The 115,343-nt window shown below is 63.0% G+C and carries 98 protein-coding genes and 5 tRNA genes (2 of these 103 only partly in view); 88 read left to right on the top strand and 15 right to left on the bottom strand.

Annotated features, from left to right (window positions below; translation table 11 throughout):
- The 3 genes in view from AC1PLS_RS13220 to AC1PLS_RS13210 are tightly spaced (each overlapping or abutting the next) and all read left to right on the top strand, a layout consistent with a single transcriptional unit that may run on beyond the window.
- A protein-coding gene (locus AC1PLS_RS13220; protein WP_126967753.1) for a putative bifunctional diguanylate cyclase/phosphodiesterase crosses the window boundary here: on the top strand, positions 1–1,715 show its 3' portion. The gene continues 652 nt to the left of window position 1, outside the view; the window shows 1,715 of its 2,367 coding nt (coding positions 653–2,367); its start codon lies beyond the left edge, outside the window; it ends in the stop codon at positions 1,713–1,715.
- Complete coding sequence (locus tag AC1PLS_RS13215) at positions 1,712–2,584, top strand: DUF3034 family protein (RefSeq protein ID WP_184378632.1); 873 nt, start codon at positions 1,712–1,714, stop codon at positions 2,582–2,584. The genes AC1PLS_RS13220 and AC1PLS_RS13215 overlap by 4 nt, the downstream gene beginning before the upstream one ends.
- Positions 2,584–3,012, top strand: a complete 429-nt coding sequence (locus AC1PLS_RS13210; RefSeq protein ID WP_054592528.1) for a group I truncated hemoglobin — start codon at positions 2,584–2,586, stop codon at positions 3,010–3,012. Before AC1PLS_RS13215 ends, AC1PLS_RS13210 begins: the two co-directional genes overlap by 1 nt.
- Before the next feature lie 284 nt (positions 3,013–3,296).
- Here the strand turns inward: AC1PLS_RS13210 and AC1PLS_RS13205 are convergent, their stop codons facing one another.
- Positions 3,297–4,097, bottom strand: a complete 801-nt coding sequence (locus AC1PLS_RS13205; protein WP_016902990.1) for an SDR family NAD(P)-dependent oxidoreductase — start codon at positions 4,095–4,097, stop codon at positions 3,297–3,299.
- A 112-nt stretch (positions 4,098–4,209) separates the two neighbouring features.
- Between AC1PLS_RS13205 and tpiA the strand changes: the two genes are divergently transcribed.
- The 25 genes from tpiA to pnp all read left to right on the top strand — a co-directional run bounded on the left by tpiA (position 4,210) and on the right by pnp (position 30,198).
- Positions 4,210–4,965: a triose-phosphate isomerase gene (gene tpiA, locus AC1PLS_RS13200; RefSeq protein ID WP_024937982.1), complete on the top strand. Its 756-nt coding sequence runs from the start codon at positions 4,210–4,212 to the stop codon at positions 4,963–4,965.
- Between the two features lie 33 nt (positions 4,966–4,998).
- Positions 4,999–5,472, top strand: a complete 474-nt coding sequence (gene secG / locus AC1PLS_RS13195) for a preprotein translocase subunit SecG (RefSeq protein WP_024937981.1) — start codon at positions 4,999–5,001, stop codon at positions 5,470–5,472.
- A 49-nt stretch (positions 5,473–5,521) separates the two neighbouring features.
- A tRNA-Leu gene (locus AC1PLS_RS13190) sits at positions 5,522–5,606 on the top strand.
- A 102-nt stretch (positions 5,607–5,708) separates the two neighbouring features.
- Positions 5,709–6,065 (top strand): NADH-quinone oxidoreductase subunit A, encoded by a 357-nt coding sequence (locus tag AC1PLS_RS13185; protein WP_003485539.1) that lies wholly within the window; start codon positions 5,709–5,711, stop codon positions 6,063–6,065.
- Positions 6,056–6,610 carry a NuoB/complex I 20 kDa subunit family protein gene (locus tag AC1PLS_RS13180; protein ID WP_016944318.1) on the top strand — a complete coding sequence of 185 codons (555 nt, stop codon included), beginning with the start codon at positions 6,056–6,058 and terminating at the stop codon, positions 6,608–6,610. Before AC1PLS_RS13185 ends, AC1PLS_RS13180 begins: the two co-directional genes overlap by 10 nt.
- Positions 6,611–6,646: 36 nt before the next feature.
- The gene (locus tag AC1PLS_RS13175) at positions 6,647–7,399 is read left to right on the top strand and encodes an NADH-quinone oxidoreductase subunit C (RefSeq protein WP_016902994.1); all 753 of its coding nucleotides are present in this window, start codon (positions 6,647–6,649) and stop codon (positions 7,397–7,399) included.
- On the top strand, positions 7,396–8,703 hold the full coding sequence (locus AC1PLS_RS13170) for an NADH-quinone oxidoreductase subunit D (RefSeq protein ID WP_016902995.1): 1,308 nt from the start codon (positions 7,396–7,398) through the stop codon (positions 8,701–8,703). The genes AC1PLS_RS13175 and AC1PLS_RS13170 overlap by 4 nt, the downstream gene beginning before the upstream one ends.
- Positions 8,700–9,227, top strand: coding sequence for an NADH-quinone oxidoreductase subunit NuoE (gene nuoE, locus AC1PLS_RS13165; protein ID WP_184431582.1), 528 nt, complete (start codon positions 8,700–8,702; stop codon positions 9,225–9,227). The genes AC1PLS_RS13170 and nuoE overlap by 4 nt, the downstream gene beginning before the upstream one ends.
- A 3-nt stretch (positions 9,228–9,230) precedes the next feature.
- On the top strand, positions 9,231–10,565 hold the full coding sequence (gene nuoF / locus AC1PLS_RS13160) for an NADH-quinone oxidoreductase subunit NuoF (protein WP_024937978.1): 1,335 nt from the start codon (positions 9,231–9,233) through the stop codon (positions 10,563–10,565).
- Positions 10,562–12,796 (top strand): NADH-quinone oxidoreductase subunit NuoG, encoded by a 2,235-nt coding sequence (nuoG, locus tag AC1PLS_RS13155; RefSeq protein WP_184431580.1) that lies wholly within the window; start codon positions 10,562–10,564, stop codon positions 12,794–12,796. Before nuoF ends, nuoG begins: the two co-directional genes overlap by 4 nt.
- Positions 12,793–13,884, top strand: a complete 1,092-nt coding sequence (nuoH, locus tag AC1PLS_RS13150) for an NADH-quinone oxidoreductase subunit NuoH (protein ID WP_039522183.1) — start codon at positions 12,793–12,795, stop codon at positions 13,882–13,884. Before nuoG ends, nuoH begins: the two co-directional genes overlap by 4 nt.
- 3 nt (positions 13,885–13,887) lie before the next feature.
- Positions 13,888–14,376 (top strand): NADH-quinone oxidoreductase subunit NuoI, encoded by a 489-nt coding sequence (gene nuoI, locus AC1PLS_RS13145; protein ID WP_184378626.1) that lies wholly within the window; start codon positions 13,888–13,890, stop codon positions 14,374–14,376.
- A gap of 4 nt (positions 14,377–14,380) precedes the next feature.
- Positions 14,381–15,043 (top strand): NADH-quinone oxidoreductase subunit J, encoded by a 663-nt coding sequence (locus tag AC1PLS_RS13140; protein WP_180968694.1) that lies wholly within the window; start codon positions 14,381–14,383, stop codon positions 15,041–15,043.
- Positions 15,040–15,345 (top strand): NADH-quinone oxidoreductase subunit NuoK, encoded by a 306-nt coding sequence (gene nuoK / locus AC1PLS_RS13135; RefSeq protein ID WP_006450557.1) that lies wholly within the window; start codon positions 15,040–15,042, stop codon positions 15,343–15,345. Before AC1PLS_RS13140 ends, nuoK begins: the two co-directional genes overlap by 4 nt.
- 7 nt (positions 15,346–15,352) lie before the next feature.
- Positions 15,353–17,527 (top strand): NADH-quinone oxidoreductase subunit L, encoded by a 2,175-nt coding sequence (gene nuoL / locus AC1PLS_RS13130; protein ID WP_481103766.1) that lies wholly within the window; start codon positions 15,353–15,355, stop codon positions 17,525–17,527.
- Between the two features lie 20 nt (positions 17,528–17,547).
- Positions 17,548–19,050 (top strand): NADH-quinone oxidoreductase subunit M, encoded by a 1,503-nt coding sequence (locus AC1PLS_RS13125; protein WP_039522180.1) that lies wholly within the window; start codon positions 17,548–17,550, stop codon positions 19,048–19,050.
- A gap of 36 nt (positions 19,051–19,086) precedes the next feature.
- Positions 19,087–20,547 (top strand): NADH-quinone oxidoreductase subunit NuoN, encoded by a 1,461-nt coding sequence (gene nuoN / locus AC1PLS_RS13120; RefSeq protein WP_024937972.1) that lies wholly within the window; start codon positions 19,087–19,089, stop codon positions 20,545–20,547.
- 210 nt (positions 20,548–20,757) lie between these two features.
- A tRNA-Met gene (locus tag AC1PLS_RS13115) sits at positions 20,758–20,834 on the top strand.
- Between the two features lie 210 nt (positions 20,835–21,044).
- Positions 21,045–21,635 (top strand): ribosome maturation factor RimP, encoded by a 591-nt coding sequence (rimP, locus tag AC1PLS_RS13110; RefSeq protein WP_046343329.1) that lies wholly within the window; start codon positions 21,045–21,047, stop codon positions 21,633–21,635.
- 4 nt (positions 21,636–21,639) lie between these two features.
- Complete coding sequence (gene nusA, locus AC1PLS_RS13105; RefSeq protein ID WP_024937970.1) at positions 21,640–23,151, top strand: transcription termination factor NusA; 1,512 nt, start codon at positions 21,640–21,642, stop codon at positions 23,149–23,151.
- A 95-nt stretch (positions 23,152–23,246) separates the two neighbouring features.
- Positions 23,247–25,955 carry a translation initiation factor IF-2 gene (gene infB / locus AC1PLS_RS13100; RefSeq protein ID WP_160954463.1) on the top strand — a complete coding sequence of 903 codons (2,709 nt, stop codon included), beginning with the start codon at positions 23,247–23,249 and terminating at the stop codon, positions 25,953–25,955.
- Between the two features lie 141 nt (positions 25,956–26,096).
- Positions 26,097–26,489, top strand: coding sequence for a 30S ribosome-binding factor RbfA (rbfA, locus tag AC1PLS_RS13095; protein ID WP_024937968.1), 393 nt, complete (start codon positions 26,097–26,099; stop codon positions 26,487–26,489).
- A gap of 80 nt (positions 26,490–26,569) precedes the next feature.
- Positions 26,570–27,496: a tRNA pseudouridine(55) synthase TruB gene (truB, locus tag AC1PLS_RS13090; protein ID WP_054592593.1), complete on the top strand. Its 927-nt coding sequence runs from the start codon at positions 26,570–26,572 to the stop codon at positions 27,494–27,496.
- 157 nt (positions 27,497–27,653) lie between these two features.
- A complete protein-coding gene (gene rpsO, locus AC1PLS_RS13085; protein WP_003485583.1) occupies positions 27,654–27,914 on the top strand; it encodes a 30S ribosomal protein S15 in 261 nt (86 codons plus the stop codon).
- Positions 27,915–28,083: 169 nt separating this feature from the next.
- Positions 28,084–30,198 (top strand): polyribonucleotide nucleotidyltransferase, encoded by a 2,115-nt coding sequence (gene pnp / locus AC1PLS_RS13080; protein WP_184378624.1) that lies wholly within the window; start codon positions 28,084–28,086, stop codon positions 30,196–30,198.
- Between the two features lie 223 nt (positions 30,199–30,421).
- Here pnp and AC1PLS_RS13075 read toward each other — a convergent pair whose 3' ends face one another.
- The 3 genes from AC1PLS_RS13075 to AC1PLS_RS13065 form a co-directional block, all read right to left on the bottom strand.
- A complete protein-coding gene (locus AC1PLS_RS13075) occupies positions 30,422–31,468 on the bottom strand; it encodes a DUF2272 domain-containing protein (RefSeq protein WP_047128937.1) in 1,047 nt (348 codons plus the stop codon).
- A 62-nt stretch (positions 31,469–31,530) separates the two neighbouring features.
- Positions 31,531–32,415, bottom strand: coding sequence for a carboxylating nicotinate-nucleotide diphosphorylase (nadC, locus tag AC1PLS_RS13070; protein ID WP_166770820.1), 885 nt, complete (start codon positions 32,413–32,415; stop codon positions 31,531–31,533).
- Positions 32,412–32,681 carry a Trm112 family protein gene (locus AC1PLS_RS13065; protein WP_024937963.1) on the bottom strand — a complete coding sequence of 90 codons (270 nt, stop codon included), beginning with the start codon at positions 32,679–32,681 and terminating at the stop codon, positions 32,412–32,414. The genes nadC and AC1PLS_RS13065 overlap by 4 nt, the downstream gene beginning before the upstream one ends.
- A gap of 58 nt (positions 32,682–32,739) precedes the next feature.
- Between AC1PLS_RS13065 and purE the strand changes: the two genes are divergently transcribed.
- Together purE and AC1PLS_RS13055 are read left to right on the top strand one after the other, a co-directional pair.
- The gene (gene purE / locus AC1PLS_RS13060) at positions 32,740–33,243 is read left to right on the top strand and encodes a 5-(carboxyamino)imidazole ribonucleotide mutase (RefSeq protein ID WP_184378622.1); all 504 of its coding nucleotides are present in this window, start codon (positions 32,740–32,742) and stop codon (positions 33,241–33,243) included.
- Positions 33,240–34,385: a 5-(carboxyamino)imidazole ribonucleotide synthase gene (locus AC1PLS_RS13055; protein ID WP_184378620.1), complete on the top strand. Its 1,146-nt coding sequence runs from the start codon at positions 33,240–33,242 to the stop codon at positions 34,383–34,385. The genes purE and AC1PLS_RS13055 overlap by 4 nt, the downstream gene beginning before the upstream one ends.
- 136 nt (positions 34,386–34,521) lie before the next feature.
- Here AC1PLS_RS13055 and AC1PLS_RS13050 read toward each other — a convergent pair whose 3' ends face one another.
- Positions 34,522–35,100 carry a superoxide dismutase gene (locus AC1PLS_RS13050; RefSeq protein ID WP_184378618.1) on the bottom strand — a complete coding sequence of 193 codons (579 nt, stop codon included), beginning with the start codon at positions 35,098–35,100 and terminating at the stop codon, positions 34,522–34,524.
- Between the two features lie 121 nt (positions 35,101–35,221).
- Between AC1PLS_RS13050 and grxD the strand changes: the two genes are divergently transcribed.
- From grxD to AC1PLS_RS12990, 12 genes are all read left to right on the top strand, one after another.
- Entirely contained in the window at positions 35,222–35,542 is a 321-nt protein-coding gene (gene grxD / locus AC1PLS_RS13045) for a Grx4 family monothiol glutaredoxin (RefSeq protein ID WP_006450539.1), read from the top strand.
- Entirely contained in the window at positions 35,539–36,282 is a 744-nt protein-coding gene (locus AC1PLS_RS13040; protein WP_166770823.1) for an SDR family NAD(P)-dependent oxidoreductase, read from the top strand. The genes grxD and AC1PLS_RS13040 overlap by 4 nt, the downstream gene beginning before the upstream one ends.
- A complete protein-coding gene (locus tag AC1PLS_RS13035) occupies positions 36,279–36,878 on the top strand; it encodes a YhgN family NAAT transporter (protein WP_006450537.1) in 600 nt (199 codons plus the stop codon). The genes AC1PLS_RS13040 and AC1PLS_RS13035 overlap by 4 nt, the downstream gene beginning before the upstream one ends.
- 458 nt (positions 36,879–37,336) lie before the next feature.
- Positions 37,337–40,543: a TonB-dependent receptor gene (locus tag AC1PLS_RS13030; protein WP_054592541.1), complete on the top strand. Its 3,207-nt coding sequence runs from the start codon at positions 37,337–37,339 to the stop codon at positions 40,541–40,543.
- Between the two features lie 105 nt (positions 40,544–40,648).
- Entirely contained in the window at positions 40,649–42,034 is a 1,386-nt protein-coding gene (ppnN, locus tag AC1PLS_RS13025) for a nucleotide 5'-monophosphate nucleosidase PpnN (RefSeq protein WP_024937957.1), read from the top strand.
- A gap of 125 nt (positions 42,035–42,159) precedes the next feature.
- Positions 42,160–42,678, top strand: coding sequence for a GspH/FimT family pseudopilin (locus AC1PLS_RS13020; protein WP_102256583.1), 519 nt, complete (start codon positions 42,160–42,162; stop codon positions 42,676–42,678).
- Positions 42,675–43,151 (top strand): type IV pilus modification protein PilV, encoded by a 477-nt coding sequence (gene pilV, locus AC1PLS_RS13015; protein WP_024937955.1) that lies wholly within the window; start codon positions 42,675–42,677, stop codon positions 43,149–43,151. Before AC1PLS_RS13020 ends, pilV begins: the two co-directional genes overlap by 4 nt.
- A gap of 4 nt (positions 43,152–43,155) precedes the next feature.
- Positions 43,156–44,316, top strand: a complete 1,161-nt coding sequence (locus tag AC1PLS_RS13010; protein ID WP_481103765.1) for a PilW family protein — start codon at positions 43,156–43,158, stop codon at positions 44,314–44,316.
- 2 nt (positions 44,317–44,318) lie between these two features.
- Positions 44,319–44,843 (top strand): pilus assembly PilX family protein, encoded by a 525-nt coding sequence (locus AC1PLS_RS13005; protein WP_184431574.1) that lies wholly within the window; start codon positions 44,319–44,321, stop codon positions 44,841–44,843.
- A 10-nt stretch (positions 44,844–44,853) separates the two neighbouring features.
- On the top strand, positions 44,854–48,597 hold the full coding sequence (locus tag AC1PLS_RS13000; RefSeq protein ID WP_481103764.1) for a pilus assembly protein: 3,744 nt from the start codon (positions 44,854–44,856) through the stop codon (positions 48,595–48,597).
- Positions 48,598–48,680: 83 nt separating this feature from the next.
- Complete coding sequence (locus tag AC1PLS_RS12995) at positions 48,681–49,040, top strand: type IV pilin protein (protein WP_049818024.1); 360 nt, start codon at positions 48,681–48,683, stop codon at positions 49,038–49,040.
- 66 nt (positions 49,041–49,106) lie between these two features.
- Positions 49,107–49,183, top strand: a tRNA-Asn gene (locus tag AC1PLS_RS12990).
- A 51-nt stretch (positions 49,184–49,234) separates the two neighbouring features.
- Here the strand turns inward: AC1PLS_RS12990 and AC1PLS_RS12985 are convergent.
- A complete protein-coding gene (locus tag AC1PLS_RS12985; protein ID WP_184431570.1) occupies positions 49,235–49,777 on the bottom strand; it encodes a GspH/FimT family pseudopilin in 543 nt (180 codons plus the stop codon).
- A 140-nt stretch (positions 49,778–49,917) separates the two neighbouring features.
- On the opposite strand from AC1PLS_RS12985, the gene uvrB reads away from it, so the two are divergent.
- Positions 49,918–51,939, top strand: a complete 2,022-nt coding sequence (gene uvrB / locus AC1PLS_RS12980) for an excinuclease ABC subunit UvrB (RefSeq protein WP_065031749.1) — start codon at positions 49,918–49,920, stop codon at positions 51,937–51,939.
- Positions 51,940–52,043: 104 nt separating this feature from the next.
- A tRNA-Val gene (locus AC1PLS_RS12975) sits at positions 52,044–52,118 on the top strand.
- On the opposite strand, the gene AC1PLS_RS12970 is transcribed toward AC1PLS_RS12975, so the two are convergent.
- Positions 52,089–52,340, bottom strand: a complete 252-nt coding sequence (locus tag AC1PLS_RS12970; RefSeq protein WP_184431568.1) for a hypothetical protein — start codon at positions 52,338–52,340, stop codon at positions 52,089–52,091. The genes AC1PLS_RS12975 and AC1PLS_RS12970 overlap by 30 nt on opposite strands.
- A gap of 306 nt (positions 52,341–52,646) precedes the next feature.
- On the opposite strand from AC1PLS_RS12970, the gene AC1PLS_RS12965 reads away from it, so the two are divergent.
- From AC1PLS_RS12965 to AC1PLS_RS12910, 12 genes are all read left to right on the top strand, one after another.
- The gene (locus AC1PLS_RS12965) at positions 52,647–52,889 is read left to right on the top strand and encodes a hypothetical protein (RefSeq protein WP_024937949.1); all 243 of its coding nucleotides are present in this window, start codon (positions 52,647–52,649) and stop codon (positions 52,887–52,889) included.
- Positions 52,890–52,924: 35 nt separating this feature from the next.
- A complete protein-coding gene (locus AC1PLS_RS12960) occupies positions 52,925–54,598 on the top strand; it encodes a type IV secretory system conjugative DNA transfer family protein (RefSeq protein WP_102581440.1) in 1,674 nt (557 codons plus the stop codon).
- Between the two features lie 346 nt (positions 54,599–54,944).
- Positions 54,945–55,355 (top strand): TcpQ domain-containing protein, encoded by a 411-nt coding sequence (locus tag AC1PLS_RS12955; RefSeq protein ID WP_024937947.1) that lies wholly within the window; start codon positions 54,945–54,947, stop codon positions 55,353–55,355.
- Between the two features lie 126 nt (positions 55,356–55,481).
- Positions 55,482–56,492 (top strand): VirB8 family type IV secretion system protein, encoded by a 1,011-nt coding sequence (locus AC1PLS_RS12950; RefSeq protein ID WP_024937946.1) that lies wholly within the window; start codon positions 55,482–55,484, stop codon positions 56,490–56,492.
- Positions 56,489–57,256: a TrbG/VirB9 family P-type conjugative transfer protein gene (locus AC1PLS_RS12945; RefSeq protein ID WP_104542505.1), complete on the top strand. Its 768-nt coding sequence runs from the start codon at positions 56,489–56,491 to the stop codon at positions 57,254–57,256. Before AC1PLS_RS12950 ends, AC1PLS_RS12945 begins: the two co-directional genes overlap by 4 nt.
- On the top strand, positions 57,253–58,425 hold the full coding sequence (locus tag AC1PLS_RS12940; RefSeq protein WP_024937944.1) for a TraB/TrbI/VirB10 family type IV secretion system protein: 1,173 nt from the start codon (positions 57,253–57,255) through the stop codon (positions 58,423–58,425). The genes AC1PLS_RS12945 and AC1PLS_RS12940 overlap by 4 nt, the downstream gene beginning before the upstream one ends.
- 14 nt (positions 58,426–58,439) lie before the next feature.
- The gene (gene virB11 / locus AC1PLS_RS12935; protein ID WP_024937943.1) at positions 58,440–59,480 is read left to right on the top strand and encodes a P-type DNA transfer ATPase VirB11; all 1,041 of its coding nucleotides are present in this window, start codon (positions 58,440–58,442) and stop codon (positions 59,478–59,480) included.
- Positions 59,481–59,536: 56 nt separating this feature from the next.
- Positions 59,537–60,367: a lytic transglycosylase domain-containing protein gene (locus tag AC1PLS_RS12930; RefSeq protein WP_049818023.1), complete on the top strand. Its 831-nt coding sequence runs from the start codon at positions 59,537–59,539 to the stop codon at positions 60,365–60,367.
- Between the two features lie 58 nt (positions 60,368–60,425).
- Positions 60,426–60,830, top strand: a complete 405-nt coding sequence (locus AC1PLS_RS12925; RefSeq protein WP_024937942.1) for a TrbC/VirB2 family protein — start codon at positions 60,426–60,428, stop codon at positions 60,828–60,830.
- A complete protein-coding gene (locus tag AC1PLS_RS12920; RefSeq protein ID WP_049818018.1) occupies positions 60,823–61,134 on the top strand; it encodes a VirB3 family type IV secretion system protein in 312 nt (103 codons plus the stop codon). The genes AC1PLS_RS12925 and AC1PLS_RS12920 overlap by 8 nt, the downstream gene beginning before the upstream one ends.
- 104 nt (positions 61,135–61,238) lie before the next feature.
- A complete protein-coding gene (locus tag AC1PLS_RS12915) occupies positions 61,239–63,695 on the top strand; it encodes a VirB4 family type IV secretion/conjugal transfer ATPase (protein ID WP_024937940.1) in 2,457 nt (818 codons plus the stop codon).
- A 365-nt stretch (positions 63,696–64,060) separates the two neighbouring features.
- Positions 64,061–65,677, top strand: coding sequence for an alpha-glucosidase (locus AC1PLS_RS12910; RefSeq protein WP_184431566.1), 1,617 nt, complete (start codon positions 64,061–64,063; stop codon positions 65,675–65,677).
- An 823-nt stretch (positions 65,678–66,500) separates the two neighbouring features.
- On the opposite strand, the gene AC1PLS_RS12905 is transcribed toward AC1PLS_RS12910, so the two are convergent.
- Both AC1PLS_RS12905 and AC1PLS_RS12900 read right to left on the bottom strand, forming a co-directional pair.
- Positions 66,501–69,260: a TonB-dependent receptor gene (locus AC1PLS_RS12905; RefSeq protein ID WP_184431564.1), complete on the bottom strand. Its 2,760-nt coding sequence runs from the start codon at positions 69,258–69,260 to the stop codon at positions 66,501–66,503.
- A gap of 312 nt (positions 69,261–69,572) precedes the next feature.
- Positions 69,573–71,651: a glycoside hydrolase family 97 protein gene (locus tag AC1PLS_RS12900; RefSeq protein ID WP_184431563.1), complete on the bottom strand. Its 2,079-nt coding sequence runs from the start codon at positions 71,649–71,651 to the stop codon at positions 69,573–69,575.
- A 242-nt stretch (positions 71,652–71,893) separates the two neighbouring features.
- On the opposite strand from AC1PLS_RS12900, the gene AC1PLS_RS12895 reads away from it, so the two are divergent.
- Genes AC1PLS_RS12895 through AC1PLS_RS12885 form a run of 3 tightly spaced genes read left to right on the top strand, consistent with a single transcriptional unit; the run spans position 71,894 to position 77,228 of the window.
- On the top strand, positions 71,894–74,080 hold the full coding sequence (locus tag AC1PLS_RS12895) for a glucosidase family protein (RefSeq protein ID WP_481103763.1): 2,187 nt from the start codon (positions 71,894–71,896) through the stop codon (positions 74,078–74,080).
- Positions 74,077–75,555, top strand: coding sequence for an MFS transporter (locus AC1PLS_RS12890; RefSeq protein ID WP_481103762.1), 1,479 nt, complete (start codon positions 74,077–74,079; stop codon positions 75,553–75,555). The genes AC1PLS_RS12895 and AC1PLS_RS12890 overlap by 4 nt, the downstream gene beginning before the upstream one ends.
- Positions 75,556–75,569: 14 nt before the next feature.
- Positions 75,570–77,228 (top strand): alpha-amylase family glycosyl hydrolase, encoded by a 1,659-nt coding sequence (locus AC1PLS_RS12885; RefSeq protein WP_260300032.1) that lies wholly within the window; start codon positions 75,570–75,572, stop codon positions 77,226–77,228.
- Positions 77,229–77,556: 328 nt separating this feature from the next.
- Here AC1PLS_RS12885 and AC1PLS_RS12880 read toward each other — a convergent pair whose 3' ends face one another.
- Positions 77,557–78,678 carry a LacI family DNA-binding transcriptional regulator gene (locus AC1PLS_RS12880; RefSeq protein ID WP_179465570.1) on the bottom strand — a complete coding sequence of 374 codons (1,122 nt, stop codon included), beginning with the start codon at positions 78,676–78,678 and terminating at the stop codon, positions 77,557–77,559.
- 325 nt (positions 78,679–79,003) lie between these two features.
- Between AC1PLS_RS12880 and thrS the strand changes: the two genes are divergently transcribed.
- The 29 genes from thrS to AC1PLS_RS12735 all read left to right on the top strand — a co-directional run bounded on the left by thrS (position 79,004) and on the right by AC1PLS_RS12735 (position 108,965).
- The gene (gene thrS, locus AC1PLS_RS12875; protein ID WP_046343264.1) at positions 79,004–80,908 is read left to right on the top strand and encodes a threonine--tRNA ligase; all 1,905 of its coding nucleotides are present in this window, start codon (positions 79,004–79,006) and stop codon (positions 80,906–80,908) included.
- A gap of 48 nt (positions 80,909–80,956) precedes the next feature.
- The gene (gene infC / locus AC1PLS_RS12870; RefSeq protein WP_080591364.1) at positions 80,957–81,499 is read left to right on the top strand and encodes a translation initiation factor IF-3; all 543 of its coding nucleotides are present in this window, start codon (positions 80,957–80,959) and stop codon (positions 81,497–81,499) included.
- A gap of 239 nt (positions 81,500–81,738) precedes the next feature.
- The gene (gene rpmI, locus AC1PLS_RS12865; RefSeq protein ID WP_002811096.1) at positions 81,739–81,936 is read left to right on the top strand and encodes a 50S ribosomal protein L35; all 198 of its coding nucleotides are present in this window, start codon (positions 81,739–81,741) and stop codon (positions 81,934–81,936) included.
- 10 nt (positions 81,937–81,946) lie between these two features.
- A complete protein-coding gene (rplT, locus tag AC1PLS_RS12860) occupies positions 81,947–82,306 on the top strand; it encodes a 50S ribosomal protein L20 (protein WP_003484828.1) in 360 nt (119 codons plus the stop codon).
- Positions 82,307–82,568: 262 nt separating this feature from the next.
- Entirely contained in the window at positions 82,569–83,564 is a 996-nt protein-coding gene (gene pheS, locus AC1PLS_RS12855) for a phenylalanine--tRNA ligase subunit alpha (RefSeq protein WP_016903312.1), read from the top strand.
- A gap of 108 nt (positions 83,565–83,672) precedes the next feature.
- Complete coding sequence (gene pheT / locus AC1PLS_RS12850) at positions 83,673–86,051, top strand: phenylalanine--tRNA ligase subunit beta (protein ID WP_184431557.1); 2,379 nt, start codon at positions 83,673–83,675, stop codon at positions 86,049–86,051.
- Positions 86,052–86,072: 21 nt separating this feature from the next.
- Positions 86,073–86,372: an integration host factor subunit alpha gene (locus tag AC1PLS_RS12845; protein ID WP_002811076.1), complete on the top strand. Its 300-nt coding sequence runs from the start codon at positions 86,073–86,075 to the stop codon at positions 86,370–86,372.
- Positions 86,353–86,709: a MerR family transcriptional regulator gene (locus AC1PLS_RS12840; RefSeq protein WP_005995911.1), complete on the top strand. Its 357-nt coding sequence runs from the start codon at positions 86,353–86,355 to the stop codon at positions 86,707–86,709. Before AC1PLS_RS12845 ends, AC1PLS_RS12840 begins: the two co-directional genes overlap by 20 nt.
- A 60-nt stretch (positions 86,710–86,769) precedes the next feature.
- Positions 86,770–86,846: transfer RNA gene (locus AC1PLS_RS12835), tRNA-Pro, on the top strand.
- A gap of 473 nt (positions 86,847–87,319) precedes the next feature.
- Positions 87,320–88,018, top strand: coding sequence for a polysaccharide biosynthesis/export family protein (locus AC1PLS_RS12830; RefSeq protein ID WP_016903310.1), 699 nt, complete (start codon positions 87,320–87,322; stop codon positions 88,016–88,018).
- Positions 88,000–89,439 carry a GumC family protein gene (locus AC1PLS_RS12825; protein WP_180970560.1) on the top strand — a complete coding sequence of 480 codons (1,440 nt, stop codon included), beginning with the start codon at positions 88,000–88,002 and terminating at the stop codon, positions 89,437–89,439. Before AC1PLS_RS12830 ends, AC1PLS_RS12825 begins: the two co-directional genes overlap by 19 nt.
- 243 nt (positions 89,440–89,682) lie before the next feature.
- A complete protein-coding gene (locus AC1PLS_RS12820; protein WP_024937929.1) occupies positions 89,683–91,137 on the top strand; it encodes an undecaprenyl-phosphate glucose phosphotransferase in 1,455 nt (484 codons plus the stop codon).
- A gap of 94 nt (positions 91,138–91,231) precedes the next feature.
- A complete protein-coding gene (locus AC1PLS_RS12815) occupies positions 91,232–92,518 on the top strand; it encodes a polysaccharide biosynthesis protein GumE (protein ID WP_160954469.1) in 1,287 nt (428 codons plus the stop codon).
- Positions 92,515–93,606 (top strand): acyltransferase family protein, encoded by a 1,092-nt coding sequence (locus AC1PLS_RS12810; protein ID WP_184431555.1) that lies wholly within the window; start codon positions 92,515–92,517, stop codon positions 93,604–93,606. Before AC1PLS_RS12815 ends, AC1PLS_RS12810 begins: the two co-directional genes overlap by 4 nt.
- 13 nt (positions 93,607–93,619) lie before the next feature.
- On the top strand, positions 93,620–94,708 hold the full coding sequence (locus AC1PLS_RS12805; RefSeq protein ID WP_260300031.1) for an acyltransferase family protein: 1,089 nt from the start codon (positions 93,620–93,622) through the stop codon (positions 94,706–94,708).
- A gap of 67 nt (positions 94,709–94,775) precedes the next feature.
- A complete protein-coding gene (locus AC1PLS_RS12800) occupies positions 94,776–95,918 on the top strand; it encodes a glycosyltransferase family 4 protein (RefSeq protein ID WP_065031729.1) in 1,143 nt (380 codons plus the stop codon).
- The gene (locus AC1PLS_RS12795; protein WP_065031728.1) at positions 95,915–96,964 is read left to right on the top strand and encodes a glycosyltransferase; all 1,050 of its coding nucleotides are present in this window, start codon (positions 95,915–95,917) and stop codon (positions 96,962–96,964) included. The genes AC1PLS_RS12800 and AC1PLS_RS12795 overlap by 4 nt, the downstream gene beginning before the upstream one ends.
- Before the next feature lie 17 nt (positions 96,965–96,981).
- On the top strand, positions 96,982–98,466 hold the full coding sequence (locus tag AC1PLS_RS12790) for a lipopolysaccharide biosynthesis protein (RefSeq protein ID WP_046343228.1): 1,485 nt from the start codon (positions 96,982–96,984) through the stop codon (positions 98,464–98,466).
- Between the two features lie 64 nt (positions 98,467–98,530).
- Positions 98,531–99,730, top strand: coding sequence for a GumK N-terminal domain-containing glycosyltransferase (locus AC1PLS_RS12785; RefSeq protein ID WP_054592566.1), 1,200 nt, complete (start codon positions 98,531–98,533; stop codon positions 99,728–99,730).
- Between the two features lie 36 nt (positions 99,731–99,766).
- The gene (locus AC1PLS_RS12780) at positions 99,767–100,561 is read left to right on the top strand and encodes a polysaccharide pyruvyl transferase family protein (RefSeq protein WP_102251767.1); all 795 of its coding nucleotides are present in this window, start codon (positions 99,767–99,769) and stop codon (positions 100,559–100,561) included.
- A 4-nt stretch (positions 100,562–100,565) separates the two neighbouring features.
- A complete protein-coding gene (locus AC1PLS_RS12775; RefSeq protein WP_104576018.1) occupies positions 100,566–101,360 on the top strand; it encodes a WecB/TagA/CpsF family glycosyltransferase in 795 nt (264 codons plus the stop codon).
- 35 nt (positions 101,361–101,395) lie between these two features.
- Positions 101,396–101,857, top strand: coding sequence for a cupin domain-containing protein (locus tag AC1PLS_RS12770; RefSeq protein WP_184431551.1), 462 nt, complete (start codon positions 101,396–101,398; stop codon positions 101,855–101,857).
- Positions 101,858–101,949: 92 nt separating this feature from the next.
- Positions 101,950–102,969 carry a TraB/GumN family protein gene (locus AC1PLS_RS12765; RefSeq protein ID WP_179465577.1) on the top strand — a complete coding sequence of 340 codons (1,020 nt, stop codon included), beginning with the start codon at positions 101,950–101,952 and terminating at the stop codon, positions 102,967–102,969.
- A 135-nt stretch (positions 102,970–103,104) separates the two neighbouring features.
- Entirely contained in the window at positions 103,105–104,136 is a 1,032-nt protein-coding gene (locus AC1PLS_RS12760; protein ID WP_481103761.1) for a 3-oxoacyl-[acyl-carrier-protein] synthase III C-terminal domain-containing protein, read from the top strand.
- Between the two features lie 35 nt (positions 104,137–104,171).
- Positions 104,172–105,020 carry an MBL fold metallo-hydrolase gene (locus tag AC1PLS_RS12755; RefSeq protein ID WP_047125132.1) on the top strand — a complete coding sequence of 283 codons (849 nt, stop codon included), beginning with the start codon at positions 104,172–104,174 and terminating at the stop codon, positions 105,018–105,020.
- Entirely contained in the window at positions 105,017–105,976 is a 960-nt protein-coding gene (locus AC1PLS_RS12750; RefSeq protein WP_481103760.1) for an NAD-dependent epimerase/dehydratase family protein, read from the top strand. The genes AC1PLS_RS12755 and AC1PLS_RS12750 overlap by 4 nt, the downstream gene beginning before the upstream one ends.
- Positions 105,976–107,130 (top strand): glycosyltransferase family 21 protein, encoded by a 1,155-nt coding sequence (locus AC1PLS_RS12745; protein ID WP_104576134.1) that lies wholly within the window; start codon positions 105,976–105,978, stop codon positions 107,128–107,130. The genes AC1PLS_RS12750 and AC1PLS_RS12745 overlap by 1 nt, the downstream gene beginning before the upstream one ends.
- Entirely contained in the window at positions 107,108–107,719 is a 612-nt protein-coding gene (locus tag AC1PLS_RS12740) for a hypothetical protein (protein ID WP_102251773.1), read from the top strand. Before AC1PLS_RS12745 ends, AC1PLS_RS12740 begins: the two co-directional genes overlap by 23 nt.
- Positions 107,709–108,965: a glycosyltransferase gene (locus tag AC1PLS_RS12735; protein WP_481103759.1), complete on the top strand. Its 1,257-nt coding sequence runs from the start codon at positions 107,709–107,711 to the stop codon at positions 108,963–108,965. The genes AC1PLS_RS12740 and AC1PLS_RS12735 overlap by 11 nt, the downstream gene beginning before the upstream one ends.
- Positions 108,966–109,101: 136 nt before the next feature.
- On the opposite strand, the gene dxs is transcribed toward AC1PLS_RS12735, so the two are convergent.
- The 5 genes from dxs to AC1PLS_RS12710 all read right to left on the bottom strand — a co-directional run.
- Positions 109,102–111,018, bottom strand: coding sequence for a 1-deoxy-D-xylulose-5-phosphate synthase (gene dxs / locus AC1PLS_RS12730; protein ID WP_065031735.1), 1,917 nt, complete (start codon positions 111,016–111,018; stop codon positions 109,102–109,104).
- 368 nt (positions 111,019–111,386) lie between these two features.
- Positions 111,387–112,043, bottom strand: a complete 657-nt coding sequence (locus AC1PLS_RS12725) for an HNH endonuclease (RefSeq protein WP_039815122.1) — start codon at positions 112,041–112,043, stop codon at positions 111,387–111,389.
- Between the two features lie 554 nt (positions 112,044–112,597).
- Positions 112,598–114,391 carry an acyl-CoA dehydrogenase C-terminal domain-containing protein gene (locus tag AC1PLS_RS12720; protein ID WP_481103758.1) on the bottom strand — a complete coding sequence of 598 codons (1,794 nt, stop codon included), beginning with the start codon at positions 114,389–114,391 and terminating at the stop codon, positions 112,598–112,600.
- 37 nt (positions 114,392–114,428) lie between these two features.
- The gene (locus AC1PLS_RS12715; RefSeq protein ID WP_054592574.1) at positions 114,429–114,905 is read right to left on the bottom strand and encodes an LEA/WHy family protein; all 477 of its coding nucleotides are present in this window, start codon (positions 114,903–114,905) and stop codon (positions 114,429–114,431) included.
- 138 nt (positions 114,906–115,043) lie between these two features.
- Positions 115,044–115,343 carry the 3' portion of a lipocalin family protein gene (locus AC1PLS_RS12710; RefSeq protein ID WP_126966007.1) on the bottom strand. The gene runs 237 nt beyond the window's last position, so 300 of the gene's 537 nt are visible here — the last part of the coding sequence; its start codon lies beyond the right edge, outside the window; it ends in the stop codon at positions 115,044–115,046.

The following is a 115,343-nucleotide window of genomic DNA, read 5'->3' as shown; positions in this document are numbered from 1 at the left end:
AGTTGCCGACCGCCGAACGCGCACAGGGCGCGGCGGTCGCGTTGACGCTGGCCGAGTCGCGTTACCTGGTCAAACTGCAGTCGATCCAGGGCGACAGTCATGTGCGGGTCGCGCTGCAGGCCTCGCTGGATCGCGCGGTGGCGCCGTACCGCGTGCTCAAGTTGCGCATCCTGCTGCTGGCGGGCCTGGCCACGGCTGCGGCGCTGGGTGTGGCGATCTTCCTGGCGCGCAGCGTCAGCAGGCCGGTCGCGCAGCTGGTGCAGGCAGCGCGGCGCATCCAGCGCGGCGACTACCACACCGCGGTCGAGGTGCCCTCCGGGCGCGAACTGGCCGAGTTGGCCGACAGCTTCGGGCGCATGCAGCAGCAGATCGCCAGTCGCGAGCAGCACATCCTGCATCAGGCGCGCCACGATGCCCTGACCGGTCTGCCCAATCGCATCTGGTTGCTGGAGCGGCTGAAGGACGTGGTGGAGCAGACCGTGGCCTCCGGCGGCACGGCCGCAGTGCTGATCCTGGATCTGGAACGCTTCAAGGAACTCAACGACAGCCTGGGCCACGATTTTGCCGACCAGGTCCTGGTCGAAGCAGGCCGCCGCCTTGCCGACGTGGTGCAGGAACCCAATCTCGTCGGGCGGCTGGGCAGCGACGAATTCATGGTGGTGGTGGCGCAGACCGACGTCACCACCGTGCAGCAGGATGCACAGCGCTTGCTGCTGCAGTTGCGCCGTCCGCTGGCGCTGCCGCAGGCGCGCATCCAGCTGGAAGCCAGCATCGGCATCGCCCTGATTCCCGAACACGGCGCCGATCCGGACACCTTGTTGCGGCGCGCGGACATCGCACGGCGCCAGGGCGGCAACGTCACCACCGTCGGCGCCAGCGTGTATCGCCTGGGCCAGGACGAGCAGCATCTGCGCCGGCTGCGCCTGACCGGCGATCTGCGTCAGGCCATCGGCGGCAACGAACTGACCTTGCGCTTCCAGCCCAAGATCTGCCTGCGCAACGATCGCGTCGAACAGGTCGAGGTGCTGGTGCGCTGGCAGCATCCGGTGCTCGGGGCGATCGGCCCGGACGAATTCATTCCGCTGGCCGAGCACTCCGGCGTGATCCATCCCTTGACCCGCTTCGTGCTGGACGAGGCGCTGCGCTGCCAGGCGCACTGGCGCAGGCAGGGGCTGGAACTGGGAATGGCGATCAATCTCTCCGCACTGGATCTGTCCGACCCCGGCTTGCCCGATTACGTGCGTGGCCGTCTGGAGCATCACGCGGTGCCGGCGCAGTCGGTGACGCTGGAACTGACCGAAAGCGCGCTGATGCGCGATGTCGAATCGGCGCTGCACATGCTGCACCAGCTGCGCAGCGTCGGCGTGCGTCTGTCCATCGACGACTTCGGCACCGGCTATTCCTCGTTGGCGCAACTCAAGCGCATGCCGGTGAATGAATTGAAGATCGACAAGAGCTTCGTCATGCAACTGGCCGAGGGCACCGACGATGCGTTCATCGTGCGCAGCACGATCGATCTCGGGCACAACCTGGGCTTGAGCGTGATCGCCGAAGGCGTGGAGAACGCCACCGCGCTGGGGCTGCTGCGCGGTTATGGCTGCGACATGGTGCAGGGCTATCTGTATTCGCCGCCACTGGAAGAAGTGCCGCTGGTCGCCTGGTGCATGCGGCAACTCGATCTGGCGCCGGCGGCGCAGGCAGGAGTGCATCGATGAGCAAATGGCGGGGCGCGCTGCTGTCTGTGGCACTGGCCGGGCTGACCAGCGCGCCCGCGTCGGCGATCGCCGGCGACGGGCGCCTGCTCGCCACCGGTGGCGTGTCGATGATCGAAGGCAGCAGCGGTGGCGGCATCGTGCCGTGGGCCACGCTGTCGGGCTACGGCACCCGCGACGAACTGGGCAGCGTGTTGTTCGCCACGCATGTGGACAGCGGCGATTACCGGCTCGACGTGCAAGGTGCCGCGCTGACGGTCGGCAACCGGCTGGAACTTTCGCTGGCGCGGCAACGGCTGGATCTGGGCACCCTGCAGGATCGGCTGGGCCTGCCATGGAATGCGCTTGGCCAGGACGTGTTCGGCGCCAAGCTGCGGGTCTACGGCGATCTGGTCTACGGACATGCGCCGCAGGTCAGCGTGGGCATGCAGTACAAACGCCTGCGCGATGGCACGCTGCCGCTGGCGATCGGCGCGCGCGACGATCACGGCACCGATGTGTATGTCAGTGCCAGCCGCTTGTTCCTGCAGGCCGCGGGCGGCTATCAACTGCTGCTCAACGGTACGCTGCGCGCGACCCGCGCCAATCAGACCGGCTTGCTCGGTTTCGGCGGCGATCGCCGCAACGCCTATCGGCTGGTCGGCGAAGCCAGCGCCGCCGTCGTGCTGTCGCCGGCGTGGGTGGTCGGCGTGGAATATCGCGACAAGCCCGACAACCTCGGCTTCGCCCGCGAGCAGGCCTGGGCGGATGCATTCGTGGCCTGGTTTCCCAGCAAGCATGTGTCCCTGACCGCGGCCTGGGCCGAGCTTGGCGACATCGCCACGCTCACCGACCAGCGCGGTCCCTATCTTTCCCTGCAGGTGGCGTTCTGATGAATCGATGGCTGCGCTGGCCCTTGCTGTGCATGCTGGCGCTGATGAGTGCCTGCACTACCACGCAACCGCGCCCCACGCTCTACGACGAACTCGGCGGGCAGGCCGGAATCGAAGCGCTGGTGGAAACCATGCTGTCGCGCATCGCCGACGACCAACGCATCGTCGACAAGTTCGCGCGCGTCAACATCGTGATGCTCAACGAGCGCCTGGTGCAGAAGTTCTGCCATGTCGCCGACGGCCCGTGCCCGGATACCGCCAAGTCGATGCAGCAGGCGCATGCGCACCTGGCCATTCGCGAAGGCGATTTCAATGCGCTGGTGGAGGATCTGAACTGGGCGATGGATCAGCGCAAGATTCCGCGCCGCACGCAGAACCGTCTGCTGGCGCGGCTGGCGGCCATGCATGGCGAAATCGTCAATCACTGAGGGTGTCGCATCGCTGCCGCGCGCAGCGATGGGCGCGCGTGGTCGCTGCTCGTAACACCATGTTTCCAGCCACGGACTGCGGCTGTGGGCGGGGCCGTTCAAGGCATCCAGGGTGCGCTCGCGACGTATTGCCAGTCGCCCTGCGCTGCAGACAGGGGCGAGGCTGCGGCCGGTACCGGTGGTGACCATGGCAACGGACAAGCTGGCTGCTGCAAACGCCGCGCAGTCACGGGTGTGTGGCTGCGCAGGCAAGACGCTGCAGGCAGCCGATGCGCCGCCGCCTCTCACTGCAACGGACGCACCCGCTGCGATCCGCGCGCCATCAGGCGCAGTGCGAGCGCATGCGGCATCACGCGCAAGGCCGCATTGACCAGGCGATAGCGCCAGCCCGGTACGGCCAGCACCTGGCCGCGTTCCAGCGCGGCAATGCCGTACTCGGCCACGTCGTCGGCCTGCAGCCACGCCCAGCGGGGCAGGGTGGACATCGCCGCGCGGGTGCCGGTGACATCGTGAAACTCCGACCAGGCAAAGCCGGGACACAGCGCGCAAACCTTGACCGCGCAGTCGGCGTTCTCCAGTGCCAGCGATTCGCTGAAGCGCAGCAGGAAGCTCTTGCTGGCTGCGTACAGCGTCTGCCCGTCGGCACTCGGCGTCAGTGCGGCGAACGAGGCCACATTGAGGATCCGGCCCTGGCCGCTGGCGCGAATCATCGGCAAGAGCCGCCAGGTCAGTTCGCACACCGCGCCCACCATCACCTGCAGAAAGCGTGCATGCGTGGCCCAGTCGTTGTGCAGATAGCGGCCCGGCACGCCGTAGCCGGCGTTGTTGACCAGGGTGCCCACCGTCCAGCCATTGCGCTGGATCTGCGCAACCAATGCTTCGACCGCGGCGGGATCGCCCAGATCGGCCGGCACCACTTCCACCCGCACCAAGGGCCGCAACTCCTCGGCCAGCGCCTGCAGCCGGTCGACCCGGCGCGCGGTCAGGATCAGCGGCACGCCACGCCTTGCGTAGGCACGCGCAATCTCGCGGCCGATGCCGCTGGAGGCGCCGGTGACCAGCGCGAAGACAGGCGAAACGGACATGGCAGGTTCCTGCTGGAGGAGGGGGAGGACAGGCAATGGACAGAAGTGTGCCGGCTGCCGACAGGGCATGGGCTATTCTGTCGCCTGTCTTCCACTCAGGAACCTGCGCCTGATGCGTCGAAAGATCGTTGCCGGAAATTGGAAGCTGCATGGCAGCCGCGCCTTCGCCACCGAACTGGTGGCCCAGATCGCCGCGCACATGCCCCTGGAGGGTGTCGATGTCGTCATCCTGCCGCCACTGCCTTACCTGGGCGACCTGATCGAGGATTTCGAGGAACACCATCTGTGTTTCGGTGCCCAGGACGTCAGCAGTAACGAGAAGGGCGCCTATACCGGGGAAGTCTCGGCCACGATGCTGGTCGATGTCGGTGCCGAGTACGGGCTGGTCGGCCACTCCGAACGGCGCCAGTACCATCGTGAGAGCAGCGAGCTGGTGGCGCATAAATTCGCCGCCGCCATGCATGCCGGGCTGATTCCGGTGCTGTGCGTGGGCGAGTCGCTGGAACAGCGCGAGGCCGACCAGACCGAGGCGGTGCTGCGCGCCCAGCTCGCGCCGGTGCTGGCGCTGGTGGGCAGCGCGGGCTTTGCCCGCGCCGTGCTCGCCTACGAGCCGATCTGGGCCATTGGCACCGGCCGCACCGCCAGCCCGGAGCAGGCGCAGGCGGTGCACGCCTTCCTGCGTGGCGAAGTCGCGAAGGCGGATGCTAGAATCGCCGATTCTCTGCCCATCCTGTACGGGGGCAGTGTCAAGCCCGATAACGCCAGCGAGCTGTTTGCCCAGCCCGACGTCGATGGCGGGCTGGTCGGAGGCGCCTCGCTGGTCGCCGAGGATTTCCTGGCCATCGCGCGTGCGGCGGCCGCTTGTTAACCCATTAAGTTTTGTCCGGGGACGGATTTCGAAATGCTGATGTTGATCCTCAATGTGGTCTACGTGCTGGTCGCGCTGGCGATGATTGCGCTGATCCTGATGCAGCGTGGTGCGGGTGCGGCAGCCGGTTCCGGCTTCGGCGCCGGCGCGTCGGGCACCGTGTTCGGCTCGCAGGGCGCGTCGAACTTCCTGTCCAAGTCGACCAAGTGGCTGGCGGTGGTGTTCTTCAGCATCAGCCTGTTCATGGCGTGGTACGCCACCCACGGCGCACGTCCGACCGACCAGAACCTGGGCGTGATGTCGCAGTCGGCCACCCCGGCGCCCGCTGCTGCGGGCGAGCTGACTCAGCCGTTGCCGCAGGCGCCGGCCGCCGGCGCAGTCCCGACCGCTCCTTCGCAGCCAGTGCCTGCCGCAACTCCGGCTGCAACGCCGGCGCAGTCCGCACCGGCACAGCAGGTGCCCGCGGCACGCGAAGAAAACGCTTCAGAACCAGCACAAAAACGCTGAAGCCGGTTACAATACGCTGCGCACTGGGATGCCCAGCGGCGCAACGTATGCCCAGGTGGCGGAATTGGTAGACGCACTACCTTGAGGTGGTAGCGACTTAGGTCGTAGGGGTTCGAGTCCCCTCTTGGGCACCATTGTTTGGCTGCAGTTCCTGCGCATCGCTGGTCGCGCGCGGGGTCTGCCTATACCCCATGCCGGCACGCGGCGCGTGCGGGCAGAGGCAAGAGAGAATCGCTGTGCTGGCCGAATATTTGCCGAGTCTGCTGTTTCTGATCGTCGCCACCGGTATCGGCATCGTGCTGATGCTGGTCGGTCGATTCCTCGGTCCGCGTAGTCCGGACCCGCGCAAGCTCTCGCCTTACGAGTGTGGCTTCGAAGCCTTCGAAGACGCGCGCATGAAGTTCGACGTGCGCTACTACCTGATCGCGATCCAGTTCATCGTGTTCGATCTGGAAATCATCTTCATCGTGCCGTGGACACAGGTGTTCATGGAGATCGGCGCACGTTCGCTGGTCACCATGGGCCTGTTCGTCGGCATGTTGTTCCTCGGCTTTATCTACGTGTGGAAGAAGGGAGCGCTGGAATGGGAGTGATTCAGACCCTGGATCGTCTGATGACCAACCCGATGCCGGAAGGCCGGGTGGAAGACATCCTGCGCCCGGAAGGCGAAAACCCGCTGCTCGAGAAGGGCTATGTGACCACCAGCGTCGATGCGCTGCTGAACTGGGCGCGCACCGGCTCGATGTGGCCGATGACCTTCGGCCTGGCCTGCTGCGCGGTCGAGATGATGCATGCCGGTGCCGCGCGTCTGGATCTGGACCGCTACGGCGTGGTGTTCCGCCCGTCGCCGCGCCAGTCCGACGTGATGATCGTGGCCGGCACGCTGGTCAACAAGATGGCCCCGGCGCTGCGCAAGGTCTACGACCAGATGCCGGACCCGAAGTGGGTCATCTCGATGGGCAGCTGCGCCAATGGCGGCGGCTACTATCACTATTCGTATTCGGTGGTGCGCGGTTGCGATCGCATCGTGCCGGTGGACATCTACGTCCCCGGTTGCCCGCCGACCGCCGAGGCGCTGGTATACGGCATCCTGCAGCTGCAGAAGAAGATCTGGCGTACCCAGACCATCGCGCGCTGACACCCGTCTTCTTCTACTGAGAGCAGCCAAGCCCCCATGGCAGAGCAAGCATCTTCCTTCACTGACCGACTTGCGGCACGTTTCGCCGGTGCGCAGATCGCCGTGGCATTGCCGCGCGGCGAAGTGACGCTGGAAGTCGCTGCGGCCGATTGGCACGCCACCTGTCTGGCCCTGCGCGACGAGCTCGGTTTCGAACAGCTCAGCGACCTGTGCGGCGTCGATTACCTGGGCTACGGCAGCGACGAGTGGGATACCGCCGACGTGTCGTCGCAGGGCTTCAGCCGCGGCGTCGAGGGCAAGGCCGTCGGTCGTTTCGCCTGGGGCGAATTTCCCAGCCAGGAAAGCTCCGACGGCGCCCATCCGCAGCACATGCCCAAGCAGCGTTTTGCGGTGGTCGCACAGCTGATCTCCTACCAGCACAACCAGCGTCTGCGCGTGCGTTGCTACGCACCGGACGAGCAGGTACCGATGGTGGCCTCGTTGACCGATATCTGGCCCGGCGTGAACTGGTTCGAACGCGAAGCCTTCGACCTGTTCGGCATCGTCTTCGATGGCCATCCGGACCTGCGCCGCATCCTGACCGACTACGGATTTGTCGGCCATCCGTTCCGCAAGGATTTCCCGCTGATCGGCAACGTCGAAGTGCGTTACGACGATGAGCGCAAGCGTGTCGTGTACGAGCCGGTGACCTCGGTCGAGCCGCGCGTCGGTGTGCCGCGCGTGATCCGCGACGATGCCCGTTATGAGACTGCCGCTGGTGAAGTGGGCAAGTCGGAGACCGCCAAGTGAGTGAGTTCCGCCAGGCAACCGATGCCTTCGCGAGCAATCCTGTCGAAAGCAAGCAGGAAATCCGCAATTACACGATGAACTTCGGCCCGCAGCATCCTGCGGCGCACGGCGTGCTGCGCCTGATCCTGGAAATGGACGGCGAGACCGTGGTGCGTGCCGATCCGCATATCGGCCTGCTGCACCGTGGCACCGAGAAGCTGGCCGAATCCAAGCCGTTCAACCAGTCGGTTCCGTACATGGACCGCCTGGATTACGTGTCGATGATGTGCAACGAGCACGCTTACGTGCGCGCGATCGAGTCCCTGATGGGCATCGAAGTGCCCGAGCGTGCGCATTACATCCGCACCATGTTCGACGAGATCACCCGCATCAAGAACCACCTGATGTGGGTCGGTTCCAACGCGCTCGACCTGGGCGCGATGGCGGTGATGCTGTACGCGTTCCGCGAGCGCGAAGAATTGATGGACGTCTACGAGGCGGTCAGTGGTGCGCGCATGCACGCTGCCTACTACCGTCCCGGCGGCGTGTATCGCGATCTGCCCGATCGCATGCCCAAGTACAAGGAATCCCGCTGGCACAAGGGTGGGGCACTGAAGAAGCTCAATGCAGCGCGCGAAGGCTCGATGCTGGACTTCCTCGAGGATTTCACCAATACGTTCCCGTCGCGTGTGGACGAGTACGAGACGCTGCTGACCGATAACCGTATCTGGAAGCAGCGTACCGTCGACGTCGGCATCATCAGCCCGGATCTGGCGCGTGCCTGGGGCATGACCGGCCCGATGCTGCGTGGCTCGGGCATCGAGTGGGACCTGCGCAAGAAGCAGCCGTACGCCAAGTACGACGCGGTGGAGTTCGATGTACCGGTCGGCACCAATGGCGATTGCTACGACCGTTATCTGGTGCGCGTGGCCGAGATGCGCGAGTCCAACCGCATCATCAAGCAATGCGTGAAGTGGCTGAAGGCCAACCCCGGCCCGGTCATGGTCACCAATTTCAAGGTCGCTCCGCCAAGCCGCGAAGGCATGAAGGACGACATGGAAGCGCTGATCCATCACTTCAAGCTGTTCAGTGAAGGCTACTGCGTGCCGGCCGGCGAAACCTATTGCGCGGTCGAAGCGCCCAAGGGCGAGTTCGGCTGCTACCTGATGTCCGATGGCGCCAACAAGCCGTTCCGCGTGCATCTGCGCGCGCCGGGCTTTGCGCATCTGTCGTCGATGGACGCAGTGGTGCGTGGCTATCTGCTGGCCGACGTCGTGGCGATGATCGGTACTTACGATTTGGTTTTCGGTGAGGTTGACCGATGAAGGCGACGGGTAATTTCGAAGCGGCGCGCGACGTCGATCCGCAGGTGGTGCTGAGCGACAAGACGCGCGCGCACATCGATCACTGGTTGAGCAAGTTCCCGCCCGATCGCAAGCGTTCGGCCATGCTGCAGGGCCTGCACGCTGCGCAGGAGCAGAACCAGGGCTGGCTGACCGACGAGCTGATTGTCGGCGTGGCCAAGTATCTGGACCTGCCGCCGGTGTGGGCCTACGAGGTCGCCAGCTTCTACTCGATGTTCGAGACCGAGAAGGTCGGCCGCCACAACGTGGCGTTCTGCACCAACATCAGCTGCTGGCTCAACGGCGCCGAAGATCTGCTGGCGCACGCGGAAAAGAAACTGGGTTGCAAGCTGGGGCAGTCGACAGCCGATGGCCGCGTCTACCTCAAGCGCGAAGAAGAGTGCCTGGCGGCCTGCTCTGCAGCGCCGATGATGGTCATCAACGGCCATTACCACGAGCACCTGACGAAAGAGAAGGTCGACGCGCTGCTGGACGGGCTGGAGTAAGACATGGCACATCATCACGCACCCTCAGGCCCGGTCGGTCCGGCGCCGTTGCCGCATCAGGTCGTCTACACGACGCTGCACTACGACACCCCGTGGTCGTACGAGAGCTATCTGAAAACCGGTGGCTACGCCGCGCTGCGCAAGATCCTCGAAGAGAAGATCGCGCCGGCCGACGTCATCGAGATGGTCAAGGCGTCCAACCTGCGCGGCCGTGGCGGCGCAGGCTTCCCGACTGGCCTGAAGTGGTCGTTCATGCCCAAGGGCACGATGCAGAAGTACATCCTGTGCAATTCGGACGAATCCGAGCCGGGCACCTGCAAGGACCGCGACATCCTGCGTTACAACCCACACTCGGTGGTGGAGGGCATGGCGATCGCCTGCTACGCCACCGGCTCGACCGTGGGCTACAACTATCTGCGTGGCGAGTTCCACCACGAGCCGTTCGAGAACTTCGAGCTGGCGCTGGCCGATGCCTATGCCAACGGCTGGCTGGGCAAGAACATCCTCGGCAGCGGCGTGGATATCGATATCTACGGTGCGCTGGGTGCCGGTGCCTACATCTGCGGCGAAGAAACCGCGCTGATGGAATCGCTGGAAGGCAAGAAGGGCCAGCCGCGCTACAAGCCGCCGTTCCCGGCCAACTTCGGCCTGTATGGCAAGCCGACCACCATCAACAACACCGAGACCTATGCGTCGGTGCCGGCGATCATTCGCAACGGCCCAGAGTGGTTCCTGGGGCTGAGCAAGACCAAGAACGGCGGCCCGAAGATCTTCTCGGTGTCCGGCTGCGTGCAGAAGGGCGGCAATTTCGAAGTGCCGCTCGGCACCACCTTCGACGAACTGCTGGAAATGGCCGGTGGCCTGCGTCCGGGCCGCAAGCTCAAGGGCGTGGTGCCTGGCGGCGTGTCGATGCCGGTGCTGAAGGCCGACCAGGTCGCCGGGCTGCAGATGGACTACGACACCTTGCGTGCGCTCGGCACCGGCCTGGGGTCGGGTGCGATCGTGGTGCTGGATGACAGCGTGTGCTGCGTGCGCTTCGCCTGCCGCATCTCGCAGTTCTTCCACAAGGAATCCTGCGGCCAGTGCACCCCGTGCCGCGAGGGCACCGGCTGGATGCACCGCGTGCTGGAGCGCATCGTTGCCGGCAAGGCCACGATGGAAGACCTGCATCAGCTGCGCACCGTTGCCGGCCAGATCGAAGGACACACCATCTGCGCCTTCGGCGAGGCGGCGGCGTGGCCGATCCAAGGCTTCCTGCGCCAGTTCTGGGACGAGTTCGAGTACTACATCGTCAACGGTCGTTCGATCGTCGACACGCACGTCGGAGTGGCCGCATGAGCGCCCAACCAGTGAACCCCAACGTGCCACCGGACCATGTCACCGTCGAGATCGACGGGCAGTCCCTGGTGGTGCCGAAGGGTTCGATGATCATCCAGGCGGCCGACAAGGCCGGCATCCCGATCCCGCGCTTCTGCTACCACGAGAAGCTGCCGATCGCGGCCAACTGCCGCATGTGCCTGGTGGACGTCGAGAAATCCCCGAAGCCGTCGCCCGCCTGCGCCACGCCGGTGATGGACGGCATGAAGGTCACCACGCGTAGCGAAAAGGCGCTGAAATACCAGCGCAGCGTGATGGAATTCCTGCTGATCAACCATCCGCTGGACTGCCCGATCTGCGATCAGGGCGGCGAGTGCGAACTGCAGGACGTGTCGCTCGGTTATGGCCGTTCGGTCAGCCGCTTCAACGAACGCAAGCGCGTGGTGCCGGACGAGGACATCGGTCCGCTGGTCGCCACCGAAATGACCCGCTGCATCCAGTGCACCCGTTGCGTGCGTTTCACCGCAGACATTGCCGGCACCTACGAGCTGGGTGGCATGTATCGCGGCGAGAACCTGCAGATCGGCACCTACGACGGCAAGCCGCTGACCACCGAAATCTCCGGCAACGTCATCGACGTCTGCCCGGTCGGCGCGCTGACCAACAAGGTGTTCCAGTTCCGTGCGCGTCCGTGGGAGCTGATGGCGCGCGAGTCGCTCGGCTACCACGATGCGATGGGCTCGAATCTGTTCCTGCACGTGCGTCGCGGCGAAGTGCTGCGCACCGTGCCGCGCGAGAACGAGGCGGTCAACGAGTGCTGGCTGTCCGATCGCGATCGTTATTCGCATCAAGGCCTGTATGCCGAAGACCGTGCGGTCAAGCCGCTGAAGAAGGTCAACGGACAGTGGACCGAGGTGAGCTGGGCCGAAGGTCTGGCCGCCGCGACGCAGATCCTGCGTGACAACGCCGGCGATCAGCTCGGTGTGCTGGTGCATCCGTCCACCTCCAACGAAGAGGGCGCCTTGCTCGCACGTCTGGCCGAAGGCCTGAACAGCGGCAATCTGGATCACCGCCTGCTCAACCGTGATTTCTCCGATGCCGCGGTGGCCGAAGCGTTCGCCACGCCGCTGGCCGAGATCGAGCGCGCCGATGTAGTGGTGCTGTTCGGCACCAACGTACGTCACGAGCTGCCGTTGCTGCATGCACGCCTGCGCAAGGCCAGCATCCAGAACGGGACGCAGATCCATTCGGTCAACCCGGTCGATTTCGATTTTGCCTTCACCCAGGCAAGCCGCACGGTCGTTGCGCCGTCGCAGCTGGCCGGTGCCCTGGACGATGCGGCGTTGCGCGATGCGGTCAAAGGCGCCACACGCGCCGTGATCGTGGTCGGCGCACTGGCTGAAAACCACCCGCAGGCTGCCGCATTGCGTGCCGCTGCACGCGACTTCGCCGCTGCAACCGGCGCCTCGCTGTGCCGCATCCCGCAGGGTGCGAACGCGGTCGGTCTGGTGTCGCAGGGTGTGCTGCCGACCGCACGCGATGTCGCCGGCATGCTGGCGCAGCCGCGCCAGGCCTACGTGCTGTATGGCATCGAGCCGGGTCTGGATTTCGCCGATGCCGCGGCCGCACGCAGCGCCTTGGCGGGTGCCAAGGTGGTCGCGTTCAGCCAGTTCGCCTGCGCCTCGACGCGCGACGTGGCCGATGTGATCCTGCCGATCGGTGCGCTGCCGGAAATCGACGCATCGCTGACCAATCTGGATGGCCGCGTGCAGACCGCACGTGCCGCCGGTCGTCTGCCGGTCGAAGCCCGCGAAGGCTGGCGCGTACTGCGTGCGCTCGGTGGCGAGCTGGGTCTGGCCGGTTTCGAATTCATCGATCTGGTCGGCCTGCGTGCCGGCATGCAGAACCGTTCCGTCAGCCCTGTCGCCTCGGCGCAGCCGGCTGCGGCCAGCGACGGGCTGGAAGTTGCCGCCACCGCTGCGATCTATCGCACCGATGCAGTGGTGCGTCGCGCCGCCGCGCTGCAATCGCATCCGCTCAACATCGCGCCGTGTGTGGCGATGCATCCGGAGCAGGCTGCGCAGTTGCAGGTCGGCGCTGGTCAGATGGTCAAGGTCGGTACCGACGCCGGTAAGGCGACGTTGCCGGTGGTGCTAGACAAGCGCGTCGCACCGGGCACGGTGTGGATCGAATCCGGCCATGGCGCAACCGCGCCGCTCGGTGCCGGTCGTGTAACGGTGGTGGCTGCATGAACGAATTGCTGTTGAACCTGGTCGATCCCCTGCACCAGTGGTTTGTCGGTCTGGGCGATGGCGGCGTGGTGCTGTGGACCGTGCTGAAGATCCTGCTGATCACCGTGCCGGTGATCGTGTCGGTGGCCTTCTACGTGGTCTGGGAGCGCAAGCTGATCGGCTGGATGCACGTGCGTCACGGGCCGATGTACGTGGGCATGGGTATCTTCCAGGCCTTCGCCGACGTGTTCAAACTCCTGTTCAAGGAGATCGTGCAACCGAGCAGCTCGCACAAGGCGATGTTCATCATCGCGCCGCTGCTGACCCTGGCGCCGGCCTTCGCGGCCTGGTCGGTGGTGCCGTTCGACGCGCAGCTGGTGCTGTCCAACGCCAACGTCGGTTTGCTGTATCTGCTGGCGATGACCTCGCTGGGCGTGTACGGCATCATCCTGGCCGGCTGGGCGTCCAACTCCAAGTACGCGTTCCTGGGTGCGATGCGCTCGGCCGCCCAGGTGGTCAGCTACGAAATCGCGATGGGCTTTGCGCTGGTCGGCGTGATGATTGCTTCCGGCAGCGTCAACCTGAGCCAGATCGTGTTCGCGCAGGCGGGCAGCTCGGGCTTCTTCGACTGGTTCCTGATTCCGTTGTTCCCGTTGTTCATCGTGTACTGGGTGTCCGGCGTCGCCGAAACCAACCGCGCGCCGTTCGACGTGGTGGAAGGCGAATCGGAAATCGTCGCCGGCCACATGGTGGAGTACTCGGGCGGTGCGTTCGCGCTGTTCTTCCTGGCCGAATACGCCAACATGATCCTGGTCAGCTTCCTGATCTCGATCTTCTTCCTCGGCGGCTGGTTGAGCCCGATCCAGGGTTGGGTCAATGCGGATATCTCGCCGTGGATCGACTGGTTGTGGAAGGGCGGTTGGCCGTGGCTGCTGATGAAGGTGTTCTTCTTCGCCAGCGCCTACATCTGGTTCCGTGCCAGCTTCCCGCGCTACCGCTATGACCAGATCATGCGTCTGGGCTGGAAGGTGTTCATTCCGCTCACGATCGTGTGGATCGCAGTGACGGCGTTGATGGTGTTTTACGGCGTGATCCAGAAGGGCGTGTAATTGATGAACAAGATCACCCATTACTTCAAGAGCCTGCTTCTGCTCGAACTGCTAGGCGGCCTGTGGCTGACGTTGAAATACACGTTCAAGCCCAAGTACACCGTGCTGTACCCGATGGAGAAGTTCCCGCAGTCGCCGCGTTTCCGTGGCCTGCACGCATTGCGTCGCTATCCCAACGGCGAAGAGCGCTGCATCGCCTGCAAGCTGTGCGAAGCGGTGTGCCCAGCGCTGGCGATCACCATCGACTCGGCCAAGCGCGGGGACGGCTCGCGCCGCACCACGCGCTACGACATCGATCTGTTCAAGTGCATCTTCTGCGGCTTCTGCGAAGAAAGCTGCCCGGTGGACTCGATCGTCGAGACGCACATCCTCGAGTACCACTTCGAGAAGCGTGGCGAGAACATTGTCAACAAGCCGCAGCTGCTGGCGATCGGAGACCGGTTTGAAACCGAGATCGCCGAGCGTCGCGCTGCCGATGCCGCCTTCCGTTGAGGTCATGATGGACTGGGTCACTATTGCTTTTTACGCCTTCTCCGCCGTCGCGGTCGTGTCCGCCGGTGCGGTGATCAGCGTGCGCAACCCGGTGTACGCCGTGTTGTGCCTGATCCTCACCTTCTTCTCGATGGCATGCATCTGGTTGCTGGTCGGCGCCGAGTTCCTCGGCGTGACGCTGGTGCTGGTCTACGTCGGCGCGGTGATGGTGCTGTTCCTGTTCGTGGTGATGATGCTGGACATCGACACCAGCCGCCTGCGCGAAGGGTGGGTCAAGTACATGCCGGTCGGTGTCATCGTGGCGGTTGCCATGCTGGCGCAGATGGTCACCCTGATCGGGGTCAAGGCGCGCAGTGCCGCACCGTTCCCGGCCGATAACGCCGCTGCGCAGGCCGCCGACGTGTCGAACCTGACCTGGCTGGCCAAGACCCTCTACACCCAGTTCCTGCTGCCGTTCGAGTTCGCCGCGGTGATCCTGACCGTGGCCGTGGTGGCCGCGGTGATGCTGACCCTGCGCAAGCGCACCGGCATCAAGCACCAGAATGCGGGCGAGCAGTCGCGGGTGAAGGCGGGCGATCGTCTGCGCATGGTCAAAATGGCGGTTGAAAAGCCGGTACAGGTCGCGCCGAAGCTGGATGCGACCGACGGACAGGAGGCGAAGTCTTGATTACCTTGGGCCACCTGCTGGGACTGGGCGCGGTGCTGTTCTGCATCTCCCTGGCCGGCATCTTCCTCAACCGCAAGAACGTCATCGTGCTGCTGATGTCGATCGAGCTGATGCTGCTGTCGGTCAACGTCAACTTCATTGCGTTCTCGCGCGAGCTTGGCGACCCCGCCGGTCAGCTGTTCGTGTTCTTCATCCTGACCGTTGCCGCCGCGGAGGCTGCGATCGGCCTTGCGATCCTGGTGACTCTGTTCCGCACGCGCCGCACGATCAATGTGGCCGAAGTCGATACGTTGAAGGGCTGACCTGTAGATGGAAATCACTCTCTCCAAGAGTCTGTTGATCGCGGTGGTGCTTGCACCGCTGGTCGGCAGCATCATCGCCGGCCTGTTCGGTCGCCAGGTAGGGCGCAAGGGCGCGCAATACGTCACCATCCTGGGTGTGGCGGTCAGCTGCGTGCTGTCGTGCCTGACGCTGTATCAACTGGTGGAGCAGGGCGCCAGCCCGTTCAACCAGAACCTGTACACCTTCTTCGATGTCGGTAACTACTCGGCGCATGTCGGCTTCATGGTCGATCGCCTGACCGCGATGATGATGGTGGTGGTGACCTTCGTGTCGCTGCTGGTGCACATCTACACCATCGGCTACATGGAAGAAGACCCGGGCTACCAGCGTTTCTTCAGCTACATCTCGTTGTTCACCTTCTCCATGCTCACGCTGGTGATGAGCAACAACTTCCTGCAGCTGTTCTTCGGCTGGGAAGCGGTGGGTCTGGTGTCCTACCTGTTGATCGGTTTCTGGTTCAAGCGCCCGACCGCCGTGTTCGCCAACATGAAGGCGTTCCTGGTCAATCGCGTCGGCGACTTCGGCTTCATTCTCGGCATCGCCGGTGTGCTGCTGTGGTTCGGCTCGCTGGATTACTCAACCGTGTTCGCCAACGCGACCACCATGGCCGGTGCCAAGGTGCAGCTGTTCGCGGGGTATGAGTGGAGCGTGATGACGCTGATCTGCATCTGCCTGTTCATCGGCGCGATGGGCAAGTCGGCGCAGGTGCCGTTGCACGTGTGGCTGCCGGACTCGATGGAAGGCCCGACCCCGATTTCGGCACTGATCCATGCCGCGACGATGGTGACCGCCGGCATCTTCATGGTCGCGCGCATGTCGCCGCTGTTCGAGCTGTCGGAAACCGCGTTGAACTTCATCCTGTTCATCGGTGCGACCACGGCCTTCTTCACCGGCCTGATCGGCATCGTGCAGAACGACATCAAACGCGTGGTTGCGTATTCCACGCTGTCGCAGCTGGGCTACATGACCGTGGCGCTGGGCGTGTCGGCGTATTCGGCCGCCGTGTTCCACCTGATGACGCATGCCTTCTTCAAGGCGCTGCTGTTCCTGGCGGCCGGTTCGGTCATCATCGGCATGCACCACGAGCAGGACATGCGCAAGATGGGCGGCCTGCGCAAGTATATGAAGGTGACCTACTGGACCAGCGTGATCGGTACCTTGGCACTGGTCGGCACGCCGTTCTTCTCCGGCTTCTACTCCAAGGACACCATCATCGAGGCAGCCGCACACCATGCCCACGAGTCGCATAGCTGGATCGCGACCTATGGCTATTGGGCAGTGCTCGGCGGCGTGCTGGTGACCAGCTTCTACAGCTTCCGCCTGCTGTTCCTGACCTTCCACGGCAAGGAACGCTTCCGCGATGCCCATGCGCACGATGCGCATGCACACCACGACAGTGCGCACACCGATGCCGAGGCGCAGGTCCACGCGCACGACAGTCATGCGCACGACGTGCATGCACACGATACGCACGGCCACGACGACCACGGTCATGGCCACCATAGTGCCCACGAGCCGCACGAATCCAAGTGGGTGGTGACGCTGCCGTTGATCCTGCTGGCGATCCCGTCGGTGGCGATCGGTTTCTTCACCATCGGTCCGATGCTGTTCGGCACCGACTGGCAGGGCCACCACGCCGCGCATGCGCTCAAGGGGCAGGCAGTGTCGTTCTTCACCGGCATCGTCGATTTCTACGATCCGGCGCGTGACACCGTCGGCGCACTGGCCGAAGAGTTCCATGGCCCGGTCGCCTTCGCGCTGCATGGCATGATGGCGGCACCGTTCTTCCTGACGGTCGCCGGCCTGCTGCTGGCTGCGCTGTTCTATCTGTGGAAGCCGGAACTGGCCACCAAGTCGCGCAAGGCGTTCGCGCCGGTGGTGTGGCTGCTGGAAAACAAGTACGGCTTCGACAAGCTCTGGATCAATGGCTTCGCCGGTGGCGGCGTGGTCCTTGGCAAGGCGTCACGTGCCATCGATACCCATGTGGTCGACGGTGTCGTCGTCAATGGTTCTGCCCGACTGATCGACCTGGCTGCAAATCTGCTGCGTCGCACGCAATCCGGTTTCCTCTATCACTACGCCTTCGCAATGATCATCGGTTTGATCGCCTTGTTGGCGGTACTGATGCATTTCTGGCGTTGACCTGTACGGAATAAGAAAACGTGTCGAACTGGCCTTTACTGTCTATCTTGATCTGGCTGCCGATTATCGGTGGCGCCTTGATCCTTGCGTTGCGCAACGCCGAGACTGCCCGCTGGGCATCGCTGGCGGTGGCGGTGGCGACCTTTGTGCTGAGTCTGCCGCTGCTGGGCTACGACACCGCCAATGACGCCATGCAGTTCATCGAACTGCATGCCTGGATCCCGGCCTACAACATCGGCTACAACCTGGGCGTGGACGGCATCGCGGTCGCGTTGATCGTGCTCACCACGCTGGTGACGGTGCTGGCCCTGATTGGCGCCTGGCGCTCGATCGACAAGCGCGTCAATCAGTACGTCGCCGCCTTCCTGATTCTGGAAGGCGTCACGGTCGGCATCTTTGCCGCGACCGACGCGATGCTGTTCTATGTCTTCTTCGAAGCCATGCTGATCCCGATGTTCCTGATCATCGGCGTCTGGGGCGGTCCGCGGCGCATCTACGCGGCGATGAAGTTCTTCCTGTACACCTTCCTCGGCTCGGTGCTGATGCTGGTGGGCCTGGTCTACCTGTACCTGAAGGGCGGCAGCTTCCAGCTAGCCGATCTCTACGCGCTGCAGCTGACCGCCAAGGAGCAGACCTGGATCTTCTTCGCCTTCCTGATCGCGTTCGCGGTCAAGGTGCCGATGTTCCCGGTGCACACCTGGCTGCCGGACGCGCACGTCGAAGCGCCGACCGCCGGTTCGGTGATTCTGGCCGCGATCGCGTTGAAGATCGGTGGCTACGGCTTCCTGCGCTTCAACCTGCCGATCGTGCCGGATGCAAGCCACGAGTTCGCCTGGCTGGTGATCACGCTGTCGCTGATCGCGGTGATCTACGTCGGTCTGGTGGCCCTGGTGCAGGACGACATGAAGAAGCTGGTGGCGTATTCGTCCATCGCGCACATGGGCTTTGTCACCCTCGGCACCTTCATCGCCTTCACCCTGGTCCGTGAGTACGGCAGCACCGACGCCGCCCGTCTGGGCCTGCAGGGTGCGATGGTGCAGATGATTTCGCACGGCTTCGTGTCCGGTGCGATGTTCTCCTGCATCGGCGTGCTGTACGACCGCATGCATACCCGCCGCATCGCCGATTACGGCGGCGTGGTCAACGTGATGCCGTGGTTCGCGACGTTCTCCATGCTGTTCTTCATGGCCAATGCCGGCCTGCCGGGTACCAGTGGCTTCGTCGGCGAGTTCATGGTGATCCTGGCCAGCTTCCAGAAGCATCCGCTGGTTGCCTTCGCTGCCGCCACCACGCTGGTGATCACCGCCGCGTATACGCTGTGGCTCTACAAGCGCGTGTTCTTCGGCGAAGTGGCCAATGCCCATGTGGCCGAGCTGAAGGACATCAATGGCCGTGAGGCGTTCGTGCTGGGGGTGTTCGCCGTTGGCGTGCTGGCCCTGGGCCTGTATCCGAAGCCGCTGACCGATCTGATGGAACCATCGATCGCCAAGCTGGCTACCCAGATTGCCGCGTCCAAGCTGTAACAGCTTGCCGTACGTTTTGATTTCCAGGATTTGATGATGACCACGCCAACGCTCGCGCCGTTGACCACCGCTGACCTGGCTCCGCTTGTTCCGGAGCTGGTGCTGATCGGCGGCGCCTTTGCACTGCTGATGCTCGACCTGTTCGTGAGCCAGCGGAACAAGGTCTGGACCCACCTGTTCTCCGTCGCCGTGCTCGCGGTGGTGTTCGCGCTGTTGGCGACCGGTACGGGCGGGCAGGGCGAGATCTTCCACGGCATGTTCGTGCGCGACACTGCGGCCGACGTGATGAAGACGGTGATCGTGCTGGTCAGTGGCCTGAGCCTGGTCTACGGCTGGACCTACCTGCGCGAACGCAATCTCTACCAGGGCGAGATCCCGGTGCTGGTGTTGTTCGCCACCGCCGGCATGATGCTGCTGACCTCGGCCGGCAGCCTGCTGATGGTGTACCTGGGCCTGGAACTGCTCGCGCTGTGCTCGTACGCATTGGTCGCCTCCAATCGCGACAACGGCCTGGCCACCGAAGCGGCGATGAAGTACTTCGTGCTCGGTTCGCTGGCCTCGGGCCTGCTGCTGTACGGCATGTCGCTGGTCTACGGCGCCACCGGTACGCTGAGCCTGAGCGGCATCCACGACGCGATCGAAGGCTCCAACGAGCGCACGCTGCTGCTGACCGGCACCATCTTCATGATCGCCGGCGTGGCCTTCAAGCTGGGTGCTGCCCCGTTCCACATGTGGTTGCCTGACGTGTACCAGGGTGCGCCGGCGCCGATCGCCTTGTTCATCAGCTCTGCGCCCAAGCTCGCTGCCTTCGGTATGGCGTATCGCCTGCTCGAGGTTGGCATGGGGCCGCTGTCGCCGCAGTGGCATCTGTTGATCGGCGGCCTGTCTGCGGTGTCGCTGGTGATCGGCAACCTGATGGCGATTGCGCAGAGCAACCTCAAGCGCATGCTGGCGTACTCGACCGTCTCGCACATCGGCTTTCTGTTGATGGGCGTGGCCGGTGGTGGCGAGGAAGGCTATGCCGCGGCGATGTTCTACGCGGTGAGCTATACCATCATGTCGACCGCCGCGTTCGGCGCGATCATCGCGTTGTCGCGCAACGGCTTCGAAGCCGAGAACATCGATGATTTCAAGGGACTCAACGCACGCAATCCGTGGATGGCCGGCCTGGTGCTGTGCATCATGGCCTCGCTTGCGGGTATCCCGCCGTTCCTGGGCTTCTGGACCAAGCTGGCGGTGCTCAGCGCCGCAGTAAATGGCGACATGCTGTGGCTGGCCCTGGTCGGTGTGCTCTGCGCGGTGATCGGCGCCTTCTACTATCTGCGCGTCATCAAGGTCATGTACTTCGATGAGCCGGTGGGCGAGCCGCTGCCGGCCAACAACGACCGTGTGCTGGGTACCGTGCTCGGTGTCAACGCGCTTGCGTTGCTTGCGCTGGGCCTGGCCTGGAGCCCGATCATGGTGTGGTGCCAGCGTGCATTTGCAGGCCTTGCCTGAGTCACAGTCGTGGCATGACCTCGCGGCACATGTGCACACGCACTGTTGATGGGCCGACTGAAATACTGAAATAAAGTCGTGATTGCTGTTTCGTTTTTGTTGCAATGCGGTTATCATTTGCCGCGACGTTGAAGACCCCCCGGGGTTTTCAATCGATGAAAAACTAGGGCTTGCAATTGCCGCTCAAGTTCTTCATAATTCCGCTTCTGCTGCGGGGTGGAGCAGTCTGGCAGCTCGTCGGGCTCATAACCCGAAGGTCGCAGGTTCAAATCCTGCCCCCGCTACCAAGTTTTGAAGTACTGCTTTAATGCAATGCCTTAGGGCAGTCCTTCAGCTTCTTGGATCGCAAAGACGCATGTTCCCGTCTTTGCGCCGACCCTGAGAGGTCGGGCTTTTTTCACGCAAGGGGCCCATCGGGCCCCTTGTTTTTTCCGGAACCGGAAAGTTTGCTGCCGGTTGCCGGGGTTCTACTGGCAATCATCTGATCAGGGCAGTCTGTGAGCGAAAAAGCGACCGAAATCGCGAATCTGCTGAGTCCAACGGTTGAGTCCTTGGGCTTGGAACTGCTGGGTGTGGAATATCTTCCCGCTCCAGGTGGCGCCACATTGCGCCTGTACATCGATGTGCCGCTGGCCGAACAGCCCGAGCGTGTCATCAACGTCGACGACTGCGAGCGTGTGAGCCGCGAAGTCTCGGCCCAGCTCGACGTCGAAGACCCCATCACCGGCAACTACACGCTCGAGGTGTCCTCGCCGGGTGTGGACCGTCCGTTGTTCACGCTGGAGCAGTTCGGCCGTCACGTTGGCGAGTCCGCCAAGATCGTGCTGAAGCTGGCGCAGGATGGCCGGCGCCGCTTCCAGGGCCAGATCGTGCGGATCGACTCCGAGACGGATGCGGTGGTGTTCGCCGTCGACGGCAAGGATGTGCAGATCGGCTTCGACAACATCGACAAGGCGCGCATCCTGCCGGATTGGGTCGCCCTGGGCCTGGCCCCGCAAAAACCGAACAAGCCCGGCCCGAAAAAACCCGGGCACGACAAGAAGAAACCATCCAACGAGTCGGCGGCTGGCAAGCCGCGCGCGGAGTGACGAAATGAGCAAGGAACTTTTGCTGGTAGTGGATGCGGTGGCCAACGAAAAGGGCGTGCCGCGCGAAGTGATCTTCGATGCGATCGAGGCCGCGCTGGCTTCCGCAGCGAAGAAGCGCTATCCCGACCAGGACGTGCTGACGCGCGTGACCATCGACCACAAGGACGGTAACTACGAAACCTATCGTCGTTGGGAAGTGGTTGCCGACGATGTCGTGATGGAATCCCCGGATCGCCAGGTGCGTCTGATGGATGCCGTCGACGAAGCCGACGGCGTCGAGGTGGGAGACTACATCGAAGAACAGATCGAAAACCCGGACTTCGGCCGTATCGCCGCGCAGGCTGCCAAGCAGGTGATCGTGCAGCGTGTGCGCGAGGCCGAGCGTCAGCAGGTGGTCGATGCCTGGAAGGATCGCGTCGGCGAGTTGATCACCGGTGTGGTCAAGCGCGCCGAGCGCGGCAACATCTTTGTCGATCTGGGCGGCAATGCCGAAGCCTTCATTCCCAAGGACAAGGGCATTCCGCGCGATGTGCTGCGCCCGGGCGACCGCGTGCGCGGCTACCTGGCCGAAGTGCGTTCCGAGCCACGTGGCCCGCAGCTGTTCATCAGCCGCGCCGCGCCGGAATTCATGATCGAGCTGTTCAAGCTCGAAGTGCCGGAAGTGGGTCAGGGCCTGGTCGAGATCAAGGCCTGTGCACGCGATCCGGGCGACCGCGCCAAGATCGCGGTGATCGCGCACGACACCCGCACCGATCCGATCGGCGCGTGCATCGGCATGCGTGGTTCGCGCGTGCAGGCGGTATCCAACGAGCTCAATGGCGAGCGCGTGGACATCGTGCTGTGGAACGAGAACCCGGCCAACTTCGTCATCAATGCGATGGCGCCGGCCGAAGTGCAGTCGATCATCGTCGATGAAGACAAGCACTCGATGGATCTGGCCGTGGCGGAAGATCGCCTGGCCCAGGCGATCGGCAAGGGCGGCCAGAACGTGCGTCTGGCCAGCCGCCTGACCGGTTGGCAGCTCAACGTGATGACCGCCGACCAGGTGGCCGCCAAGTCCGAAGCCGAGCAGACCTCCGCGCGCCAGTTGTTCATGGATCGCCTGGAAGTGGACGAAGAAATCGCAGCGATCCTGGTGACCGAAGGCTTCAATACGGTCGAAGAAATCGCCTACGTGCCGGTCGGCGAGTTGCTGGCGGTGGAAGGCTTCGACGAAGACATCGTCGAAGAGTTGCGCGCCCGTGCCCGCGATGCGTTGCTCAACGCCGCGCTGGCAGAAGAAGAAGGCCTGGAAGGAACTCAGCCCACCGAGGACCTGCTGGCGCTGGAGGGGATGGACGAGGAAACGGCCTTTGCTCTGGCCGAGCACGGCGTGCGCACCAGCGAGGACCTGTCCGACCTGGCAGCGGACGAGATCGTCGACTTCGGCATCGAGGGTCTGACCCAGGAGCGCGCCGCGGCGCTGATCCTGGCGGCCCGCGCCGAGGAGATCGCCCGTTTGGAGCGCGGCGAATGAGCCGGCAATGAACCGCGCCCTGACCCCATCAGGGCTTAGAATCAGCGTTTCCCTTGCTCTGGGCGAGGGGGCGCCAACCAGATCATAGGATCCGAATGTCGCAGCAAACCACCATCCGCAAGCTTGCCGAACTGGTCAATACGCCGGTCGATAAACTGCTGGTTCAACTGGCCGAGGCCGGAATGAAGTTCAGCGGTCCCGACCAGGTCGTGACCAGCACCGAGAAGATGAAACTGCTTGGCTTCCTGCGTCGCACGCATGGCAAGGCCGAGACGCCCGCCGAAGCGGCGAGCGAAGCAGCCAAGAAGATCACGCTCAACCGGCGCAAGCTGCAGGAAGTCACGGTCAGCGCCGGCCGCACCAAGACCACGGTCAACGTGGAAGTGCGGCAGAAGCGCACCTATGTGAAGTCCGAGAACGAAGGCGGCGGCCGTCCTGCGCCGATGACGCCGGACGAAGAGCGCGCCGACATCCTGGCCAAGCTCGCCGCTTCGCGTCAGCGCAATCTCGACGAGCAGCAGGCACTGGCCGAAAGCGACCGCCTGCGCGACGAGGCGATCCAGCGCAAGCGCGAAGAGGAACAGGCTGCGCGCGACCGCGCCGAAGCCGAGCGCAAGGCTGCCGAGGAAGCCGCTGCGGCTGCCAGTGCGCCGGCGCCGGTGGCTGCTGCGCCCGCACCGTCTGCAGCGCCTGCCGCACGTGCACCGTCGCCGTCGTCTGCGCCGCGTCCGGCCCGTCCGGCTGGCGCATCGCCGGCATCGCGTCCGGCCACGCCGGCGCGCCCGGACGACCGCTCCAATGCGGCCAAGCACAAGACGCGCGGTTCGCACGTCATGGTGGCCGGTGTCGAGGACGACGATGCGACCAAGCGTTTTGCCGGGCAGTTGCACCTGTCCGCGGCAGATCGTGCGCGCCGTTCCAACGTGCGCGGCAAGCCGACCGGTCGTCCGGGCTCGTCGTCCTCGCGTCGTGGCAACGACAATGGCCGTGGTGGCAACCAGGGCAACAGCGGTCCGCACGGATTCGAGCGTCCGACCGCACCGGTGGTGCGCGAAGTGGCGATCGGCGAGACCATCACCGTGGCCGATCTGGCGCAGAAGCTCGCGCTCAAGGGCGGCGACGTGGTCAAGGCGCTGTTCAAGATGGGCGTCATGGCGACCATCACCCAGAGCATCGACCATGACACCGCCGCGCTGGTGACCGAAGAACTCGGCCACAAGGCCGTGCGTGCCGACAATGCCGACTTCGAGGATGCGCTGCTGGCACATGCCGAGGACGCGCAGGGCGATGCCACGCCGCGTCCGCCGGTGGTGACCATCATGGGTCACGTCGATCACGGCAAGACCTCGCTGCTGGATTACATCCGTCGCACCAAGATCGCCTCCGGCGAAGCCGGCGGCATCACCCAGCACATCGGTGCGTACCACGTCGAAACCGCCCGTGGCGTCATCAGCTTCCTGGATACGCCCGGCCATGCCGCGTTTACCTCGATGCGTGCCCGTGGCGCCAAAATCACCGACATCGTGGTGCTGGTGGTTGCAGCCGATGACGGCGTGATGCCGCAGACCAAGGAAGCGGTGGCGCATGCCAAGGCGGCAGGCGTTCCGTTGATCGTGGCGGTGAACAAGATCGACAAGGCCGGCGCCGATCCGCTGCGGGTCAAGAACGAATTGCTGGCCGAAAACGTGGTGGCCGAAGAGTTCGGTGGCGATACCCAGTTCATCGAAGTGTCGGCCAAGGTCGGTACCGGTGTGGACACGCTGCTGGACGCGATCTCGCTGCAGGCCGAAGTACTCGAGCTCAAGGCAGTGGCCGAGGGCCGCGCCAGCGGCACCGTGATCGAATCCTCGCTGGACAAGGGCCGCGGCCCGGTGGCCACGGTGCTGGTGCAGCAGGGCGCGCTGAAGCGTGGCGATTACCTGGTGTGCGGCATCCAGTACGGCCGCGTGCGTGCGCTGTTCGACGAGACCGGCCACCAGCCGGCTTCGGCCGGCCCGTCGATCCCGGTGCAGGTGCTCGGCCTGTCCGGCGTGCCGGAAGCCGGCGACGACTTCGTGGTCGTCGACGACGAGCGTCTGGCCAAGGACGTGGCGCAGCAGCGCGAAACCAAGCGTCGCGAGTCGCGTCTGGTGGCCTCGGCCAGCAACCGCATGGAAGACATCCTGGCCCAGATGGGCAAGGGTGAAGGCCAGCAGGTGCTGAACCTGGTGATCAAGGCCGACGTGCAGGGCTCGGTGGAAGCGCTCAAGCAATCGCTGGTGGCGTTGTCCAACGACGACATCCGCATCAACGTGATCCACTCCGGCGTGGGCGGCATCACCGAATCCGATGCGAATTCGGCAGCGGCCTCCAAGGCCACGGTGATCGGCTTCAACGTGCGTGCCGATGCCTCGGCCCGCAAGATCGTCGAGTCCAACGGTATCGATCTGCGTTACTTCTCGATCATCTATGACGTGATCGACCAGGTGAAGCAGGTGGCCTCCGGTCTGCTCGGCGTGGAAATCCGCGAAGAGATCATCGGCATCGCACAGGTCCGCGACGTGTTCCGCAGCTCGAAGTTCGGCGCGGTTGCAGGCTGCATGGTCATCGAAGGCGTGGTGAAGCGCAGCAAGCCGATCCGCGTACTCCGCGACAGCGTCGTGGTGTTCGAGGGCGAGCTGGAATCGCTGCGTCGCTTCAAGGAAAACGTCGAGGAAGTGCGCAACGGTACCGAGTGCGGTATCGGCGTGAAGGCCTACAACGACGTCAAGGCCGGCGACCAGATCGAGTGCTTCGAGCGTATCGAAGTCGCCCGCACGCTGTAAGGGCTGCCGGGGCCTGCGGGCCCCGGACTCCGCCAGGCGGAGTTGCAACGCGAGTTCTGCAAGGCGGGGGCGGCATGGCCGCCCGCGTCCGTTTTTGGCTTCGGTGCCAATTGGCCCTCCGAATCAACCAGGTCCATGACCATGCCAACCAAATCATTCCATCGCACCGACCGCGTTTCGGCGCAGGTGCGTCGCGACCTCGGCACGATCGTGCACGCGGCCGTGCGCGACCACGGCCTGCCGTCGGTCAGCGTTTCCGACGTCGAAATCAGCCGCGACCTGGCGCATGCCAAGGTGTTCGTCACCGCGCTGCAGCAGGAACGCTCGGCCGAAGCGGTCAAGGGGCTCAAGGAAATCGCCGGTCAGTTGCGTACGCAGCTGGCGCGCGCGATGAAGCTGCGCCACGTGCCCGAGCTGCATTTCCATTACGACGATTCGGTCGACCGCGGCGAGCGTATCGACAACCTGCTGCGTGACCTGGACGATGTCGGCCCCGAGGCCGCATCCAGCGACGAGGACGCCGAGCAGCGCTGAGCGCTGCCGGCCCGCCGCCTGTCGATCAGCGGCCCCGATTTCAACGGGCACGCACAGTGCCCGATTCGAGCACCGATCTGTTGAAACCCCGTATCGTCTATCGCCCGTTGCACGGCATCCTGTTGCTCGACAAGCCGGCTGGAGTCAGCTCCAACACGGCCTTGCAGTCCGCGCGCCGTTTGTTGCGTGCCGAAAAGGGCGGCCACACCGGCAGCCTGGATCCGCTGGCCACCGGCTTGCTGCCGCTGTGTCTGGGCGAGGCCACCAAGATTGCCGGCCTGCTGCTCGGTTCGGCCAAGGCCTACGACGCCGAGATCGTGCTGGGTGTCACCACCGATACCGACGATGCCGATGGTCAGGTGTTGCGCGAGCGTGCGTTGCCGGCACTGGGCGAAGACGCGCTGCGTGCAGCGCTGACGCCCTTCATCGGGCGCATCCGCCAACAGGCGCCGATCTATTCTGCGCTCAAGCAGGGTGGCGAGCCGCTGTACGCCAAGGCTCGCCGTGGCGAGGTGATCGAGGCGCCGGTGCGCGAGGTCGATGTGCATGCGATCGATGTGCTCGGTTACGCCGCGCCGCGGCTGCAGTTGCGTGTGACCTGCGGCTCGGGCACCTATATCCGCAGCCTGGCGCGCGATCTGGGCGAGGTGCTTGGCTGCGGTGCGCATATCGCCTCGCTGCGCCGGCTCTGGGTGGAGCCGTTTCGCGCGCCGCAGATGATCACGCTGGAAGCGCTGTCGGCAGCCCTGGAAGCGGGCACCGACGCGCAGGAGCTATTGCTGCCGATCGAGGCCGGACTGGCCGATTTTGCGCGGATCGTGCTCGATGCGTCGCATGCGGCGCGTTTTCGCATGGGCCAGCGTCTGCGCGATCCTGCTTTCCCGACCGGCCAGGTGGCCGTGTTCGGACCCGACGGGATCCCCTCAGGGCTAGGCCTGGTGGACGCGGAGGGGCGTTTGTCGCCGCAGCGATTGTTCAATGGACTGAACGAAGCAGGGGCTTGTTAAGGTTTAGTCAACTTGTTCCCGGGCCCGCACGACGTTACAATTTTGCGGCCCCGATCGGGGCACTTCCAGCGCCAAGCGCGCTCATCCCTAGCAAACGGCGAGTCCGGCGGTGCGTCATGCACGTTCCTGCCGACCACGCATCTATCGAGTAAACATCATGTCCGTCGACACCCAGAAAGTTATTGAAGACAACAAGCGCAGCGCCCAGGACACCGGTTCGCCGGAAGTGCAGGTCGCCCTGCTGACCGCGCGCATCGAGCTGCTGACCGGTCACTTCAAGACCCACAAGAAGGATCACCACAGCCGTCGTGGCCTGCTGCAGATGGTCAACCGTCGCCGCAGCCTGCTCGACTACCTGAAGAAGAAGGACAACGAGCGTTACAAGTCCTTGATCGAGAAGCTCGGCCTGCGCCGCTAATCGAGTCACACCGCCGCGGCGCAGCGATGCGCCGCGGCTTTGTTTTGGTCATTCGCATCACGTTATCTGCAGCACGCAGTTCATGGGCCGGAGCCTCCCGGCCGCCCGTTCTCGGCATGGGTCGACGACGGTCCAACGAAGACAGCAACACCTAAGGGAAAAAACCTCCGTGGCAAAAATCACCAAAACCTTCCAGTACGGCAAGCACACCGTCACCCTGGAGACGGGCGAAATCGCTCGCCAGGCAGGCGGCGCCGTCATCGTCAAGTTCGACGACACCGTACTGCTGGTCACCGCCGTCGCCGCCAAGAGCGCGCGCGAAGGGCAGGACTTCTTTCCTCTGACGGTTGATTATCAGGAGAAGTTCTACGCCGGCGGCCGCATCCCGGGCGGCTTCTTCAAGCGCGAAGGACGTGCGACCGAGAAGGAAACGTTGATCTCGCGCCTGATCGATCGCCCGATCCGTCCGCTGTTCCCGGAGGACTACAAGAACGAAGTGCAGATCATCGCCACCGTGATGTCGATGAACCCGGACATCGACGGCGATATCGCCGCGCTGATCGGCGCTTCGGCCGCGCTGTCGCTGGCCGGCACCCCGTTCAACGGCCCGATCGCTGCGGCGAAGGTCGGTTACAAGAATGGCGAATACATCCTCAACCCGACCGTGACCGAGCTGAAGGATTCGCAGCTGGAGCTGGTCGTGGCCGGTACCGCCAATGCGGTGCTGATGGTCGAGTCCGAAGCCGAGCTGCTGTCGGAAGAAGTGATGCTGGGCGCGGTGACGTTCGGCCATCGCGAGATGCAGAAGGTCATCAACATCATCAACGAGCTGACCGTCGAAGCCGGCACCAAGCCGTCCGACTGGGTGGCTCCGGCCAAGAATGACGGCATGATCGCTGCGCTGAAGGAAGCGGTGGGCGACCAGCTCGCGTCGGCGTTCCAGGTGCGCGACAAGCTGCAGCGCCGCGACGCGATCTCGGCGATCAAGAAGGACGTGTTGGGTGCGCTGGCACCGCGCGCCACGGTCGAAGGCTGGGCTGCCGGTGACCTGTCCAAGGAATTCGGCGAGCTGGAATACCAGACCATGCGCGGCTCGGTGCTGAGCACCAAGGTGCGCATCGACGGCCGTGCACTGGATACCGTGCGTCCGATCAGCGCCAAGGCCGGCGTGCTGCCGCGTACCCACGGTTCGGCGCTGTTCACCCGCGGCGAGACCCAGGCGATCGTGATCACCACGCTCGGCACCGCACGCGACGGTCAGGTCATCGACGCCGTCTCGGGCGAGTACAAAGAGAACTTCCTGTTCCATTACAACTTCCCTCCTTACTCGGTGGGCGAGTGCGGTCGTTTCGGCGCGCCGAAGCGTCGCGAGATCGGCCACGGCCGTCTGGCCAAGCGCGGCGTGCTGGCAGTGATGCCGAGCCTGGAAGAATTCCCGTACACCATCCGCGTGGTCTCGGAAATCACCGAGTCCAACGGTTCGTCCTCGATGGCATCGGTCTGCGGCAGCTCGCTGGCGCTGATGGACGCCGGTGTGCCGATCAAGGCGCCGGTCGCCGGTATCGCGATGGGCCTGGTCAAGGAAGGCAACGACTTCGTCGTGCTGTCGGACATCCTGGGTGACGAAGACCATCTCGGCGACATGGACTTCAAGGTGGCCGGCACTTCCGAAGGCGTGTCCGCGTTGCAGATGGACATCAAGATCGAAGGCATCACCGAAGAAATCATGAAGCAGGCATTGCAGCAGGCCAAGGCCGGCCGTCTGCACATCCTCGGCGAGATGGCGCATGCGCTGACCACTCCGCGTCAGGAACTGAGCGACTACGCGCCGCGCTTGCTGACCATCAAGATCCACCCGGACAAGATCCGCGAAGTGATCGGCAAGGGCGGCTCGACCATCCAGGCCATCACCAAGGAAACCGGTACGCAGATCGACATCCAGGACGACGGCACGATCATCATCGCCTCGGTCAATGCGATTGCCGCGCAAGCTGCGAAGTCGCGCATCGAGCAGATCACCTCGGACGTGGAGCCGGGCCGCATCTACGAAGGCAAGGTCGCCAAGATCATGGACTTCGGTGCGTTCGTCACCATCCTGCCGGGCAAGGACGGCCTGGTGCACGTCTCGCAGATCTCCAGCGAGCGCGTGGAAAAGGTCGGCGACAAGCTGAAGGAAGGCGATCTGGTCCGCGTCAAGGTGCTGGAAGTGGACAAGCAGGGCCGTATCCGTCTGTCGATCAAGGCAGTGGAAGAAGGCGAGGGCGTTCCGCCGTCGGCCGAGTAATCGCCGCTGGTTGATGCGTCACGAAAAAGCGGGCTTCGGCCCGCTTTTTTGTTGGGTGTTCGGCAAGGGTGCCTGACTTGATCCTTCTCCTGCGGGAGGGGGTGCCCCGCAGGGCGGATGGGGGTGCGCGCGAAGCGTCGCGCGGTTGAACCTTGGCCAGGGCTTCGCCGCCGTACCCTCACCCCAACCCCTCTCCGGATGGGAGCGGGGCTTTGAGCCTTGCTTACCCGGGCTGCTGTGTCGGCGCGGGCTGTGTTTCCGGACGCGGCGGCACCACGCGCGGGAAACCCGGTGGCATCGTGGTGGGTAAGGTGGTTGGCGAAGGCAGCGGTTCGACCGGTGGTGGCGCCGTCATCACCGCATCCGGGCGCAGCTTCAACAGGGCCGCCCAGTCGCGTCGATTGAAGTCGCAGAGTTCTTCGTGTGCCGGCGTGCACTCGCTGGCGATGCCCAGGCCGTCTTCGCTCTGGTCCTGGCTGCCGTCGGATTGCGGCGTCGGCAACACCACTCGGCCGGCGCGGTCCAGCGGCATCTTGCGCATCATCACCGTGTTGAACACATTGCCGCCGATCAGGTACAGGGTGCGATCGCCACCGACGTTGGCGGCGATCACCACGTCGCAATGCGATTGCCACGGCATCGGCGCGCTGCCGCCAAGCCCGGCCTTGAGGCCGGCGTAGCCGAGCGCAGCGCTGCGCCCGCGCAGCAGGCACAGCAGATCGCCGGGGGCTGGTTTTTCCACCGCCGGGTCGGTGAACTGGTACGGGCCGCTTGCGCCATCGTTGTAGGCGCTGCGGATGTAATCCAGATGGCGTGCAGAGCGGTGGAAACCGCTCAGGCCGGCCTGCGTCATCACCCAGGAGATGAAGGCGGCCGACCATGGGTTGTCGACCAGGAACGCGCGGCAATCGCTGGCGGTGTAGCGCGTGCCATCCAGTGCCGCGCAACTCGATGCGCCGGGGCGGCCGCCCATCGATGCCAGCGTGCCGCTGTCGCGCCAGTAGCCGGCCACGCGTTGCCAGGCGACCACGCCGTGGTCGGCCAGATAGCCCGATTCGGCCTCGGTCACGCCCAGGCTGGCCAGACGGCCCTTGGCATCGATAAACGGGTGCTGCCACAAGCGGTGCTCGTTGCAGGCACTGCGCACGATGGCGATCGCTGCAGGGCTGGTACCGAAGCGCGGGGGCACATCGCAGACTTCCGCGGCGGCCGCGGTGCCGCCCCATGCGGCCAACACCAGACAGAGCCACGGCCAAGGTTTTACAGTCATCGCAGATCCTGCACAGAACAATCGCAGCAGGCTGACAGAGCCGGCTGCGGGCACGCGTGAAATCAGCGCGGCGGTGGGCCGAGTTTGAGCGACAGATCGACCGCGTGCACGTGCTTGGTGAGCCCGCCGATGGAGATGCAATCCACCCCATCGGCTGCAATGGCGGCAATGCCGGCCAGATCCACGCTGCCGGAGACTTCCAGAGGGATGCGTTGTTCGCGCGGCAGGGCGGCAACGATGCGCACCGCGTCGCGACGCATCGCCGGGTCGAAATCGTCGATCAGGATGCGCGTGCAACCGACCTGCAAGGCCTCGTGCAGCTGCTCCAGCGTTTCCACCTCCACCACCAGCGGCAACTGCGGTTGCTGCGCACGAGCGGCATGCACGGCGGCGCCCAGCGAGCCGGCGGCGCGGATGTGGTTTTCCTTGAGCATCACCGTGTCGAACAGACCGATGCGGTGATTGTCGCCACCGCCACAGCGCACGGCATATTTCTGCGCGGCGCGCAGGCCGGGCAGCGTCTTGCGCGTGTCCAGGATGCGCGTGCCGGTGCCGGCCACGGCAGCCACGTATGCAGCGGTGGCGGTCGCGGTAGCCGACAGCGTCTGCATGAAATTGAGCGAGGTGCGCTCGGCGCTGACCAAGCTGCGGCTGCGGCCATGCAGCAGCGCCAGCACCGTGCCGGCGGCGACGTGCTGGCCTTCGTGCACCTGCCAGTCGATCCGCACCTGCGGATCGAGCGCGCGGTGCGTGGCGTCGAACCACGGCCGCCCGGCGATCACGGCGTCCTGCTTGCACAGCAGGTACGCGCTGTCTGGCTGATCGGGCAGCAGCGCCGCGGTCACATCGCCGCTGCCGATGTCCTCGGCCAGCGCGCGCGCCACATCGGCGTCCACCAGCGCGGCCGGTGGTGCCTCCGGCACGGTGGTGCGTACGGAAGGATTCACTTTTCGGGGAAGTCGGCGATCTGCGCAGTGCCGATGGCTTCTTCGGCCAGCAGCACCGGAATGCCGTCATCGACGCGGAAGATCTGCTTGCGGTCGCGCGTGATCAGCGCCTCGCGCAGTGGCTGTGTCTGCGCGGTACCGTCGGCACGCTGCAGGGTTCCGCCGGCGATGGCGGTGTTGAGTGCCTCCAGGCCCTTGCCGTCGAGCAGCGAGAGCGGCTGGCGGGTGTCGGGCGAGCACAGCAGGTCGAGCAGTTTGCGATCCATCGAAGTCTTGTCTTGCGTGGAAGATGGCTAGAATACGTCTTTACCGCAGGGCAGGGCCATGACCTCCAACCACTCCGCGCCGCTGGTCGGCATCGTGATGGGTTCCCGTTCCGATTGGGAAACCATGCAACACGCAGCTCAGAAGCTCGATGCGCTGGGCGTGCCTTACGAAGTCAAGGTGGTCTCGGCGCACCGCACACCGGACGTATTGTTCAGCTATGCCGAGCAGGCTGGCGAACGCGGTCTGCGCGCGATCATTGCCGGCGCCGGTGGCGCGGCGCATCTGCCGGGCATGCTGGCGGCCAAGACGGCGGTGCCGGTGCTCGGTGTGCCGGTACAGTCCAAGGCGCTCAACGGCATGGATTCGTTGCTGTCGATCGTGCAGATGCCGGCCGGGATTCCGGTGGCGACGTTTGCGATCGGCAATGCCGGTGCGGCCAATGCGGCCTTGTTCGCCGCCGCGATGCTGGCGCCGGAGCAGGCGCAGATCGGTCAGGCACTGGCGCAGTTCCGCGCCAGGCAGACCGACGATGTCATTGCCAGCGACGACCCGCGCCAATGACCACAGTCGGCATTCTGGGTGGCGGCCAGTTGGCCCGCATGCTGGTGTTGGCCGGTGCGCCGTTGGGCTTGCGGTTTGCGGTGTTCGACCCGGCTACCGATGCCTGCGCAGGGCAGGTGGCGCCGCTGCAGGCGGGCGCCTTTGACGACACCGCCGCGCTTGCCGCATTCGCCGCACAGGTGGATGTGATCACCTTCGATTTCGAAAACGTGCCGGCCGCCGGCGCGCAGCAGTTGGCTGCGCAGGTGCCGGTGTTTCCCAGCGCTGCCGCGTTGGCGGTGGCGCAGGACCGGCTCAGCGAAAAAACCCTGTTCCGCGAGCTCGGCATTCCGGTGCCCGAGTTCGCCGCCATCGACGACCGTGCAGGGCTCGACGCTGCATTGGCCCGTATCGGCACGCCGTGTGTGCTCAAGACACGTCGCTTCGGCTACGACGGCAAGGGCCAGTTCCGCATCAAGACGCTGGCCGATGCCGATGCCGCGTGGGACGCGCTCGGCGCGCAGGCGGCGAAGGTCGGACTGATCGTGGAGGCCTTCGTGCCGTTCGAGCGCGAGGTCAGCGTGGTGGCAGTGCGTGGGCGTGATGGCGAATTCCGCGCCTGGCCGCTGACCGAGAACTGGCATGTGGACGGCGTACTCTCGGCCAGTCTTGCGCCGGCGCGTGTGGATGCCGGCTTGCAGGCTGCGGCAGAGACGCATGCGCGTGCGGTCGCCGAGCGGCTGGACTACGTCGGCGTGTTCGCGCTGGAACTGTTCGTACGCGATGGCCAGTTGCTCGCCAACGAGATGGCGCCGCGCGTGCACAACTCCGGGCATTGGACCATCGAAGGTGCCGAGACCTCACAGTTCGAAAATCATGTGCGCGCCGTGCTCGGTCTGCCGCTCGGCAGTACCGCGATACGCGGGCATGCCTGCATGCTCAACTGGCTGGGCGCGATGCCGGACGCGACTGCATTTTTGGCGGTGCCCGGTGGGCATTGGCACGACTACGGCAAGCAATCGCGCGAGGGCCGCAAGGTCGGCCATGCCACACTGCGCGCCGAGACGCCACAGCTGCTTGCTCAGGCCCTGAGCGAAGCAGGCGCCGCGCTGCAGCGTGATGCGCAGGTGGAACCGGTGCTCGCGCGTTTGAGCGAAGGGTGATTCGCAGAGCCATCGGTGGCACTGCTGGCCTCGCCGATGCGCAGGTCCGTGGCGAAGATGCACGCAGTGCGCGACGCCGCCGGACGCTGTTGCAACAGGTCACCTGATCGTTGACCTGTTGCGACGGCGCAAGCGGCTAACCCAACCGGCTGGCCACGAACTCCCAGTTGATCAGCTTCCAGAACGCGTCCAGGTACTGCGCGCGGTCCTGCCGGTAATCCAGGTAATAGGCATGCTCCCAGAGGTCGCAGGCGAGCAGCGGGGTGTCCGGCCCGGTGAGCGGCGTGGACGCATTCGGCGTGGCGACGATCGCCAGTGCGCCATCCGGGCGCTGCACCAGCCACACCCAGCCCGAGCCGAAGCTGCCCAGGGCGACGCGGTTGAATTCCTGCTTGAAATGCACGAAGTCGCCGAACGATTTGGCGATGCGGTCGGCCAGCCGGCCCAGCGGCTCACCGCCGCCGCGCGGGCGCAGGCACTGCCAATAGAAATTGTGGTTCCACACCTGCGCAGCCAGATGGAACAGCGTGCCCTGCGCCTGCGCGATGATGTCTTCCAGCGTCAGCTCGGCGAACTCGCTGCCTTCGATGCGCGCATTGAGCCGATCGACCTCGCTGCGGTGACAGACGCCGTGGTGCGCCTCCAATGTGGCGGCAGACAGATGCGGCTCCAGGGCGGCGCGGGAGTAGGGCAGTGCAAGGTGTTCGATCGGCATGATGGCAAGGGCAGCGAAGGGAGTGCGGCGACAGGTCGCGCTGAAGGCTTACAATGCGCGCCTTTGCGGAAGTCTATCCGACCCGGCGGTCGGGCCTGCCGCTCCCAGTCAGGAGAGTCCAATGCCGGTGATGGAACGGATCCAGGCCGAAGTCGAACAACACCCGATCGTGCTGTTCATGAAAGGCACCCCGCAATTTCCGATGTGCGGTTTTTCCAGCCGCGCCGTGCAGGCCCTGGTGGCTGCCGGCGCCGATCAGTTGCGCACGGTCAACGTGCTGGAAGAGCCCGAAGTGCGCGCCAATCTGCCGCGCTATTCCAACTGGCCGACCTTCCCGCAGCTGTTCATCCACGGCGAGCTGATCGGCGGTTGCGACATCACGCTGGAACTGTTCGAAGCCGGCGAGCTCAAGCGCATCGTCAGCGAGGCCTACCAGCCGTGAGTCTGGCGCAGGCCCGGCCCGACGCGGCGGCACTTGCCGGCCGCGTGGTGCTGATCACCGGTGCAGCCGGCGGGCTGGGGAGCGCGGCGGCGCAGGCGTGCGCATCCGCCGGTGCGACCGTGGTGTTGCTCGGCCGCAAGCTGCGCCCGCTGGAGCGCATCTACGACGCGGTCGCCACGCTGGGTCCGGAGCCGTTGCTGTATCCGCTGGATCTGGCCGGCGCCACGCCGGACGACTACGCCACGCTCGCGCAGCGGCTGCAGTCCGAGCTCGGTGGCCTGCACGGCCTGCTGCACTGCGCCGCCGATTTCGCCGGCTTGACCCCGGCCGAACTCGCGGCGCCTGCCGACTTCGCACGCAACCTCCATATCAACCTCACCGCGCGCGCCTGGTTGACCCAGGCCTGCCTGCCGCTGTTGCGGCAGCAAGGCGATGCGGCGGTGGTCTTCGTCGTCGATGACCCGGCACGTGTTGGCCAGGCGTACTGGGGTGCCTATGGCGCTGCCCAGCATGCACAGCGTGGCCTGCTCGCCAGCCTGCATCACGAAACCGTCGCCGGCCCGGTCCGCATCAGCGGATTGCAGCCCGGCCCGATGCGCACCGCCTTGCGCGCGCGCGCCTTCACCCATCAGGAAGACAGCGAAGCGCTGGACCCCACGCGCTATGCCGCCGCCTGCGTCACCCTGTTGTCAACGGCCGGTGGCGCGCACCGCGGCGCGATCTGGAGTCCTTCCGCATGACCATTCTGTCGGCGGCACTGCTGCTGTTCCTGATCCTCGACCCGCTGGGCAACATTCCGGTGTTTCTCAGTGTGCTCAAGCCGCTGCCGCCCAAGCGCCAGCGCTTCGTGCTCGCGCGTGAGTTGCTGATCGCCCTATTCGTGCTGATGGCGTTCCTGTGGGGCGGCAAGTACGCGCTGGAGCTGATGCATCTGCGCCAGGAGTCGGTGGCGATCGCCGGCGGCATCGTACTGTTCCTGATCGGCATCCGCATGATCTTCCCGCGCCCGGAAGGCCTCATGGGCGAGATCCCCGACGGCGAGCCCTTCATCGTGCCGCTGGCGATCCCGCTGGTGGCCGGCCCGTCCGGCATGGCCGCAGTGATGCTGATGGGCAGCAACGAACCCACCCGGTTATGGGATTGGAGCCTGGCGCTGATGATCGCCTGGATCGGTGCATCCACCATCCTGGCCTCGGCACCGCTGTTGTACAAACTGCTCGGTCATCGCGCACTGACCGCGATCGAGCGCCTGATGGGCATGTTGCTGGTGGCCATTTCGGTGCAGATGTTTCTGGACGGCCTTGGCACTTATTTCAAGCTGCCGGTGTCGATCTGAGTCCAGTTGGCGATGGGCGGGCAGGGTGCGTGGCATGGGGACGGCTTGTTGGATGCCTGGCGGGCTTTGAAGCCGCGTCGCCGACCCGTGGCATGAGCGGCTGGCGGTGTCTGGCGACCACAGCGCGGGATGGCGGCCGATAGCCAGCGCTGCGTTTTCAGGCCAAACGTTGCCGGTTTGCGACAGGCCAGCTCGATAGCGCGACGCCAGTCGCAAATGCCGCGCGACTTTGCGCAAGCTGGCGTTTAGGCCTTCACATGCGAAGTTCATGTTGCACCGCGCGAACTTTGTCACGCCGCCGTCACAATCAGGCCTTAGCGTGTTAATCTGTTGTTAACCGTTGCGGCAGCAACCAGCCGCGCGGCAAGGGACCCCAGATCATCGGCAGCCCACCCCCGGGAACGGTTGGGCTGACTGCGCCTTTTTGTCACTGCCCAACCTGTATCGAGGCTACCGAAATGACCCACCCCCGCTGTCTCCGCATGTCCAAGCTGACGCTTGGCCTTGTTGCCGCACTCGCCGCCGCCCCCGTGTTCGCCCAGAGCACCTCTGCCGGCGTCGCTGGCCTGGTGACCAGCAGCGCCGGTCAACCGGTGCCGAATGCCGAAGTGACGATCACCCACGTCGAATCGGGCACGGTCAGCCGCGCCACCACCGATGCCAGCGGACGCTACAACGCGCGCGGCCTGCGTGTGGGTGGGCCGTACACGATCACCATTACCAAGTCGGGTGAAGGCACCAAGACCGAAGAAGGCGTGTACCTGAACCTCAATCAGGTCAATAGCGTCGATGCCTCCCTTGGCGGCGACGTCACCACGCTCGGCGCGGTGCAGGCCATCGGTGGCGACTACGGCTCGGCGCTGTTCAGCGCCAACAAGATGGGCACCGGCACCAACGTGACCCGCGAGCAGATCGAATCGCTGCCGTCGATCAACCGCAACCTGCAGGACTACGTGCGCCTGGATCCGCGTGTCGCGCAGACCGACAAGGCGCGTAACGAGATTTCCGTGGGCGGCCAGAATCCGCGCTTCAACCTGATCCGCGTCGACGGCATCAGCACCAACGACGCGTTCGGCCTCGAATCCAATGGCTTGCCGACCCCGCGTCAGCCGTTCTCGATGGATGTCATCGACGAAATCTCCGTCGACGTCGCCAATTACGACGTGACCATTACCGGTGCCACTGGCGGTGTGATCAATGCGGTCACCAAGTCCGGTACCAATGAATTTCATGGTTCGGTCTACGGCACCTACCGCGAGAACGATTGGTCGGGCAAGAACCAGAACGATATCCGCCCGCAGCTGTTCGATAACGAAGCCACCTACGGTCTGACCCTCGGCGGCCCGATCGTCAAGGACAAACTGTTCTTCTTTGCCAATTACGAAAAGTACAAGGGTAAGGGCGTTTTCACCGGAGCCTCCGGTTACGGTCCGACCGGCTCGGGTGCGAGCAACATCGTTCCGATCTCACAAGCGCAGGTCGATGAGATCATCGACATCTCGCGCAACGTCTATGGCTTCGATCCGGGAACTCTCGCGCTGCCGGCCCTGGATTCGGATTCGGAAGAAAAGGGCTTCAAGCTCGACTGGAACATCTCCGACAAGCATCGCGCTTCGTTCCGCTATGGCGAAAGCGAACAGAGCACCGCCAACCTTAACGGCTTTGGCAACCAGGCGCTGTCGCTGAACTCGTATCACTACGTTCGCGACTTCAGCCTCAAGACCTATACGGCCCAGTTGTTCAGCGACTGGACCGATACCTTCTCGACTGAAGCCAAGGTGTCCTACCGCGATTATTCGGCGGTGCGTACGGCTGCTTCGCAGCTGCCGGCCGTGGCAGTGCGCGTCGGCAACAACACCGTCAACCTGGGGACCGAGCAGAGCACCCAAGCGAACGAACTGCGCACAGAAACCTGGAACGCCTTCTTCGCCGGCACGCTGTTCTTGAATGACCACACCGTCAAGTTCGGCTTCGACTACGAAGACAACGATCTGTTCAACCTGTTTGGGCAGCGCGTCTTCGGATCCTACACGTTCAATTCGATTTCGGATTACCGCAACAATATTGCCCAGAACTATCGTTACTCGCGTTCCAACAGCGGCAATATCGACGATATCGCTGCCGACTGGGGCATGCGGAACGTGGGCGTATTCGTGCAGGATACCTGGGCAGTCAATAACAATCTGACGCTGACCTTCGGTCTGCGTTACGACGAGCCGATGGTGAAAAACAGCCCTGCCTACAACGCGGCAGCGTCTACGGTGTTTGGCTTCCGTAACGACCAGACGATCGACGGCAATGGTCTGTTTGAGCCGCGGTTCGGTTTCAACTACACCTTTGATAGTGATCGCCCGACGCAGCTGCGTGGCGGTGTAGGCCTTTTCCAGGGTGCCGCTGCAACGGTATGGCTTTCGAATCCGTACTCCAACACCGGTCTGGCGTACACGGATTACAACTTCTCCAGCCCGGCACTGGTGCGTGATAACGGTATCCGTTTCACCCCGGACATCAATAATCAGCCGACCGGCACGACGGTTGCGGGTAGTACCCAGTCGGTCGATTTCGTTGATGGCAAGTTGGGCCAGCCTTCGGTATGGAAGGCGAACCTCGCGTTCGATACCGAGCTTCCGTGGTATGGCATCGTTGCATCTGCCGAGGCCGTGGTGACTCAGGTCAACGAGGCCATCTACTATCAGCAGCTGAATCTGGGTGCGGCGAGTGCAATCGGACAGGATGGCCGCAACATCTACTGGAATGCCAACGGGCTTCGGCCCAGCAGCTGGAACATCAATGGCCAGCAGCCCAGCGGCGTCTCGGTGGATGCACGCGGTAATCGTGACCGCCGGTACAACGATGCGCTGATCGCACGTCCGACCGACAAGGGTGGTAGCGAGAGTTTCACCTTCGGTCTGAACAAGCCCTTCAACGGCGGCGATTGGTCGTGGGGCCTGTACTACACATACACCGATGCCGATGAAGTCAGTGGTCTGACCAGTTCGACTTCGGGCTCGCAGCTCGGTAACAATGCGGTGTTCCAGGCCAATGAAAACGTTGCCTCGACTGCGGCCTACGAGGTCAAGAACAGCATTCTCGGCACCTTGAACTGGAAGCATGCGTTCTTCGGCGATTACGAAACCAAGCTCGGCCTGATTTACCAGGGTCGCAATGGTCGTCCGTACAGCTACACGTTCGATAACGATGCCAATGGCGATGGTCGCTTGAACGATTTGCTGTATATCCCGGCCGGTCGCGGCGATGTGCTGTTCGGCAGCGCGGCAGAAGAGCAGGCATTCTGGAGCTACATCGAAGGCAACGAGTATCTGGCTGCCCGGCGTGGTCAGGTTGCCGAGCGTAATGGCGCGCGCAACTCCTGGATCAATCAGTTCGATCTGCATATCGAGCAGGAGATTCCTGGCTTCTTCAAGGACAACAAGGCATCCGTGTGGCTCGACGTCATGAACGTCGGCAACCTGCTCAACAAGAAGTGGGGCCGCGTCGAAGAATATGGCTTCCCGGGCATGCGCGGTGTTGTGGAGTACGGTGGTATCGATGCAGCCAGTGGCAAGTACGTGTATCGCTTCAATACGCCGGATCAGTCCACTGTGTATGACGATCGCGGCATCTCCCGCTGGGCACTGCAGCTGGGCTTCCGCTACCAGTTCTAAAGTTGGCTAGTGGCTCGAAGCTTGCAGAAACGGCCGGGTTCTCCCGGCCGTTTTCTTTTGTGCGGGTGAGTACGCTAAAGTTCTGAGATACGACAGGAGCAAGCTATGGAACTCAGCAGTACGGCAGCACGGGCGCTGCCGGTGGTGGATGCGCGGATCTACCCGCGCGGTGGCCTGGACGTGTTGTCCAAGGCGGAAGTTGCGCGTCTGCGTGATGCCTCCAGCGGTGGCATGCATGAGCTGTTGCGCCGCTGCGCGCTGGCCGTGCTCACCAGCGGCAGCGCGTCGGACGACCCGCGCGCAGCGCGCGACCTGTATCCGGATTTCGATATCCAGGTGAACCAGCAGGACCGCGGCATCCGCATCGATCTAAGCAACGCACCGGCGATGGCCTTTGTCGATGGCGAGATCATCCGGGGTGTTGCCGAACTGCTGTTCGCCGTGGTGCGCGACCTGGCCTACATGGCAATCGAGCTGGAAGCCCAGCGCGGGGATCTGGACACCAGCGAAGGCATCACCAACGCGGTGTTCGGGCAGCTGCGCAATGCGCGCATCCTGCAGCCGTCGGACCCGAACCTGGTCGTGTGCTGGGGTGGCCATTCCATTTCGCGCGACGAATATCTCTACACCAAACAGGTGGGCTACGAGCTGGGCCTGCGTGGTCTGGACATCTGCACCGGCTGCGGACCGGGCGCCATGAAGGGCCCGATGAAGGGCGCCACCATCGCGCACGCCAAGCAGCGCAAGCATCACACGCGCTACATCGGTGTGACCGAGCCGGGCATCATCGCCGCCGAGTCGCCGAATCCGATCGTCAACCACCTGGTGATCATGCCGGACATCGAGAAGCGCCTGGAAGCCTTCGTCCGCATCGGCCACGGCATCCTGGTGTTTCCGGGCGGCGTCGGCACGGCAGAGGAAATCCTCTACCTGCTCGGCATCCTGCTGCGCGAAGAGAACGCCGACCTGCCGTTCCCGCTGATCCTGACCGGCCCGACCATCGCCGCGCCGTATTTCGAGCAGATCGACCGCTTCATCCGGCTCACCCTGGGCGAAGCTGTCGCTTCCCGCTACGAGATCATCGTTGGCGACCCGGTTGCCGTGGCGCGTCGCATGGCCGAAGGCATCCACGAGGTGCGCGCGCACCGCAAGGAACAGAAGGATTCGTACTACTTCAACTGGTCGGTACACATCCCACTCGAGTACCAGCAGCCGTTCGAACCCAGCCACGAGGCCATGGCCGCCCTCGACCTGCACCACGGCCGCCCAGCGCCCGCGCTGGCCGCCGACCTGCGGCGTGCCTTCTCCGGCATCGTCGCCGGCAACGTCAAGGAAGACGGCATGCGCCGCATCGAGGAGTTCGGCCCCTTCGAAATCCACGGCGACCCGGACATCATGCAGGCCCTGGATGAACTGTTGCGCGGCTTCGTCGAGCAGCGCCGGATGAAGATTTCGGGGGACTACCGGCCTTGCTATCGGGTGGTGACTTAGTCGCCTAGACGGTGCGACACGGGCTCGATAACGCTTGTCGGTCCAGTCGGTCCGCCTGTCGGTCCAGCGCTTGTGCCATGGCGTATCAGGGCTCATGCTCTCCAGCAATAACGCTGGGGAGCGTCCTGATGTCCGTCCGTACGCGCGGATTCACGTTGATCGAACTCATGGTGACCGTCGCGGTGCTAGCTATCACCGCAGCGATCGCATACCCGAGTTTCCAAGGCGTCGTGCGCTCAAATCGGGTGGCTGCGTCAAATAACGAAATGATGGCATTGCTCACGCTGTCCAGAAGCGAAGCCATCCGGAACGGCCAAGGCAGCGGCATCTGTGGCAGTGCGAACGGGACAGCCTGCAATGGGAGCTGGAGTGCAGGGGTGATGGCCTGGAGCGACGCAAATGGAAACGGGAGTTATGACTCAGGTGAAACCGTGCTCCGTTATTCGTTGGGAAATCCAAGGCTGGTCGTCCAGGGGCCAACGACGGGGACGGTCATTGCGTTTGATGCGCGGGGGCGCCGCCGTGCTGCTGCCGATCAACAGGTTACATTGCAACCTGATCAATGCGGCGGGCAACCGTTGAAACGCTCATTAACAATCAATGCGTCCGGGCAAATTCGAAGCAAAAAAGAGGCCTGCACATGAGCCAGAATCATCTCTCTAGGCGTTCTGCGGCGGGCTTCACCCTGATCGAAGTGCTGATTGCCATTCTCATACTCGCATTTGGGTTGCTAGGGTTTGCACTGCTGCAGACCATGAATGTGCGGTTTGTCCAAAGCGCCAATTACCGGACGCAAGCGACCAACCTGGCCTACGACCTAATTGATCAGATGCGATCCAATCGTTATCAGGTTGGTCAATATACTGCCGCCACATTCGCTGCCGGGGCCGTGACGGCGACTGGTGCCTGCGTATATCCAACAGGTCAGACCGTATCGGTAAGCCAGAATATAACAAGATGGCAATGTCAGGTTGCCAAGGCGCTTGGAGATAAGGCTGCTGCTACAGTTACCTATGTCAACGGCGTCGCCACTGTGGCAATAAGCTGGGGCGATCAGCGCTGGGACAAGGAAAACCCCGAGACAGTGACGAGTTTTGCGTTGCGAACGGAGATCTAAGGGAATGAACTTGCGTTCGCGAATGTCCGGCCTTTCATTGATCGAACTGATGATCGCGTTAGTGATCGGGTTGGTTCTTTTATTAGGCGTAATCCAAATATTTTCAGCGTCGCGCACGGCCGCCCAACTATCTGAAGGTGCTTCGCGAGCACAAGAGAATGGACGTTTTGCGCTTGATTATCTGGCTCGAGACATTCGAATGGCGGGCCACTTCGGGTGCGTCAACGATCAAGCGCAATTCGTTAAGGGGGAGGGGGATCCCAGGGTCAATCTTTCTGCGGCAACCGGAAGTGGAAGTCCTCTGGATTTCTCTGTATCGATTCAAGGCTATGAAGCGCCAGGAACAGCTCCGAGTGACCAAATAACGATCGGTGGCAGTGCGAATTCGATAGTAGGTTTGCCGGCATCCATTCAGAATTTGAGCCCCGCGCCGAGACCAGGCAGCGACATCATCGTATTGCGTTATCTTTCTGCCGAAGGCGTGCCTGCGACAGGTATCGCATCAGCTGGTTCCAACAGCACCTTGACTATGGATGCGACACGTTGGGCACGCCTGACCGACGATGGCGTAGCGGCTCCCACCCTGTTTGGAATAGCGGACTGCGCACATGCGGATGTATTTGCTGGCACCACGACTGCAGGATCCGTAACGGCCAGTGGCGTCAATCTTTCAGGGCGATATGTGGTGCAGCCCACTGGTCAGACAATGGTGTACCGCGCCGAGTCCCTGGTGTATTACGTTGCCAATAGTCCCGATACCGGCGAACCTGCGCTAAGGCGTGCTCGCGCGGGTAGCAATGGCATTTATGTCAGCGAGGAATTGGTTGAAGGAATAGAAAGTTTGCAATTTCTATATGGATTGGATACGACGCCGTCGATTGCAACCCAGACGCCGCCTGTTGGTAATATCACCGAGCAACGTGTGGCGAGTGGAGTGGCCACGGGAGCCGATGCGGCGGCCGCCAACCAGTGGCGTCGCGTTGGGCAAGTGCAGGTCGGTATCCTCGCCCGTAGTCCGACCGCAGCGGCTGCAAGTACTCAAGTCGAGGCCAGTCGGTTGGGCGTGCTGGGTGTCACGGTCATTCCGCCGCCGACCAACGATGGACGCTATCGCGCTAGTTATGAGTTATCCATCGCCCTCCGCAATCGCCTTTTCGGTAACTGAAAATGCAGACCAGACATCTCACTCGAGATCGAGCGCGTAATTACCCCGCGGCAACTCAGCGCGGTGCGGTCTTGTATGTGGCGTTGATCATACTGGTGTTGCTTGCGTTGATTGGCATTGCAGGCATTCAGGTCTCTGGAATGCAAGAAAAAATGGCGGCCAATTATAGGGCGGTGAATCGTGCTTTCGAGGAGGCTGAAGGTGTGGTCAGAAACGCTGAAAACTCCGTCGAAAATATTTCCAATCGAACGACGGCGCCGACTGGTACCACGAGTTCAGTTGCTTCTGGAGACATCAATCGAGTCTGTGACGATGGTTTTGACCCTATGCAGTGGGCGCAGGCGCAGACCTCGGCTCGCGCGGTCAATGTTCGCCAGATAGATCAATGCATTCAGGGGGAAGCAAACATCGGAATGGGGCAGCCTGTCGATCCTGCATCTCCTGTTTTTCAGATTACCGGCGTTGCCGCTGACGATCAGAATAACGCGAGTTCCGAGGCGGCGGTAGATACTATCTTCAAGCTTTGAAGAGAAGCACATGACCTTGCATAAAAAGAAAGTAATTTTTGCTTCTGCCGCAGCCGCGGTTGGCCTGGCGTGCGTCGTCTACGCGCTAATCGCTGCGCAAGGTCAAGGCGTCCTTGCTCAGGCGCCAATGAATAATCAGGTGCAGACGCCGCCTGCGTTCATCATGGCTGTCGACGATTCCGGGTCCATGACCTTTCAAACCCAGTTTCCGGGGCAGGATGGCCAGGGCTGCTGGAGTACTGCGCAATATACGTTTTTCTCAAGTCCCGGAGTACTTAATACGGAAGATACGAGAAGCGTTGGATGTGGTTACAACCACGTGCTTCCTGGCGTCCGTATCGATGAAAACCGATTGGGTGTTCCTCCCTTGGATAGTCTTGGTTTCGCGCGTTCGGCTGCCTACAATCCAACGTATTATGATCCGACAGTCAAATACGAGCCGTGGATTAATAACGATGGCACTCCCTTTCCTCAGGCTGACCCGCTGAATACCCGTATTAATCCGCTGCAATCCGCGACCGTCGCGTTGGCATCGAATTACATGGGTGAGGATTTCAGTAGTAGCTTTCGAATTCAGAACAGGATGGTGCTGCCCCGAGGTACAAGTTACAGGCAGCGCTTTAGAGATAATAACAATAATCTCTATTTCGGGGCTGAGACAACGACGACAACTGATGTCACTTGGAATGGTGGCTCGCAGACACTGCTCATAAGGTTTTGGCCTGCAACCTTTTTCGTTCCTTATACGAGTAATAATGATGCTCGGCCAGTCCTTCCTGGCACTGCGTCAGCATATGACGCAGTGCCGCGAGAGCGTGTACGAGATGTGTGCGGAACGGGCTGCGACATGTGGAAATACACGATTGGCACAACCAATACCGCTGCCTTGCAAAACTTTGCGAATTGGTTTTCTTTCTATGGTAATCGCAACAGGGCGATTATTGCGGGCATGACTAGGTCGCTGGCTGACGTCAACAATATGCGGGTGGGATTCTTTCGCATTAATCAGCACACTAGCTATGATGCCATTACGGACAGGCTGCCAATGCGAAATATGGCAACGGCAAGTGAAAAGGCGGCGCTTTACAATTCGATCCTCGCGTTGCCTGCGAGCGGGGGCACGCCAAATCGCCAAGCGGTAAACGCCGCAGGGGTTCAATTTCAGCGCACAGACAGTGCTGCTCCCGTCCAATTGGCTTGCCAGAAAAATGCCGTAATGCTCTTTACGGATGGCTACAGTAATCAGGATGGGCCGCAGGTCAGTAACGCGCAGGGCGACGGCGGAATGGGAGTTCCATTCGCTGACGGTTACGACAATACGATGGGGGATATTGCTGCAAAGTACTATAATAACGTTAACGGCGGATCGCCCATTCGGCCGGACCTGGCTTCCGGGCTTGTGCCTGTGCCAAGCTCCTGCAGCACTGCAAACGCTAATGTAAGGTTGGATTGCCAGAAGAATCTGCACGTAAATTTTTACGGTATTACGCTGGGTGCGCGAGGGAATTTGTTCAATCCCGATGTGGTGCAGGATGCTTACACCACTCCGGCGATTTACCAAAATTGGCCGCCGCGTGAAAATGATGAAAGAAGCACCGTTGATGACATCTGGCACGCGGCAACCAATACTCGCGGTCAATACATAAACGCGAAGACTCCGGCGGAAATTACAGCTGCGATGCGGAGAGTTCTTTCTTCAGTGACATCCGGTTCGTCTCCCTCGGGGACGCTTGCGCAGAGCGGTGCGCGTATCGGTGCTGGCTCGTTCTCGGTAGTGCCGAACTACGAAATTGCCAATGAGGGCACCGATTGGTTTGGCCGTCTTACCGGCTATACCGTTTCTATCAATCCAGCGACTCGGGTCGCAGTGACCACGGCAGCTTGGGAGGCAAGTTCAAGAATGCCGTCTGCCGCGGCACGCAATGTTTTGGTCAGCAAGGCAGGATCAGTTAGCGCCTTCAATGCGACTAATGTTTCTCTTGCGGATCTTTGTAACAAATCGACGTCGCTGTACCCGGGGATGTCGCTATGCACTGAGTCGGACTTTTCCGCACTGGGTGCAACCGCAGCTACCGCTACCGCGTACCTGCGTGGGGATGCGTCTGGTGAAGTCCGCAGTGGTGGTCGCTTACGTGATCGAACCACTGTGCTTGGCGATATCGTCAATTCGACGCCTGTCATCAGTTCTCCATTGGATGACTATGGCTATCGTGGTTTGGCGGGGACACCTGGAAGTACTTATGGCGCTTACTTGGATTCCAAGAAGGCCAACAGAAATTATATGGTCTATGTTGGTGCCAACGATGGCATGTTGCATGGCTTCGATGGCGGCATGAATGCAAATGGAGTAATGAATTCAAATGGCGGTGTAGAGCGATTCGCTTATATTCCGTCAACTGCGCTCGGTCACATGGGTAATTTGCTGCTTCCTTACGATCCAACAGATCAAAGTGACCAAGACTTTGACCATCGCTACTATGTAGATGGGCCGCTGACCGTATCGGATGCTTATTATGGTGGATCCTGGAAGACAGCTCTTGTAGGGACCGCAGGTGCAGGCGGACGCAGCATTTTTGCAATGGACGTCACGACGCCCACAAGTATTTCGGCGGGCAATCGTCTTTGGGAAATCAGCGATCTTGATAGCACGTTGCCTGCGTCCGTCCGTAACAACATAGGCTATGTGCTTGGTAAGCCGGTTATCGTTCCAGTTGCTAACGCATCCGGCGCTGTGACATGGAAAGCGATTTTTGGCAATGGCTATAACAGCGCCAGTGGAAAAGCCGTTCTCTTTGTCGTTGATATCAAGGCAGGCGCACCCACGATTACAATGATCGAAGCCGCAGAAAGTGGAGGAGGTGTCGCCGGAAGCAACGGTCTTGGCAACATCGTTGTTGTTGATCGCTGGGGCGGTGCCAGCCAAGCTGATCGGGTCCGTGATGGATATGCGGACACTGTTTACGCAGCCGATCAAAAAGGAGCCATTTGGAAGTTTGATCTTCGTAGCACGGTGACATCTGTTTCCGTCCCGCTCTTTACAAGTCGTACTTCAACCGAGAACGGCGCTACCTATCGTCAGCCGATTACCGGCGGACTCGCTGCTACTGCTGGCGATAACGGCGGTGTCATGCTTTTCTTCGGAACTGGAAGCTTCTCATTTGTAAATGATCCATTCGATACTGCTATCCAGTCGTTGTATGGGATCAATGACGTCTCCGCTGGAGCAATCACGAGTGCGTTGACGCGCACCAACCTGCAAGCCAATACAATCTCCAGTTCTGGTGGTACGCGGAGTCTGGTGTTGGGAGCAAGCCCGGCAGGTGGGCGGGGCTGGTATGTCGATCTGCCAGCCGGCGAGCGCATGGTGGGAAATCCAAGCGTCGCATCGGGTATTGTTTTTATTCCGACCTATGTCCCCAATCCAAACAGCGTGGGATGTGCTGCCCAGGGTAGCAATTGGCTATTTGGGTTGAATACTAGGACCGGTGCGGCCGCACTGGATGTGGCGCGCCGTAATTCGCCTACAGGTGCTTCGTTTGCTTCGGGAACTGCCGCGACTTCGTTGACAACGCAGGGAACTACTCCAGTGAAGGACGTCGGCATATCAGCGATTCCGCGGTTGACTCCAGCAGAGTCTGGCGGAGCGCCACCGCCTGGGGGGAGCTCCTGCTGGATGGTGATAAGCGTTGCCGGTGCCGACCCGATGTATGTTCCCTATCCATGCGGACGTCAGTCCTGGAGGCAGGTGCAATGAGATCTTCTTGGGCCAGACAAACCGGTGCCCGTGGTAGGGGTGCGTCACTGTTGATTTCCCACGGTTTCACCCTGATCGAGCTGATGATTGTCGTCGCGGTTGTGGCGATTCTGGCTGCGATTGCCTACCCGAACTACTCGGAGTACGTGCGTAAGTCTCGCCGTGCGCAGGTCAAGGCAGATCTTGTCGAGTATGCGCAGCTGGCCGAGCGGTATCACACTGTGCAGAATACGTACGTGGGCTTCACGCTACCCAAGGCTTTCTCGCCTCGGGAGGGCGGGACAGTCGCCTACAACCTGCCGTCTCCACAGGTGACTCAGTCCACCTTTGTGATTACTGCGACCCCGACCAATGTCCAGTCAGCCGACAAGTGCGGAACCCTGAGTATTGACCAGGCTAGTCGCAAGACCAACTCAAAGGGTGCCTTGTCGGACTGCTGGTGAGGCCGTGAGTTCGGGGACGTTGATGACTGTTGCAATGCCCCAAAATCTTGCTACAATGCCGACCCCGCCCGAATAGCTCAGCCGGTTAGAGCACTTGACTGTTAATCAGGGGGTCGTTGGTTCGAGTCCAACTTCGGGCGCCAAGATGTTGAAGAGGCCGCGATTAGTCGCGGCCTCTTTGTTTTTGCTGTAGCTCACCGTGCAGGGCAGGAGGTTGGTTGCCTGTAGCGGACAGAGCGCGTCCGCCCTGAGTTGTTGACGATGACGTCTGCCAGGCGCTGCGCACGGGTGCAGAGGCTGATCGTGATGTTGGTGCCGCTGTTGCGGCCGTTCGGAAGAAATCGGACAAGCGATCGGCCAATCGTTCCAGTGATGCTGATGCCCTCGCTCGCAGCATACTGCTCGACCCGCAGGATCGAGCCCGCGTCCGCAGGCTGCCCACTGCGCGCTGGATCCTTGAAAAGAATCCACCCCTGGCCCCAGTCACTGTCAGGTCGGCAACTGGCACCGTCGACGGATGGACAGACGCTAACTGGCAGGCGATGGGTGATGGCCAGGCTCCTCGCCATCGCCAAGTGTGCGGTGAGCAAGTGAACCCGTGCCTGTGCGCGCTGCCACTCGACCTGACCTTTGAAGCTGGGCAGGCCGATGGCCGCCATGATCCCGACGATCGCCATCACGATCACTAGCTGTAGCGCCGTGTACCCTTTTGCATACGAACGAGTCACTGCTTTCACCGTCCTGCTCCTCGGCTCGAAGCAAGCAGTCTCTACGGCGTCCAAGGCTCAGGTAAGGTCGGCTCCCACGTGATGAGGTGTCAGACTTTCACCGAAAGTGGCCTCCGCCATTTGTGCAGTCCTCCCCCGAGATCCGCTTCATGACCGACCGTTTCCAGCTCGTATCCCCGTACTCCCCAGCCGGCGATCAGCCTGCTGCCATCGAGAAGCTGGTGGCCAGCTTCGAGGCCGGTCTGGCCAAGCAGACCTTGCTGGGCGTGACCGGCTCCGGCAAGACCTACACCATTGCCAACGTGATCCAGCAGGTGCAGAAGCCGACCCTGGTGATGGCGCCGAACAAGACGCTGGCGGCGCAGCTATACGGTGAGTTCAAGTCGTTCTTTCCGCACAACGCGGTGGAGTACTTCGTCAGCTACTACGACTACTACCAGCCCGAGGCCTACGTGCCCTCGTCGGACACCTTCATCGAGAAGGACAGTTCGATCAATGAACACATCGAGCAGATGCGTCTGTCGGCGACCAAGACCCTGCTGTCGCGTCGCGACTCACTGGTGGTGGCCACGGTGTCGGCGATCTACGGCCTGGGCGCGCCGGAGGACTATCTGTCGCTGCGCTTGATCCTGTCGGTGGGCGAGCACATCGATCAACGTCAGTTGATCCGCCATCTCACCGATCTGCAGTACACCCGCAACGAATTCGAGCTGACCCGCGGCGCGTTCCGCGTGCGCGGCGAAGTGCTGGACGTGTTCCCGGCCGAATCCGACACCGAGGCATTGCGGATCGAGTTGTTCGATGGCGACATCGAGCGGCTGACGCTGTTCGATCCGTTGACCGGCGAAACGCTGCGCAAGCTGCAGCGCTACACCGTGTACCCCAAGACGCATTACGCGACCACGCGCGAGCGCACGTTGAGCGCGGTGGACACGATCAAGGACGAATTGAAGGAAAGGTTGGAGCAACTGTATTCGCAGAATAAGCTGGTAGAAGCGCAGCGCCTGGCGCAGCGCACCCAGTTCGATTTGGAAATGATGGCCGAGGTCGGCTTCTGCAACGGTATCGAAAACTACTCGCGGCATCTCACCGGCAAGGCGCCCGGCGAGCCGCCGCCGACGCTGTTCGACTACTTGCCGCCGGACGCGCTGCTGGTCATCGACGAGTCGCACGTGACCATTCCGCAGATCGGCGCGATGTACAAGGGCGACCGCTCGCGCAAGGAAACGCTGGTGGAGTTTGGTTTTCGGCTGCCATCGGCACTGGACAACCGGCCACTGCGTTTCGAGGAATGGGAGGCACGTTCGCCGCGTAGCATTTATGTGTCGGCCACGCCGGGTCCCTACGAGTTGCGCGAGTCTGCGGGGGAAATCACCGAGTTGGTGGTGCGGCCAACTGGCCTGATCGATCCGGTGGTCGAGATTCGTCCTGTCGGAACGCAGGTGGACGACCTGATGTCCGAAATCCAGGAGCGCATCAAGCTTGGCGACCGCGTGTTGGTGACGACGCTGACCAAGCGCATGTCCGAGAACCTCACCGAGTACCTCGGCGAGCACGGTATCCGGGTGCGCTATCTGCATTCGGATATCGACACGGTGGAGCGCGTGGAGATCATCCGCGACCTGCGCTTGGGCAAGTTCGACGTGCTGGTCGGCATCAATCTGTTACGCGAAGGTCTGGATATGCCGGAAGTGTCGCTGGTGGCGATCCTGGATGCGGACAAGGAGGGCTTCCTGCGTTCGACCGGCTCGCTGATTCAGACCATCGGCCGCGCAGCGCGCAACCTGCGCGGCAAGGCCATTCTGTACGCCGACAAGATCACGCGTTCGATGCAGGCAGCGATCGACGAGACCGACCGTCGCCGCGAGAAGCAGGTCGAGTACAACTTGGAGCATGGCATCACGCCCAAGTCGGTGGCGCGTCCGATCTCCGACATCATGGAAGGTGCGCGCGAGGATGCCGCCGAGAAGAAGGCCGGCAAGGGGCGCTCGAAGTCGCGTCAGGTGGCGGAGGAAATGCCGGATTACCGCGCGATGGGGCCTGCCCAGATCGCCGGCAAGCTCAAGAGCCTGGAGCAGCAGATGTACCAGCACGCCAAGGACCTGGAGTTCGAGGCAGCGGCGCAGATCCGCGACCAGATCCAGAAACTGAAAGCTGCCAGCCTGGCGTAGGGCAGGGCGACAGCATGAAAGTTAGAGCGCAGGGAGGGCTTGTGGTGATCCAAACCCTGCGCTAGAATGCGCGCCCTGCACAGCGCAATGCTGACGCAGGAAACGGGCGGTTAGCTCAGCGGTAGAGCACTACCTTGACATGGTAGGGGTCACAGGTTCGAACCCTGTACCGCCCACCACTCCAGGTCCAGACGGCACGGCGACTTGAGTGGCTTCAACATCGGCAGCGACTGCTGCCGCGGATCCGAAAGTAACTTGCGCAGCAGCTCTTGCAGCTTCCGCGTGTCCTGTATTTGGTCTTCGAAGATCGCTTTCACTTCCTTCTGTGCATTGACCAGGCGTGTTGGACGAATTTCGTGCAGCAGTCGGGCATTGCTGGCGGCGGAGCGGTTGGCTAGCAAGCTGGGCACTCTTTCGCCCCTGCGGACGAGGCCCTGGCGTCAGGCCAAGCTTCCGCTCAGCGTGCCATTTCGTCTCAGCGCTGGTCACCCTTTCCCCGAAGCGGCGAGCAGGTTTTTTAGTGACAGGCGCGTGTGTTGCCAAGAAAGCACATCAAGTGCTGACGGAATTCCGCCGGCGCTGACCCATCCCGATCCGCGCCTGGCGTCGAATGCGCGCGCGGTTGTGTCGGCTTCACCGAAACCGCTTTCTCCATCACACGTCTTGCTTTAGCATCGCCTCCGCGCTGACGAAAAGGAAGGCTGGCGATGGACGAGTATCAGCACACCGTGCTGACCAGGGGCGGGTACCGTGTCGTGGCAATCACCCGGGAAGACACCTATGCGCCCGACGCTGTGGTGGCCTATGCCGTGGTGACGGATGCCGGAACCCGGATCACGCCGGATCTTTCCCTGGATCAAGCCAGAGTCTGGATTGACTCGCTCGTCGAGAGCGAGAGTGGCGGACGCAAGTCGGATCTGCTCGATCACAGACCCGTCGTTCGTCGCTGAGTGCCGCCGAGAAGTAAGCCAAGGAGTAGGGCCGCGTGTCCAAAGCCAAACTAATTGCAATCGCCACCGTGGTGACATTGCTTGTTGGATATTTCCTGTCCGGATATCTGACGCTTCTGTTGTTGCGGCTCGATACCGCGCTGTACGCGTGGGATACCTACTACCGCTACGTCAAGGCGTTGGGCTTGCCGGAAGTGGCGCCTTACGCAACCAAGATCAAGATGTCCGGCATTCTCGGCTTTGGTCTGCCCGGGATCATCTGGGCCATCACGGTCGTGCTCCTGCTCAAGCCAAAGGCGCGGGCGCTGCATGGCGACGCGCGCTTTGCCGGAGCGGCAGACCTTTCCAAGCACGGTTTGTTCAAGCCGAGCGGCAACGGCATTGTGGTGGGCAAGTTCAACGGCAAGCTTGTACGGCTGAGCGGGCAACAGTTCGTGATCCTCGCCGCGCCAACGCGCTCCGGCAAGGGCGTCGGCGTGGTCATTCCCAACCTGCTGGAGTACCAGGAATCGGTAGTGGTCCTGGACATCAAGCAGGAGAACTTCGACCTCACCAGCGGCTGGCGCGCCAGTCAGGGGCATGAGGTGTTCCTCTTCAATCCCTTCGCCGAAGACCGGCGCACCCATCGCTGGAATCCGCTGACTTACGTGTCCAGCGACCCCGCCTTCCGTGTGTCGGATCTGATGAGCATCGCCGCGATGCTGTATCCCGACGGCTCGGATGACCAGAAGTTCTGGGTCAGTCAGGCACGTAACGCGTTCATGGCGTTCGCCTTGTATCTGTTCGAAAACCAGGACGAAGAGTTGTCGCTCGGCTTCCCGGGCGGGGCAGGGGCTCCCACGCTTGGCGGCATCTATCGACTCTCGTCCGGGGATGGCACAGACCTCAAGAAATACCTCAAGTCACTGTCCGAGCGCAGATTCCTCAGCAGCAATGCGCGCTCGGCGTTTGCCAACATGCTGTCACAGGCCGATGAGACCTTTGCGTCCATCATGGGCACCCTGAAGGAGCCGCTCAACGCGTGGATCAACCCGGTCCTGGATGCGGCAACAAGCGCGGACGACTTCCTGCTCACCGACCTGCGCAAGAAGAAGATGACGATCTACATCGGCATCCAGCCCAACAAGCTGGCCGAAAGCCGGCTCATCATCAATTTGCTCTTCAGTCAGATCATCAACCTCAATACCCGCGAGCTCCCGAAATCCAACCCGGAACTCAAGTATCAATGCTTGCTGTTGATGGACGAATTCACCTCGATCGGCAAAGTGGACATCATTGCCACCGCGGTAGCCTACATGGCGGGTTACAACCTTCGCCTGCTGCCGATCATTCAGAGCATGGCGCAGCTGGACGCCACCTATGGCAAGGATCTGTCGCGCACCATCATCACCAACCATGCGCTGCAGATCCTCTACGCGCCGCGCGAGCAGCAGGATGCGAACGACTACTCCGAGATGTTGGGCTACACCACCATCAAGAAGAAGAACGTCACCCGCGGCAGGGAAACCACCCGGAGTATTTCCGAGGAGCGGCGTGCGCTCATGTTGCCGCAGGAGCTGAAGGCGATGGGCAACGAGAAGGAGGTCTTCCTGTACGAAGGCATCCCGCATCCGGTGAAATGCGACAAGATCCGCTACTACGAAGACCGCTATTTCACTGCACGCCTGCTGCCCAAGACAGACGTGAAAACGCTTTCCATCAGGTTGTGATGGTCGTCGCACAACGGCTGCGAAGGGGCGCCGGTAATTCTTGACTCATGTGTTCGTTAAGGGCAAAGTTACCCAGAATTTGCGCGGTGTTGATTTTTTGTTAAGAGGGGCGGCGCCGGACGGGGTCGTACAGGAGTAAGGCTATGGATGGTTCTTCGGCGTATTCATTTTTATCGATTGCGTGGCGTGGTGCTGACCGGCCTATGTGTGCTGGGTCGGCCAGGCATGTCCGCTCAAGCGAGTCATCAAAGACAGATCCACTCCGCCGCCCCAGGGTGAGCGGAGCTGTTGTGCTGTCCGTCTTAAGCCCGAAATCTCATGAGTTGGAGAAGTCAGAGTGAATCCGATGTATGTGTCCAAGCTGTCGCTGGTCTTGGTGGTCGCTGCGTTGGTCGGTGCCTGCGCGACCAAGCCTGCTCCCGATTTTGGTGGACGTTGGAAGCACGTCAATCACTTTGACGAAGCCCCTACCGAAATTCCGCTCTACACCTCCTACACGTATCAGGCTACGCCGATGGACGGCACGTTGAAGACGATGCTGGAGCGGTGGGCCGCGGATTCCAACATGCAGCTGTCCTACAACCTGCCTTCGGACTACACCCTGATCGCCCCGGTTTCCAATATCAGCACCACCAGCGTGCAGCAAGCCGCCACCGAGCTGAGCGCGGTCTACGCGGCGCAAGGTGTCTCGGTCTCGGTCTCTGCCAACAAGCTGCTGGTACAGCCGGTGCCGGTATCGTCTGGAGCCAAGCTCTAAGAGCTGAACCGCTGATCCGATGCTAACGGCATTCGGTCGGTGACTGAGCTCAAGCCTCCCATGTGCCCGCGCTCGTCGCGGCGATAGTTTCAGGCCTGACAAGGCCTTACGGTGACGGATCTAGACATGTTGCGTAAGAAGGTCAGTGAAAAGGACGGATCTGCCCAAGTGGGTGCGGCCGTCCAGAAAGCGGTGAACTACGAGGTGAGCATCGCCGATCTCGCGCGCCGCAGCGAAAAGCGAGCATGGATGGTAGCGACCGTTTCCATGCTCATTACCGTCATGACGGCCGGCGGCTACTACTACATGCTGCCGCTGAAAGAGAAGGTTCCGTACCTGGTAATGGCTGATGCGTATTCTGGCACCAGCACCATCGCCAAGCTCGAAGCGAATTTTGGAGGACGTGCAGTTAGTACGAGCGAGGCGCTAGCGCGTAGCAATATTGCACGCTTTATCATAGCCCGCGAGTCGTATGACGCATCGACGATCAGCGATCGTGACTGGAATACGGTCGGATCAATGGCCGCCACAAGCGTACTTGCTGAGTATCGTGCGCTGCACGCCGCCAATAACCCGGCTAGGCCTTTCATCGTCTATGGAAGGAATCGAGCAATTCGTATCACGATCCTCAGCATCACTCTTATTGGCGGGAAAGGTAAGCCTTTTTCAGGGGCGACGGTACGTTTTCAGCGTAATATCTACGATAAAAGCTCTACGGTCAGCACGCTGTTAGATAACAAGATCGCGACAATGGAGTTTGTTTACCAAGATAATCTCCAGATGACCGACGAGCTGAGGGTGGAGAATCCGCTAGGCTTTAGAGTCACTGATTATCGTGTAGATAATGACTATTCGGCCCTGCCCGCGACTCCCGCTTCAGGCGCTCAGATGCTTCCATCAACGGCTGCAACCTCTCAGGGAGTTCCGGTAGTGCAGCCCGGAATGCCCGGAGCTGCTGCTTCGGTTGCGCCTAGTGCAGTGCCGCAGGGTACGATGCCTGTCCAGCAGGCTGCCCAGGCGCCTGCTGGTGTGCCGACTCAGCAACAGATGGCGCCAGCGACATATCCAAATCAGGCCCAGCCTGTGATTCAACCCCAGGGGACACCGAATAATGTCAATGGAGCGAGCGGTAGATGAATCTCTTTAGTCGATACAGGATGTCGCTACTTGCGCTGCTACCGCTTGCGTTGTGCGTGCCTTCCGCGACTGCACAGGTGGTGCAGGAATATGAGTATGCGCCAGATCGCATTTATCAGGTGCGTACGGGACTGGGAATTACAACACAGGTAGAGCTTAGTCCTAACGAAAAAATCCTGGACTACAGTACCGGTTTTACCGGTGGCTGGGAGTTGACTCGCCGCGAAAATGTTTTCTACCTCAAGCCAAAGAATGTCGATGTCGATACGAATATGATGATTCGTACTGCGACGCATTCATACATTCTTGAACTTAAGGTGGTGGCAACTGATTGGCAGCGTTTGGAGCAGGCCAAACAGGCCGGCGTCCAGTACAAGATAGTATTCACGTATCCCAAGGATGCCAGTTTTAATGGTCCTGAGGAGGCAGTGGCGGTTAAGGATGGCCCGCAACTGAATGCCAAGATATTGAAGGATCGCCGTTACTATTATGATTATGACTATTCGACGCGAACCAAAAAATCTTGGCTGATTCCGAGTCGCGTATACGACGACGGCAAGTTCACCTACATAAATATGGATTTGACCCGCTTTCCGACAGGTAATTTTCCTGCTGTCTTCGGGCGTGAAAAAGAGCACTCTGAAGACTTTCTGGTCAATACCACGGTCGAAGGAAATACATTGATCGTGCATGGCACCTATCCATTTCTGGTGGTTCGCCATGGCAGCAATGTCGTAGGTCTGCGAAGGAATAAGCAAAAGTGAACTCAAATACGCCAAACAACTCCGACGAGCGCATCCCCGGACGCGATGAGCAGTCCCGTGCAGAATACGACGAACGCGAAAGCAACCCATACTTTGCGCGTCAGAGAGCAGCCGAAGCTCCGGATCTTGATGCCAACGAGCCAGTGCTGCACTCCAACGATATCAAGCGGCTCAACCGCAAGGCCCTGGTGTTTTTGGCCGGTATCGCAGCATTGCTGATTCTCGCCATTTTTTGGCTAGTTTCACGTAGCTCAGGCAAACCGGAGACGGTGAAGCCGCGCGTTGAGACGGTCGTTGCGCCAGCGCTGCCGCAAAATATCACATCGTCTGTCGACCCCGACCCAGTACCGCTTGTGCAGCAGCAAAACCCACTGCCTTTGCCAACTGCGCCGCCTGAGTATAACGAGGAGCGCGTCATCGCTCCTGAGCGCGAGCGTGGTCCTACGTTGCTGGAGCGCCGTATTCTCGCTGAACAGGCAGCCGGACAGGGCCCGCAAGCTAGCAGTGGTCTGCTTGGCGCACAGCCGCCAGCAGATCAGGAAGACAAGCAAGTCACTTTGGCCAAGCCGATTAGTAATCCGGACGGATTGCTGGTTCGCGGAACATATATCCGCTGCATTTTGGAGACCCGAATCATCAGTGATTTCGATGGCTTTACATCATGTATCGTAACTGAGCCCGTATATTCGATTAACGGGCATAATTTGCTGTTGCCGAAGGGTTCAAAGATGCTTGGGCAATACGCAGCAAAAGAGCCGACCTCTCCTCGCATGCAGGTGGTCTGGGACCGTATCACGACCCCGACTGGCATCGACGTAATGCTGGAGGGGCCGGGTATTGACAATCTCGGTAGTGCGGGTCATCCAGGTCAGTATAACGCTCACTGGGGAAATAAGATTGCGTCCGCACTATTCATCAGCATGCTCAGCGACGCATTCAAGTACGCTGCAGCAGAATATGGCCCGGAGACAACCACGGTTGGTGTCGGCAGTGGTGTCATCACTCAGCAGCCGTTTGAAAGCAATACTGCCCGTAGTATTCAGGATATTGCCGAGCAGGCAGTCGCAAAATCCGGTCGTCGCCCTGCAACCGTGACGATCAATCAGGGAACGGTGCTGAACGTTTATGTGGCCAAAGACGTTGATTTCACAGCGGTGCTGCCAAGGTGAACGAAGGTGCCGTCATGACGATTGACGATTCTCCGCTTGCGCGGATTTCCAATGATTTTTTGGATTATCAGTACTCGGTGTTGGGGATTCTGGACTACCTGAATTCCCCCGAGGTTACTGAAATCTGCATCAATCGTCCTGGCGAAATCTATCTCGAAACCATCAACGGCTGGCAGCGCATGGACGTGCCATCTCTAACTTTCGATCGGGCAAGGCAGTTTTGTACTGCAGTTGTTAATGAAAGTAATACAGGTCAGCGTATTACTGATGCCGATCCAGTTGTGTCTTTGACGTTTCCAACCGGTCAGCGCGCGCAATTTGTGATTCCTCCTGCATGCGATGCCGGTAAGGTTTCTATCACAATTCGTTTGCCTTCCAAACATACCAAGACCCTTGAGCAATACAAGCATGACGGGTTTTTTGATCAGGTATTGGAGCAGGCAGCGGATGTCAGCGATCACGATCGTGAACTGCTTGAATTGCGCCGTAATAAGGATTATTCGGAGTTTTTTAAGAAATCTGTGCTTTACAAGAAGAACGTGGTTGTGGCGGGTGCAACCGGTAGCGGTAAAACCACGTTCATGAAGGCATTGGTCAACCATATCCCCAACGAGGAGCGCCTGGTCACGATCGAGGATGCCCGAGAACTTTTCATCAGTCAGCCGAACTCAGTGCATCTTCTTTATTCAAAAGGAGGGCAAAGCGCCAGCAACGTGACCGCGAAAAGCTGCATGGAGGCCTGTCTGCGGATGAAGCCCGACAGGATTATTCTTGCAGAATTACGTGGCGATGAATCGTTCTATTTCATCCGAAACTGCGCTTCCGGCCATCCTGGCTCTATCACGAGTTGTCACGCAGGAAGCGTGGAGCAGACATGGGATCAACTCGCGCTTATGGTGAAGGCTTCTAGCGAGGGTTCTGGTTTAGAATTCGAGGTGATCAAACGATTGCTGCGCATGACCATCGATATTGTGGTGCATATCAAGGCGCATGCGGGCCGTCGCTTCATCACCGGGATCGATTTCGATCCTGTAAGAACATTGCGGGGCGGCTGATCAGCCGCGAACAATTTACATCGATCGAATTTGAGGAGGCCGCTATGTTGCCTGGCATGGAGCTCATGGGATGCACTGGACTAGCCGTTCCCGGCGAGGTGATGCAGCATGTAGTACGTGTCGAATCCTCACGTAACCCTTACGCAATCGGTGTGGTTGGAGGCAGGTTGGTGCGTGAGCCGCGGGGGCTTGAAGAAGCGGTCGCTACTGCGCGGATGTTGGAGCAGAAGGGCTACAACTTTTCTCTTGGCCTGGGTCAGGTCAATCGCTATAACCTGCTGAAGTACGGACTGACTAGTTACGAGATGGCATTTGCCAAGTGCCCTAATTTGGTGGCAGCATCGAAGATTCTCGCGGAATGCCACTCCCGTTCAGGTGCAGATTGGGGTAAATCGTTCAGCTGCTACTACTCCGGTAATTTTGAAACTGGTTTCAAGCACGGCTATGTACAAAAGATTTACGCATCCATCCGGCAGTCGGTGGCTTCCGCGAGCGGTGCTGAGCCGATTGGGGTCATTCCTAATCGGCCGATCAAGATACGTAACGAGAATCCGGCGCGTCAAATTGCCGCAGGACTTGCAGATGCCATCGTTTCTCGTCGGATTCAAGACATGGCTGCACCTGCGCAAAATCAGGTGCAACGCCAAGCGCTGCCCGAAAATACACCCGCTGCCACTGCCGCTCCTGCGCAGCCTGCCGTGACCTCCTCGCCGATTCCAGCAGAAAGCGACCTTTACGTCATTCGGGCAACCGGACAGGGGCGCGGTATCGCTGTGCCTGCTGCAGGGGCGCAGGCCGCTGTTTCTGCTGCGGCTCGTCAAGTCGCGCCAGCTCCTGATCCCCCGCCACCTCGACAGTCTCAAGTAGACAGTGCTTTTGTGTTTTAGCAAGGATGAAAAATTGCCATCGGATGGTTCGAGTCCCCCTGCTCCAAGGAGATAGATTATGAAGTCAGTGAATAACAAACAGTTGGTTGCCGACGCCAAGATGGTCGGTATTCAGGCCCTGAAGGCCTTGCTCTTCACCTCAGCCTTGCTGGTAGCCGGTGGTGCTGGCGCACAGGTCGGTGACCTGGCAAAGACCGACGAGAAGGTTTGCGGTTTTCTGGATAACGTTAATACGCTGCTTACGATGGGTTCTGTAGCTGTGGTGACGATTGCGGTAATTGTCGCTGGTTATCAGATTGCTTTCGCTCACAAACGCATCTCGGAAGTGTCGCCGATTCTGATTGGCGGCGTGTTGATTGGTGCTGCCGGCCAGATTGCCAATATGGTGATTGGCAAGCGTGACAACCAGTGCACCGGTGAAGCGGCCATGGCGCTATTGCAAGCCATCCATCACTATGCGTAAAGATGTACTTTTTCGTGGGTGCACCCGCCCGGCGATGTTCTTGGGGGTCCCCTATATCCCATTCTTCGTCGGTGCTGGTGGTGGCCTGATGATGGGTATGTACTTTGATTTATGGTTCCTCCTTACTATTCCTGTTTTCATCTTCATCATGCAGCAAATGGCCAAAAGGGATGAAATGATTTTCAGGTTGTTAGGGTTGCGATGGTTGTTTCGGATGCGCGTCCGTAACCTGCAGCGCTATTCCGGGATGTGGGTATTTAGCCCAAACGAATATCGCAAGGTGCTTGCTGGAAAACGTCAGTAAACACCTGGATCTGCTCTATCAGCCCCATGCGCGCAAGCTGCATGGGGCTGGTGCTTATGTCGATTGCTTTTTTTTGACGTTTCCTTCTTTAAACTGGTAATTCCATGTTAAGTCCAGATAGTCCGATCAGCGAATTCGTCTCCATTTCGACGCATGTGGCACCGTCGGTTCTAAAGACGACTGGTGGCGACTATTTGTTGATCTGGCATCTAGGTGGCCTTCCTTTCGTCGGACGCGACGAGTTCGAGTTGGAACAGCGTCACAACACGTTCAATCGCCTGCTTCAGACCTTACGTGCGCCAGATTTCGCGAACGTGGCATTCTGGGTGCACGACGTCCGCCGTCGTCGCAGGATTGGCAATACCAGTCGCTTCAAGCAGTCTTTCAATCAGGGGTTGTCCGACGAGTATTATGCTGCTCTATCGTCGCAAAAGATCATGCAGAATGAGCTTTACTTCAGCATGATCTACAGGCCGGTGGTCACTGGTCGTCGTCTTGTCGAAAAGTCTGGCGACCCGGAGCGAATCCGCCTGGAAGAAGAGCAGGCGGTAGCGAAGATGATAGAGCTCGCCACCAACGTGGAGGCGGTGCTAAAGGACTATTCGCCTTACCGGTTGGGCATGTATGAAGCCAAGAACGGTATTGTTTTTTCAGAGACGTTGGAGTTTCTTGGCTATTTGCTTAACCGGATTGATGAGCCTGTTCCTGTGTTGCAAGCGCCGGTGCAGGCATACCTTCCAGTTAGTAAGCACATGTTTGCTAATAAGACAGGTGACTTCGTCATTCGCACGCCCGATGGTCTTAATCACTTCGGTGCAATTCTTAACGTTAAAGAATATGCTGATGGAACGTATCCAGGCATTCTCAACGGTCTGAAGTACCTGGATTTTGAGTACGTGGTGACGCACTCGTTTAGTCCTGTCGGCCGCCACGACGCACTTAAAGTGCTAGAGCGTACAAAGGGTATGATGATCTCGTCGGGAGACAAGTCGTCCAGTCAGATTCGGGATCTGGATGTTGCGATGGATGACGTGGCTTCGGGCAATTTTGTGCTTGGTGAATACCATTTTACGATTGCTGTTTATGCCGACAGCCAAGAGAAGCTGGCCAAGCAGATCGCAACGACCCGTGCTGAACTATCCAATGCCGGTTTTGTCTCGTCCAAGGAAGATCTCGCAGTAGCGTCTTCATTTTATGCGCAACTACCAGGCAATTGGCGTTTCCGTACTCGAATTGCCAATCTCAGTTCTCTTAACTTTCTCGGTCTTTCCCCGCTGCATAACTTTGCGCAGGGTAAGCAACATAACAATCCTTGGGGGGACTGCGTGACCACGCTGCAGACCACCAATGGTCAACCGTATTATTTCAACTTCCACGCTACCCATCCGGCCGAAAACTCGCTGGGCGAGAAAGCTATCGCGAACACGATGGTGATCGGCAAGTCGGGTACGGGTAAGACCGCGCTGATCAATTTTCTGTTGAGCCAGGTGCAGAAGCTCGATCCGGTTCCGACCATCTTCTTCTTTGACAAAGACCGCGGTGCCGAAATCTTTGTGCGTGCCTGCGGGGGCAATTATCTTGCGCTAGAGAATGGTGCGCCAACGGGCTTTAACCCGTTCCAGTGCGAACGCAACGAGGCCAACACGCAATTTCTGGCTGAGCTGATGAAGGTGCTGGGCGGCAAGTCGGAGTACAGTTCGCGCGAGGAAGAAGATATTTATCGTGCGGTGGAGGGCATGCTGGACACGCCGATGCATCTGCGCAGCATGAGCAACTTCCGTAAGAGCCTGCCGAACATGGGCGACGATGGGCTATATGCGCGCCTGCGCCGCTGGACTGCCGGCAATTCGCTCGGCTGGGTGTTCGATAATCCGGTGGACACCATCGACCTGACGCGCGCATCGATCATCGGCTTCGACTACACCGATGTGATCGATAATGCAGAAGTTCGTGTGCCGGTGATCAACTATCTGCTGCATCGGCTGGAGGCTCTGATTGATGGCCGTCCGCTGATCTACGTGATGGACGAGTTCTGGAAGATTTTGGACGGCAAGGGTGGGCTGAAGGAATTCGCCAAGAACAAGCAGAAGACCATCCGTAAGCAGAATGGCCTGGGTATTTTTGCCACCCAAAGTCCGGAGGATGCACTTGCCAGCGACATCGCGGCTGCATTGATCGAACAGACCGCGACCATGATCCTGCTGCCCAATCCCAGCGCCAGCCGCGATGACTACATGGAAGGGCTCAAGCTCACCGATGCCGAGTATCAGGTGGTGGTGTCGCTGGACGAGCGCTCGCGTTGCTTCCTGGTTAAGCAGGGCCATGCCTCGGCGGTGTGCCAGCTCAACCTGCGTGGGATGGATGATGCCCTTTCGGTGATTTCATCTTCAACCGACAACATTGAAATCATGCATCAAATTTTGTCGCGGAAAGCCGACAAGCTGGGTGTAAGCGTAGACCAGCTGACGCCGGAGCAGTGGCTGGAAGACTTTTATGCGAACCGAAAGGGCTCGGGAAAACGCAAGCGCGCCAAAGACGACGACCTTGAGAGTCGAGCATAACCTCTCCCCTGTAGACGAAACGTTTTTTAAAGCCCGTCACGTATTGGTGTACGGGCTATATACTGATTGATTAAGATTTTTAGTAAATCGTATTTAGTGTCGTTTGCTCTAAGGTTGTTTCAGTCGCAGAACAACATTCCATATGCGACGGTTCGATTTTTTGAGTTAAGCTTCTTCCCTGCCATCTCCCTTGACGACGAGTGAAATGGTGCGCGCCATAATGTAAGTTTCTGAGGTATTTGCGCGTCGCTTCGTAGCGCTATGAATACGTATGCAAAAATGCCCCGCATGCGGTGGGCACAGCTACGCTAACGGACTTGGCTGAGCGTCTATTTGGCGCCCGCAATGGCCCGGGAGGGGCGTACATGTCGCAGACACCATGGTGGCGCGGGGCCGTCATCTATCAGATTTATCCGCGTAGTTTTCTGGATTCCAATGGCGATGGGGTGGGCGATCTTCCCGGGATCATCGCCAAGCTCGACTACATCGCCGGGTTGGGCGTGGATGCGATCTGGATTTCGCCGTTCTTCAAGTCGCCGATGGCCGATTTCGGCTACGACATCGCGGACTACCGTGCAGTGGATCCGCTGTTCGGGACGCTGGATGACTTCGATCGCCTGCTCGACAAGGCGCACGGCCTTGGCTTGAAGGTGATGATCGACCAGGTGTTGAGCCATACCTCGATCGCGCATGCGTGGTTCCAGGAGAGCCGGCAGGACCGGACCAACGCAAAGGCGGATTGGTACGTGTGGGCCGATCCGCGTGAGGACGGGACGCCGCCGAACAATTGGTTGTCGCTGTTTGGTGGGGTGGCGTGGCAATGGGAGCCGCGGCGTGAGCAGTATTACCTGCACAACTTCCTGGTGGATCAGCCGGACCTCAACTTTCACAACGCCGAGGTGCAGCAGGCGACGCTGGATAACGTACGCTTCTGGCTGGATCGCGGGGTGGATGGGTTCCGCCTGGATGCGATCAACTTCTGCTTCCACGATGCGCAGCTGCGTGACAATCCGGCCAAGCCGGCCGACAAGCGGGTGGGGCGTGGGTTCAGTGCCGACAACCCTTACGCGTATCAGTATCACTACTTCAACAACACGCAGCCGGAAAATCTAGCGTTCCTGGAGCGCTTGCGCGGGCTGTTGGATCTTTATCCGAATGCAGTGAGCCTTGGCGAGATCTCGTCGGAGGACTCGCTGGCGACCACTGCCGAGTACACCGCCCATGGCCGCCTGCATATGGGCTACAGCTTCGAGCTGCTGGTGCAGGACTACAGTGCTGCTTATATCCGCGAGACGGTGAGCCGGCTCGAAGCCACGATGCTGGAAGGTTGGCCATGCTGGGCCATTTCCAACCACGACGTGGTGCGCGCGGTGACACGCTGGGGTGGGGCCGATGCATCGCCGACGTTTGCGCGAATGGTGGTTGCAATGCTGTGTTCGCTGCGTGGCTCGATCTGCCTGTACCAGGGCGAGGAGCTGGGCCTGGGCGAGGCAGATGTGGCGTTCGAGGATCTGCGCGATCCGTATGGCATCACCTTCTGGCCAACCTTCAAGGGTCGCGATGGCTGCCGCACGCCGATGCCATGGACGGATGCGCCGTCGGCAGGGTTCAGCAGCGGCAAGCCGTGGTTGCCGCTGGCCGAGGAGCATCGTGCGGCTGCGGTGAGCGTGCAGCAGGACGATCCGTTGTCCGTGCTCAGTGCGGTGCGGCAGTTCCTGGCTTGGCGCAGGGGCGAGCCTGCGCTGCGCGAGGGGGCGATCACGTTCTACGACACCGCCGAACCTGTGCTGATGTTCCGGCGCGAGCACGCCGGCCAGGTGATGTTGCTGGCATTCAATCTGTCGGCCGATGCAGCCGAGCTTGGGCTGCCGGCTGGCGCGTGGAAGCAGGTCAATGTGCCCGGCGTGGAGCGCGGAGCCATCGAACATGACCGCCTGCGCTTGGCCGGGCATGCAGTGGTTTGTGCGATCGAAGTTCGCTGACGTTCTGTCGCGCCAGCTAGCTGTCTGTGCGTGATTGTCTGGAACGCGGCGAGGCATTCCTTAGGGGAATGCCTCGCTTTTCTTTGTAGTGACGATTGCTTGGTTTGCCAAGCATTTATAGCGTTACGCCAGCTGTGCGGCTATTCCCGGTCGATCAGGTCCCCGCTCTCTGGATGAGGCAGGGTGTGCTGTTCTCCATGCCAGTCGGGGTGGTCTGACCAGAAGGCTGCACGTGGATGGCGATGGACTGCGAGGACGTTAGCGTTGCCGGCGGCCTTGCAGCAACGGCTTGGATTCGTGTTGGTGCAGGCAGGCGCTGATGGTGCCGGGAGATTGGCCCCGTTCCGGTGCGACAGGCGAATGTTACGCGCAGGGAGGTGCTGATGCGCGGGGAGGCATGACTGGCGGTCGATCCTGTGCGCTTCGCGAAGGGCAGTGCAAGCTTGGATTTTGAAAATCTTGGATCAAAAGAAAACCCGCCGGTTTCACATCGGCGGGTTTTCTTTGGTCGATGTCGTCGTTTTGATCAGGAGAGCATTCGGTTCTTCTAGTTAGAGGCCGCATCTTGAATGACGGCCCATGGAGCCCGACAGAGCAGAACTGGCCCTGCTTGATTGGCGCGCGTTGCGCTTGTGCCGAACCCTCATCCCAACCCCTCTCCCGGTGGGAGAGGGGATTTGGTGTCCCGGTGGAGAGGGCTGGCACCGGGGCCGGCCAGCCAGGTGATGCGCCGGTTGTCACGTAGGTAGCGTAGCCACAGTTAGCAATGTGGCCACAGACAAAGATGTCGCCAATCAGCGCATCGTTTGCAGTTCACAGCTCATCAGAACTTGTAGTTGATGCCCAGCACGAAGGTGCGGCCCCATTCGATGTATTCCAGCGGACGGTCCTTGGTTTCGGCATAGGTGCGGTAGGGCGAGTTGCTGAGGTTACTGGCCTGCAGCAGCAAGGTCAGGCCGGCAAGATCGCTGCTGTCGTTGAAGCTGTAGCTGATCTGCGCATCGGTGATGTTTTCGCCGACCACGTAGCGCAGCGTGCGGTTGCCGTTGAAGTTGCCGATCTCGCCGATGAAGTCCGAGCGGCGGCGCTGGCTGACGCGTGCTTCGAAGCCCTTGTGCTCGTAGTAGGCGGTGAGGTTGTAGACGCGTTCGGACAGGCCGGGCAGGCTGATTTCGCCGTCACCGACGCTGGAAGCACTTTCCGGGTCGCGGATCTTGACGTCGCTGTCGTTGAAGGTGGCGCTAGCCTGGATGCCGAAACCTTCCAACGGAGCGAAGACCAGATCCAGCGGCAGCGAAGCGGTGAGTTCGACGCCGCGCAGGGTGCCGCCCTTTCCGTTGAACGGGGCGCTGAAGGTGCCGGTGGTCAGTACTGGCGCCGAGCCCGGCGGCGGCACATAGCCGGCCACCAGCGCGGAGAAGTCGTAGTTGTCGCGGCTCTGGGTGTAGATGTAGCTCTTCAGGTCCTTGTAGAAAAACGCGGCAGCCACGTAGGCGCGTTCGGCGAAATATTTTTCGTAGGAAAGGTCGATGGCGTTGGCGCGCCAGGGGTCCAGCATCGGGTTACCGCCGCTGGCGCCGGGGCGGCCGGTGGAGGTGTCGACGCCGAATTCCAGCGAGGCGCGCAGCTGATCTACGCGTGGGCGTGCGACCTGCTTTGCCATCGCAAAGCGCAGTGTCTGTTCGTACGGGAACTGGAAGGCCAGATTCAGGCTGGGCAGCCAGTCGCGATAGGTCTTGCCGTCGTCGATCGGGCGCACTTCACTGCCTGCCGGCTGCGACGCGTCCCAATAATTTGCGCGCGAGGATTGGTCGGCGCTCTGCAGCTGCACGCCGATATTGCCGCGCACGCCCACATCGCCCCATTCGGTATCGAGATTGGCGCGCAGCCAGGCGGTGGTGATCTTTTCTTCCACGGTCCAGGCCTTGGACACCAGGAACGAGGCATCGTCGCTGGGATTGAACAGCATGTAACGCGAGACCACCGCCGGGACGTTCCAGGCGGGCAGGGTACCGATGCCGGCAAAGCCCAGGTTGACCGGCGCGTATTGCAGGTCCGATGCTATGGTGGATTCGCCCTGCGCGCCAAGGGTGATGTTGCCTTCCGGCTGGGTTTTCTGTTTTTCGCGATTGGCGTAGTTGACGCCCACATCCAGATCCGAGAACCAGCTCAGCGCTTCGGGCATCGGGAAGCTGGCCTGCAGGCGTGCGCCCTTGAGCACATCTTCCACGCTCGGCACCTTGCCGTAGCCGGAGCCGTAGATGGTGTTGGTGAGAAACAGCTGATCGGGATTGGAGTAATCCATTCCCGGCGCAAGCTGGGAGAAACCGTTGCCGACAACCGATACGCCGACGGTATCCAGCTGCGGCATCGGCGCACGCTGGAGATTGTTTTCCAGGTTCAGTTCGTCGCGCGTGGCCTTGGAGTAATTGAGATCGGCAGTGATCTTGACCGCACCGGCAGTGATCTCATTGTTCCAGCCGAATGCATCGATGGTGTCTTCGCGCTTGTTGTACATGCCGCGGACCAGCGGATAGACGCCACTGGCGTCGCCGCCGGTGAAGCTGTTGCTGTCGTTGACGCGCACGTTGCTGATGTTCAGGCCCGGCGTGTAGCCACCGTTGTAGTTGCTCAGGTTGAGCTCGAACTGGTTGGCGGTGTCGATCTGCTCGGCCTTGGTGTGGAAGGCGTCGAGCGTGCTGGTCCAGGCGTTGGACGGCCGGTATTGCAAAGTGGCCATGACGCCGTCGCGCTTCTGGTTGCCGGTGCGGCGCAATGCCTTGATGCCGTCGGAAAAATACACGCCGTCGGCCACGCCGGGGCGCGGGCGCTGTGCGTTGACCGGTTGCCACGGCTCGTACAGGCCGACCTGGTTTTCCTGGATCGGCATGTCGGTGTGTGCGTAGCCGATGGTCAGGCCGATGGTGCGGTCGGCGAACTGGTCGATGTAGCTGACATTGAAGCGGTTGCCGTATGGGTCGACGTTGGCGGCCTTGCCCAGCGAATTGCGTTGGTAACGGCCACCGATGGCGATCACGCGCTCGTTGTAGCTGAGCGGGCGTGCAGTCTGCATGTCGACGGTGCCGGACAGGCCCTGGCCGACCAGGCCGGCGTCGGGCGTCTTGTAGACGGTGACACCGCTGACCAGTTCGGACGGGTACTGGTCGAATTCCACGCTGCGGTTATCGCCTGTGCTGACCACTTCGCGGCCGTTGAGCAGGGTGGTGGAGAAGTCCGGCGACAGCCCGCGCACGCTGATGACCTGTGCGCGACCGGCCACACGTTGCGCCGCCAGGCCAGGCAGGCGCGCGAGCGACTCGGCGATGCTGACGTCGGGCAGCCGGCCGATATCTTCGGCCGAAATGGCTTCCACGATCGAGGTCGAATCCCGCTTGACCGAGATGGCACCTTCGATCGCGCGGCGCAGGCCGGTGACCTGGACCTTGTCCAAGTCGGTCACCGCGCCAGCGGTTTGTTCGGTGTCGGTTGCTTGCGCCGGTGTCGCCGATTGCGCGGCGGCCAACGTCGGTGCCATGGCGACGGCCAGGGCGATACTCAGCGCAGAGCGCTTGTGCTTCAACATTTTCCCCTCCCAGGTACATGTTGTTCTTTGATTTTTCGATCCGGCAGACGCCTGGATGCATTGCATCGCGCGCCACGACGGACGTTACGACTGCGACGTATGGTAGACACGGCACCTGGGTGCAAACGGGCACTGCATACGTATTCACTCCGGCTGATTGCGCTGGAATCGATTCCACGCCGGCTTTGCTGCGGCGCGGTACGCTCCTGGCCTGTCGTGAGGAAACGCCAATGCGCAATCTGCAGCGGTTGCGGTGCCGTTGCGTGATGCACTCGGTCGCGTTGAAGGGCTCTTCAGCCCGCTGCGACCAAATCAGCGCCTGCCATCCACCGGCACGAAGCGAATCGCCTGCCCACCACCTGGCGCAAGACGCAGTTCCAGCGTATCGGCACTGCTGACCTGGCGTTGTTCGCTGACAAAGGCGAATGGGTTGCTGACATAGTCCGCACCGTCGCCGTCGCGATAGATCTGCGCGGTGTAGCGCACGCCCGGCTCAAGGAATCCGAGCGGCACCTGCAGCAACCGGCCATGCTCGTCGGTGATGCTGCCCAGGAACCAGTCGCGGCTATGCCGATCCTTGCGCGCGATGGTGACGTAGTCGCCGACTTCGCCATTCAAGGCGCGGGTCTGATCCCAATCCACCGCCACGTCCTCGATGAAGCGGAAGGCATCGCGGTGCTGCAGATAATGCTCGGGCAGATCGGCGGCCATCTGGATCGGGCTGTAAAGCGTCACGTACAGCGCCAGCTGGCGCGCAAGCGTGCTGGGAATCGCCTGGCCGTTGCGGCCTTTCAGGCTGAGGATGCCGGGCGTGTAATCCATCGGCCCGGCGAGCAGGCGGGTGAACACCAGGTTGACCTCGTGCTCGGGCGGATTCGGTGGCTGGCCCCAGGCGTTGTATTCCATGCCACGCGCGCCCTCGCGCGAGATCCAGTTGGGATAGGTGCGGCGCAGGCCAGTGTCCTTGATCGGTTCGTGCGCATTGACTGCGAGGTGGCGCGCGGCAGCTTCCTGCACCACGCGCAGATGATGGCGTGCCATCCATTGGCCGTCGTGCCATTCGCGCAGCGGTGTGCCGCCTGCCGGGTTACGACGTTCCACCTGGCCGTCGTCGCAGACATAGCCGGTCTTGACCGAGTCCACGCCGAACCGGGCATACAGGTCCATCGCTTCGGCAATCTGGTCTTCGTAATGATCCACTGCGCACCCCGTTTCATGATGGCCGATCAGATGCACGCCCTTGCCAGCGGCGTATTTGCTCAGCGCGGGCAGGTCGAAATCCGGTGTCGGCCTGGTGAAATCGAAACTGCCGCCGTTGCCGAACCATTCGCCGTCCCAGCCCGGATTCCAGCCTTCCACCAACACGCCACGAAAGCCGTGTGCCGCGGCAAAATCGATAAGGCGCTTGGTGTTGGCAGTGGTGGCGCCGTGTGTCGGCCCGGTCGCCCAGGTCTGCTGGTTGAGATGCATGGACCACCACACCCCGACGTATTTGGACGGCTTGACCCAGCTCACATCGCCCAGGGCGTTGGGCGCGTTGAGGTTGAGGATCAGGTTGGACTCCACCAGCCCGGTGGCCTGGTCGGCGATCTGCAGCGTGCGCCACGGCGTATCGAACGGCAGCTTGCGCCGCACCTTCCAGCCTTCGGCAGCGGGCGACAGCTGCGCGCGCAGGCGCTGGCCTTCGGTACGGCGCAGCCACATGCCGGCGTAGTCGACCAGCGCCGCCTCATGCAGCGCGACATGCAGCCCGCTCTCGGTGCGCAAGGTAAGCGGCGTATGTGCCAGCGCGACCTGGTTCAACGGCGTGCGCTGATACAGGTATTCGTAGTGGATCGGCTCGCCTGCCGGAATCCACCATGCCTCGGACGGTTGCGCGACGGCGAATTCGGTCACTTCCTCGTCGATGATGGCTTCGCGCAATCCCGCTTGCTCGGGAAAGTGATAGCGCAGGCCGATGCCATCGTCGTACACGCGCAAGATCACATCGAAGCGGCGTTGCGCGCCGCTGCGTTCGCCCAGGCTGACGCTTAGTTCGTTGTAGTGGTTGCGCACCAGGCGCGTCTCGCCCCAGGGTTGTTCCCAGGTATCGTCATGGGCTTGGCGTGCTTGCGAGAGGACGACCAAGCCGCGGTCCAGCCGGCCGTCGCGCAACTGGAAACCCAGGCGCGAGCGTTCCAGCACTGGCAGGCCCAGGCGTTGCACGCGGTAATAGGGCGTGCCGCCGTCCACTTCCAGCGTGACCTGCAGGACGTTGCCGGGCGAATCGGCACTGATGGCGATGCGCTCGGCCTGCGCGATGCCCGCAAGACTGCCAAGCAACAGGACAAGCAGTGGCGCACTGCGTGCGGCGCGCGCTATCGAACGCACGCGATGTGAAACCAGCGGCATATCCCCTCCCAAGGCGGCCGTTGCGTCAGCGGCGACTATGCAGCGCTGTGGCGTGGATGAGCCATGCTGCACTGCGGCCATTGCCATGAATACGTATGCATTGATGCGGAACCGCTGAGCGCGCGTCTACCATGGCGTCACGGCACCTGGGAGGGTCCGCGCCCGTGGCACGCCAGTGCCGCGCACTACAACGCGTGCAACGAGGGAGGGAGGCCGACGGTGCAAGCCGTCTGGCCGCTTCGATGCTGAAGATGATCTGCATGGCTGCAACGCTCGGCGTTGCGGCAAGCTCGCCGGTGTTGGCCGATGAGCTGGAATTCCAGGGCCGCCGTGCGCAAGCGCAGGCGCTCGAAGACGGCGGTTTCGTGTTGCGCTGGCCGCAGGGCGAGCGCCGCATCGGGCCGCAGCCGATGCGTACCCACACCGCCAGTCCGTTGTTCGACGCCCTGTTCGCCATGGCGCAGCAGGAAATGGCCGATGACCGTGTCGAGGCGATTCGCGATCCGGCCTTCAACGACGGCAAGCCGGTGCCGTGCGCGTGTTTCGAAACCGGTGAGCGCTGGCCTTACGTATGGACGCGCGATGTCAGCTTCGCCGCCGATCTGGCGTTGGCGCGGCTGGAGCCGGAGCGCACGCGCAATGCGCTGCGCTTCAAGCTGTCGGCGGCGCGCGACGGGCAGACGCCAGGGGTGTTTGTTGCGCAGGACACCGGCTCCGGTGGCAGCTGGCCGATCAGCAGCGACCGCGTGGTGTGGTTTCTTGCCGCGCGCGGCCTGCTGGATGACAAGGCGTTCGCTGAAGAGGTGTGGGAGGCGTTGCAGGCCACCCTCGCGCAGGATCGTGACGCGGTCTTCGATGCGCAGATCGGCCTCTACCGCGGCGAAACCTCGTTTCTGGATTGGCGCGAGCAGACCTACCCGGAGTGGACGCGCCAGGATGTGCGCTTCATTGCCGAGTCCTTCGCCCTGTCCACCAACGTGCTGGACTACCAGGCCCTGCGCCTGGCCGAGCAGCTGGCGCGCCAGCATGGCGATGCGCGTGCGTCCAGGTACGCCCAGTGGGCCGATGCGCTGCGTCAGGCCATCGCCACGCGCTTCTGGGATGCGCCCAGCAATCAGTATGTGAGCTATCTGGGCAATGCGGCGCATCCGGTGCGCTATGCCAAGGTCGATCTGCTCGGCGTGTCGCTTGGCGTGCTGGCCGAGGTGTTTCCGAAGGAGCGTGCGCGTGCCGCGCTGCGCGGGTATCCGCTGGTTGCCGGCGGCAGCCCGGTGGTGTGGCCGCAGGACGCCGAGCAGCCGATTTATCACAATCGCGCCGTCTGGCCCTTCGTCAGTGCGTACGCGCTACGCGCCGCACGCCAGCTGGACGACGCGCCGCGCATTGCGCTGGAGCTGCAGTCGTTGATGCGCGGCAGCGCGCTGGCTGGCTCCAACATGGAAAACTACGAGATGCAGAGCCTGGCGGTGCATGTGGAGGAGGGGCCCCGCAGTGGCCCGGTGGTGAATTCGCCGCGCCAGTTGTGGTCGGTTGCCGGCTATCTCTCCGCGGTGCTGGAAGGCGTGTTCGGCATTGGCGCCGATGGCAGTGTGACGCCGAAACTGCCGCGTACGTTGGTGCCGTTGTTGTTTGGCGATCGCCAGCAGATCGTGCTTGAACAGGGCGCCCGACGCTATGTGCTGCAGCGGCCGACGGCGAGTGCGGGTGAGTTGCTGGTGGCGGGGAAGGTCGAGCAACAAGGCCAGACCACGTTGGTGTATCTGATCGGTCGCAAGGCCGATACCACCGCCCCGCCGCAGCCACGCCAGGTGTTCGCACCCAGCACGCCGGAGGCGCCCGTCGCGCAACGGCAGGGCGACGGCCACCGCATCGTGATTCCGGCTGGGACGACGCTGTACATGGATGGGCATGCGTTGGACGCCACGCGGCACTTAGACCTGCGCGAGGACGGCCGGCTGCACGTGCTCAGCCTGGCCCGCCGCGCCGATGGCCTGGAGTCGCTGCACAGTCCCGCGTTGACGCTCGGCCCGTTGCAGGAAGTCCCGGGCAGCGAGGCCTGGGTTTGGACTGCCACGCGCGCGGGCCAGCATCGCGTATCGCTGCGTTATCGCAACCCCAACGGGCCGATCAATACCGGCGTCACTGCGGCGGTCAAGCGGCTGCTGCTGGAATGCACGGGGCAGGCGACGCAGTCGCAGGTCGTGGTGATGCCGCATAGCGTGGGCGAGCAGCTGTCCACGCAGGTCAGCTTCACTGTGGTGGCCGGGCAGCAGTGTAGGTTCCGGCTGGAAGATGGCTTCAACATGAGCGCACTCGCGCATTTTGCGCAGTACAACGGCGGCCGCGGTGGTCGCGATGGCGTGGTCAACACCGCGCAGGTGAGTGCGCTGCTGGTCGGCCCCGCAGCGAGCACGGAGGCTGCGCAATGACCGCCAAGCCACGCCTGAGTTTCTGGCAGATCTGGAACATGTGTTTCGGCTTTCTCGGTATCCAGTTCGGCTTCGCGCTGCAGAACGCCAACGCCAGCCGCATCTTCCAGACCCTGGGGGCGCAGGTCGACGATGTGCCCGGTCTGTGGATCGCCGCACCGCTCACCGGTCTGATCGTGCAGCCCATCATCGGCTACCTGTCCGACCGCACCTGGACGCCATGGGGGCGCCGACGTCCGTATTTCATGGTCGGCGCGGTATTCACCACACTGGCCTTGCTGGCGATGCCCAACGCGCCGATGCTGTGGATTGCCGCCGGCACGTTGTGGGTGCTGGATGCATCGATCAACATCTCGATGGAGCCATTCCGCGCCCTGGTCGGCGATCAACTGCCACCGGCGCAGCGGCCCACCGGCTATGCGATGCAGAGCTTCTTCATCGGGGTCGGCGCGATTGTGGCGAGTTTCCTGCCGTGGTTGCTCACGCATTGGGGCGTGGCCAATACCGCGCCGCCGGGGCAGTTGCCCGACAGCGTGCGCTACGCCTTCTACCTCGGTGCCGCGGTGCTGTTCCTGTCGATCAGCTGGACGGTGCTGCGCACGCGCGAATACAGCCCGCAGCAGCTGGCCGGTTTCGACGATGCGCATCCGCCTGTAGCGGCTGCAGCGATCGCCGGCACCTTGCCGCCGCAACGTGCGAGTGCGCTCTGGTGCGGCATCGGTGTGCTGCTCGCCGCTGCGATCGCCTGGCAGCACGGCGACCGCATGCTCTACGTGCTGGCCGGCCTGTGCATCGCCTACGGTGCGCTGCTTGCGTTGGCGCGCGTGCTGCCATCGACCGGCATGCTGGTGGCGATCGTGCAGGACGTGCGCAGCATGCCGCTGACGATGCGACGCCTGGCCTGGGTGCAGTTCTTCTCCTGGTTCGCGCTGTTTGCGATGTGGATCTACACCACCGCGGCGGTTACCCAGGTGCACTTCGGTGCCAGGGACACCGCATCGGCAGCCTACAACGAAGGTGCGAACTGGGTGGGCGTGTTGTTTGGCGCCTACAACGGATTTGCGGCGTTGGCGGCATTGGTCATTCCACTGCTGGTGCGTGCGATCGGCCTGCGCTGGAGTCATCTGTGCAACCTGTGGCTGGGTGCGGCCGGGCTGTTGTCGATGCTGGTGATCCGCGACCCGCAGTGGCTGCTGCTGTCGATGCTGGGTGTCGGCTTTGCCTGGGCCTCGATCCTGTCGCTGCCCTATGCCTTGCTGTCCGACAGCGTGCCCGCCGCCAAGATGGGCGTGTACATGGGCATCTTCAATTTTTTCATCGTGATTCCGCAGCTGGTCGCGGCCAGCGCACTGGGCTTCGTGCTGCGCGTCTGGCTGGGCGGTCAGCCGATCCATGCGCTGGCCATCGGTGGCGCCAGTTTGCTCATTGCCGGTGTGTGCGTGGTGCGGGTTCCAATGGCCTCGGGAGGGCAGTGATGCGGCAGGTGATGATGGCTGGATTGATCGTATCTGCAGGAGCAGCGAGCGCGGCGGCTGCACCCGGCGATTACTACGGCACGCTGGAGCCGTTCGCTGCCGACGCGGTGTATTTCGTGGTGACCGACCGTTTCGTCAATGGCGACCCCGGCAACGACCAGCGCGACCAGGGCGGTGCGCATCGCACGTTCGATGTGCCGACGCCTTGCGCAGATGGAGTCGGCGACAACATCGGTTACCTGGGGGGCGACTTCAAGGGCATCGTCGAACATGCCGACTACATCCGCGACATGGGCTTTGGCGCGGTGTGGATCACGCCGATTGTCGACAATCCGGATGAGGCCTTCACCGGCGGCAAGCCGATCAGCTGCGGCAGTACGCTCAGCGACCACGGCAAGACCGGCTATCACGGCTACTGGGGCGTGAATTTCTACAAGCTCGATGAGCATCTGCCCAGTCCGGGCCTGGACTTTGCCGGCTTCACCCGCGCCATGCATGCCAACCGCTTGAAGGTAGTGCTGGATATCGTGGGCAATCACGGCTCGCCGGCCTACAGCATGCCGGTGGCGCAGCCGGGCTTCGGCAAGCTGTACGACGCCGATGGCCGACTGGTCGCCGATCACCAGAATCTACCACCGGCGCAGCTGGATCCGCAGCACGTTCCGCTGCACGCGTTCTACAACACCGGCGGCGGCCTGGCCGAGCTGTCCGATCTCAACGAAAACAATCCCGCTGTGCTCGATTATCTGGCCGGCGCGTATCTGCAGTGGATGGAGCAGGGCGCCGACGCGTTCCGTATCGACACCATCGGCTGGATGCCCAACCGTTTCTGGCATGCCTTCGTGGCGCGCATCCGCGAAAAACGTCCGGGGTTCTTCATGTTCGGCGAAGCCTTCGATTACGACGCCAACAAGATTGCCGGGCATACCTGGGCGCGCAATGCCGGCGTCAGCGTGCTGGATTTCCCGTTGAAGCAGCAGCTGTCCGCTGTCTTCGGCCATGAGCAGGCCGGGTTCGAGAAGCTTGCCGCGCCGCTGTTTCTGCGTCAGGGGCCGTATGCCAATCCGTACGAGCTGATGAGCTTCTACGATAACCACGACATGGCGCGCCTGGATGCCAGCGACACCGGCTTCATCGACGCGCACAACTGGCTGTTTACCGCGCGCGGCATCCCGGTGATCTATTACGGCTCGGAAACCGGCTTCATGCGCGGGCGTGCCGAACATGCAGGCAACCGCAATTACTTCGGTGCCGAGCGCATCCGCACTGCACCGCACAGCCCGATTTTCGGCCCGTTGCAGCAGATCGCGCGGCTGCGTCGCGATACCCCGGCATTGCAGCGTGGCGTGCAGGTGGATGTGCTGCTACGCGAGGATCACGCGGCGTTTTTGCGGGTCTATCAGCATGCGGGCGCCAGCCAGACGGCGTTGGTGCTGCTCAACAAGGGCGATGCGGCGGCGAACATCGAGGTGACGCGTTTTCTGCAGCCTGGCACCTGGCGCGACGCGATGAGTGGCGAGCAGGTGCCGGTGCAGCGTCGGCTGCTGGCGGCGGTGCCCGCGCATGGGGTGCGGGTGCTGCTGTCGGACGCGCCGATCACCGACCCGGCCTTGCGCAGGCAGCTCGACGCGCAGATGGCCGAGCAAGCCGCGCGCGACGCCCGCAACCGGTAGGAGCGCCCCCGGGCGCGATGGGCGTTGCCAGGAGCGCCCCGTCGCGCCCGGGTGCGCTCCTACGAGGCATCACATCGCGGGCTGTCGCGCACGCTCCAACGAATCCCAAATTCCGAATCCGGCCGACGGTGATTTCGATCCTGGTCACGCTGCGGGCCGCGACAGCACGGGGCCGCGCGTAACAGGTAGGAGCGCACCCGGGCGCGATGGGCGTTGCCGGGAACGCCCCTCGCGCCCGGGTGCGCTCCTACGAGGCGTCAATGGCTGCGGCTGACCCCGCACAGCCCGTCACGTATGCTCTAACGATTCCCGATTCCCGATTCCCGACTCAACGCCTGACAGCCCCATCAGCGGCCCGGCCAAGCACCGCCTCGCCGGTCTCCGAGCCGGACGGTCTCCAGCCCAGCGGTGGCTGCAGCCCACTGCTGCGCGAGGAATCACGCAGCGCCAGCTTCACCGGAATCGTGCGGCTCTGCGCCGCTTCGCCGCGGATCAGCGCCACCAGGCTTTCCACCAGGAGCGTGCCGGCCTGCTTGGTGTCCTGCTGCACCGTCGACAGCGCCGGCGCCACCGACGCCGCCAATGCGATATCGTCGAAGCCGCTCACCGCCACATCCTGCGGCACCCGCAGGCCGCGCTCGCGCAAGGCGCGCATTGCGCCGATCGCAATCAGGTCGCTGGCCGCGCACACCGCATCGAATGCCTTGCCGCTGTCGAGCAGCGCCAGGCACGCGGCATGGCCGGACGACTCGGTGGTGATCGCGTCGAACTGCAGCGCGCGATCGGCCACCAAACCCTGCTGATTCAGCGCAGCCACGTAGCCGCGGTAGCGCTCTTCGAACTCGGGATAGTGGTTGGACGCGTGGCCGAGAAAGGCGATGCGGCGGCAGCCCTGCGCCAGCAGATGCTCGGTGATATCCAGCCCGCCCTGGTAATTGTCGCTGCCGATCGAGATGCCCGGCTGCCCCGGCAGCGCCGCGCCCCAGCGCACGAAGTGGGTACCTTGTTCGACCAGCAACTGCAGCCGCTGGCGCGACTGCTGATAATCGCCGTAGCCGAGCAGGATGATGCCGTCGGCCTTGTTGCTGTCTTCGTAATCTGCCTGCCAGTCCTTGGACAGCTGCTGGAACGACACCAGCAGGTCGTAACCCTGCAGCGCGCAGGCGCGGGTGATCGAGCCCAGCATCGAATGGAAGAACGGGTTGATCAGCGAATCGTCGGCGGTGGGGTCTTCGAAGAACAGCAGTGCCAGCGTGCCGGCATTGCGCAGCCGCAGCGACGAGGCGTTCTTGTCGACCTTGTAGTTCAATTCCTTAGCGATGCGCAAGATGCGCTTGCGGGTTTCTTCGTTGACCATCGGGCTGCCGCGCAGCGCGCGCGACACGGTCGGCTGCGACACGCCGGCCAGGTAGGCGATATCCAGCGAGGTGGCTTTACCCTTGATGGTCATGGTCGGCACTGGCAGCACAGGTGGCCGGCATCATGCCACGCGCCCGCCGGCCCCGTGCCGGCATGCGCAACAGCGGGCTGATTGGTTTACCATTCGCTTCCAAGACCCCTTGCGAGAAGGTGGCCCGCGCCCCGCGCCGGCCCAGCGTGCGACATGAGCACTACCACCGCCCACCGCTGATTCCGGCCGCGCCAGTCCGCAGGGCGCCCGCACGGCGTTCGTTCCGCCCCACCTCTCGCCATACCCTTATCCGAGCCTGTCCCGTAGCGGGCAGATCTCCCTTGCAGCCGCCGCGCTGCAGCCAGCACAGACCTCATTCTTGCCCATGATCAACATCACGCTCCCCGACGGCAGCCGCCGCGAATTCGAATCCCCCGTCTCGGTGATGCAGGTCGCCCAGTCGATCGGCGCCGGCCTGGCCAAGGCCACCATCGCCGGCCAGGTCGACGGCCAGTTGGTCGATGCCAGCGACGTCATCGACCACGATGCCAGCCTGCGCATCATCACCGCCAAGGACGCCGAAGGCGTGGAGATCATCCGCCACTCCTGCGCGCATCTGGTCGGGCATGCGGTCAAGCAGCTGTACCCGGAGGTCAAGATGGTGATCGGCCCGGTCATCGCCGAAGGCTTCTACTACGACATCTACAGCGAACGCCCGTTCACGCCGGACGACATGGCCGCGATCGAGCAGCGCATGCAGGAATTGATCGCGCAGGACTACGACGTGATCAAGAAGGTCACCCCGCGCGCCGAGGTGATCGAGGTATTCGCCCAGCGCGGCGAGGAGTACAAGCTGCGCCTGATCGAGGACATGTCCGACGACATCACCGCGATGGGCCTGTACTACCACCAGGAATACGTGGACATGTGCCGCGGCCCGCACGTACCCAACACGCGCTTCCTCAAGGCCTTCAAGCTGACCCGCATTTCCGGCGCCTACTGGCGCGGCGATGCCAAGAACGAGCAGCTGCAGCGCATCTACGGCACCGCCTGGGCCGACAAGAAGCAGCTGGACGCCTACATCCTGCGCATGGAAGAAGCCGACAAGCGCGACCATCGCCGTATCGGCAAGCAGCAGGACCTGTTCCATCTGCAGGAGGAGGCGCCGGGCCTGGTGTTCTGGCATCCCAAGGGCTGGTCGCTGTGGCAGGTGGTCGAGCAGTACATGCGCAAGGTCTATCGCGACAGCGGCTACGGCGAAGTGCGCTGCCCGCAGATCCTGGACGTGTCGCTGTGGCAGAAATCCGGCCACTGGGACAACTACCAGGACGCGATGTTCTTCACCGAGTCGGAGAAGCGCACCTATGCGGTCAAGCCGATGAACTGCCCGGGCCACGTGCAGGTGTTCAATCAGGGCCTGCACAGCTACCGCGACCTGCCGATCCGCTACGGCGAGTTCGGCGCCTGCCACCGCAACGAGCCCTCCGGCGCGCTGCACGGCATCCTGCGCGTGCGCGGCTTCACCCAGGACGACGGCCACGTGTTCTGCCTGGAATCGCAGATCGAAGCCGAAGTCACCGCGTTCCATCAGCAGGCACTGGCGGTCTATACCGCGTTCGGCTTTGAGGACATCGAGATCAAGATCGCGCTGCGTCCGGAAAAGCGCCTGGGCGACGACGTCACCTGGGACAAGGCCGAAGCCGCGCTGCGCAGCGCGCTGGGCGTCTGCGGGGTGGAGTGGCAGGAGCTGCCGGGCGAGGGCGCCTTCTACGGCCCCAAGATCGAGTACCACCTCAAGGACGCGATCGGCCGTACCTGGCAGCTGGGCACCATGCAGGTCGATTTCATGATGCCGGGCCGCCTCGGCGCCGAGTACGTGGACGAGCACAGCCAGAAGAAGCATCCGGTCATGCTGCACCGGGCGATCGTCGGCTCGATGGAGCGTTTCATCGGCATCCTGATCGAACACCACGCCGGCGCCTTCCCCGCCTGGCTCGCCCCGGTCCAGGTCGTTGTCGCAAATATCACCGACGCCCAGGCAGACTATGTCGACTCGGTTCGGAAAACCCTTGCAAATCAAGGCTTCCGTGTGAGCGCCGATTTGCGTAACGAGAAGATCGGATATAAGATTCGCGAGCATACGCTGCAACGCGTGCCTTATCTGCTCGTCGTCGGTGACCGCGAGAAGGAAAACGGTGCCGTCGCCGTGCGGACACGCTCGGGAGAGGACCTCGGGACCATGACGGTCTCGGCCTTCATCGAACGTCTGCAGGCAGAGCAGGCAGCGTGAGCCAACCCCGGCCGGTCTGGATGATCCGGATGCGCCGGTTCGATTCCCCTGGGAGATTGCAATATCAGTACCCCTGACAACAAACAGAACCGCAAGAACCAAGAAATCCGTGTGCCGCGCGTCCGCGTGATCGGCAGTGACGGTGAGATGGTCGGCGTGTTGTCGCGCGACGAAGCGCTCGCCAAGGCCGAGGAAGAAGGCCTGGATCTGGTCGAAATCCAGCCGCAGGCCGATCCGCCGGTCTGCAAGATCATGGATTTCGGCAAGTTCAAGTTCGAGCAGCAGAAAAAGGCCAACGAGGCCAAGAAGAAGACCAAGCAGGTCGAGATCAAGGAACTCAAGTTCCGTCCGGTCACCGACGAGGGCGACTACCAGATCAAGCTGCGCAACATGCGCCGCTTCCTGGAAGAGGGCGACAAGGTCAAGGTCAATATCCGCTTCCGTGGCCGTGAAATGAGCCACCAGGAGCTGGGGCGCGAGATGGCGTCCCGGATCGAGGCCGACCTGGGCGACGACATCGTCATCGAGTCGCGTCCGCGCCTGGAAGGGCGCCAGATGGTCATGATGATCGCGCCGAAGAAGAAGATCTGATCCCGCGCCAGGGCGGGCCCGACGGGCCCGCTCTGGCCGGCGACAGCATCCATTTGCAAGAATTCCCGGCAACGGGCATACTGCGCGGCCCGGTTTTGCCGGGGCGCCGCGCAAGCGGTACAGGACCTGTCCGGATCGTGTTCGATCAAGGACTTACAAGCAGGCAAGGGCAAGGATGGAAAGCGTGGTCGCAAGACTGCCGCCCGGGTCAGTGACAAAACACCATCAAGGACATTGCAATGCCCAAGATCAAGACCAACCGGGCGGCGGCCAAGCGTTTCCGCAAGACCGCCTCCGGCAAGTACAAGTGCGGCCACGCAAACCGTAGCCATATCCTCACGAAGAAAGCGACCAAGCGGAAGCGCAACCTGCGGCAGACGAACCACGTCCGTGCCGAGGACGCTGGCCGTCTCGATCGTATGCTTCCCTACCTCTGAGGACTGACCCATGGCACGAGTAAAGCGTGGCGTACAGGCGCGTCGCCGCCACAAGAAAATTCTGACCCTGGCGAAGGGTTACTACAACGCTCGCCGCAAGGTCTTCCGCGTTGCCAAGCAGGCAGTCATCAAGGCGCAGCAGTACGCCTACATTGGCCGCAAGCAGAAGAAGCGTAACTTCCGTTCGTTGTGGATCACCCGCATCAATGCGGCTGCCCGCATCAACGGCTTGAGCTATAGCCGTTTCATGAATGGCCTGCTCAAGGCTGGCATCACCCTGGACCGCAAGGTGCTGGCTGATATCGCCGTGCACGACGCCGCCGGCTTTGCCGCGCTGGCGGAGAAGGCCAAGGGCGCGCTGGCGGCATAGGTGCGAGTCCCTCGCAAGAGCCCGCACATCCATGTGCGGACTTTTGAAAGGGTAGCTTCTTGTCGGGGTCTGCGCATTCGTGTACAGGCTTCCGGCGAGGGCAAGCAGATATGCAGGGGGAAGGGCGCGAGTCCTTCCCTTTTTGCGTTTTTAGATGGCCGGCATTGCTGACTGGATGCCGGGCTAGACCAGATTTGAGTGGCAATGCGTTCCGGTGCATCCGGAAACACCGTTCGGTAGACGCAGTTGAGGCGCGAGTGCAATGAGTGAGATTCAATCCCTGACCGAGCGTGCGCTGGCCGATGTCGCCGCCGCGCAGACGCCGGACCAACTGGAAGCCTTGCGCGTCGCATTGCTCGGCAAGAGCGGCAGTATCACCGCCCAGCTCAAGCAGCTCGGCACGCTGCCGGCCGATCAGCGAAAGGCCGCTGGCGAAGCGATCAACCTGTCGCGCGATGCGCTGACCGCGGCGTTGTCCGAGCGCAAGCACACGCTGGAAAACGCCGCGCTGGATGCACGTCTGGCCGGGGAGCGGATCGATGTCACCTTGCCGGGGCGTCGCAGCGAACGCGGTGGATTGCACCCGGTTACGCGCACGCTCGAGCGCATCGTCGAGATCTTTGCGCGCCTGGGCTATGAGTTGTCCGATGGTCCGGAGATCGAGGACGACTGGCACAACTTCGAAGCCCTGAACTTTCCGCCGCACCATCCGGCGCGCGCAATGCACGACACGTTCTATTTCGGTGATGGCCGCCTTTTGCGCACCCACACCTCCGGCGTGCAGGTGCGTTACATGGATGCGCACAAACCGCCGCTGCGCATGATCGCGGCCGGCAAGGTGTACCGCTCCGATTCGGACCAGACCCATTCGCCGATGTTCCATCAGGTCGAAGGCCTGCTGGTCGACGAACACTCCAACTTCGCCGATCTCAAGGGCACCTTGTCCGAGTTCGTGCGGGCGTTCTTCGAGCGCGATTTCGAGATGCGCTTCCGCCCCAGCTATTTCCCGTTCGTGGAACCGGGCGCGGAAGTGGACATCGCCTGGCAGCAGCCGGACGGCAGCACGCGCTGGCTGGAAGTGCTCGGCTGCGGCATGGTGCACCCCAACGTGCTGCGCAGCGTCGGCATCGACCCGGAGCGTTACACCGGCTTCGCGTTCGGCCTGGGCGTGGAGCGCTTTGCGATGCTGCGCTACGGCGTCAACGACCTGCGCGCATTCTTCGAAAACGACGTGCGTTTTCTCAGGCAGTTCGCCTGACGGCGGGGATTCGGGATTGGGGATTCGCAACGGCGCCCCGGTCCGCCCCAGACTCCGTCGACGCGTTTTAGCTAATCCCCAATCCCGAATCCCCAATCCCGGCTCCTCATGAAATTCTCTGAAAATTGGCTGCGCAGCCACGTTCCCATCCAGGCGAGCCGCGACGAGCTTGCCGCGACGCTGACGGCGATCGGTCTGGAGGTCGAAGAGGTCACGCCACTGGGCGAGGCGCTGGGGCAGGTGGTGGTGGCGCGTATCGTCGAGGCGGTGCGTCATCCGGAAGCCGATCGTCTGCAGGTCTGCAGTGTCGACGCAGGGCAGGGCGAGTTGCTGCAGATCGTGTGTGGCGCGCCCAATGCGCGTGCCGGTCTGGTGGCACCGCTGGCGCTGGTCGGTGCGCAGATCGGCGCGCTCACCATCACCGCCGCCAAGCTGCGCGGGGTGGCGTCCAACGGCATGCTGTGCTCGGCCAAGGAGCTGGGGCTGGACAGCGATGCGTCCGGCCTGTTCGAGCTGCCCGACGATGCGCCGGTGGGTCAGGCGCTGGCCGAGTATCTGGGGCTGCCGGATGCCAGCATCGAGATCAAGCTGACGCCCAATCGCGCCGACTGCTTCAGCGTGCGCGGCATCGCTTTCGATGTGGCGGCCGCCTGCGCCAGCACAGTGGTGGCCTTTGAAGCCGGTGCGGTGGCGCCGGTGTCCACGCGCACGCTGGCGGTGGAATTGCATGCCGGCAACGCTGCGCCGCGCTATTGCGGACGGGTGATCGAAGGTATCGACCCGGCCGCAAAAACGCCGGTGTGGCTGGCCGAGCGGCTGCGTCGCAGCGGCGTGCGTCCGGTCTCGCTGCTGGTGGATATCACCCAGTACGTGATGCTGGAACTTGGCCAGCCGATGCATGCGTTCGATCTGGACACCCTGCAAGGCCCGATCGGCGTGCGCCATTCGCGCAGCGGCGAGCAGCTGGCATTGCTGGACGGGCGTCAGGTCACGCTGGACGACAGCTTCCTGACCATCACCGATGCCGACCGCCCGGTCGCATTGGCCGGCCTGATGGGCGGCCTGGATACCCGCGTCACCGACACCACGCGCAACGTGTTCCTGGAGTCGGCGTACTTCGATCCGGCTGCAATCATGGGGCGTGGCCGCAAGTTCGGTCTGCATACCGATGCCGGTCATCGCTTCGAGCGTGGTGTGGATCCGGCATTGCCGCCGCAAGCGATCGAAGTGGCGACGCGGCTGGTGCTGGAACTGGCCGGTGGTACGCCGGGCCCGGTGGTGCATGCGCAATTGCCGGAGCATCTGCCGCAGCCGGCGCGCATCCTGCTGCGGCGTGCGCGGATTGCGCGCGTGCTCGGTATCCAGATCGACGATGCCGAGGTCGTGCGCATTCTGGGTGCGCTTGGCATGCAGCTCGAGGCGGTTGCCGAAGGCTGGCAGGTGATGGCGCCGAGCCGTCGCTTCGATATCGCCATCGAAGAGGATCTGATCGAGGAACTGGCGCGTATCCACGGGTACGACCGCGTGCCGACCACGCTGCCGGGCGGCGCAAGCCGGATTGCGATGCCGAGCGAAACCCAGCTCGATGAGCTCAGCGTGCGGCGCCAGCTGGTGGCGCGCGAGCTGCAGGAAACCATCAATTACGCCTTCGTCGACGCCACCTTGCTGGAGCGGTGGCAGCTGACCGACGGCATGGTGCCGTTGGCCAATCCGCTCAGCGCCGAGCTGGCGATCATGCGTCCGCGCCTGTTGCCGGGCCTGGTGGCGACGCTGGGCCGCAATGCCGCCCGCCAGGCCGGGCGGGTGCGCCTGTTCGAGCTGGGCAAGGTGTTCGCGGCCGCGTCCGATGCCGGCGCCGCCCCGCAGGAGTCGCAGCATGTCGCCGCGGCCGTATGCGGCGATGCCCTGGCGCTGCAGTGGGGCGAGCCCGCGCGCAAGGTGGACTTCCACGATCTGAAAGGCGACCTGATGGCGCTGGCTGCGGCCAGTGGTGCGGTGCTGGAGTTCCAGCCCTCTGCCCAGCCCTTCGGGCATCCGGGGCGCTCGGCCGACATCCATCGCGATGGCGTGTGCATCGGCTGGATCGGGCAGGTGCATCCGCGCCTGGCCAAGGCATTGGACATCGACGTGGATGTGATCGCGTTCGAACTGCAGCTGACGGCGCTGGTTAAGCGTGCGCTGCCGCGTGCCGGCGAGCTGTCGCGGTTCCCCTCGGTGCGTCGCGATCTGGCCTTCCTGGTCCCGGAAGAGGTGAGCTGGGCGGCGCTGTCGAGCAGTGTGCGCACCACCGTCGGACCGTTGTTGCGCGAGGTGCAGCTGTTCGACCGCTACGTCGGGCAGGGGGTCGAGCCAGGTTTCAAGAGTCTGGCTATGGGCTTGATTTTGCAGGATAACTCGCGCACTCTCACCGACCGGGACGTCGACGCAGTCGTTGCCGATGTGGTGGCCGTGATCGAGCGCGAACACCGCGCCCGGATCCGGAGTTGAGGCGGTAACCAGGGGATTGGCATGGCATTGACGAAAGCGGAGATGGCCGAACGTCTGTTCGACGAGGTCGGTCTGAACAAGCGCGAGGCAAAGGAATTTGTCGACGCGTTCTTCGATGTGCTGCGCGATGCGCTGGAGCAGGGCCGTCAAGTGAAGCTGTCCGGTTTCGGCAACTTCGATCTGCGGCGCAAGAATCAACGGCCCGGTCGCAATCCCAAGACCGGCGAGGAAATTCCGATCTCGGCCCGCACGGTGGTGACCTTCCGTCCGGGCCAGAAGCTCAAGGAGCGGGTGGAGGCTTATGCTGGATCCGGGCAGTAATCGCGAACTACCGCCAATCCCGGCCAAGCGCTACTTCACCATCGGCGAAGTCAGCGAGCTGTGCGACGTCAAGCCGCATGTGCTGCGCTATTGGGAAACCGAGTTTCCGAGCCTGGAACCGGTCAAGCGGCGCGGCAACCGGCGCTACTATCAGCGCCACGACGTGCTGATGGTGCGCCAGATCCGTGGCCTGCTGTACGAGCAGGGTTACACCATCGGCGGCGCACGCCTGCGTCTTGAAGGAGATGGCGCCAAGAGCGAGTCGGCGCTGAGCAACCAGATCATCAAACAGGTGCGCATGGAGCTGGAAGAGGTTCTGCAACTGCTGCGCCGCTAGGAAAACGTTTCACAAAGCCGCTATAATCGCAGGCCGCCCTCGCGGCGGACGCAACATCTTCGGGGTATAGCGCAGCCTGGTAGCGCACTAGTCTGGGGGACTAGTGGTCGTCGGTTCGAATCCGGCTACCCCGACCAAACACGGAGCCCATGTCTTCACGGACATGGGCTTTTTTGTTGCGCCGCACAATGCGATCGGCGGTCTGTCATACGCCTGACACGATATGTCCATCGGCATACTGCACAGCAGCATCAAATGCCTGGCCGAGCCCGTTTGGTTGCGGTTCTGTTCGCTATGGACCTGGGTCACGCAATGTCGCTAAGTCCCCGAAAATGCTCCAAATCATTGGCGGCGGATTCGTACTTGGATCACGTTTTGTTAACGCCGCAACGACGAACTTGAATCAATAGGCCAACGCCGTCAAAAAAATGGCGAGCAGCGTCTTGCGATGCGTTGGTTCTATGCCATAGTGCACTGCAACACGTCACACCTGTCGTGATCCCAAGCGTCTTGGGATGAATTTCTCTGTCGTACGTTCTTGCTGGCGTGTTGGCCGGTTGAATGCTGCGCGAGGTCCTGTCCCACCCAACCGAGGCAGCCAGCCACACGCATGAAAAAACTGATCGGACGATTTTGCCAAGGCCTCAGCCTGGCGTTGATCTGCTCGATGGCACTGGGCGCATGCAGCACCGGTCCGAAGATGGCCGATTCGCTGCCGCTTCCGGATCCGCTCGCGATGTCCGCCGTGCAACCGGAGTATCGACTTGCCCCAGGCGACTTGCTGTTGTTCAAGGTGTTCCAGGTCGACGATCTGGAGCGGCAGGTCCGCATCGATCAGAACGGCCACATCTCGCTGCCGTTGATCGGCGACGTCAAGGCAGCCGGCCTGGGTGTCGGCGAGCTGGAAAAGCTGGTGGCAGAACGCTACGCCGCCGGTTATCTGCAGCAGCCGCAGGTGTCGGTGTTCGTGCAGGAATCCAATGGTCGCCGGGTCACGGTGACCGGTGCGGTCGACGAGCCGGGCATCTATCCGGTGATCGGCGCCAACCTGACCCTGCAGCAGGCCATCGCGCAGGCCAAGGGCGTCAGCACGGTGGCCAGCCGCGGCAACGTCATCGTGTTTCGCACCGTCAACGGTCAAAAGATGATCGCCAGATTCGATCTGACCCAGATCGAGAAGGGGGCCAACCCGGACCCTGAGATCTACGGCGGCGACATCGTTGTGGTGTATCGCTCCGACGCACGCGTCTGGCTGCGCACCATGCTGGAACTGACCCCCCTTGTGATGGTGTGGCGCGCTTACCGATGAGTATGAATTCAGACAATCGTTCTTCCCCGTCTCATCGTCATGGGCATCTCGAGCTGGCCGACGTTGGCTTGCTCGACTACTGGCGCGCGCTGGTCTCACAGCGCTGGTTGATCATTCTGATCACCGTCGGGGCAGTGGCACTGGCGTTTGGCGTCACCCTGCTGATGCCGGAAAAATACCGCGCCACCAGCACGCTGCAGATCGAGCGCGACTCGCTCAACGTGGTGAATGTCGACAACCTGATGCCGGTGGAATCGCCGCAGGATCGCGATTTCTACCAGACCCAGTACCAGCTGCTGCAGAGCCGCTCGCTGGCCCGTGCGGTAATCCGCGAAGCCAAGCTCGATCAGGAGCCGGCGTTCAAGCAGCAGGTCGACGAAGCGCTGGAAAAGGCTGCTGCCAAGAATCCGGAAGCCGGCAAGTCGGTCGACTCGCGCCAGGCCATCATCGAGCGCAGCCTGACCGATACGCTGCTGGCCGGGCTGGTGGTCGAGCCGATCCTCAACTCGCGCCTGGTCTACGTCAACTACGATTCGCCGGACCCGGTGCTGGCTGCCAAGATCGCCAACACCTACACCAAGGTCTTCATCGTCAGCACGCAGGAACGCCGCATCAAGGCGTCCTCGTTCGCGACCAAGTTCCTGGCCGAGCGCCTGGAGCAGTTGCGCGACAAGGTGGAGGATTCGGAGAAGAATCTGGTCTCCTATTCCACCGACGAGCAGATCGTGTCGGTGGGCGACGACAAGCCATCGCTTCCGGCGCAGAACCTCAGCGACCTCAATGCGATGCTGGCATCGGCGCAGGACACCCGCATCAAGGCCGAGGCAGCCTGGCGTCAGGTCAGCAGCGGTGACGCGATGTCGCTGCCGCAAGTGCTGAGCAACCCGCTGATCCAGAGCCTGCGCGGCGAGCAGATCCGCTTGAACACCGAATATCAGCAGAAGCTGTCGACCTTCAAGCCGGACTATCCGGAAATGCAGCGCCTGAAGGCGCAGATCGAAGAGTCGCGTCGCCAGATCAATGGCGAGGTCCTCAATATCCGCCAGTCGCTCAAGGCGACCTACGACGCATCGGTGCATCAGGAGCAGTTGCTCAACCAGCGCATCGCCGGATTGCGTAACGATGAGCTCGATCTGCAGAGCCGCAGCATCCGCTACAACATGCTCAAGCGCGACGTCGATACCAACCGCCAGCTCTACGATGCGCTCCTGCAGCGCTACAAGGAGATCGGTGTGGCGAGCAACGTCGGCGCCAACAACGTGACCATCATCGATACCGCAGACGTGCCTACGTCTAAGACTTCGCCGAAACTCAAATTGAACCTCGCTTTGGGCTTCATCTTTGGCGTATTCCTGGGTGTGGCTGTGGCACTGGTGCGCTACTTCCTGCGTGGCACGGCAGCGCAGACGCGGTTGGACTGACATCGTCGTGTTGCACAACGATGGTTAATTGAAGTGACAACTGATTCAGCGTGGAAAAGGTTGGATCCCGTATGTTTCGGGCTCCTTCGTTTGAAAGTTTGTCTCTGTTGAAACAAAGGGCTGTCGTGCGATCTGGGGTCGGTAGGTATTACCGCGGTGATCGCCCGACGGAGATGATTGAAAGCTCGCGTGCGTCTCGTATGTTCCCCCGCATGCGCCGTATCGAGTTTGGAGGACATCCCCATGCTTTTGGCAGACTTGAGTAGCGCGACTTACACCACATCCTCGCCGCGATTGTTGTCCAAGTATTCGGCTGCGGCCGATCTGGTCCTGCGCGTCTTCGACCTCACCATGGTCGTGGTCTCCGGATTGATCGCCTATCGCATCGTCTTCGGCTCCTGGGTGCCTGCGGCACCGTACCGGGTCGCCATCGCCACCACGCTGTTGTACTCGGTGATCTGCTTTGCGCTGTTTCCGCTGTATCGGAGCTGGCGCGGTCGCGGGCTGTTGAGCGAGCTGATGGTGCTGGGCGGTGCATTCGGCGGCGTGTTTGCGCTGTTCGCGGTGCACGCGCTGATCGTGCAGGTTGGCGAGCAGGTCTCGCGCGGCTGGATCGGCCTGTGGTTCGTCGGTGGGCTGGCCTCGCTGGTGGCGGCCCGCACGGTGCTGCGCGGCTTCCTGAATCACCTGCGCACCCAGGGTGTGGATGTGCAGCGGGTGGTGGTGGTCGGTCTGCGCCACCCGGTGATGAAGATCAATCACTACCTCAGCCGCAACCCCTGGGTCGGCATGAACCTGGTCGGCTATTTCCGCACGCCGTACGACATCGCCGTGACCGAGCAACGCCAGTCGCTGCCGTGCCTGGGCGATCCGGACGCACTGATCGAGTACCTGAAGGACAACCAGGTCGAGCAGGTGTGGATCTCGCTGCCGCTGGGCGAACGTGACCATATCAAGCAGTTGCTGCAGCGCCTGGATCGCTATCCGATCAACGTGAAGCTGGTGCCGGACCTGTTCGACTTCGGTCTGTTGAACCAGTCCGGCGAGCAGATCGGCAACGTGCCGGTGATCAACCTGCGCCAGGGCGGTGTGGACCGCGACAACTACTTCGTGGTCGCCAAGGCGCTGCAGGACAAGATCCTGGCCGTGGTTGCGCTGATGGGCCTGTGGCCGTTGATGGCTGCGATTGCGGTTGGTGTGAAGATGAGCTCGCCGGGGCCGGTGTTCTTCCGCCAGCGTCGCCATGGCCTGGGTGGGCGCGAGTTCTACATGTTCAAGTTCCGCTCGATGCGTGTGCATGACGACCATGGCACCACCATCCAGCAGGCGACCAAGAACGACACTCGTATCACCCGTTTCGGTGCGTTCCTGCGCCGCAGCAGCCTGGACGAGTTGCCGCAGATCTTCAACGTGCTCGGTGGCAGCATGTCGATCGTGGGGCCGCGCCCGCATGCCGCGCAGCACAACACCCATTACGAAAAGCTGATCAATCACTACATGCAGCGCCATTACGTCAAGCCGGGCATCACCGGTTGGGCGCAGGTCAATGGATTCCGTGGTGAAACCCCGGAGCTGCGCACCATGAAGAAGCGCATCCAGTACGACCTGGACTACATCCGTCGTTGGTCGCTGTGGCTGGATATCCGCATCATCGTGCTGACCGCAGTGCGTGTGCTCGGACAGAAGACCGCGTACTGATGATGGCGGGGAGTGTGCGACCTGGCGCGCCGAGCGCCGCGGGCGGCTGCATCGCAGCCGCCCCTCTCAAGCAGGCGTCTGCATGCTGATCCGAATGAGCGACGAGGCCCGCGTTCGCTGGCACAACCTGCTGATCGAGCTGACGCTGCTGGTCGGCGTCGGTTACAACCTGCTGCTGGCGCTGATCAACGCGAACGTGTTCACCGTACGTCCGGTGATCACTTACGCAGTCGAGTTCATGGTCTACGCCGCGTGTTTCCTGCTCGGCCTGGGTTCGATGAGCCGCAAGCGCATTGCATTGATCATCAGCGGCCTGGGGCTGATCGTCACCTTGATGTTCGTGCGCTTCCTGGTGAACTGGCAGATCGATCCGAAGTTCTTCCGCGACGCGCTGGTGGTGTTTGCGTTCGTGGTGCTTGGTTCGGCTTATACCGGGTCGGTGCCCAAGCTGTTCGTGCGCATGACCATCATCGTGTCGTTGGTTGCGGCGTTCGAACTGGCGATGCCCAGCGCCTATGGCGATCTGGTCAACCCGAAGAGCTTCTTCGTCAACGCGCGCGGCATGAGCGCGGAAGGGTTCTGGAACGAAGACAGCAACCTGTTCGTCAGCGCCACGCGTCCGGGCGAGCGCAACTTCCTGCCGGGCTCCAATCTTCCCCGCGCCTCCTCGATGTTCATCGAGCCGGTGACGATGGGTAACTACATCTGCTTCTTTACCGCGATCGTGCTGGTGTTCTGGCGCTGGATGCGGCCGGCGATGCTGATCCTGTCGGTCGGTTTGATCGGTTTCATGGTCGTGGCCTCCGACGGCCGACTTGCGGCGGGCACCTGCGTGCTGATGGTGCTGCTGTCGCCGCTGTTGAAACGCCTGGATCAACGGCTGGCGTTCCTGGTCTTCCTGCTCGTGATCATGACGGCGTGGTTGCTGGTGTGGATCACCGGGATCACGGCCTATCAGGACAACACGATGGGCCGGATCTTCTTCACCGTCAATTCGATGAACAACCTGTCCTTCAACTCGTGGATGGGCCTGGATTTTGCGCAGGCGTACCGTTACTTCGACAGCGGCATTGCCTACTTCATCGCATCGCAGTCGATCGTCGGCGTGCTCGCCTTCCTGCTGTCGTATTCGTTCCTGTTGTTGATGCCGAGCAAGGAAGGGCAGTTGTTCAAGAACCTGGCGATCTTTGCGTTCGCGCTGAGCCTGCTGGTGTCCAACGGCTACTTCTCGATCAAGACGTCGGCATTGTGGTGGTTTGTGTGCGGCTGCCTGTGGCACATGCGGCCGACCTGGTCTGCTACCAGTGCTACGCAGCTGCCCAGACAGGATCCGGCCGACGAGGATGCGCGATTGCCACTGCCCGCGGGAGGTACGCGATGAGTGTGGCGGCAACGCAAGCACCACAACCGGTGGCACCGGTCGTCGGTGCGTCCGTTGCCACCGGCGGGCGCAGCCGCGACCCGCGTATCGATGCCACCAAGGCCCTGGCGATCCTGTTGGTGGTGTTCTGCCACGCCAAGGGCGTGCCGCATGCGATGACGTTGTTTGCCTACAGCTTCCACGTGCCGCTGTTTTTCATGGTGTCCGGCTGGCTGGCGGCGGGCTATGCGTCGCGGACCACCGGCTTGCCGCAGACCATCAGCAAGCAGGCACGCAGCCTGTTGCTGCCGTATGTGACGTTCTATCTGCTCGGCTACGCGTACTGGTTGCTGACGCGCAATATCGGGGAGAAGGCGGCGCGCTGGGGCAGCCATCCGTGGTGGGAGCCGATCGTGGCGATGTTCACCGGGATCGGCCCCGATCTGTATGTGCAGCCCCCGCTATGGTTCCTGCCGGTGATGCTGGTGACGGTGCTGAGCTATGTGGTGCTGCGCCGCTGGCTGTCGCCTGTGGTGATCGCGGTGGCGTCGTTGATCCTGGCCTGGTGCTGGATGCGCTGGTTTCCGGGCCAACAGGTACGGCTTTTTTTTGGCCTGGACGTTCTACCGGTGTCGCTGTGTTTCTACGCGCTGGGTGCCCTGCTGATCCATGTTTCCGCACGTCTGCCGAGCTCCTTGCCGGTGAGCGCGCTGGCGACGGTACTGCTGGCGTTGCCGGTGGCCTGGCTGGCCGATCGTAATGGCCGCATCGACGTCAACATGCTGGAGTTTGGCCGCAACCACGTCGGGTTTTTGGTCAGCGCAGTACTTGGCTCACTGATGGTGATCTGTGCCGCGCGGTTGGTGCAGGGCTGGGCCTGGATACAGTGGATCGGCCGCAATACCTTGCTGATCCTGTGCACCCATATGCTGGTGTTCTTCGTGCTCTCCGGTGTTGCGGCGCTGGCCGGCGGATTCGCTGCCTCGCGCCCGGGCCTGGGTTGGGCAGTGTTCGTGACGGTGTTTGCGCTGCTCGCGTGCGTGCCGCTGCGCTGGTTGCTGATGCGTTTTGCGCCGTGGACCCTGGGTGCCCGCCCGGTGGCGGCATGAGCGGCGCTGCGCCATGACCACCGCACCGTATTCCAACGCGGCCCGGCACGGCGGCCTGGGTGCCAAGGCTGCGCCGGCGCCTGCATTGACCCGCGATTGGCAGATCGATGCAGCAAAGGCGCTGGCCATCGTCCTGGTGGTGATGGGGCATGCCAACGGCATGCCGGCCGCCTACAAGTTGTTCGCCTACAGTTTTCATGTGCCGCTGTTTTTCGTGCTGTCCGGCTGGGTCGGCGAGCGCTTCGGCCACCGCGCAATGACGGTGGCGACGATTGCGAAGTTGGCGCGCACGTTGCTGGTTCCCTATGTCGCGTTTTTCCTGGTGGCCTACGCCTGCTGGCTGCTGATGGGAGTGACCAGCCGCGCGGCGCATCCATCGCATGTGCTGCCGTGGTGGGATCCGTTTATCGGCCTGTTCTGGGCCAACGGCACGCGTCTGTACGTGCTTCCGGCGTTGTGGTTCCTGCCTGCCTTGTTCGTCACCACGCTGGTCTACATCGCCTTGCGCACGCGCCTGACGACGGCGGCCCTGGCGGCAGTCAGTCTGTTGTTCGCCTTGGCATGGGCGGGCTGGTTTCCGTCGTTGCACCTGCGGCTTCCGTTGGCGCTGGATGTATTGCCTGTCGCGCTGTTCTTCATCGCCGTGGGCGGATGGCTGTCGCGCTACGCCGATGCACTGCGCGCGCTTGGCGCCTCGGCATGGGCGTTGGCACTGCCGGTGCTGGCAGCAGCGTGGTGGTGGCTGGCCGGATGGAACGGGCAAGTGGATGTGAACAATCTGCAGTTCGGGCATTCCGCTGCGGTATTCCTGCTGGTCAGCCTGCTGGGTACCGCAATGACCTTGTGCGTGGCGTATTTCGTTCGACAGTGGCGTTGGCTGCAGTGGATCGGTGGCAATACCTTGCTGATCCTGTGCACGCACACATTGGTGTTTCTGGTGCTCACCAGTGTGGTGGCACGAACGGGTGTGATCGCTCGCAGCCTGATCGGCACACCGGCCTGGGCGATGGGCCTGAGCGCGTTCGCTGTCGCGGTCAGTGTGCCGATGCGCGCGGTGCTGGTGCGCGTTGCACCATGGATGTTGGGATTGAAACGCAAATGACGAGCTTCCAGAATGATCAGCCGAGCATGCAGATGTGTCTGCGTCGCTGGCACAGGAGATTGGCGTAATGAAAGTGGTGCATGTCGTCCGCCAATTCCATCCTTCGATCGGAGGCATGGAGGAAGTCGTTCTCAATGTGGCCCGTCAACACCAGGCCACCAGTGCCGATACGGTGGAGGTCGTGACGCTGGATCGGGTGTTTACCGATCCGGGCGCGCAGCTTGCGGAGCAGGAGACGTATCAGGGCTTGCCGATCCGACGCATCGGTTATCGTGGCTCGTCGCGTTATCCGTTGGCGCCGTCCGTGCTGAGCGCGATCCGCTCGGCCGATCTGGTGCACCTGCACGGCATCGATTTTTTCTACGACTATCTGGCGCTGACCAGGCCGCTGCATGGCAAGCCGATGGTGGTGTCCACGCACGGCGGCTTCTTCCACACCGCGTATGCCTCGCGGATGAAGCAGCTATGGTTTCAAACGCTCACCCGCACCTCGGCGCTTGCGTATGCGCGGGTGATCGCCACCAGCGAGAACGACGGCGAGCTGTTCGCCAAGGTGGTGTCGCCGGCGCGTTTGCGGGTGATCGAAAACGGCGTGGATGTGGAGAAATACGCAGGGCAGGGCGCAGCCACGCCGGGACGGACCATGATGTATTTCGGCCGCTGGTCGGTGAACAAGGGCTTGATCGAAACCCTGGAGCTGCTGCAGGCGGTATTGCAGCGCGACCCGCAGTGGCGCCTGATCATCGCCGGGCGCGAATACGATTTGAACGAGGCCGACCTGCGCAAGGCGATCGCCGAGCGGGGCTTGCAGGACAAGGTGCAGCTCAGCATGTCGCCGTCGCAGGAGCAATTGCGCAGCCTGATGCAACAGGCGCAGTTCTTCGTCTGCCTGTCGCGCCATGAAGGCTTCGGCATCGCTGCGGTCGAGGCGATGAGTGCAGGCCTGATTCCGATCCTCAGCGACATCCCGCCGTTCGTGCGGCTTGCCAGCGAATCGGGGCAGGGCGTGATCGTCAACCGCGACCGGATCGATGCGGCCGCAGACCAGGTACAGGCGCTTGCGCTGCAGGCGGATGCCGATTTCGACACGCGTCGTGCAGCGTCCATGGCGTACGTGAGCCGCTACGACTGGAAGCATGTGGTCGGGCGCTACGTCGACGAATACCACACCGCGTTGGGCACCCGCCGTACCCAGGAGGCAGTGCGATGAGCGCGCCTGCATCGGCAGCGACTGTGCGTGCGTCCGCGCAGCCGCAGGTGACCGTGCTGTTCTCCACCGAGAAGCCCAATGCCAGCACCAATCCGTACCTGACCCAGCTTTACGCATCGCTGCCCGCTGCAGTGCAGCCGCGCTTCTTTTCGATGCGCGATGCGCTGTTGTCGCGCTACGACGTGCTGCATCTGCATTGGCCAGAATATCTGCTGCGCCATCCCAGCGCGGTCGGCACCCTGGCCAAGCAGATGTGTGCGGCGCTGTTGCTGCTCAAGCTGCAGCTGACCGGCACGCCGGTGGTGCGCACCTTGCACAACCTGGCACCGCACGAGGATCGCGGCTGGCGCGAGCGCGGCCTGTTGCGCTGGATCGATCGGCTGACGCGTCGCTGGATCCGCATCAACGCGACCACGCCGCCGCGACCGCCATTCACCGACACCATCCTGCACGGCCATTATCGCGAGTGGTTTGCAAAGATGCCGCAAGGCACGCCGGTTGCGGGGCGGCTGCTGCATTTCGGTCTGATCCGCCCGTACAAGGGCGTGGAAACGCTGCTGGAGGTGATGCGTCAGGTCGACGATCCGCGCCTGAAGCTGCGTATTGTCGGCAACCCGGCCACGCCGCAGATGCGCAGCCTGGTGGAGGAGGCCTGCGCGCAGGATCCGCGTGTGAGTGCCTTGCTGGCTTATGTCGAAGAGCCGGTGCTCGCACGCGAGGTCAGCGAGGCCGAGCTGGTGGTGCTGCCGTACCGGCAGATGCACAACTCCGGCACCTTGTTGCTGGCGTTGTCGCTGGCGCGCCCGGTGCTGGCACCGTGGAGCGAATCCAATGCGGCGATTGCCGAAGAAGTGGGGCCGGGCTGGGTGTTTCTCTATGACGGCGAATTCGATGCGGCGCTGCTGACCGGCATGCTGGACCAGGTGCGTGCCGCGCCGCGCGGCCCGGCACCGGATCTCTCGCAACGCGACTGGCCACGGATCGGACAGCTGCACTACCGCACCTACCTGGAAGCGCTCGGCAAGGATGGAGACGCCGCGCTGTGACCGCAGAGATCCCGACGATGAATTCCCCCACGCCGCCGCCACAGCGCAGCCTCGGTTCGCGCGCCGCCGGTGGGGCAGCGGTGACCATGATCGGCCAGTCGGCCAAGATGGTTGTGCAGTTCGGCGGCATCATCCTGCTGGCGCGCCTCCTGACGCCTTACGACTACGGCCTGATGGCGATGGTCACCGCGATTGTCGGTGCGGCCGAGATCCTGCGCGATTTCGGCCTGTCTGCCGCTGCCGTGCAGGCCAAGCATGTCAGCCGCGAGCAGCGCGACAACCTGTTCTGGATCAACAGCGGCATCGGCTTGTCGCTGTCGGTGATGGTCTACGCCTCTGCCCATGTGATCGCCAACTTCTACAAGGAGCCGGCGCTGGTGACGATCTCCCAGGCGCTGGCGGTGACCTTCCTGATCAACGGCATGACCACGCAGTACCGCGCGCATCTGAGCCGCGGGCTGCGGTTTGGCCAGGTCGCGCTCAGCGATGTGGGATCGCAGGTGCTGGGCCTGGGCGCGGCCGTCGCTGCCGCCTTGCTGGGCTGGGGCTATTGGGCGCTGGTGGTGCAGCAGGTGGTGCAGGCGGTGGTCAATTTCATCATCGCGGCGAGCTGTGCACGCTGGCTGCCGGGCGGGTACCAACGCTCGGCGCCGATGCGCGACTTCATGAGCTTCGGCTGGAACCTGATGGCCGCGCAGTTGCTGGGCTATGCCAGCCGCAACGTTGGCCAGGTCATCATCGGTTGGCGCACCGGCCCGGACGCACTGGGCCTGTACAACCGTGCGTTTCAGCTGTTGATGATGCCGTTGAATCAGATCAACGCGCCGGCCACCAGCGTGGCGTTGCCGGTGTTGTCGCAGCTGCAGGACGACCGCGAACGCTTCAGCGCCTTCCTGCTGCGCGGGCAGACGGTGATGGTGCATCTGATCGTTGCGCTGTTCGCCTTCGCCTGCGCGCTGGCCATGCCGCTGATCGTGCTGGTGCTCGGCGAGCAGTGGCGCGAAGCGGTGCCCCTGTTCCAGGTGCTGACGCTGGGCGGTATTTTCCAGACTGCGTCCTATGCAACCTACTGGGTGTTCCTTGCCAGGGGCCTGATGCGCGCGCAGTTGCTGTTCTCGCTGGTCAGCCGCATCGTGCTGATCGGCTGCATCTTCGTCGGCTCGCGCTGGGGCGCGATGGGCGTGGCGATCGGTTATTCATTCGGCCTGCTGGTGACCTGGCCGTTGTCGCTGGTCTGGGTCGGCAAGATCTCCGACGCACCGGTGGTTGCACTGTTCACCAATGCGGTGCGCGCGATGACCGCGTACGGCGTGGCGGGCGTGTGCGCGTACTACGCATCCATCACCGTCGGTGGCCCGCTGTGGCAGCAGCTGGCCGTTGGTGCGGCCACGATGGCGGCGGTCTGTCTGCTGGCGTTGGCGATCTGGCCGGCGTTCCGTCGCGACGTCATTGCCATTCTCAACATCCGCAAGTTGCTGAGACAGGCCAAGGCACGCCAATGAGATCGACATCGTCTTCGCCTGCGTTCTTGCATGCTTTCTCCCACTCATTCATAGGACACGGCCCATGAGCGATACACCCGCCGCCGCTTCCGGCATTCGCCGGCCTTGCTATCTGGTCCTGTCCGCCCACGATTACCGCACGCCACGGCGTGCGAATATCCATTTCATCACCGATCAACTCGCGCTGCGCGGCACCACGCGGTTTTTCTCGCTGCGCTACAGCCGCCTATCGCGCATGAAGGGCGACATGCGGCTGCCGCTGGACGACACCGCAAACACCGTGGTGTCGCACAAGGGCGTGGACTGCTACCTGTGGCGCACGACGGTGCATCCGTTCAACACGCGTCGTGCCTGGCTGCGTTCTGTCGAAGATGCGATGTTCCGTTGGTATGCCGCGCATCCGCCACGCCAGTTGCTGGACTGGATGCGCGAGGCGGACGTGATCGTGTTCGAAAGCGGTATCGCAGTGGCCTTCATCGAGCTGGCCAAGCGCATCAATCCGGCAGCGAAGCTGGTCTATCGCGCTTCCGACGGCCTGAGCACGATCAATGTCGCGTCCTATATCGAGCGCGAGTTCGATCGGGTTGCACCGACGCTGGATGTGATCGCCTTGGTGTCGCCGGCAATGGCGGAGGAAGTGGCAAGCCGCGACAACGTGTATCACGTCGGTCACGGTGTGGATCACAACCTGGATCAGCTGGGCGACCCGTCGCCGTACGGCGAGGGCATCCATGCGGTCGCGGTGGGCTCGATGTTGTTCGATCCGGACTTCTTCGTGGTTGCCAGCAAGGCGTTCCCGCAGGTCACGTTCCATGTGATCGGCTCGGGCATGGGCCGGCATCCCGGCTATGGCGACAACGTGGTCGTCTATGGCGAGATGAAGCACGCCGAGACCATCGGCTACATCAAGCACGCCCGTTTCGGGATCGCGCCGTACGCATCCGAGCAGGTGCCGGTGTATCTGGCCGATAGTTCGATGAAGTTGCTGCAATACGATTTCTTCGGCCTGCCTGCGGTGTGTCCGAATGCCGTCGTGGGGCCGTATCAATCGCGTTTCGGCTACACTCCCGGCAACGGTGAGTCGGTCATTGCGGCCATCAGTCGCGCGCTGGAAGCACCGCGCGTGCGTTACCGCCAATGCCTGAATTGGTCCGACACCACCGACCGCGTACTGAATCCAGGTGCGTATCCGGAAACCCGTTTGTACCCGCAGCAAGATGGCGCAGCGGTGCGTGCTTCTTCGGAGGCCGCGCTCTCGCACTGATGCAGCGCACCCAACTTTAGAAGGAGACTGCTCGTTATGGCCAATGCTTTGCTGCAGAAATGGATCGAACATGCGGAACGCCGTGCCTTGTTCTGGTGGCAGCCGAAGAACGCTGGCGTCAACATGGGCGATCATCTGTCCAAGGTGATTGTGTCCTGTGTGCTCTCCTTGCAGGACAAGACGCTGATCGAGAAGCGTGATCTCAGCAAGAAGCTGATCGCCATCGGGTCGGTGCTGCATTTTGCCAAGGACGGCGACACCGTCTGGGGCAGCGGCATCAACGGCAAGATTCCCGCCGAGCGAAATACCTTCAGCACGCTCGATGTGCGTGCAGTACGTGGTCCGAAGACGCGTCAGTTCCTGCTCGACCGCGGGATCGCGGTACCGGAAGTCTATGGCGACCCCGGTCTGCTGACACCGATGTTTTTCCCCGCCGATGCGCTGGGAACGGCGAACAAGCGCCCCTTCGCTATCGTTCCGCATTTCAACGAGCCGGTCGAGAAGTACAGCGCGTACGCGGACCATCTGGTATTTCCCAACGTCAAACCTGCAACCTTCATGAGTGCGTTGCTGGGCGCCGAGTTGGTGATCAGCAGTTCGCTGCACGGGCTGATTCTTGCCGAAGCGTACGGGATTCCGGCGGTGTACCTGGATTGGGGCAACGGCGAGGATCGTTTCAAGTACGACGACTACTACAACGGCACCGGACGCATGCAGTGGCACTCGGGCAACAGCGTGGAAGAGTGCCTGAAGCTTGGCGGTAACGGCGATTTCGACCTGGCAAAACTGCAGGCCGGGCTGCTGGCCGCGTTTCCTTACGACCTTTGGTGATTCGATGATGCAGGGCCGGCAGGTGGATACGGAGACGACAGCAACCGCCAACACGGGAATGCCGCAGGGCGTGGTGATTCCGCTTGGCGGATTTCCGGTGCTCTCCACCACGCAGGAAGCGTTTGCACTGGAGTTGTTTCACGCATTGGCCGCCCGGCAACCACGCCGGGTGTTTTTCGCCAACACCAACTTCATCGTGCAATGCCAGGCACTGCGTCTGCGGATGCGCGAGCCCAGCGTGCGCATCGTCAATGACGGCATCGGCATGGATCTGGCAGCGCGCCTGATCCATGGCCGCCGCTTTGCCGGCAACCTCAATGGCACCGACCTGATTCCGTATCTGTGTCGCGAGGCCGCGCAGCCGCTCAAGTTCTTCCTGCTCGGCGGTCGTCCGGGCGTGGGCAAGACCGCTGCCGCGACCTTGACTGGAACCCTGGGCCAGCAGGTGGTCGGTATGTGCGACGGCTACGGCGAATTTGCTGCCGCCGGCGAGGGCCTGGCCGAGCGCATCAATCGCTCGGGCGCCGACGTGCTGCTGGTGGCCTTCGGCAATCCGCTGCAGGAGCGCTGGATCCTGGATCACAGCCACGCCTTGAACGTGCCGCTGGTGTTTGGGGTCGGCGCGTTGCTGGATTTCCTGTCCGGCACCGCCAAGCGTGCGCCGGATTGGGTACGGCGGCTGCATATGGAATGGATGTACCGGCTGCTCAACGAGCCGCGTCGTCTGCTCAAGCGCTATAGCTGGGATCTGCTGGTGTTCTTCCGCACCTGCCTGCGTGCGGGCAAGCACCTGCCGTGATGCATGCGCGGCGTTGGCTGGCTTAGCATGTAGGCATGCATCCGACCGCCGCCAGCTTGATCCGTTCGCTCGAACTCGCCCCGCATCCCGAGGGCGGGCATTTCCGTCGCGTGTATGCGTCTGCGCGCCAGGTGACAGAGGGCGGCCAGCCGCGCCCGGCGCTGACCGCCATCCGCTTCCTGCTTGCTGCCGGCGAATCCAGCGCCTGGCATCGCGTCGATGCGGAAGAAGTCTGGCATTGGCAGCAGGGCGATGCGCTGGAGTTGTCGATCTACGACGAGGCCAGCGGGCAGCTGCAACGCCTGATCCTGGATGCTGCCGAGCGCGGTGAGCCGATGCACGTGGTGCCGGCAGGGTGCTGGCAGGCGGCGCGGTCGCTTGGCGATTTCACCCTGGTGGGCTGCACGGTCTCGCCGGGATTCGTCTGGGAAGGATTCGCACTGCTCGACGGCGGCTCGCTGCTGGCTGCGCACCTGGCCAGCCTGGATCCACGCTGAGCCATCGGCGGCTGCGGCGGCGAACATTTCCCTAACGCGGCCATGGCCGGCTTGGCGTAGTGTCCGCGTTCTCACACAGGGGGCGAGACGTGATGCGAGGCCAGCGGGCGGGGTGGGGCGTGGGAATGATGCTGGTGGCGTTGCTGGCGTCGGCCAGCGATGGCACGCCGCCGCCGCCGGCCGCGCCATCGCCGCCGGCCGTGGTCGATCTGGAAGCGATGGTGGTGCGCGGCGTGCAGCCCGGCCCGGGCCTGTGGAAGGTCAGCAAGGGCGATCATGTGCTGTGGATCCTGGGCACCGTGTCGCCGCTGCCGAAGCGGCTGCAGTGGCAGTCGGCCGAGGTGGAAACGATCATCGGTCAGTCGCAGCAGGTGCTGATGGCCCCGACCGTCCAGATCGATGCGGACATGGGGTTCTTCGGCAAACTGACCCTGTTGCCCTCGGCGATGAAGGCGATGAAGAACGAGGACGGCCGCGAACTGCGCGAGCTGCTGCCGGCCGATCTGTATGCGCGCTGGTCGGTTGCCAAGGCACGCTATCTCGGCAGCGACCGTGGGGTGGAGCGCAAGCGCCCGATGCTTGCCGCCGGCGAGTTGTATCAGGCGGCGATCAAACGCTCCGGCCTGGCGCGCTCGCCGGTGATCTGGTCGGTGGTGGAGCGTGCCGCCAAGCGCGCCGGGATCAAGCCGACCCCCACCGCGCTGGATTACAAGATCGCCGACCCGCGCCAGGCCATTAAGGAGTTCCGCGCCGGCGGCATGGACGATACCGCGTGCTTCCGCAGCATCCTGGTCACCGTCGAGCGCGACCTGCCCACGATGGTGGAGCGCGCCAACGCCTGGTCGGTGGGCGACATCGAGGCACTGCGCCAGTTGCCACGCGAGGATCCCCAGGCCGCCTGCATGAGCGCCATGGCCAGTTCCGGCGCCGCCAGGAAGCGCGGCATCGACGATCTGGAACGGCGCATGCGCGAGCACTGGTTGAGCATCGCCACCGCCGCGCTGCAACGCAATCGCAGCACTTTCGCAGTGCTGCCGATCAGTCGGCTGACCGCAGCCGATGGCTATCTGGCGCGCTTGCAGGCGCTGGGATATGCGGTGGAAGCGCCCTGACACGTCGGCACGACTGCCCGGCGGTTGTGGTCTGGAACGCGGTGGCGATCGACTGACCGATCGCCGTCCTCGCAGGCGGGCGATGCGCATTGCGCGCTTCGGTGATCGATCGGCTCGGCCCACGCCAGCCACGGTATGCTGCGCGCCTTGTCCAACGAGACCTCCGTGTTGAACGCATTGCCGCTGCGCATTCTGGGCACCGGGCGCCATGTCCCCGCCACGGAGGTGACCTCGCAACAGCTGGATCAACGCTGGCAGCTGCCGGCAGGTACCACCTTCGCGCGCTCAGGAGTGGCCACGCGCCATTACGTGGGTGAGGGCGAGACGGCTTCGTCGATGGGTGCGGCGGCGGCGACCCAGGCACTGGCAAGCGCGGGCATCGACCCCGGTCAGGTCGATTGCCTGATCTCGGCCTGCAGCGTCATGGAGCAGCCGATTCCCTGCCAGGCGGTGCTGATCCAGCGCGCGCTCGGGCTGGGCGATTCGGGCATTCCGGCCTTCGACGTCAATGCGACCTGCCTGAGCTTTCTGGTGGCGCTGGACATGGCCGCGAATGCGTTGGCGCTTGGGCGCTACCGATGCGTGTTGATCGTTTCCAGCGAGGTGGCATCGGGCGGGCTGGATGCATCGACGCCGGCCACCGCCGGCTTGTTTGGCGATGGCGCGGCCGCGGTGGTCGTGGGGCGCAGCGCCGCCGATGACGGCTCGGCACTGCTGTCCAGCCGCCTGTCCAGTTACGGCGATGGCGCGGAGCTGTGCCGCATTCGCGGCGGCGGCACCCGCTATCCACGCGGCGAAGAACAGTCGTCCGAGGCCTTGCGCAGCTTCAGCATGGATGGGCGCGGTGCCTACCGGTTCGCGGCGCGCCATCTGCCTGCATTCTGGGAACGGTTGCTGGGCGAGGCCGGCACCACCACGGCAGCGTTGCGCTGCCTGGTCCCGCACCAGGCCTCCGGTGGCGGCCTGGATCATGTGGTGCAGGCGCTGGGGCTGCGCCCCGATCAGGTGATTCGCATCCTGCAGGCCACCGGCAACCAGGTCGCCGCCTCGCTGCCGCATGCCTTGCATCACGCCCGGACCGAACAGCGCATGCAGCGTGGCGATCTGGTTGCGCTGCTCGGCACCGGTGCCGGGTTGGCGATCGGTGGCATGGTGTTGCGGTACTAGGGCATGTGCGCATGTTCCGACCAGGTCGCGCCCTGATGCCGCCGCGCGTGTCGCTCGAGTTGCTGCGCATCGGCCACTGCCGCCACTGCGAGCGCATGGTGCGTGCGGACGGCCACTGGCATGCCGTGGAATTTCCCGCGTTGAGCGTGCTGATCCGGCATCCGCAGCGCGGCGCGCTGTTGTACGACACCGGGTATGCGGAGCATTTTTTCCGCGCGACCGATCCCTGGCCCGAGCGCCTGTATCGCTGGACCACGCCGGTGCACCTGCCCGCGCACGAAACGCTGGGCGCACAGCTGGCACGCCGTGGCGTGCAGCTGGAGGAGATCGCCTGGTGCCTGATTTCGCACTTCCATGCCGACCATGTCGGCGGTCTGCGCGATCTGCCCAACGCGCGCTTCCTGTGCCTGCGTGCCGACTATCAACAGCTGCGCAGTTGTTCGCGCCTCGGCGGACTGCGGCGTGCCTTGTTGCCGCAGCTGCTCCCCGAGGATTTCGATCGGCGCCTGCAGTTTGCCGAGCAGGCGCCGTTGCGTGCGTTGACCGGCGCCTGGCAAGGGCTGGGCGCGGCCTACGATCTGTTCGAGGACGGCAGCGTGCTGGCCGTGCCGTTGCCCGGGCACGTACCCGGGCAGATGGGCCTGTGGTTGCGCGATCAACACGACCGCGAGGTGTTGCTGTGCGCCGACGCGGTGTGGTCGTCGGCGACCTGGTCTGCGCTGCAGTGGCCTGCCTGGCCCACACGTTTGTTGATGCATGATTGGCGCGCGTTCCGGCGCACCGTGCAGCAGCTGCACGCGCTGTCGCATGCACACCCGGAGTTGGCCATCCTGCCGTCGCATTGCCAACCCAGTCTTGACCGTTATCAACCGGAGTGGCGATGAGCCTGCGTATTCTCGTGACCGGTGCATCCGGCTTTGTCGGTGGTTCTTTCCTGCGACGTTTCCAGGGGCAGCCGGGTGTGGAGATCCACGGCATCGGGCGCCGCGCCAGCGATCTGCCCAATTACCATCGCATCGATCTGAGCCAGCCGTTCTCGTTGCAGTGGCAGCCGGATGTGGTGATCCACGCTGCGGCATTGGCCTCGCCGTGGGGAACGCGTGCGCAGTTCCAGTTGCACAACGTCCAGGCCACCGCCAACGTCATCGATTTCTGCAAGCGCCATGGCTGCCCGCGTCTGCTGTATGTGTCGTCCAGTTCGGTGTTCTATCGCGAGGAGCATCAATACGAGCTCAGCGAGGACAGCCCGATCGGGCCGGCGTTCGTCAACACCTACGCGCAGACCAAATACCTTGGCGAAACGCTGCTGCAGCAGTATCCGGGCGACAAATCCGTGCTGCGCCCGCGTGCGGTGTTCGGGCCGGGAGACACGGTGCTGTTCCCGCGGGTGATTGCCGCTGCGCGCAAGGGTGCGCTGCCGCGCTTCGTCGGCCAGACGCAGCCGGTGATCGGCGACCTGATCTACATCGATACGCTGTGCGATTACCTCTATCGCGCGGCGACCGCGCCGCAGTTGCAGCCGTCCTACAACCTCACCAATGCGCAGCCGGTGGATCTGCAGCAGTTGCTGTTGGACCTGCTCACGCGCCTGCAGCTGCCGCTGCCGCGACGCGAGGTGCGCATCGCCACCGCACTGCGCATGGCCAGTGTGGTGGAGGCGGCGTATCGCGTGCTGCGCCTGCGCGGCGAGCCGCCGATCACGCGCTTCGGCGTGGGCGCGTTCGCCTATTCCAAGACCTTCGACTCACGCCGCACACTCACCGATCTCGGGCCGCCCAGCGTCAGTCTGGAGCAAGGCATCGAGGCATTCGTGCGTTGGCAGGCGGCGCAGTGGGCGTAGTGGGCGTAGTCGTTCCGATAGTGGCAGCTGCCTACCTGGCGGTGCTGATGGTCAAGACGGCTGCAGTGCTGTGGGTGCTGCGTGGTGCGCGCACACTGCCAGCGGGGGGCGCCACCGCAACCCCGGCCGAGGTGGCGATCCTGCAGCCGGTGCTGGGGGGCGATGCGCATTTGCAGCAGGTGCTTGCGGCCAACCTGCAAGCGCTGCCGGACGCGCAGTTTGTCTGGTTGCTGGATGCAGACGACATCCCGGGAAACAGCGTGGCCGATGCCTTGGTCGCGCTGCATCCGCATGCACGCATCCAGCGCATGCGGGTGCCGGCCGCGCCAGCCGGCATCAACCCCAAGGCCTGGAAGCTCGAGCACGCGCTGGCGCATGTGCGCGCGCCGATCAGCCTGATCCTCGACGACGATGCACAGCTGAGCGCCAGCGCGCTCGCACGCCTGCTGCAGGATCTGACCGACGCCGATATGGTCACTGCGCTGCCGTACTACCAGGACAGCGCCACGCTGCCAGGCCGGCTGCTGTCGCAGTTCGTCAACAACAATGCGGCACTGACCTATCTGGGCTGGTTGCCGTTCGCCGCGCCGCTGACCATCAACGGCATGTGCTATGCGGCGCGTACCGAGCAGCTGCGTGCCTGGGGCGGGTTTGCCGCGTTACTGCAGCAGCTCACCGATGATCTGGCCGTTGCCACCTTGGTGCGTGAGCGCGGCGGGCGACTCCGCCAATCCGTTGCGCCGGTGGCGATGCGCACCGCGATGCCGGGTCTGGCCAGCTACGCACGCCAGATGCATCGATGGATGCTGTTCGCGTTGATCCTGCTGCGTCGGCAGACCGTCGGCGTGTGTTCGGCGATCGGCGTGCTGCAGGGGCTGCCGCCGTTGCTGCTGCTGGCCTTGCTGGTCTGTGCCTGCGCGCAGGCGAGCTGGCCGGCGCTGGCCTGGGTGCTGGGCACCGTGCTGCTGCGTGCGCTGCTGCTGTGCCTGGTGCAATGGCGGGTGAGCGGCGCGGTTCGCCACCGTCCATTGCTGTCGGTCGTTGCGGAGTGCCTGCAGCCGCTGCATCTGCTGCATGCCGCGCTGGTGCGCACGATCCGCTGGCGCACCCGGCGTTATCGCGTGTTGCCGGATGGGCATTTTCGTGCGGACTGACGGCGCCAGCCTGCAGATCGCCTTCCTCACCGGGCAAAGCGATCCGGAAAGTTGCGCATTGAGCATGCAACAGCAGCATTTTCTGCAGCAGCTGCAAGGCCCGGGCCGGCGGCTGATCGACTGCAATTATCCGTATCGCTCCGCTAGTCCAACTTACCGGCACATGCCGCTGTGGCGTGCCAGCGTGTCCAACGCGCGCCAGTATCTGGCCGCGCGCGCCGCACGCGTTGCCGATGCAGATCGCATGCGCGTGGTGGCGCTGCTGGACCAGGTGCCGACGACGGTACTACTGGCCGGCAGTTGTGGCCTGCAGCTGCTGACAGCCTTACGGCTGCCGCAGGCGCTGCGCACGCGTCTTGCGGTGTTCGCCTATGGCCCGGTGTGCAATACGCCTGGCACGTTCGGGCAGCTGCGCGTCGTCCAGGGCAGCGGCGACTGGATCTCGCGCGCGCTGTTCGCCGGTGCGCCCGATCTGACGCCTGCCTGCGGGCATCTGCACTATCTGCGCGATGCGACAGTGCTGGCCGAGTGCCAGGCCTTCATCGCGCAGGTCGAGCAGGCAGTGCAGGGGAGGGAACATGCGCATTGATCTGATCGCGCCGCCGTATAGCGGGCATCTGCATCCGATCCTGGCGATCGCCCGGCAGCTGGCGCCACATCACGATGTCCAAGTCATCAGCACGCCGGCGGCACTGGCGCGCATCCGTGCATGCGGGCTGAGCGCGGTCGGCGTGCTGGATGCACAAGCCGACCGGCAGTTGCTCGATATCGCCAATCCACCGCATGCGGTAGGCCACAATCCCTTGCGGCTGCGCCGACAGTTGCACAGCGCGCTTGGCCTGATGGCGCGCGTGGGCGATGCGGTACGGCAGCGCTGGAGCGAGCGGAGGCCGGACCTGGTGATCGCCGATTTCACTCTGCCGAGCGCGGGGCTGGCAGCGCAGGCGATGGGCATCGCCTGGTGGACCAGCATGCCGTCGCCATGCGTGATCGAAACCGGCGACGGGCCTCCGGCGTATTTCGGCGGCCTGCTTCCGCCATCCACGGCAGCGCAGCGGATCTGGCAGGCGATGGCGCGGCGGCTGACGCGCGGCTTCAAACGGAGCCTGCACCTGTGTTACCGCCGTCAGATGCGCGCATCCGGATTGCCGGCGATCTATCGCAGCGATCGCAGCGAGGCGGTGTATTCGCCGCACTGCATCCTGGCCCTGGGTCTGCCATCGTTCGAGTTGGCACGGCGCTGGCCGGCGGCGGTGCGCTTCGTCGGTCCGCAGCTGTGCACGCCGCCCGCGGCGGTTGCGCCGCCGCAGTTCGTCCCCGGTCGTCGGCATGTGCTGGTGACGCTGGGCACGCATCTGCAATGGGTCAAGCAGCGGATGGACCAGGTGCTGCGTGCCGTCGCAGTGCAGTTTCCGCAGGTGATCTTCCACTTCAGCGATGGCGATAGCGCCGCGCCGTCAGCGCAGACGCACGGCAACTACCAGCGCCTGCCGTACGTGGACTACGCGCAGCAGCTGCATCGCTACGACCTGGTGGTCCACCATGGCGGTGCCGGCATCCTGTATGCCTGCCTGGCCGCGGGCTTGCCGTCGATCGTCTACCCGCTGGATTACGATCAGTTCGACCATGCCGCGCGCCTGCAGCGCGCAGGTGCGTCGTGGTGGCTGCGCGAGCTGGACGGCCTGCCTGCGCTGTTGCGCGAGGCACTCGCTGCCACCGAGCTGCCGGTGGGCGTGCGCAGATTGCAGACGGAGCTGCACGACATCGATGCGCAGGCGCGCATCGTGCGGCTGGTGGAGGCGTTTGCACGCACCGGGGCGGTGCCGCAGGTCTGATGCGTTATCGCGCGGGATCGGTCGTGTTGCGGGTCAACGCATCAGCGTCAGCACGCGGCATACGGCATTGCCGGCACGGGCAGGCGATTCTGCAACCGCCTGCCGCAACTGCCGCCGCGTGTGACCCGCGCAGGCTTCAGCCTGCAGCGGCATTCAACGCGGGCGGCTTGCCTGCCATCAGCTGCGGCCAGCGCTTGAGCACGGCGGCGCGGATGCCGGCCTGGTCGATGCCGGCCTCGGCCAGCAGGTCTTCGCGGCTGGCGTGATGCTGGAAGCTGTCCGGCAGGCCCAGGTGCAGCATCGGCATGGTGACCGCTTCGGCGTTGAGCAGCTCGGCCACGCCGGAACCGGCGCCGCCGGCAACGACGTTGTCTTCGATGGTGACGAAGCCTTCGTGGCTCTTGGCCAGCTCCAGCAGCATGGCTTTATCGAGCGGTTTGACGAAGCGCATGTTGACCACGGTCAGGCCGAGTTCGCGGCCGACCGCTTCTGCGGCATCCACGCTTGCGCCGAAACCCAGCAGGGCGATACGTGTGCCGCTGTGACGCAGCTGCGCCTTGCCGATCGGCAGGCTGGTGAGCGATGCATCGAGTGCGCTGCCCGGGCCGGTGCCGCGCGGGTAACGCACTGCCGCCGGGCCTTCGTAATGCACGCCGGTGGTCAGCATCTGCCGGCATTCGGCCTCGTCGGCCGGCGCCATCACCACCATGTGCGGGACGCAGCGCAGGAAGCTCAGGTCCAGGTTGCCGGCGTGGGTGGCGCCATCCGGGCCGACCACGCCGCCGCGGTCGATCGCGAACAGCACGTCTAGCTTCTGCACCGCCACGTCGTGCACCAGCTGGTCGTAGCCGCGCTGCAGGAAGGTGGAGTAGATCGCCACCACCGGTTTGGCGCCCTGGGTGGCCATGCCGGCGGCCAGCGTCACCGCGTGTTGCTCGGCGATCGCCACGTCGAAATAGCGCTGCGGATATTCCTTGCTGAAACGCACCAGGCCCGAGCCCTCGCGCATCGCCGGGGTGATCACCAGCAACCTGGGTTCGGCCGCGGCCATGTCGCAGACCCAGTCGCTGAAGACATCGGTATAGGTCGGCTTCTTGGCGCCAGCCTTGGCGACCAGGCCCTTGCTCGGATCGAACGGGCCCACGGCGTGATAACCGATCTGGTCGCCTTCGGCCAGCTCGTAGCCCTTGCCCTTGGTGGTGATCACGTGCAGCAACTGCGGGCCCTTGAGCGTCTTCAGGGTCTTCAGTGCGCCGACCAGGCCGGGCAGGTCGTGGCCGTCGATCGGGCCGGTGTAGTGGAAGCCCATTTCCTCGAACAGCGTGGACGGCACGAACATGCCCTTCCAGTGTTCTTCCCAGCGCCGCACGAAGCGCGCGGTGGGATTGTTCTTCTTGTCGCCGAGGATCTTCTTGCCGCCCTCGCGGATGGCGTTGAGGGTGCGGCTGCCGCTGGCACGCCCCAGCATCTTGGTCAGCCCGCCGACCGCTTCGGAGATCGACATGCGGTTGTCGTTGAGGATCACCAGCAGGTTCGGCTCCGGGTCCATGCCGCCGGCGTGGTTGAGCGCCTCGTAGACCATGCCGGCGGTCATCGCGCCGTCGCCGATCACCGCCACCACCTTGCGCTCGTCGCCGTTGCGCTGCGCGGCGATCGCCATGCCCAGCGCGGCCGAGATCGAAGTCGAGGAATGCCCGACGCCGAAGGTGTCGTAGACGCTCTCTTCGCGCTTGGGGAACGGCGCCACGCCGTCCTTTTGCTTGACCGTGTGGATCTGGTCGCGGCGGCCGGTGAGGATCTTGTGCGGATAGGTCTGATGGCCCACATCCCACACCAGCTGATCGACCGGGGTCTGATACAGGTAGTGCAGGGCGACGGTGAGCTCGATCACGCCCAGTCCGGCCGCGAAATGCCCGCCGCTCTTGCCCACCGATTCGATGAGGTAGGCGCGCAGTTCTTCGGCGATCGCGGTCAGATCGGCCTCGTCGAAAGTGCGCAGATCGTCGGGGGTCTGGATGCGGGACAGGCGCGGATAGCGGGTGGAGTCGATCATCATCGTGTCAATGTTCTGAAGCCGTATTGTCCTCCCCATGCGAAGGCCCGGCAAGCAAACCGGTTCAGCTGTCAGCGGGAAGTGATGGCCGAGCGCGCTGGCAGCGCAGGCGGGCGCGCCGGGTTTCCAGGGCTGCGGCAATCTGCCGCACCTGGGTCAGCGGCCTGGGGATAGTTCAGGGTTGCCTGGCCGTCGTATGGCTCGCGGGTGAAGCCGGTGCACAGGGGAGAACGGGTACGAGGCCAGGCGAGGCAATGCGCCGTCGTGAGCGGATCGCTCGACACCGTCGATGATGCCTTTCTCTCGATCGGCCATTGCCAACGGTCGTATTTGGCGCTCGCAACATCACACCGAGCCGGCATGGCGGACTACAGCGACAGTTTCGAGCGCTTGGGCAACTGCGCGCGCAGGAACGCCATCTGGTCGGAGAGGATGTTGCGGTTGGACAGGATCAGATGTTCGATCCAGCTCGGCCGGTACGGCACGGCCAGCAACGGCATATGCGCCTGCTGTGGCGTCCGGTTGGCCTTGCGCGAGTTGCACTGGAAGCAGGCGGTGACCACGTTTTCCCAGCTGTCGCGGCCGCCCTTGGAGACCGGCATGACGTGATCGCGGGTCAGCTGCGGGCGACTGAAATGCTGGCCGCAATACATGCACAGCTGCGCGTCGCGCGCGAACAGGGCGGTGTTGCTGAGGGTCGGCGTCGGGTCCAGCGCACGCGAACGCGCGTGCCCGCGTGCGGCGATGATGGGATGCAGTTCCAGCACGCTGCGCTCGCCGGTCAGGCGCGAGATGCCGCCATGGATCTGCATGCAGGGCTCGCCCAGCGTCCAGGACACCGCATCGCGTGCGTAAAGACAGGCGGCGTCCTGCCAATTGATCCAGTCCAGCACGCGGCCATGCGCATCGAGCGACAGCAGGCGCAAGGTGGGAAGTTGCTGGATCGCAGCGACAGCGCTGCCCGCGACCGGAGCAGAAGAGCCTCCGGGGAAGATCACATCACCTGCGTGCGTGTCTGTCTCCATCGGGAAAACAGCTTATACCCGATCGTTGACAGTTTGTGTATCGCAGCGAATGGCTTTGGTGTGCGTCTTGCAATCATCGGTCGGCACGTCTCCGCGCAGCCGCCCCGGCCGCCGCGCTGCGCAACCATCTTCTGACGCCTTGCAGGCCTTGCTTAGCCGTGTAGGAGCGCACCCGGGCGCGACGTCTCGCCGATCGGTACTGCCTCGTCGCGGCCAGGTCCGCTCCTACGACCGCGGCGGAATCCAGGGATGTTGCCGTAGGCGCGCACCCGGGCGCGACGTCTTGCCGATCGGTACTGCCTCGTCGCGGCCAGGTCCGCTGCTACGACCGCGGCGGAGTCCTGCGGTGTTGCCGTAGGAGCGCACCCGGGCGCGACGTCTTGCCGATCGGTACTGCCTCGTCGCGGCCAGGTCCGCTGCTACGACCGCGGCGGAGTCCTGCGGTGTTGCCGTAGGAGCGCACCAGGGCGCGACGTCCTGCCGATCGGTGCCGCCTCATCGCGGCCAGGTCCGCTGCTACGACAGCGGCAGCCCACCGCGATGATGACGCTTGCTCAGGCTTCGCCGAACAATTCCGCTTCCAGCGTCATCAACGGCGCTGCGCCGCTGCGGATGGTGGCGGCATGGGTCAGCGTGCGCGGCAACATGCGTGCGAAGTAGAAGCGGGCGGTTTCGCGCTTGGCGCGCTTGAACTCCTCGCTGTGCGCGGACGCATCGGCAGCGGCCACGCTGCGCGCCCACCAGTACGCCAACACCACATAGCCGGAATAGAACAGGTAGTCGTAGCTGGCGGCACCGAGTTCGTCCGGGTTGCGGGCGGCGCGATCGAGCACGTCGCGGGTCAGCATCGCCCACTCGCTGCACTTGTCGCGCAGCGGCTTGATGAACTCAGCCAGCGCGGCATTGCCTTCCTGCGCATTGGCGAAGGTTTCCACATCGGCCAGGAACAGCTTGAGTCCCGCCGCCTGGCTGGCAGCGGTCTTGCGGCCGATCAGGTCCAGCGCCTGGATGCCGGTGGTGCCTTCGTAGATGGTGGTGATGCGCGCGTCGCGGGCCAGCTGCTCCATGCCGTATTCGCGGATATAGCCGTGTCCGCCGAAGCACTGCAGCGCGTGGTAGGTGTTCTCGATCGACCACTCGGTCTGGCAGGCCTTGGAGATCGGGGTGAGGAAGCTCACCAGGGTCTCGGCGTCGGCGCGTTCCTGCTCGGTGGTGCCGCGGTGGGCCACATCGACCAGGCTGGCCGCGTGCAGCGCCAGCAGGCGGCTGCCTTCGGTCAGCGACTTGATGGTCAGCAGCATGCGGCGCACGTCCGGGTGCACGATGATCGGGTCGGCCGGCTTGTCGGGGAATTTGGCACCGCTGAGCGCGCGCGACTGCAGGCGCTCGCGGGTGTAGCGCAGCGCGTTCTGATACGCACGCTCGGACAGGCCGATGCCCTGCAGACCCACACTCAGGCGCGCGGTATTCATCATCGTAAACATGGCCTGCAGGCCCTTGTGCGGCTGGCCGACCAGATAGCCTTGCGCGCCTTCGAAGTTCATCACGCAGGTCACCGAGCCCTTGATGCCCATCTTGTGCTCGATCGAGCCGCAGTGCAGCGCATTGCGTTCGCCCACGTTGCCGTCGCGGTCCACCTTGAACTTGGGGGTGACGAACAGCGAGATGCCCTTGGCGCCGGCCGGTGCGTCCGGCAACTTGGCCAGCACCAGATGCACGATGTTGTCGGTGAGGTCGTGCTCGCCGGCGGTGATGAAGATCTTGGTGCCGGTGATGGCATAGCTGCCGTCGGCGTTGGGCTCGGCGCGGGTCTTGAGCAGGCCCAGGTCGGTGCCGCAATGCGGCTCGGTCAGGCACATGGTGCCGGTCCAGCGGCCGTCGATCAGTGGCTTGAGGAAGACATCCTGCTGCCAGGTTTCGCCGTGCTGACGCAGCGCTTCCATCGCGCCGTGCGAGAGCAATGGGAAGTTGCCCCAGGCCAGGTTGGCGGCATTGATCATTTCGCTCAATGGCACGCCCAGCGTGTGCGGCATGCCCTGGCCACCGAACTGCGTCTCGGCGGTGAGCCCGTTCCAGCCGCCTTCCACGAACTGGTCGTAGGCCGCACGGAAGCCGGGTGGGGTGGTCACCGCATGGGTGCTCTTGTCGAAGGCACAGCCGATTTCGTCGCCGATGCTGTTGAGCGGCGCCAGCACCTGCGCGGTGAAGCGGCCGGCTTCCTCGAGCACGGCGTCGATGATGTCGGTGCTGGCGTCGGCATAGCCGAGCCGGGCGAACAGGGCCTGCGCGCCGAGCACGTCGTGCAGGGCAAAGCGGAAATCGGTCACCGGGGCGGTGTAGCTGCTCATGCGGAATCCTTCAAACGAGTGCGGGAAGGCGTGCGCGTCAGCGCAGCACGCCGTTGAGGCCGGGGGCCGGGCTGAGCGTGTTGCGCGACTCAACGCTGAAATCGCGCTGCTTCTTGTCCTGCGGCGTCGCCCACACCGTGCCCTTGAGCGAGTAAGGCAGCGAGCGGCCGCCGGCGAGCACATCGGCCACGGTGAGTCGGCCCAGCGAGGTCGGCTGCACGCTGACGGTCACCACGTCGGCGGTTTCCGGGCCGATCGAGATGCCGACGCTCTGGTCGAGCTTGCCGGCCAGCTGATCGCCGGTGGAAATCTCCAGCGCCACGCGCTCGAACTGCATCGGGATGCTGCTGTAGTTCTGCAGCCGCAGATCGACCGACCAGGAGCCATCGGCACGCACGGTCAGTTGCTGGATGCTGGCGGCCGGCTCGGACACGCGGCGGACCGCACCGCCGCAGGCGCTTAGCAGCAGGCCGCAGGCCAGCGACACGATCAGGAGACGGTAGGCACGACGCATGTACTGAGGTCCTTGGCGGGTGTAAGGCGGCGCCAAGAATACTACGCAGTACGGACGCTGCCTTGCTGCCTTGCGGCGTGTCCGTGCGCAGGCGTTGCGGCACACCACGCGGCACGGCCTGCGTTCAGGCTGCTGGCGTCAACGCAAGGGCGCAGCCACGATCAGCGGCGACAGGTCATAGCCCATCTGCGTGGCCTGACGCTTGAGTTGCTCGAACTGCGCGCGCGGCATCTGTGGCGAGCGCGACAGGATCCACAGGTATTTGCGATCCGGCTCGCCGACCACCGCCCATTGGTAGTCCGGGTCGAGCGCGATCACCCAATAGTCGGCCCACACCAGCGGCAACCAGCTCAGCCACTCCGGCGCAAAGCGCACCTGCAGCTGCCCGGGCCGGCCCTCGACCGGCCGTGCCACTCCCTCGGCCTGGGTCAGCTCGCC

Source organism: Xanthomonas sp. NCPPB 3218, from assembly GCF_056725185.1.
The sequence above is the reverse complement of the archived record's forward strand: the minus strand, read 5'-3'. Positions and strand labels throughout refer to the sequence as shown.

Coding starts and splice junctions, on each gene's coding strand:
- AC1PLS_RS12750 (WP_481103760.1), top strand. CDS start 105,017: ATGAGCCTGCGTATTCTCGTGACCGGTGCATCCGGCTTTGTCGGTGGT.
- AC1PLS_RS12760 (WP_481103761.1), top strand. CDS start 103,105: ATGCTGCGCGCCTTGTCCAACGAGACCTCCGTGTTGAACGCATTGCCG.
- AC1PLS_RS12800 (WP_065031729.1), top strand. CDS start 94,776: ATGAAAGTGGTGCATGTCGTCCGCCAATTCCATCCTTCGATCGGAGGC.
- nuoG (WP_184431580.1), top strand. CDS start 10,562: ATGAGCGCCCAACCAGTGAACCCCAACGTGCCACCGGACCATGTCACC.
- AC1PLS_RS12995 (WP_049818024.1), top strand. CDS start 48,681: ATGATTGTCGTCGCGGTTGTGGCGATTCTGGCTGCGATTGCCTACCCG.
- AC1PLS_RS13180 (WP_016944318.1), top strand. CDS start 6,056: ATGGGAGTGATTCAGACCCTGGATCGTCTGATGACCAACCCGATGCCG.
- rpmI (WP_002811096.1), top strand. CDS start 81,739: ATGCCCAAGATCAAGACCAACCGGGCGGCGGCCAAGCGTTTCCGCAAG.
- AC1PLS_RS13175 (WP_016902994.1), top strand. CDS start 6,647: ATGGCAGAGCAAGCATCTTCCTTCACTGACCGACTTGCGGCACGTTTC.
- pheS (WP_016903312.1), top strand. CDS start 82,569: ATGAGTGAGATTCAATCCCTGACCGAGCGTGCGCTGGCCGATGTCGCC.
- AC1PLS_RS12780 (WP_102251767.1), top strand. CDS start 99,767: ATGGCCAATGCTTTGCTGCAGAAATGGATCGAACATGCGGAACGCCGT.
- AC1PLS_RS13030 (WP_054592541.1), top strand. CDS start 37,337: ATGACCCACCCCCGCTGTCTCCGCATGTCCAAGCTGACGCTTGGCCTT.
- AC1PLS_RS12795 (WP_065031728.1), top strand. CDS start 95,915: ATGAGCGCGCCTGCATCGGCAGCGACTGTGCGTGCGTCCGCGCAGCCG.
- AC1PLS_RS12885 (WP_260300032.1), top strand. CDS start 75,570: ATGGCTGGATTGATCGTATCTGCAGGAGCAGCGAGCGCGGCGGCTGCA.
- nuoL (WP_481103766.1), top strand. CDS start 15,353: ATGGAAATCACTCTCTCCAAGAGTCTGTTGATCGCGGTGGTGCTTGCA.
- AC1PLS_RS12845 (WP_002811076.1), top strand. CDS start 86,073: ATGGCATTGACGAAAGCGGAGATGGCCGAACGTCTGTTCGACGAGGTC.
- AC1PLS_RS12910 (WP_184431566.1), top strand. CDS start 64,061: ATGTCGCAGACACCATGGTGGCGCGGGGCCGTCATCTATCAGATTTAT.
- rplT (WP_003484828.1), top strand. CDS start 81,947: ATGGCACGAGTAAAGCGTGGCGTACAGGCGCGTCGCCGCCACAAGAAA.
- AC1PLS_RS12785 (WP_054592566.1), top strand. CDS start 98,531: ATGAGCGATACACCCGCCGCCGCTTCCGGCATTCGCCGGCCTTGCTAT.
- secG (WP_024937981.1), top strand. CDS start 4,999: ATGCTGATGTTGATCCTCAATGTGGTCTACGTGCTGGTCGCGCTGGCG.
- AC1PLS_RS12765 (WP_179465577.1), top strand. CDS start 101,950: ATGCGAGGCCAGCGGGCGGGGTGGGGCGTGGGAATGATGCTGGTGGCG.
- nuoN (WP_024937972.1), top strand. CDS start 19,087: ATGACCACGCCAACGCTCGCGCCGTTGACCACCGCTGACCTGGCTCCG.
- virB11 (WP_024937943.1), top strand. CDS start 58,440: ATGACGATTGACGATTCTCCGCTTGCGCGGATTTCCAATGATTTTTTG.
- AC1PLS_RS12945 (WP_104542505.1), top strand. CDS start 56,489: ATGAATCTCTTTAGTCGATACAGGATGTCGCTACTTGCGCTGCTACCG.
- AC1PLS_RS13205 (WP_016902990.1), bottom strand. CDS start 4,097: ATGTCCGTTTCGCCTGTCTTCGCGCTGGTCACCGGCGCCTCCAGCGGC.
- rbfA (WP_024937968.1), top strand. CDS start 26,097: ATGCCAACCAAATCATTCCATCGCACCGACCGCGTTTCGGCGCAGGTG.
- nusA (WP_024937970.1), top strand. CDS start 21,640: ATGAGCAAGGAACTTTTGCTGGTAGTGGATGCGGTGGCCAACGAAAAG.
- AC1PLS_RS12890 (WP_481103762.1), top strand. CDS start 74,077: ATGACCGCCAAGCCACGCCTGAGTTTCTGGCAGATCTGGAACATGTGT.
- AC1PLS_RS13005 (WP_184431574.1), top strand. CDS start 44,319: ATGCAGACCAGACATCTCACTCGAGATCGAGCGCGTAATTACCCCGCG.
- AC1PLS_RS13075 (WP_047128937.1), bottom strand. CDS start 31,468: ATGACTGTAAAACCTTGGCCGTGGCTCTGTCTGGTGTTGGCCGCATGG.
- grxD (WP_006450539.1), top strand. CDS start 35,222: ATGCCGGTGATGGAACGGATCCAGGCCGAAGTCGAACAACACCCGATC.
- AC1PLS_RS12810 (WP_184431555.1), top strand. CDS start 92,515: ATGAGTGTGGCGGCAACGCAAGCACCACAACCGGTGGCACCGGTCGTC.
- AC1PLS_RS12900 (WP_184431563.1), bottom strand. CDS start 71,651: ATGCCGCTGGTTTCACATCGCGTGCGTTCGATAGCGCGCGCCGCACGC.
- AC1PLS_RS12715 (WP_054592574.1), bottom strand. CDS start 114,905: ATGCGTCGTGCCTACCGTCTCCTGATCGTGTCGCTGGCCTGCGGCCTG.
- AC1PLS_RS12950 (WP_024937946.1), top strand. CDS start 55,482: ATGTTGCGTAAGAAGGTCAGTGAAAAGGACGGATCTGCCCAAGTGGGT.
- AC1PLS_RS12830 (WP_016903310.1), top strand. CDS start 87,320: ATGAAAAAACTGATCGGACGATTTTGCCAAGGCCTCAGCCTGGCGTTG.
- purE (WP_184378622.1), top strand. CDS start 32,740: ATGACCTCCAACCACTCCGCGCCGCTGGTCGGCATCGTGATGGGTTCC.
- AC1PLS_RS13055 (WP_184378620.1), top strand. CDS start 33,240: ATGACCACAGTCGGCATTCTGGGTGGCGGCCAGTTGGCCCGCATGCTG.
- AC1PLS_RS13035 (WP_006450537.1), top strand. CDS start 36,279: ATGACCATTCTGTCGGCGGCACTGCTGCTGTTCCTGATCCTCGACCCG.
- AC1PLS_RS12755 (WP_047125132.1), top strand. CDS start 104,172: ATGCCGCCGCGCGTGTCGCTCGAGTTGCTGCGCATCGGCCACTGCCGC.
- infB (WP_160954463.1), top strand. CDS start 23,247: ATGTCGCAGCAAACCACCATCCGCAAGCTTGCCGAACTGGTCAATACG.
- AC1PLS_RS12720 (WP_481103758.1), bottom strand. CDS start 114,391: ATGAGCAGCTACACCGCCCCGGTGACCGATTTCCGCTTTGCCCTGCAC.
- AC1PLS_RS12925 (WP_024937942.1), top strand. CDS start 60,426: ATGAAGTCAGTGAATAACAAACAGTTGGTTGCCGACGCCAAGATGGTC.
- rpsO (WP_003485583.1), top strand. CDS start 27,654: ATGTCCGTCGACACCCAGAAAGTTATTGAAGACAACAAGCGCAGCGCC.
- dxs (WP_065031735.1), bottom strand. CDS start 111,018: ATGATCGACTCCACCCGCTATCCGCGCCTGTCCCGCATCCAGACCCCC.
- AC1PLS_RS12930 (WP_049818023.1), top strand. CDS start 59,537: ATGGAGCTCATGGGATGCACTGGACTAGCCGTTCCCGGCGAGGTGATG.
- pheT (WP_184431557.1), top strand. CDS start 83,673: ATGAAATTCTCTGAAAATTGGCTGCGCAGCCACGTTCCCATCCAGGCG.
- AC1PLS_RS13010 (WP_481103765.1), top strand. CDS start 43,156: ATGAACTTGCGTTCGCGAATGTCCGGCCTTTCATTGATCGAACTGATG.
- pilV (WP_024937955.1), top strand. CDS start 42,675: ATGAGCCAGAATCATCTCTCTAGGCGTTCTGCGGCGGGCTTCACCCTG.
- AC1PLS_RS12770 (WP_184431551.1), top strand. CDS start 101,396: ATGCATCCGACCGCCGCCAGCTTGATCCGTTCGCTCGAACTCGCCCCG.
- AC1PLS_RS12775 (WP_104576018.1), top strand. CDS start 100,566: ATGATGCAGGGCCGGCAGGTGGATACGGAGACGACAGCAACCGCCAAC.
- AC1PLS_RS12955 (WP_024937947.1), top strand. CDS start 54,945: ATGTATGTGTCCAAGCTGTCGCTGGTCTTGGTGGTCGCTGCGTTGGTC.
- AC1PLS_RS12790 (WP_046343228.1), top strand. CDS start 96,982: ATGAATTCCCCCACGCCGCCGCCACAGCGCAGCCTCGGTTCGCGCGCC.
- tpiA (WP_024937982.1), top strand. CDS start 4,210: ATGCGTCGAAAGATCGTTGCCGGAAATTGGAAGCTGCATGGCAGCCGC.
- AC1PLS_RS13065 (WP_024937963.1), bottom strand. CDS start 32,681: ATGGATCGCAAACTGCTCGACCTGCTGTGCTCGCCCGACACCCGCCAG.
- nuoI (WP_184378626.1), top strand. CDS start 13,888: ATGAACAAGATCACCCATTACTTCAAGAGCCTGCTTCTGCTCGAACTG.
- AC1PLS_RS12895 (WP_481103763.1), top strand. CDS start 71,894: ATGCTGAAGATGATCTGCATGGCTGCAACGCTCGGCGTTGCGGCAAGC.
- nuoE (WP_184431582.1), top strand. CDS start 8,700: ATGAAGGCGACGGGTAATTTCGAAGCGGCGCGCGACGTCGATCCGCAG.
- ppnN (WP_024937957.1), top strand. CDS start 40,649: ATGGAACTCAGCAGTACGGCAGCACGGGCGCTGCCGGTGGTGGATGCG.
- AC1PLS_RS12725 (WP_039815122.1), bottom strand. CDS start 112,043: ATGGAGACAGACACGCACGCAGGTGATGTGATCTTCCCCGGAGGCTCT.
- nuoH (WP_039522183.1), top strand. CDS start 12,793: ATGAACGAATTGCTGTTGAACCTGGTCGATCCCCTGCACCAGTGGTTT.
- nuoF (WP_024937978.1), top strand. CDS start 9,231: ATGGCACATCATCACGCACCCTCAGGCCCGGTCGGTCCGGCGCCGTTG.
- uvrB (WP_065031749.1), top strand. CDS start 49,918: ATGACCGACCGTTTCCAGCTCGTATCCCCGTACTCCCCAGCCGGCGAT.
- AC1PLS_RS13210 (WP_054592528.1), top strand. CDS start 2,584: ATGAATCGATGGCTGCGCTGGCCCTTGCTGTGCATGCTGGCGCTGATG.
- AC1PLS_RS12915 (WP_024937940.1), top strand. CDS start 61,239: ATGTTAAGTCCAGATAGTCCGATCAGCGAATTCGTCTCCATTTCGACG.
- thrS (WP_046343264.1), top strand. CDS start 79,004: ATGATCAACATCACGCTCCCCGACGGCAGCCGCCGCGAATTCGAATCC.
- AC1PLS_RS12965 (WP_024937949.1), top strand. CDS start 52,647: ATGGACGAGTATCAGCACACCGTGCTGACCAGGGGCGGGTACCGTGTC.
- AC1PLS_RS13000 (WP_481103764.1), top strand. CDS start 44,854: ATGACCTTGCATAAAAAGAAAGTAATTTTTGCTTCTGCCGCAGCCGCG.
- AC1PLS_RS12735 (WP_481103759.1), top strand. CDS start 107,709: ATGCGCATTGATCTGATCGCGCCGCCGTATAGCGGGCATCTGCATCCG.
- AC1PLS_RS13215 (WP_184378632.1), top strand. CDS start 1,712: ATGAGCAAATGGCGGGGCGCGCTGCTGTCTGTGGCACTGGCCGGGCTG.
- AC1PLS_RS12815 (WP_160954469.1), top strand. CDS start 91,232: ATGAGCGACGAGGCCCGCGTTCGCTGGCACAACCTGCTGATCGAGCTG.
- AC1PLS_RS12740 (WP_102251773.1), top strand. CDS start 107,108: ATGGGCATTTTCGTGCGGACTGACGGCGCCAGCCTGCAGATCGCCTTC.
- AC1PLS_RS12880 (WP_179465570.1), bottom strand. CDS start 78,678: ATGACCATCAAGGGTAAAGCCACCTCGCTGGATATCGCCTACCTGGCC.
- AC1PLS_RS12805 (WP_260300031.1), top strand. CDS start 93,620: ATGACCACCGCACCGTATTCCAACGCGGCCCGGCACGGCGGCCTGGGT.
- AC1PLS_RS13050 (WP_184378618.1), bottom strand. CDS start 35,100: ATGCCGATCGAACACCTTGCACTGCCCTACTCCCGCGCCGCCCTGGAG.
- AC1PLS_RS13140 (WP_180968694.1), top strand. CDS start 14,381: ATGATGGACTGGGTCACTATTGCTTTTTACGCCTTCTCCGCCGTCGCG.
- AC1PLS_RS12840 (WP_005995911.1), top strand. CDS start 86,353: ATGCTGGATCCGGGCAGTAATCGCGAACTACCGCCAATCCCGGCCAAG.
- AC1PLS_RS12920 (WP_049818018.1), top strand. CDS start 60,823: ATGCGTAAAGATGTACTTTTTCGTGGGTGCACCCGCCCGGCGATGTTC.
- AC1PLS_RS12820 (WP_024937929.1), top strand. CDS start 89,683: ATGCTTTTGGCAGACTTGAGTAGCGCGACTTACACCACATCCTCGCCG.
- AC1PLS_RS12905 (WP_184431564.1), bottom strand. CDS start 69,260: ATGTTGAAGCACAAGCGCTCTGCGCTGAGTATCGCCCTGGCCGTCGCC.